Raw genomic sequence first — 110,472 nt, 5'->3', positions numbered from 1 at the left:
ACGAAGTGGCGCCGCTGGGCATCAAGGTCACCATTCTGGAGCCGGGTGCGTTTCGCACCAATTGGGCCGGCAGCTCGATGATCGAATCGGCGACCGTGATCGACGACTACGCGGAGACGGCTGGCAAGCGAAGGGCCGCGACCCGTGCGGTCTCCGGCAACCAGCCGGGTGATCCGGCGCGTGCTGCCGCGGCCGTCATTGCCGTCTACGAGGCGGAGGAGTCGCCGCTCCGCTTGCTGCTGGGCGCGCCGGCGCTGAAGATCGCTCGCGAGCGGCTGGATGCGTTGCGGTCGAATTTCGATGCATGGGCGGATGTGACGCTGAGTGCGGATTTTCCGAGCTGAGCCAGTTGAGCTAAAGAAAGAGAGGCGGGCGTGCGAGCGCCCGCTTTTACTTGACCGAGACCTCGGCGGTCGATTTGGCGGCGGGGCGGCTGTAGTCGTCGACGCGACCGGCCGGGGGCTTGGCCATTTCGCCATCCTGCACCAGCTTGTCGCGCGGCGACTTCGTGGCGCTGACGGGAATGGCGGCGCCGCCGAGAAGGGCGCTGCCGCCGTCGAGGTTGGGGTCGGAGAGCGCGATCGGGTCGGTGTGATCGGCCGGGTTCGACGAGAGGCCGATCGCCGGCGCGCTGCTGTTGTCGAGGCGCACGAGATCGGGGCTTGCCTGGGTGCCGAGGATACGGCGGGCTGGCTTTTCGACATAGAAGGCGACCTTGCGGCGGCCGGCATCGGTCATGTTGATGCCGTCGGAGGTGCGCAGGCGTACCTGCTGCCCATTGATGTCGGAGCCGGTGACGATGAAATCGCCGCTCTCGCTGACGAAGCCGTCCCAGATATCGACGAACTCGCCGCCGATCGATTCCACCTGCTTGCGGTAGACCTGGTTCATCTGCGCCGCATCCGCCATCATCGAAGGCGAGTCGAAAGCGGGCAGGCCGACCCAGAGCAACGGAATCTTTCTAGCCGTCACCGCCTTGCCGAAGGCGAGAACGCGACGCTGATACTCGGTGTACCAGCCATCGGTGCGGAATTTCTCCTTGCCGACATCGGTCACCATCTGCTGGCGGTCGTTAGCGCCGAGCATGACGACGACCATGGCGGGCTTGGCCTCGTCCATGAATTTCGTGAGCTGCGTGGGCCAGTCGTAATAATCGTCGCGCACGAGGCCGGAGGCGACGTTGCTATGGGTCTCTATGAGGATGCCCGGCGAATCCTGGAAGGCCGCGTCCATGCCGACACCGAGGCCGCCGGCCAGGAAGTCGCCGACGACAAGGATCTTCTGGGCATTGTCGAGCTTCTCGACGACCTTCTCTTCCGGTGCGATCACGGGTGCGGCGCGCGGGGTGGAGACGGCGGCCTTAGGCGGCGCCTTCTTCTTTCGCTGGGGGGCGGCGCGCGGCTGCGTGTATTGGCCGGGCGCCTGCGGGGCCTCGTCGATGTAACGGCGGCCCAAGAAGAAATCCATGAGCGAGCGGCGCTGATAATAGCGCTGTTCCTGGGCTTCGGCCGAAACGGGAGGGAGGACAGAGGTGGACAAGACCAGCACCGCCGCGCCCAACGCGCCCCAGCGGAGCATGCCGCGAACGCCACTCTTGGCTGTTGTCTGATCTACTCGTTTACGCATATCGGCCGCCCTGCATCGACGCTTATTTTCTCATGGAGCGGGACGGGCGTCCACACCCCAAAGCGCGGTGCGCGTGTTTTTGATCGCGACGTGACGGCTACTTGCGAAGCGCGTTCAGGAGCGGCAGCGAGGGTTCGCCATCCGCCTGCATGCCGATGCGGCCCTGGACGGCGGCGATCGCGGCCTTGGAACCACTGCCGAAATTGCCGTCGACCTCGCCGTCATAATAGCCGAGCGCCTTCAGGCGGGTCTGCAGCTCGAACTTCTCCTTGACGTCGAGAGTGCCATCTGGGCGTGGCCAGCGCTGCTTCATGCCGCCATAGCCGGCGATCTCGTCGGCGAGCAGGCCGACGGCAATGGCGTAGCTGTCAGAGGCGTTGTACTTCTTGATGGTGTAGAAGTTGCTGGTCATCAGGAAGCCCGGGCCGTCATTGCCGGCAGGCATCTTCAAGACCGCCTTGCCGGAACCGTCCTTGAAGCCCATGCCGCTCGGGCGCTTCAGGCCAAGGGCTGCCCACTGCGACAGCGTCATGGTCTTGCCGACGTGCTTCAGCGCGCTCGATGGTACCTTGACTTCGTAGCCCCAGGTCTTGCCGAAATCCCAGCCGTTCTTCTTCAGGAGATTGGCGGAGGTGGCGAGCGCGTCGGGAACCGAGTTCCAGATGTCGCGGTGGCCGTTGCCGTCGGCGTCGACGGCGTAGAGCAGGTAGCTGGTGGGGATGAACTGGGTATGGCCCATGGCGCCGGCCCAGGAGCCGGTCATGCCATCAGGCGAGATGTCGCCGTTCTGCAGGATCTTCAATGCGGCGATCAGCTGCTTCTGCGCGAACTTGGTGCGCTTGGCGTCGGCATAGGCGAGTGTTGCCAGCGCACGCGGCACGTAATGCAGCCTGTCGTCCTTCTCGAGCACGGCGCCGTAGTTCGATTCCATCGACCAGATCGCCAGGAGAATCGTCTTGTCGACACCGAAGTTTCGCTCGATCCAATTCAACGTAGAGGCGTGTTTGGCCATCATCTTGCGGCCGATCTGGACGGTATAAGGATTTACGCGAGAATCCACGTAATCCCAGATTTTCGTCGTAAATTCAGGCTGATAAGTAGCCTTTTCCAGCACCGTAGGGTCAGGGTCGCTGACGCCTGAGAAAGCTTTACGATAAGTTGCCTTGCTGATGCCATTTTGAGCGGCAGTTTGATAGAAGTCCGCGATCCACTTCTGGAACCGCTGGTCGGCCATGGCGTTAATAGGCGCCAGACTGGCGGATGCGGTCATGATGAATGCGAATGCAAGACCACGAAGGGAGATTTTGTGATTTTGAGTCATCGGCGGTCATCCGTCCTTTCGTTTCAGGCACAGCAGAGCGCAAAAATTCCGCTCAGGCCTGAGACTACCCGAACGGAGTCAACAAATTCTTTACCATGACGCACGAACACAGTCACTATTTGCAAAACCGTAGCAAATCTCATCTAATCCGATCAAAATCGCGTTATATTTCAAGCGTTAGAATCATCCCAGGAGGCCTGTGTGGCAGAGCATAAAAAAGTTCGCAAAGCTGTATTCCCGGTCGCCGGTCTCGGCACGCGCTTCCTTCCGGCCACGAAGGCCGTTCCGAAGGAAATGCTGACTGTCGTCGACAAGCCGATCATTCAGTATGTGGTGGATGAAGCGCTGGAAGCCGGGATCGAGCATTTCGTTTTCGTGACGGGCCGTAACAAGCACATCATCGAAGACTATTTCGACATCCATTTCGAGCTTGAGCAGACGCTGCGCGAGCGCAGCAAGAACGCCGAAATCACCCTGCTCGCAGGCCAGCTTCCCAAGGCTGGTACCGTGAGCTTCACGCGCCAGCAGGAGCCGCTCGGCCTCGGTCACGCCGTATGGTGCGCCCGCGAGATCATCGGCGACGAGCCCTTCGCGCTGCTGCTTCCCGACATGATCATGAAGAGCGAAGCCAAGGGCTGCATGAAGGGCATGATCGACCTTTATGCCCAGAGTGGCGGCAACATCATCGCCGTGGAAGAGTGCGCGCCCGATCAAGCCCACAAATACGGCATCGTCGGCGTCGGCGACGCGATCGGTGACGGCTTCCGCATCACCGGCATGGTCGAAAAGCCCGCCAAGGGCACCGCGCCGTCGAACTTCTTCATCAACGGCCGCTACATCCTGCAGCCGGAAGTGTTCAAGATCCTGGAAACCCAGGAACGCGGCGCCGGCAACGAGATCCAGCTCACCGACGGCATGCTGAAGCTCCTGAAGGACCAGGCTTTCGCCGGTTACCACTTCAAGGGCACGACCTATGACTGCGGCGCCAAGGATGGCTTCATCCTCGCCAACGTTGCCTTCGCGCTTGAACGTGCGGATATCCGCCCGACCGTGATCGAAGGCTTCAAGGACCTGCTCAAGGGTCTCTGATATCAGGCGATTGAAGGGGAGGCCGCGTCGCGGTCTTCCCGATCGCTATCAGCGTTTCAGCTTCAGACCGACGCCGGCCCGCCATTGCTGCGAGTCGGCGCCGACTTTTCTGGAGGTGAGTTCATAGCCGATGGTGCTCGTCAGATCGAGATATCGGTTGATGTTCCAGGTCAGGCCGGCGCTGGTCGTATAGACCGTCTCGTCGCTGATCGTGCTATCCGATGGATAGTCGCGCAAGGTTATCCCACCCAGGAAGGTTCCGACCAGATTGTCGCGCAGCTGATGCGTGACCGTCGTCGTCATGGCGCGCGAGATATAGCCCGCGACACCTGGCGTGGTGGATGGCTGCAGGCTGGTCTGCAGGCCGAAATCGATATCCGTGCCACGCAGAGGCGACCAGCGGACGCTGGCATCGAGCACGGTTGCGTCGATATCCGACAGCCTGACGTCGTCGAAGCTGGCGATCTCGTAACCCACGCCCACTTCGCCGCGCAGCTTTTCGCCAAGATCCACCTCGACGCCGACCTTGGCGCCGTAGCTGTCGCCGGAGCGCTGGTAACCGGCTACGTCGGTCGTCTGGTCATACACCGTCTTGCCGACATTGCCTTCGATGAAGGGGATCAGGGCAGGCGACAGCTCGTAGCCGATGCGGCCGCGCAGGGTGCCCGATGTCTGGTCGCGGTCGCTGAGCGATACGACGGTGCCATCGGATAGCGTGGCGTCGGAATAGATCGTGCGGGTGAAATCGATGCCGGTGCTGCCTCGCAGAATACCGAAGTCGCGCTCGATCGAGGCGCCTAGGGTGAACTCCTGCACGTCCGACTGCTGGTCGGCGTTCTGGATGGCGTTCGGGTCGTCGGTGTCTTCGCGGTAGAAGTGGTAGCCGCCGGTGATGTGGGCCGTGGTTTCCTCGGGGAGATCGAGCCTCAGATCGCCGTTGATCCGGAAGTCCGGCTGCTCCTCGCCTTCGCCGCTGACATTCTTCTGCCAGGCGCCCTCGCTCGTGATCAGCAGCTGATGCAGCGCCCAGTCCGACGTCAGCGTCGTCTTCATGTCGGTTTCGAGGAAGGCGCGCGTCTGCTTGACGTCGCCGTCCTTCTGCGTCTCGGTGTTGATGCTCTGCGTTACGGTCGGACGCAGCACGAAGGTGCCGACGCGGATGCCAGGGGTTTCCTCGGTCGAGAGATTGACGTCGGGCTTGCGCGGCCTGCGCTCGTCGAGCGGGGCCTCACGGGTGTTCAGCCGCATCATGTCTTCGTCGAGAATGGAGCCGGTGGTCTCATCGCTCGGCTGGTCGCCTGATGTGGTTTGCCGTGCGGTCGCGGTGGTGTTGGCGTTGGCGCCGTTGGCAGTGCCGTCGTTCGCATTGGCCGGGTCGTCGGCGGATGCCGCGGCGCCGGGTATGGCCGCGCCGTCATCCGGTTGATCGCCCGTGGCATCGGGGGTGGCGATGTAGGCGGACTGGGCAAGGGGAGAGGAGGATGCGGCAGTGCGCGCCGATTGGGCGAGCGCCGAAGTGGGGACTGCGAGCTCAAGACCAGCCAGCGCCACGGATACGGCAACGCCCGCCGCGCGGAGCGGCGTCAGACTGCTCGTATGTCTCCAATGGCCCATATGGTTGCGCTCGGCATGCTTCGAAGTGGTTACCCGAACGTAAAGCCTCGTGGTTAACCATTCGTTGCCATTTGGCCGCAAGCGGTGTGCAATCCGCCGCTATGGTGGACACCGCGCTGGAAAGCGGCTAACGGATGGCGATGATCAAGCGAGCGGTAAATCTCATCGACAACGGCGTGATCGACTCGGCCAGGCGCACACTCGCCACCGAACGACAGTCGTTGGTGTCCCTCGAACAGGCCTTTGACGGCGATCTCGCCGGGCCTTTCATGCAGGCTGTCGAAACGATCGGCGGCATTTCGGGGCGGGTGATCGTTACCGGCGTCGGCAAGAGCGGCCATATCGGCGTCAAGATCGCCGCGACGCTCGCATCGACCGGAACGCCCGCCTTCTTCATGCACGCCGCCGAGGCCAATCACGGCGATCTCGGCATGGTGGGGCTGGGGGATGCGGTGCTGGCGCTGTCGAAGGGCGGCGAGAGTGCGGAACTGCGCAACGTGATCGCCTATACGCGCCGCTTCTCCATTCCGCTGATCTCCATGACCTGTTCGCCGGATTCGTCGCTGGCCAAGGCGTCCGATGTCGTGCTTCTGATGCCGAATGTCGAGGAAGCCTGCCCGCACGGCTTGGCGCCGACCACGTCGACGATGATGCAGCTGGCCATGGGTGATGCGCTGGCGATCGCGCTGCTTGAGGCGCGCGGCTTCACGGCGCGCGATTTCCATGTGTTCCATCCGGGCGGCAAGCTGGGTGCGGCCTTGAGCCATGTCGCCGATGTCATGCACACCGGCGAGCGCGTACCGCTGGTTGCCAAGGGCACACCGCTGCCGGAGGCGATCTCGACGCTATCGCGCAAGCATTTCGGCTGTGTCGGTATTTTGGACGAGGACGGCCGGCTTTGCGGCATCGTCACCGAGGGCGATATGGCGCGCAATCTGTCGCGCAACCTGTCGGAGCTCGTGGTCGACGATATCATGACGCGGGCGCCGAAGACGGTGAAGCCGAATGTGCTGGCAACCGCCGCGCTAGCGCTCTTGAACAAGCACAGCATTGGCGCGCTGATTGTCGTCGACGACGACAACAGGCCGGTCGGGCTCATTCATTTCCACGATCTTCTCAGGATCGGCGTGGCCTGATCAAGCCAGCTTGATCGGGATCAAGGCCAGCTTGATCGGGATCAGGCTTCCTCGACCGTCAGGTCGCGGCCGTTGCTTGATATGACCTTGACGCGCGCGCCGACGGGCAGATCCGGGCCGCTCACCTTCCATTGCGTGTCATCCAGTTTGATGCGGCCACGGCCCTCGGTGATCGGCTCGGCGAGCGTCGCGGTGCGACCGACGAGGCTGGCGCTGCGCTGGTTGAGAAAGGGCTCGTCCGTCTCGCCGTGATCGCGCGTCAGCTTGCGGCCGATGAAGGTGGCGCCGACGGCGAAGGCGGCGAACAGGATCGCCTGCAGCTGCCACACCCAGAAGGCGCTATCCCAGAAGAGCAGCGACAGCGCGCCGACGGCGATTGCCGCGAGACCGATCCAGACGAGGAAGAAGCCGGGCACCAGCATCTCGGCGGCGAGCAGCACGAGGCCGACGACCCACCAGCTCCATGGCCCCAATTCCGATGTGATGGCGGCCAGCATCTATCAGCGCTCCGGGTTCTGGTTGAACGGGTTGACCTGCGGCGTGGTGCGCGGGGCCTGGACCTGGCGCGGCGCGGGGGCCGCCGGCGGAGTGTCGCTGCCGCCGAAGACTTCCTTGGCGATGGCACCGATGCCGCTCAGCGAGCCAATGATCGACGAGGCCTCGATCGGCATCAGCACGACCTTGGAATTGGTGGCCGAGCCGATCGCGGTCAGCGCCTCGGTGTATTTCTGCGCCACGAAGTAGTTGATCGCCTGCACGTCGCCGGCGGCGATGGCTTCCGACACCATCTTGGTGGCCTTGGCTTCGGCCTCGGCCAGGCGTTCGCGCGCCTCGGCGTTGCGGAAGGCGGATTCACGCTGGCCCTCGGCCTGCAGGATCGCCGACTGCTTGGCACCTTCGGCGCGCAGGATCTGCGCGTTTCTCGAGCCTTCGGCTTCCAGCACCTGGGCGCGCTTCTCGCGCTCGGCCTTCATCTGGCGGGCCATGGCATCGACGAGATCGCGCGGCGGCTGGATATCCTTGATCTCGACGCGGGTGACCTTGATGCCCCAGGGCTGAACGGCATCGTCCACGACACGCAGCAGGCGGTCGTTGATCGCGTCGCGGTTGGAGAGTAGCTCGTCGAGGTCCATCGAGCCCATGACCGAGCGGATGTTGGTCATGGTCAGGTTGAGGATGGCGTTTTCGAGATTGGAAACCTGGTAGGCCGCCTGGGCGGCGTTGAGGATCTGGTAGAAGGCGACGGCATCGGCCGAGACCGAGGCGTTGTCGCGGGTGATGACTTCTTGCGTGGGAACGTCGAGCACCTGCTCCATGACGTTCATGCGGGCGCCGACGCGCTCAATGAAGGGGGTGATGATGTTGAGGCCGGGACCCAGCGTGCGGGTGTAGCGGCCGAAGCGCTCGACCGTGTACTGATAACCCTGCGGGACCGTTTTGATGCCGGCGAAGAGCACCAGGATGACGAAGACCACCAGCGCGATGACCACGATGTCGAAGCCGCCCAAAACCATGAAATACCTCCCAAAACCCGAATCGAATAGCCGCACCTTAGCCGAGACGATTTCAAAAGCCACGCTCTCAGGTAGTCGTGCCGCGTTACCCATCAAATATGGGGGTTCGATTGGTTCTTCACAATGCGGTCCCTTTGGCCTAGAACGCCCGCATCCGGTCGCAGCCCACCCGGTCAAAACAAGGGATCAAACATCATGAAGACTATCGTCATCTGCTCCGGCGGATTGGACTCCGTTTCGCTTGCGCACTGGATCGCTGGGGAACAGCAGCTTATCGGCCTGCTCTCCTTCGATTACGGCCAGCGTCACCGCAAGGAACTCGACTATGCCGCCGCCTGCGCCAAAAGGCTCGGCGTGCCGCATCAGATCATCGACATCAGGCCGATCGGCAGCCACCTCACCGGCTCGGCGCTGACCGACAATATCGACGTGCCCGATGGACACTATGCTGAGGAGACCATGAAGGCGACGGTGGTTCCGAACCGCAACGCCATCATGCTCGCCATCGCCTTCGGGCTTGCCGCCGCGCAGAAGGCGGATGCCGTGGCTGTTGCCGTGCATGGCGGCGACCACTTCATCTATCCCGATTGCCGCCCCGGCTTCATCGACGCGTTTCAAACCATGCAGGATGCAGCCCTGGACGGCTATGCCAGCGTCAACCTGCAGGCGCCCTACGTCAACGCCACCAAGGCCGATATCGTCACCGATGGCGAAAAGCACGGCACGCCGTTTGCGGAGACGTGGTCGTGCTACAAGGGCGGGGCGCGCCATTGCGGGCGCTGCGGCACCTGCGTCGAGCGGCGCGAGGCGTTTCATCTGGCCGGCGTCGCGGACCCGACGGACTACGAGGACGCGGATTTCTGGAAGTCGGCGACATCGGGCTTCGCGGCCACGGAGGTGTAATCCCGTGTTCCGCATTACCAAGGAATTCCACTTCTCCGCCTCGCATCAGCTCTCGCATCTGCCCGCCGATCACCAGTGCGCGCGGCTGCACGGGCACAACTATATCGTCGTCGTCGAGCTTGCGGCTGCAGAACTCAATGACGACGGCTTCGTGCGTGACTATCACGAGCTTGCTCCGCTGAAGCGCTATATCGACGAGCGTTTCGACCACAGGCATCTGAACGAGGTGCTCGGTCATGATCGAGTGACGTCTGAATATCTCGCCAAGCACTTCTATGACTGGTGCAAGGCGATCCTGCCGGAGACGTCGGCCGTTCGGGTCAGCGAGACACCGAAGACCTGGGCGGAGTACCGGCCATGAGCGCCGATCACAAGATCCGCGTCAGCGAGATCTTCGGGCCAACCATTCAGGGCGAGGGCGTGCTGATCGGCCTGCCGACGGTTTTCGTGCGCACTGGCGGCTGCGATTACCGCTGTTCGTGGTGCGACACGCTGCATGCCGTCGACAGCGAATATCGCGATCAATGGACGCCGATGTCGGTGGAGGAGATCTGGGCCGAGGTCGTTTCGCTCTCGGGCGGGCGGCCACTGACTGTCTCGCTCTCCGGCGGCAATCCGGCGATCCAGCCGCTGGGGCCGCTGATTGCGCGCGGACATGGCGAGGGCTATCGGTTCGCGCTGGAGACGCAAGGCAGTGTCGCCAGGGATTGGTTTGCCGATCTCGACACGCTGGTGCTGAGCCCGAAGCCGCCGTCGAGCGGCATGGAGACGGACTGGGGGCAGTTCGAGGACTGTCTACGGAAGGCCGCCGGCGGGCCTGATATCGCGCTGAAGATCGTGGTGTTCGATGAGCGGGATTATGGCTATGCGCGGGAGGCTTCCGCGCGGTATCCGGATCTGCCGGTTTATCTGCAGCCCGGGAACCACACGCCGCCGCCTGCCGATGACGATGATGCCAGGATCGATATCGATGGGATCATGGATCGGATGTTGTGGCTGGTGGGGAAGGTGACCGAGGATCGGTGGTTCGAAGCCCGGGTGCTGCCGCAGCTGCATGTGTTGTTGTGGGGGAATCGGCGGGGGGTGTGAGTGGGTTGTGAGGAGTGCACTTAGGCTCGGTTTTGCCGTGTGTTACCCCCCTCTGTCCTGCCGGACATCTCCCCCACAAGGGGGGAGATTGGCTGGGGGCAGCCGCTCGCTCCACCTTAATTGTTTGGCGTAAACCTCACCACGAGTCGATCTCCCCCCTTGTGGGGGAGATGCCCGGCAGGGCAGAGGGGGGTATGGCTGGTCGCAGCGGCTGACGAGGCCTAGCCGCTACCCTCAAACCCACCCCAACAATTCCCGCCGCACCACCTTCTCCAGCACCGCCATCCCATCGTCGCTGTCGTTCAGACACGGAATATGCGCGAACTTCTCGCCGCCATTCTCGTGGAACGAATGCGCCGCCTGTTCGGCGATCTCTTCCAGCGTCTCCAGACAGTCGGAGACGAAGCCGGGGTTCAGGACGGCGATCTTTTTCACGCCGTCCTTTGCGAGCTGCTCCACCGTCTTGTCGGTATAGGGCTGCAGCCATTCTTCCGGGCCGAAGCGGGACTGGAAGGTGACCATGAACTGGTCCTTCGAGAGACCGAGCTTTTCGCGCAGCAGGCGGCCGGTCTTCTGGCACTGGCAGTAATAGGGGTCGCCCTTCTTGAAGTAGGACATGGGGATGCCGTGGAAGGAGGCGATGATCTTTTCCGGTTGCCAATCGAGCGTCGACAGATGCTTGGTGATCGAGTTGGCCAGCGCCTCGATATAGGTGTCGTCGTCGTGATAATCGGGCACGGTGCGTAGCGCCGGCTGCCAGCGCATCTTCAACAGGTGCTGGAAAGCCTTGTCGTTGACGGTCGCGGTGGTGGCGGCTGCATATTGCGGATAGAGCGGGAAGAGCACGATCTTGTCGCAGCCGTCGTCCTTCAGCGCCTGGATGCGCGAGGCGATCGAGGGGGTGCCGTAGCGCATGGCCCAGTCGACCTTGACGTTCTCCAAATCTTTCAACCGCTCGGCCATCAGGTCCGACTGGCTGCGGGTGTAGGTGCGCAGATAGCTCTCGTCCTTCTCCTTGTTCCAGATCAGCTCGTAAGCCTTGCCGACCTTGCCGGGGCGGGTGTTGAGGACGATGCCGAAGAGGATCGGATACCACTTCCAGGGCGACCATTCGATGACGCGCTTGTCGGTCAGGAATTCCTTGAGATAGCGGCGCATCGAGGTGTAGTCGGTGCCGTCAGGGGTGCCGAGATTGACGAGCAGGACGCCCACCTTGCCATAGTTCACCTTCGGGTGTGCCGACGGATGGTGCGTGGTATCAACGGTCGTCATTCAAACCTCAGTTCTGCTGCTCAGCCGCTCATACGCGGACGAGATCGAATGGTTCACCCTATAGGAACAAAAGCCGGCCCGGGAAACCCCGGACCGGCTCAGATCATTGGGACAAATCGTCATACTTTATTGCGTCCAGCCGCAAGGCTTACTTGGACGGGATCTGCAGCTCCTTGCCAACCGTCAGATGGCGCGGGGTCGGCTTGCCGTTGGCCTCAGAGATCTTCTTCCAGAGCGTGCCGTCGCCATAGAACTGCTTGGCGAGATCCCACAGCGTGTCGCCAGATGCGATGACGTGGGTGGTCGGCGTGTTCGGTGCGAGCGCCGCAGGGGCTTCCGTGGACGGTGCCGTTGCGGCCGGGGTGGCGGGAGCGGGCGTTGCTTCAGGCGTGGCCGGTGCCGGCGTTGCTGCCGGTGCCGTCGGTGCAGGCGCTGCGGCCGAAGAGGCGACCTCGGTCACGCGGCCATCCGTGTAGGGCTTGTAGGGCGAATGGGCGGCGAGGAAATCGGCGGTAACGTCGGCGAGATCAGGGCCGAAGTCATAGGCGTTCTTGCCTGCTGTGGCGAAGATCGAATAGCCGTCGCCGCCTGCGCGCATGTAGTTGTTGGTGACCACGCCGTAGGTCTTGGCATCATCCAGCGCCACGAATGCGTCGCCGTCCTTGACCTCGACGGAGACGACGCGGCTGCCCGGGGGCTTGGACTTGTCGAAGCTGTACTTCATGCCCGCCACCTGCGGGAAGCGGCCGGCGCCTTCCTCGATCTTGCCGAGGCCGTTTTCCAGCGCCGTGCGGATATCGGCGCCTGTCAGCTGGAAGGTGGCGAGCGTGTTCTGGAAGGGCAGCACGGTGACGACTTCGCCCTGGGTGACATCGCCGCCGTCGATCGACGAGCGCAGGCCGCCGCCGTTCTGGATGGCGATCTGCATGCCCTGGCTTTTGCCGCGATCGAGCATCGCGTCGGCGACGAGGTTGCCCATCGAGCATTCCTCGACGCGGCAGACCTTGCGGTCGCCTTCGATCGGGCCCTCGGAGGAGCCGATGACCTTCTTGCGCAGGTCTTCGATCGGCTTGGCGAGCTCGGTGATGCGGGCGGCGATCTGGGGGTCGGGCGTGAACGAGCTGTCGATCAGGATCGGGTCGCCCTTGGCTTCCTTGACGACGCCGTTGTCGTCGAAGGTGATCACGACATCGCCGAGATACTTGCTGTAGGAGGCGGCGGTGACGACGGGAACCTTATAGCCACCGGGATTGTCGACCATGGTCGGATAAGGGCCTTCAGCCTTCGGATCGGTGTTCGACAGAAGCGTGTGCGAGTGGCCGCCGACGACGACATCGACATCCGGGATCTTGGCGATGTCGGAGAGGTCCCTGGTATAGCCGACATGCGTCAGCGCGATGATCTTGTTGACGCCCCCGGCCTTCAGCTTGGCGGCTTCCTTGGTGATCGCCGCGACATCGTCGGTGAACTTAACGTTCGGGCCGGGGGAGGCGAGCTCCGGGGTTTCGGTGGTGACGACGCCGATGATGCCGATCTTCTGGCCGCCGATCTCGGGCACGACCGAGGGTTCCGGCTTCTTCTTGATCGTCGAGGCGTCGGAGATTTCGACATTGGCGGCGGTGACGGGGAAGGCGACCTTGTCCATGAACGGCGCCAGCGCCTTTTCGCCGTCGTCGAATTCATGGTTGCCGAGCGTCATGGCGTCGAACTTGATGGCGTTGACCATCTCCAGTTCGGCGGTGCCCTTGTATGTCGAATAGAACAGCGAGCCCTGGAAATTGTCGCCGGCGTTCAGCGTCAGCACGTTCTGGCCGGCCAATGCGGCGCGGCGCTGGTCGATGGCGGTCTTCAGGCGGGCGGCGCCGCCGAAGCATTCCTTCTTGCTCTCCTCTTCGGCCGAGCAGGTGGAATCGAACTTGTTGATCGCCTCGATGCGCGAATGGAAATCGTTGATGTGCAAAATATTGAGCTGGTAATCGGCAAAGGCGGCACTGCTCGACAGCGCCAATACGGACGCGGTCAGCAGACCGAATTGAAACGATTTCGTCATCCTGTTCTCCTGGTTTTATCGGCGACGCTCGAACCCGATCCGGTTTACCGGATACCAGTCCCCCAAGCCTCGCCGTCCCTACGCGGTCGATGTTTCCATCAACCCTTAGTGGCCGCAAGAGAAAAACCTGTGACAGCGCGGGTGCATTCCAAGAGCGGTAAACAAAAAAAGCTCCCGCGAGGGGAGCTTTTTCGATCGGCCATATAAGGCGATTTACATGTGGCGGTTGAGGCTGAACTGCGAGCCGCTGTCGGAGGTGCAGTTGAGCTGGCTCTGGGTGACCAGCGCGCAGTTGACCTTGGACTGCGTCTTGCGCACCAGCGAGGTCATGTTGATCTCGACCAGCGTCGGCGACGTGTTGATGTAGGTGCCGGAGGCCAGCATCTGGTTGGTGTCGGTCGTGCGCGTCGTGAACGTGCCGGCCTGGAAGGTGGAGATGATGCCGTTCGGATCCGACCAGGAGCCTTCCACGCCTGTCTGCGCCGGGGCGGCGGCAACGGGCATCGGACGCGGTGACTGCGGAACGCAGGCCGAAAGGGCCGCCGAAGCACTCGCGATCACGAGGAGGGTTTTGAGTCTCATAAGATTCTCCCGGAAGTTCAGACCGAAAAACATAACGCTTGGTTAACGAACACATGGCGCGAGCGTTCCGGGAAGGCAAGGCTTCTTGCGCGCGTCAGGGCATTTATACAGCAGGCGTTACAAAAATGCCCGCCTTGCGGCGGGCATCTGGTGATCGTGATCTCGTTTCTATCAGCGAACGAGGATGTTCTTGAACTGCCAAGGATCCTTGGTGTCGATGTCCTCGGGGAAGAGGCCCGGGCGGCCATCGAGCGGGGTCCAGTCGGTGTAGTGACCTTCGACCGGGCCGAGGTAGGGCAGCTGTACTTCGAGGCAGCGCTTGTAGTCGATCTCGTCGGCTTCGACGATGCCGGCCTTCGGGTTTTCAAGCGCGTAGACCATGCCGGCCAGAACCGCCGAGGTGACCTGCAGGCCGGTGGCGTTCTGGTAAGGCGCGATGCGACGGGTCTCTTCGAGCGACAGGCGCGAGCCGAACCAGTAGGCGTTCTTCTCGTGGCCGTAGAGCAGCACGCCGAGTTCGTCGACGCCGTCTACGAGTTCATGCTCGTCGAGAACGTGGTGAACCGGCTGCGCGGTGCCGCCATTGCCGAACATCTCATGCAGCGACAGAACGGCGTCGTTGGCGGGATGGTAGGCGTAGTGGCAGGTCGGGCGGAAGGTCACTTCGCCGTCCTTGTCGCGCACCGTGAAGTAATCGGCGATCGAGATGGACTCGTTGTGGGTGACGAGGAAGCCATACTGCGGGCCAGGCGTCGGGCACCAGGTGCGAACGCGGGTGTTGGCGCCCGGCTGCTCGAGATAGATGGCGGCCTGGCAGCCCTTCTTGTGCTTCTTGGCGTTCTTCGGCATCCAGTTTTCGTGGGTGCCCCAGCCGAGTTCAGCCGGCTGCAGACCTTCGGAAATGAAGCCTTCGACGGACCAGGTGTTCCAGAAGACGTTGAGCGGCTTCGGGTTCTTGGTGAGCTGCGTGTCGCGCTCTGCGATGTGGACGCCCTTGACGCCGAGCTTCTTCATCAGCTTGGCCCAGCCTTCGCGGTCATGCTGATCCGGCTCGTCGAACTTCAGGCCGGTGTCGTTTGCGAGGTTGACCAGCGCCTGCTTGACGAACCAGGAAACCATGCCCGGGTTTGCGCCGCAGGTGGAAACGGCGGTGGCGCCACCAGGGTTCTTTGCCTTTTCCTTGCGAACGGTTTCGCGCAGCGCATAGTTGGTGCGGTCGGCGTTCTTCATGGACTTGTCGAAGTAGAAGCCGAGCCACGGCTCGACGACGGTGTCGATGTAGAGAACGTCGAGCTTGCGGCAGAGCTTCATCAGGTCGAGCGAACCGGTGTCAACCGAGAGGTTGACGCAGAAACCCTGGCCTTCGCCTTCGGTCAGAAGCGGCTTCAGCAGGTCCTTGTAGTTGTCCTTCGTCACATATTCCTTGATGTGACGGACGCCGTGCTGCTTCAAGATCTCCATGTCGGAGGGCTCTTCACGCGGGTCGATGACGACCATCCGGCTCTTGTCGAACTTGAAGTGGCGCTCGATCAGGGGCAGCGTGCCGCGGCCAATGGAGCCAAAGCCGATCATGACGATCGGGCCGGTAATTTCGGCATATACCGGGTGGTTCTGTTCCGTCATTCTTTTCTCCTGTGGAAGGCGACGAAGGCGAGAGGCCTCTAAGAATTCATTTGAAATCGTTCAAATACCGCTAGGTGACCGGCTCTAATCACAAAATCACGTCACAATAAAGAGCGTTCCGGCCGGGAATGTAAATATCAGGTGAAGCGATCGCTGCTTGCAAACGCGTGCAATTTCGCCGCCAGTTCGCGCTTCTGCAGGCTCAGTCCCTTGTAGGCGGCCTGGTGCTCGTCGAGGCTTTCGAGCTGGGCTGCGAAGCTTGCCGCCAGGCTTTGCGCCTGCGGGTGATGGGCAATAGCGGAGATCGGATCGACGTAGACGCGGATCGTGAAGAGGACATCGCCCGACCGAGGGAGCTTGCGCAGCGTCTGGCGCTCGACGCGGGCGAAGCGATCGGCGAGCGTAAAGGGTTCTGCCTGCGGCGGGCGGCGATGCTTGGAGAGCGGCAGGAAGAGGGCACTCGAGGTGTTGACCGACCAGTTCAGCCGCTCGACCGGTTGAGAAACCTGCAGATTGTCGAAGATGCGGTGGATCAGGGTGGCATTGCGCGTGCCCTCGCCAAAGCCCGGCACATCCGCATGGATCGCATGCATCGGCCGGCCGAATTTTTCGCGCAGCGACCAGGAGGAGGGGAAGGCGACGAAGCCGGCCACGAGATGCCAGCCATCCGGCTTGCGGCGCATGATGACGAGATCGTCCTGGATCATCAGGCCGGCGCTGAGCAGCGGCGGGAGATCGCTGCCAGTGTCTGGCACGTCGGGACAGAGGTTGGGGTGGCGTTCGCGCAGATGCTGACGCAGCAGGTCGAGTGCTTCCTGCTGCGCGTCCGATGTGTCGGCTTCGGCGACGAAGACGTCGTCGCGACTGCTCTCGACCAGCGCACGCTTCTCGCCGACATAGTGGGCCCAATCGGCATCGGGCTCGATCCAGCGATCGGGATCGAGCGGCATCAGGCCGATGGTAAAGGGCTTGGTCGAGCCGTCATAGGGCGTGTAGGTCGGTGGCGTCATTGTCAGCAAAGTGCCGATTTGCTAGCCTGCTGGCAATAGGTGACGAGAGGCCGGGCGATGGCTGATGACGACGAACTGGCGGCGTCTATCGACGCCGCAATATTGGCCGCCGATCGCGGTGAGTTCATTTCCAACGAGGCGATGTGTGCCTGGTTGTCGTCCTGGGGAACCGAGAACGAACTTCCGCCGCCAGAGGTCGATATCCGGAAATCGCCTCGATCAAGCAGCGATCAAAAGCCTCAGGGCTAACGCTCCGGCGTGCCCTGATGGAAGACCATCCGCCACGCGCCGTTGGCGTCGCGGCGCCAGATGGAGCTGCGGAGCGCCCGGACGGGTGGCTCGCCCTGGACGATGCGCTCCGAGCGATAGGTGGCGAGAACCACGTCGGATGCCAGTGTTTGAATTTCGAAATCGGTCAGCTGGCGCGTCGTGCCATCGCTGGGCTCTTCCAGCAGAGCGGTGATGATCTCCTCGTAACGATAAAGGCGACCGGAGCTGCCGATCTCGCGAAAATCCGGTGAGAGCAGGGTCTCCAGCAGGCTGCGCGTGTTGCGGACCGTCTGGTCGAACAACCTCTCCTCGAGCAAACGGATGTGGTCGCGCAGTTCGCTGTTCATTGCCTTACCCCTCCGAAACCGCCAGCCCGGCGACTATCGCCCTCGCGAACCAAGGCGTCGCGTTCCGAAACAACCGAATAGTGCAATTGCGCCGAAACCATCCATCTTCTTTTCAGATTTCAGCGTCAAACTGCGAATCATCTTATATCCACGCCCCGGAACCATCGGATGAACCAGATATCGGAGCGGCTTGCGGAATTGCAGGAGGACAGTTCCGTCCTGATCGCGCTTTATGATCAGGACGATCGTCTGCGCTATGCAAACCCGGCCTTTCGCACGACCTTTGCCTTGGAGCCCGAGGAATGCCCCCTGTGGGCCGACCTGATGCGGCGCAATACGCGCAGCGGCAAGGGCACAATCATCCGGACCTCCGACTTCGAGACCTGGCTGGTCTCGGCGCAATCGCGGCGCGGCAAGCTGCCGTTTCGCGCCTTCGAGACGGATGTGGTCGACGGGCGCTGGCTGTGGATGACGGAGACCGTTCAGAAGGACGGCTGGATGCTCTGCATCGCCAGCGACATCACGCATCTGAAGGCCAGCGAGCGGGATGTCAGGCAGGATCGCGACTTCGCGCTGAAGGCATCGCAGACGGACGAGCTTACCAGCGTCTCCAACCGCCGTTTCATGATGGCGGCGCTCGACAGTCTTGCCAACGGGCATGCCGCGCCGCGGCCCGCGGGTGGTTGCATCTGCATCATCGACCTCGATTTCTTCAAGCGCATCAACGATCTCTACGGGCATCAGACGGGCGACGACGTGCTGGTCGATTTCGCCCGCCGGGTGCATCCCCTCGTGCGCCGGCGCGACAGTTTCGGGCGGATCGGCGGCGAGGAGTTCATGCTTATCCTGCCGGATACGACCCTGGCGCAGGGTGAGCTGATCATCGAGCGGATCTTGACGACGGTGCGCGGCGCCCGGCCGATCCTAAATGTACCGAGTTTCTCCTACACCTGCTCGGCCGGGCTTGCGGAACTGCATCCCGGCGATACCGCGCGCGAGCTTTATGCGCGCGCCGACGAGGCGCTCTATCACGCCAAGCAGGGCGGGCGGGATCGATTGCGGATCGTTGCCTAGTCAGTGAGCCTTGCCGGTATCAGCCCGCGCAGGGAGTTCCCGACATAGAGTTTTCCGGTCATCAGATCATCGCGCGTAATGCGGCCGACGCGGGCCTTGCGCTGGCAGATGAGTTCGGTGCGCAATACGCCTGCCAGCAGGCCGCAGGAGATCGGTGGTGTACGCAGCATGCCCGAGCCATCGTCGAGGAAGATCGAGGTGATCGTGCCCTCGCAGGCCTCGCCGCGCTCGTTCAGCATCAGCACTTCGTCAGCGTCCGCAGTGGTGTATTCGGCGCGCGCGGCCTCGTAGACCGCGCGGCGCGTGGTCTTGATGCGGAGCAGCCTGTCGGCGGAGTCCAGCCGCTGGTCGGCGATGCGGATGGTCCAGCTGGTGTCGGGCGCGAGCGGCGTGAAGGGTGCGGCGGTCACGTCGATAGTCGCGTTCTCGTCGAAGGTCAGCCGGACGCGCTGAGGCGTGGTAGCGTCGGCGACGGCTTGCTGCAATCTTTCGAGCGCACCCGCCGGCTGCGGAAAGCCGATGCGGCGGGCGGAGCGGGTGAGGCGGGCGAGATGCAGGCGCAGGCGGATGAAGCCGGTGTCGGGCTCGTAGCGCAGGGTTTCGATCAGCGAGAAATCGGCCATGGTCAGACGCTCCCCGTTCCTGCGATCGGCTGGTCGCCGATGGCGAAGCGGGCCTTCAGGAGGCATTCCTCATATTCGGCTTCAGCGGTGGAATCGATGACGATGCCGCCGCCGACATTGAAGACGGCGCGGCCGTCGTCAAAGAGCGTGAGCGTGCGGATGGCGACGGAAAAGCGCATGGCGCCCGAGGGTGCGATCATGCCGATGGCGCCGCAATAGACGTCGCGCGGGCCGTCTTCGAGCTCGTGCAGGATCGTCATGGCGCTGATCTTGGGCGCGCCCGTGATTGAGCCGCAGGGGAAGAGGGCGGCGAGGATGTCGCGGATGTCGAGGTTGGGCAGCAGCTTTGCCTGCACGTGGCTCACCATCTGGTGTACCGTAGGATAAGTCTCGATATCGAAGAGTTTTGGGACGTCGAGCGTGCCGACTTCCGTGATGCGCGAGATATCGTTGCGCAAGAGGTCGACGATCATCCGGTTTTCGGCCTGCGTCTTGATGTCGGCGAGCATCGCCTGCTTGATCGCCTCGTCCTCGGCGGGGGTGCTGCCGCGCCTTGCCGTGCCCTTCATCGGATGCGTCTCGATCCAGCCTTCCTCGTCGGTGCGGAAGAAGAGCTCGGGCGAGCGCGACAGGATGACCGGGCCGCCGAGATCGACCAGCGCGCCGTATTTCACCGGCTGGCGTTCGATTAGCGACCAGAAGGCGGCCCGCGGGTCGCCGGACCAGCGGGCCGTAATCGGCATGGTGAGATTGGCCTGGTAGCAATCGCCCTGCATGAGGTGGTGGTGCAGGCGGTCGAAGCGGTTCTGGTAGGTGGCGAAGTCCCATGCGGCTTTCGGCGCGGTCAGGAACTCTTCGTTTTCGAGGCGCTGTGTTGGTTGGGCGAGCGGGTGGCCGCCCGGTTGCGGGTGGTCGAAGACGCCGAAGCACAGGAGCGGGGTCGTGCGGTTCTCGATGGCGAAACCGGCGAGCTTGTCCTCGAAGAGATGGCCGGCTTCGTAGGCGATGTAGCCGGCGAGCCACTTGCCCGCCTTTCTGGCCTCCTCCATGCCGGCGAGGCCGGTAAAGACCTCGGCGCGGGTGTGGGCGACGATGATCTCGGCCGGGTCGGCGAAAAGCATGACCTGGCCGGATGTGTCGTCTCGGAAGAGGATGTGGGGGGCGCGCCCGTTCATGCTGGGTCCTGATTATGAAGCGGTGCGGTGCGGCAATCTCCCTTCTCCCCGGTGGGGAGAAAGGACGACACCTCAGCCCTTATCTAGCGCTTCCAGCTCGTCGATCAGCCCCTCGATCATCGACAAACCCTTGCTCCAGAACGACGGATCGGTGGCGTCGAGGCCGAAGGGCTTGAGGAGTTCGGAGTGATGCTTGGTGCCGCCGGCCTTGAGGAGCTCGAAATACTTGTCCTGGAAACCCTGATCAGCCTTCTGGTAGACGGCGTAGAGCGAGTTTACCAGGCAGTCGCCGAAGGCGTAGGCGTAGACGTAGAAGGGCGAGTGGATGAAGTGGGGGATGTAGGTCCAGTAGGTCTCGTAGCCCTCGGAGATCTTGATCGCCGGGCCGAGGCTTTCGGCCTGGACCGACAGCCATAGCTCGCCGATCTGCTCGGCCGTCAGTTCGCCTTCCTTGCGGGCGGTGTGAACCTTGCGCTCGAATTCGTAGAAGGCGATCTGGCGCACGACCGTGTTGATCATGTCCTCGACCTTCTGGGCGAGCATTGCCTTGCGCTCGCGCTTGTCCTTGGTCTTGTCGAGAAGGGCGCGGAAGGTCAGCATTTCGCCGAAGACGGAGGCGGTTTCGGCGAGTGTCAGCGGCGTCTGGCACATCAGCGCGCCCTGGCCGCCGGCGAGCACCTGGTGCACGCCATGGCCGAGTTCATGGGCGAGCGTCATCACGTCGCGCGGCTTGCCGAGATAGTTGACGAGCACATAGGGATGGGCGGAGGGAACTGTGGGGTGCGCGAAGGCGCCTGGCGCCTTGCCGGGGCGGACCGGCGCGTCGATCCACTCCTCGTCGAAGAAGCGCTTGGCGATCGCGGCCATCTCGGGGGCAAAATTGCCGTAGGCTGAGAGAACGGTGTCCTTGGCCTCGGTCCAGGAGATGACGGCATTGGAGGTTTCCGGCAACGGCGCGTTGCGGTCCCAGAACTCCATCTGATCCATTCCGAGCCACTTCGCCTTCATCGTGTAATAGCGGTGAGACAGGCGCGGATAGGCGTCGCGGACGGCGGCGGCCAGCGCATCGACCACTTCGCGCTCGACGCGGTTGGCGAGGTGCCTTGAATCAGCGATGTCCTCGAAGCCGCGCCAGCGGTCGGAAATGTCCTTGTCCTTGGCGAGCGTGTTGGTGATCAGCGTGAAGATGCGCAGATTGTCCTTGAAGGTCTTGGCAAGCGCCATGGCGCCCTTGCGGCGCACTTCGGGGTCGCGGTCCTGCAGCATGTTCAGCGTCACCTCGATCGACAGCATCTCGCCATCCACCTCGAAGCGCAGCTCCGCCATGGTCTCGTCGAACAGGCGGTTGAAGGCGGCGGCCGAGGTCATCGATTTCTCGAGGAAGAGCTGCTCCAGCTTGTCGTCGAGCTGGTAGGGCTCGTCCTTGCGCAGATCGACCAGCCACGGACGATAGTGGCCGGCATCGGGGTCGTTGGCCATGCAGGCGTCGATCACGGCGTCGTCGATGCGGTTGAGCTCGAGCGTGAAGAACAGCAGGTGGCCGGAGAAATCGGTGATCTTCGCCTGCACGTCGCCATAAAGCTTGCCGTTGGCCGGGCTCGACGTGTCGGAGAAATAGGTGAGGCCCGCGAATGAGCCGAGGCGGCCGATGATGTCGTCGAGCGCTTCATATTCCTTCAGCGCCTGGCCGATGCCGTCTGCGCCCTTCCTGGTCGCGGCGTCCGAGAGCTTGCCCTTCCACTTGGCTTCGAAGGCAAGAGAGTCCTTTTCTGCCTTCGCCATGTCGGCCTTGAAGGCGTCGGAGGTGGCAGAAGGATAGAGGTCCTGAAGCTTCCAGGTCGGGAGGTCGCCGAGTTCGATCGCCTTCGCGGAACCGGCATTGCTTACCGAAAAGTTGTATTCGGCGCCGAAGAGCGGGTTTTTCATGAGCGGGATCCTCTTCCTATTTTACGACAGGTCTGACTGTCTAAGCGCCCAAAGCCTTGGCATCAAGGGGCTTTTCGTCGCGCAGGAGCGTCGTTTCGAGGCGAATCCGCCTTCGTCACAAACGTTAAAATGCGATTATTTCTCAAAACTGGATGTTCAAGCCTTTCTGCGACATTGCCATTCAAGGTTTCGCATGAAGTGAGGCAGCAATGACCGGTTACAACGAGCACAAGGGTGCAGCGCAGATACTTGTCGTCGAAGACGATCCTGTACAGCGCAGACTGCTGAAGAACGCCATCGAGCGTCACGGACACGTCGTCCACCAGGCAGAGAATGGCCGGATCGGTCTTGAGATGGTGAAGAGGGCCGGTGGCCTCTACAACGTCATCGTTCTCGACCTGATGATGCCCGAGATGACAGGCCTCGAGTTTCTCGAGGCGATCCATGCCTTCGGTACGCAAATTCCCGTGATCGTCCAGACCGGGCAGGGCGGGATCGAGACCGTGGTGCAGGCGATGCGCGCCGGTGCCTTCGATTTCGTCGTCAAGCCCGTCTCGCCGGAGCGGATTTCCAATTCGATCGCCAATGCGCTGAAGCTCGATCAACGCGAGGTAAAGGCACGCGCCGGACGGCGTTCGCGCTCCGGTGCCGTCGGCTTCGACGATATCGTGTCGGCAAGCCCAGCGATGATCCGCGTGCTGGATCTCGCCCAGCGCGCCGCGCAATCCAACATTCCCGTCGTGCTCGAAGGTGAATCCGGCGTAGGCAAGGAGCTGGTGGCCCGCGCCATCCAGTCCGGCAGCGATCGCTCCGGCAAGCCCTTCGTCACCGTCAACTGTGGCGCCATTCCGCACAATCTGGTCGAGAGCATTCTCTTCGGCCATGAGAAGGGTGCCTTTACCGGCGCTACGGAGCGGCATGTCGGCAAGTTCATGGAAGCCGATGGCGGCACCATCTTCCTCGACGAGATCGGCGACCTGCCGCTCGACGTGCAGGTGAAGCTGTTGCGCGCCGTGCAGCAGGGCGAGATCGAGACCGTTGGCGCGCGCACCGCGCACAAGGTCAACGTCCGCCTGATCTCGGCGACCAACAAGGACCTGATCGAAGAGGTCAAGAACGGCCACTTCCGCGAGGATCTCTACTATCGCCTCAACGTGTTCCCCATCACCATCCCGGCGCTGCGCAAGCGCAAGGAAGACATTCCGCATCTGGTGCGGGTGTTCACGGAGCGCTTCTCGAGCGAGCAGAAGAACGGCAACCGGATGACGGTCAATGCCGGCGCGCTGGCGCTCCTCACCGCCTACGACTGGCCGGGCAACATCCGGCAGCTGGAAAACGCGATCTTCCGCGCCGTGGTTCTGGCCGATGGTCCGGAGCTGACGGAAGCAGACTTCCCGCAGATCGCGGCGCAGCTTCCGGAATACGACGTGGTCGATCACCTGGCGCTGGTTGCCGACAACAGCAGCAATGTTCGCCTCGGCGAGATCGCCGCTGCCGAGTTCGGTGTCTCGCAGACGGTGGCCGACAATGTCGCGGCGCGGATCAACGACGCTCCCGACAACGCGATTTCGAGCACCAATCCATCAGGCGACGTGCGCAAGCTAGCCGATGTCGAAGAAGAGCTGATCCGATTCGCGCTCAAGTTCTATCGTGGCCAAATGAGCCAGGTTGCGCGCAAGCTGGGCATCGGACGCTCGACGCTTTACAGAAAGTTGAAGGACTACGGGATCGACCCGGACAACCCGCAAAAGGACGCTGCATAGGGTGTTTCAGTTAAGATTCCGGCAATCATCTTTTGTTACCAATCATAAACCACTTGTTAGTGGCCTGTTCACTATGTAAAGAAAAGGTTGATCATGTGTGGCATTTTTGCCATCGTGTGACCGCATTTCACAGTCAAGGGTCAGATTGAGGGACCATCGGCTGTCTGACGGGGATTGAGTTTGCCGGATCTGAATTGGAATACGAAGCCTTCGCGCCCGACATGGCGCAACAGGTGCGCAGACCTTTGCGGAAAGGTGACAAGGACGGCTATGGCCGCCCTTCTCGCAGTTGCAGTTTCGTCCCCGGTGCTCGTCGGCTCCAGTACGCCGTCGCAAGCGGCGGGCGAAACGCGTAGTCTCAAGCTTTACTTCATTCACACGGGTGAAAAGGCTGTCATCACCTATAAGCGCAACGGCAGGTTCGACCCCAAGGGTCTCGAGCAGCTGAACCGCTTCCTTCGCGACTGGCGCAAGAACCAGCCGACGAAGATGGACCCGCGCCTCTTCGACCTGATCTGGGAAGTCTACCGCCAGAGCGGTTCCAAGGATTACATCAACGTCGTCTGCGGTTTCCGTTCGCCGGGCACCAACGCCATGCTGAAGAACCGCTCGCGCAATTCCGGTGTCGCCGAGAAGAGCCAGCACATGCTCGGCAAGGCGATGGACTTCTTTATTCCTGACGTGAAACTGGCGACTTTGCGCGCGATCGGCATGAAAATGCAGGTCGGCGGCGTTGGTTTCTATCCGAAATCCGGTTCGCCCTTCGTGCACATGGATGTCGGCGGCGTTCGCGCATGGCCGCGCATGAACCGCGACGAACTCGTCCGTCTCTTCCCGAACGGCAACACGATGCACATCCCGGCCGACGGCAAGCCGCTGCCGGGTTATGAGCAGGCGGTCGCCGATTACAAGCGTCGCGTGAGCGACAGCTCGGTGCAGATGGCAAGCTCCGGCGCCTATACCGGCTCGGCCAGCGAAGAGCGCAAGAAGCCGAAGACCTTGTTTGCAGCCCTGTTTGGCGGTGGCGCGGATGAGGAAGAGGATAACTCCGACGACAGCACGCCAGCAGTCGCCGTTGCCAAGGCAACGCCGCCGAAGGCCGCCGATATGCCGAACGCGGCTGATCCGAGCCAGGGTGCACCGGCTCAGGCAGAAGCTTCGCAGCAGACTGAAGTCGCAAGCGTCAACGCGCCGATCCCGCAGGTGCGGCCGGCGTTCGCAAATCAGCCTGGCGGCAGCGAAGTGGCCAGCGCCCTTGTCGCTCCGCAGTCGGGTAATGCAGCGCAGGATGCTCTCGCCGCTGTGACCGATCAGGGCCAGCAGGGCTATGCCGATCTCAGCGCGTATAGCGTTCCGGTGCCTTCGCTCCTCGGCGCACGTCGTTCTCCGGGAGACGCGGAAGTCGCTTCAGCCGATCCGGCTGCCGCGATGACGGGGAATCTCGCGGCAGTGCCGACGCCGGCTGAGCGTCCGGCTCTTGCAGAAAAGCTCCTGGCGGCGGCGAATGCCGATCCGGAAGCCGGTGTCGATGAGGCAGATCAGCAGGGTACGCTTTCTCCAGCCGTTGCCGATGCTCTCAATCAGCAGAACTCTGCCAATCACGGCCAGCTTGCAGCCAACCAGCCGCCGGTATCGAGCGTCGAACAGGCTATAAACGCAGCGATGCCGCAAAAGGTTCCGGCCGAAAAGCCGCCGGTGCAGCTGGCAGCGCTTGCGCCCGCGACCAAGTCGGCAAGCTTCGGCGATGCCTTCGATGTGCCGAAGCCGGCAATCGAGCCGAGTGCTGCTCAGAGCCTGCCTTCGAAGGGTGGCCGGCCGACAAAGCATGAAGCCGCCGAGGCCGATGCCAGCCGCGCGACTGTGACCACCGAGCCGAAGCTGACGCAGAAGATCATCTCGCAGTGGGCGCTCAGCAACGCGCGCATGGAAATGGTGACCAAGCCGGTCAAGGCACCGCGTTTCGTAAGCCAGACGCTGCGCGCGCAGCCGAAGGCCGTCTATGCCGAGGGCTTCACCAAGACGGCGTCGATCGATACGGGCCGCTTCAGCGGCACGGCGGTGAACTTCATGGAAGTGCGCAAGTTCGAATCGAACTGAGCCATCTTCCAGATCAGACAGTCAGAACCGTCGGAGCGATCCGGCGGTTTTTTGTTGGTGGCGCGGGATGCGCGACTTCGAAGGGAGAGCGGTGATGAAGATTGGGTTCGTGGGTACGGGGACGATCACCGAGGCCATGGTTAAAGGGATGCTTGGCTCGTCTCTCGACCTGTCGCGGATCACCGTTTCGCCGCGCAATGGCGAGATCGCCGCACGTCTTGCCGCGTCGTCGCCGCTGGTCGAGATCGGCGCCGACAACCAGGCCGTGGTCGATGCCGCCGATATCCTGTTCCTGGCGATCCGGCCGCAGATCGCCGAGGAGGTCATCAAATGCTTGCGCTTTCGTGCCGGGCAGTGCGTCGTCAGCGTTGTCGCTGCCACTGACCGGGCGAAGCTCGAGGACTGGATCGATGCGCCTGTCGAAATCACCCAGGCCATTCCGCTGCCCTTCGTTGCCGAGCGCGCCGGGGTGACGGCGATCTATCCTGGGAATGATACGGTGGCTGCGATCTTTTCGGCGCTGGGCAGTGCCGTCGCCTGCGAGACACGCGCGGAGTATGATCTGCTGGCGGCCGCAAGCGCGCTGATGGCCACCTATTTCGGCATTCTCGACCGCACCACCGGCTGGCTCGCCGATCAGGGGATGCCTGCGGACAAGGCGCGGGCCTATCTGGCGCCACTATTTCTCAGCCTCGCGCAGGAGGCGGTGAAGCATGGCGAGACGCCGCTCACCGAACTCAAGGAAGAGTTCTCCACCAAGGGCGGCTTGAACGAGCAGGTCTTCGAGGATTTCGACCACAAGGGCGGCAGCGGCGCGCTGATCGCGGCACTCGATCGCGTGCTGGCGCGGATCAAGGGGTAGGGCGTCACGCCCGCTTCAGGGCTTGCCGGGATTGTCGTTGGCGGTCGTGCGAAACTGTTCGTCCTCGAGTACGCGCGCGCCGGTATCGAGCACCCGGATGACCATCTCGTAGATGTTGAGCGCGCGTTTGCTCGAGGGCATGCTGTTGTCGAGAATCGTGAGCGCCTGGCGCAGGCGCTCGGCCAGTTCCTTGTCGGTGATCGTTTTCACGAAATGCGCTCCGCAAGTTGCCTATCGGACGTCACAATCTACCGCGAATTGCGTGGTGAAGCCACTATCCGAAGGTTGGAGACGGGCGTTATGCGCCACCTTTCAGTCGGCAATCTCGGACATGACGTGTTCGGCGATTGCAAGCGACGAGGTAAGGCCCGGGCTCTCGATGCCATAGAGATGCACCATGCCGCTGACGCCGTGGACGGATGGGCCGTGAATGGCGAAGTCGGCGGCGGGCTGGCCGGGGCCGGAGAGTTTGGGGCGGATGCCGCTATAGGCCGGTTGCAGGCAGTTGTCGGGCAGACCGGGCCAGTAGCGGCGGATCTCGTCGTAGAACCGCTCGCAGCGCGTCGGATCGACCTCGTAGTCGACGGCGTCGATCCACTCGACATCGGGGCCGAAGCGGATGGAACCACCAAGATCCATGGTCAGGTGCACGCCGAGGCCGCCATCCTCCGGCACCGGGTAGATCAGCCGCGAGAAGACGTTGCGCGTCGGGGCGGCGAAGTAGTTGCCCTTGGCGAGGTGGAGCTTCGGCACCGTTCCGTGATCGAAGCCCGAGACGAGCCGGGCGAGATCGTTTGCGTGCAGGCCGGCGGCGTTGATGAAATGGCGCGAGGCGACGTCGTATTCCTCGCCGCTCGTCTTGTCGCGGGTGCGCAGGACGAAGCGGTTGTCGGTGGCCTCGCCTGATACGATCTCGGTGTTGACGGCGATGAAGGCGCCGTTCTCCTCGGCATCCCCACGCAAGGAGAGCATCAGCGCGTGGCTGTCGATGATGCCGGTCGAGGGCGAGACGAGGGCGGCGACGCAGCTCAGCGCCGGTTCGCGCGCCATTGCCTCCTCGCCGGAGATCAGCACAAGGTCGTCGACGCCGCATTCGGCCGCCTTGATGCGGATGGCTTCCAGTTTTTCGACCTGCGCCGGGCTGGTCGCGACGATGAACTTGCCGCAGCGGGCGTGGGGGATGCGCCTGTCCTCGGCGTAGCGATAAAGCTTTCCGCGGCCTTCGATACAGAGCGGTGCCTTCAGCGATCCGGGCGGGTAATAGATGCCGGCGTGGATGACTTCGGAATTGCGGGAGCTGGTCTCCATGCCGATCATCGGGTTGGCCTCGATGACCAGTGTCTCCAGACCGCGCATCGCGGCTTCGCGCGCGATCGCCAGCCCGATTACGCCGGCACCGGCAATGATGCAGCCGACCTCATCCATATGCTTTTCTCCCGCGATGTCATGTTCAGTACATCAATCCGGGGCATGGTCAAAGTCCTGCAATCGTAGAGCTTTTGGCGTAGCGCTTTTGGCATAAGTGGCATGACCGATTGGGGGGAGACACAGGCCCATTTCGGTTTATAACGTCGCATGCTCTGAGAAACAGCATCCGTTCGGCCTATATGAGGCATGTGCGGAGCGCGCCCCCGGCGCGCCGTTCGCTGTCCGACAAATTGATTTGATGAAGACGACAAGGAATAATCATGCAGACCTATCCCGATGTGAAGCTGTTCATCGACGGCGAATGGAAGAATGCCGCCTCCGGCAAGACGCTGCCCGTTACCGACCCGGCCACGGGTGAGACCATCGGCACCATTCCGCATGCCTCCCGCGAGGATCTCGACGCCGCACTCGCCGCAGCCGACAAGGGCTTCCGCGTCTGGCGCGATACCTCGCCCTTCGACCGCTCGAAGATGATGCGCCGCGCCGCCGACCTGTTGCGCGAGCGTAAGGAAACCATCGCCTGGATGATGACGCGCGAGCAGGGCAAGCCGCTAGCGCAGTCGCTCATTGAAATTGCTGGTGCCGCCGACGTCATCGACTGGTTCGCCGAAGAAGCGCGCCGTACCTATGGCCAGGTCATTCCGTCGCGCGCGCCGAATGTTACCCAGCTGGCGATCAAGTCGCCGGTCGGTCCGGTTGCTGCGTTCACGCCGTGGAATTTCCCGATCAACCAGGTGGTGCGCAAGCTTTCGGCCGCTATCGCCGCCGGCTGCTCGATCATCGTCAAGGCGCCCGAGGAAACCCCGGCATCGCCGGCTGAACTCATCCGCGTCTTCGCCGATGCCGGCATTCCCAATGGTGTCGTCAACCTCGTTTACGGCATTCCGGCCGAGATCTCCGAATATCTGATCTCGCACCCCGTCATCCGCAAGATCTCGTTCACCGGCTCGACGCCTGTTGGCAAGCAGCTGGCGGCGCTGGCCGGCCTGCACATGAAGCGGGCGACGATGGAGCTTGGTGGTCACGCTCCGGTCATGGTGTTTGATGACGCCAATGTCGATCAGGCCGTGTCGATCATGGCCGGCTCGAAGTTCCGCAATGCCGGCCAGGTCTGCGTCGCGCCGACGCGCTTCCTGGTGCAGGACGGCGTGATGGATCAGTTCACGGATGGCTTCGTGAAGGCTGCCCAGGCGGTCAAGGTCGGCAACGGCCTCGACGCCGGCGTCGAGATGGGTCCGCTCGCCAATGAGCGCCGTATCCCGGCTCTCGAAGAGCTGATCAACGATGCCGTCTCGAAGGGCGCAGAGCTCAAGACCGGCGGCCGGCGTATCGGCAACACCGGCAACTTCTTCGAGCCGACGGTGCTTGCCAACGTGCCGCTTTCGGCGCGCGTGATGAATGAGGAGCCTTTCGGCCCGCTCGCCATCATCAACCGCTTCTCGACGCTCGACGACGCGATCACCGAAGCAAACCGCCTGCCGTTCGGCCTGGCTTCCTTCGCCTTCACCAGCTCGAGTGCCACCGCGCAGGCACTTGGCCGCCGGGTCGAAGCCGGCATGCTGTCGATCAACCACAACGGTCTCGCCCTGCCGGAAGTGCCGTTCGGCGGCATCAAGGATTCGGGCTACGGCACGGAAGGCGGCTCGGAAGCAATCAACGCCTATCTCGACGTGCGCTACGTCACACAGCTCGGCTGATTGTCGAGCAGAGAGACAAAAAGAAAGCCGCCGGGGCGACCCGGCGGCTTTTTCATTGGGTTCGATCGTATTGATCGTGAGCGGAAATCAGGCTTCTGCCGGACCTTCGATCATGCCGAGAGCGGCGAGGTAGGTGTCGAGGATCGCTTCTTCCTCGAGGCGCTCCTGCTCATCCTTCTTGCGCAGCGCGATGACCTTCTTCAGGATCTTGGTGTCGAAGCCGGTTCCCTTGGCTTCGCCGTAGACGTCCTTGATATCGTCGGCGATGGTCTTCTTTTCTTCTTCCAACCGTTCAATGCGCTCGATGAAAGCGCGAAGCTGGTCGCGGGCAACGCCGTGGGCATCAGACATCGTGTTCTCCTGCTAGGGGGATAAAAATTCGGATGGCGTTGACTGCCGTGAAGATCAGCCGGGGTCAAGCCTATTCGACAGAGCCGGGGCTCATTTGTGCGGGTTGTTGCTTTCGAATGCGGCTTTTTGTTGGGGCGTCGCTTCACTCTGGTAGCGGCTTTTCCACTCGTCGAAGGGCATGCCGTAGACGATCTCGCGGGCCTCGTCCTTCGTCAGTTCGACGCCATCGGCATCGGCCGCGTCCTTGTACCAGTTCGACAGGCAGTTGCGGCAGAAGCCGGCCAGATTCATCATGTCGATGTTCTGAACGTCGGTGCGTTCACGCAGATGCGCGACGAGGCGGCGAAAGGCGGCGGCTTCGAATTCGGTCTGTTGTTCCTTGCTGAGCTCGGTCACTTTGCTCTCCTATCGTCAGTATGGGCCGGTGCGCGAGGCGTGCACCTGGTATTGATGCAGCGCCGGGTCGGCGTTCATGGTCGCGAAGATCGGCGCCAGCCGGTCCGCCCAAGCGGCGATGCCTGCCGTGTCGCCGATCAGGTCCTGGCGAACCTCCAGCAGCGCGTGCGGGATGCCCGTGACCATGCAATGCTGGTACATGGTGTCACCCTTCAGCGCGCCATCATAGGGCTCGTTATCGCCGATCACCAGATCGGGATCGGCGCGCAGCAAGTCAAGAAGCGGGGCGACGGCGCGGTGGTCGCTGTCCCACAACACGGCGGCGTGCCACGGGCGCGGCACGTTTTTCCAGGCGGGCGTGAATGAATGCAGCGAGAGAACCAGCGGCGCCTTGCCGGTGGCGGCTGCGACCTTCGCAATCGTCTCGCTGACGGCATTGTGATAGGGGCGGTGGAAATTGGCGATGCGGCCGTTCCACTCCTCGTCTGATATCGGGTGATTGCCCGGAATGATGGCGCCGTCGGAGATCTTCATGATCAGCGTCGGGTCGTCCTCGCCCCGGTTCGGGTCGATCAGCAATCTGGAGAAGCCGCCGAGCACGGCGGGCACGCCAAGCTTCTCAGACAATGCCCGCGTCAGCCCCTCGATGCCGATGTCATAGGCGATGTGGCGGGCAAAGGCGCTCTCGGGCAGGCCCAGGCTGCCATAGCGTTCCGGCAGGCGGTTCATTGCATGATCACCCAGGAGCACCATACCCCTGTCATGATGTCCGCCTAGAATTTCGAAGGATTGGAAGTCGTTCATCGAGGACAATGCCATTGACTGTTTGCAAGCGTGTCTCTGATCGCACGGGCAGGGGAAGGGTTCAAGCGCGCCCCGTGATCAAACACCTGGCAATCACTTCGCCGTGGCTTGGCAATCTCCGCGCGATCCTTGCGGCGGCGACTGCGCCTCTTGTTTGATGTCAGAAATATAATCGATTAGCATTGCGTTGACTTTCGCCGGGAGGCAGCGCAAGAAGGCACGACAACGAATAACCGGGAGCCAATTGGAAGTCGTGTTGATCCAGACCGCGCCATGTTTCCTTACGCGTTCCGGGCCGCTTGCCCGTTTTGCTCTTTTTGTTCTCGCGGCGTTCTCGCCGTTCTTCATTGCCGATGTGGCGCGTGCTGATTTTCGCGTCTGCAACGGTACGCAGAATCTAGTCGGCGTGGCGATCGGGTACCGGGCCAAGGACGGCTGGATGACGGAAGGCTGGTGGCAGGTCCCGGCAACGACCTGCGCGACACTGATCGAGGGAGAGCTTCAGTCTCGCTACTACTACCTCTACGCCGAAGACGCCGCCCGGGGAGGACGATGGACGGGCGACGTGCAGATGTGCGTGGCGGAGAACGAATTCAAGATCACGGGCGTCAATGATTGCTACGCCCGTGGCTATCAGAAGATGGGGTTCAAGGAATATGACACGGGCCGCCAGGGCAGCTGGATGGTTCAACTTTCCGATACCCCAGGCACCCAGGAAAGTCCGAACTGATGAAGCGTAACCGCAAAGTAAAAATCCTCGCAACGCTCGGACCCGCCTCGTCCGAAGAAGCGATGATCGAGAAGCTGCACCAGGCCGGTGCCGACGTTTTCCGCATCAACATGAGCCATGCGAGCCATGACACGATGCGCACGCTGATCCAGCGCATCCGCGCCGTCGAAGCGCGCAGCGGCCGCCCGATCGGCATTCTCGCCGACCTTCAGGGTCCGAAGCTGCGCGTCGGCAAGTTCGCCGACGTCAAGGTCGACCTGAAGCCGGGCGACACCTTCACGCTCGACAACAACGACACCCCCGGCGACAAGAACCGCGTGTTCCTGCCGCATCCCGAAATTCTCGAAGCCGTGAAGCCGGGCGACCGCCTGCTGATCGACGATGGCAAGCTCGCCTTGCGCGCTGAAAAGTGCGACGGCAAGAGCATCGTCACGACCGTCATCTCCGGCACCCGGATTTCGGACCGCAAGGGCGTCAGCCTTCCCGACACGATCCTCACCGCGGGCGTCCTGACCGACAAGGACCGTGCCGACCTTGACGCGGTTCTCGCAACCGATGACGTCGACTGGGTCGCACTCTCCTTCGTGCAGCGTCCCGAGGATCTGGTCGAAGTGCGCAAGATCGCCCGCGGCCGCGTTGGCCTGATGGCGAAGATCGAAAAGCCGCAGGCAATCGAGCGGATCGAAGAGATCATCGAGCTCTCCGACGCGCTGATGGTCGCCCGTGGCGATCTCGGTGTCGAAATGCCGCTCGAATCCGTTCCCGGCATCCAGAAGCAGCTGATCCGCGCCTGCCGCCGTTCGGGCAAGCCCGTCGTCGTCGCCACGCAGATGCTGGAATCGATGATCTCGGCGCCGGTCCCGACCCGCGCCGAAGTCTCCGACGTCGCGACCGCCGTCTTCGAAGGCGCCGATGCCGTCATGCTCTCTGCCGAATCCGCGTCCGGCGATTATCCTGTTGAAGCCGTCTCGACGATGGCATCGATCGCCAGCACCATCGAGCGCGAGCCGCACTATCCCGGCATCATCTACGCCCAGCGCGCCCAGGCAGAAGCCACCGGCGCCGACGCGATTTCGCTGGCGGCCCGCCAGATCGCCGAAACGCTGCGCCTGTCGGCCATCGTCTGCTACACCTCGTCGGGCACGACGGGCCTGCGCGCCTCGCGCGAGCGTCCGCAGGTGCCGATCCTGGCGCTGTCGCCTGTTATTCAGACCGCACGCCGCCTCGCCATTGTCTGGGGCCTGCACTGTGTGGTCACGCATGACGCGACCGACCTCGACGACATGGTCAACCGCGCCTGCCGCATCGTCGCCGACGAAGGCTTCGGCAAGCCGGGCGACCGCATCATCATCTCGGCCGGCGTGCCGCTCGGGACACCGGGCGCGACGAACATGCTGCGCATCGCCTATATCGGTTCGGATGGCCAGAGCGGGTTTTGATCCGGATTTGGTATGATTGAATTGAGAACCCGCTGCCTCCTGGAGGTGGCGGGTTTTTTCGTTGTCGGGTTGTGGTGGGTCGCTGGCTTGGTGCGTGGAATACCCCCCTCTGTCCTGCCGGACATCTCCCCCACAAGGGGGGAGATCGACTCGTGGCTTGCTCCCCAATTAAACAATGAAGGTTGGAGCGAGCGGCCGCGCCCAGCCAATCTCCCCACCCGTGGGGGAGATGCCCGGCAGGGCAGAGGGGGGCAACGCACCCACTGACCTCTCGATCAGCATTTCATGCCTGTCCCGCGAATAACCAGTCAAGGCAGCGACACGTGACCGACGCGATAGATCCGCGTCGACGGCGACACAGCAGGCGCGTCCGCGTGCAATGCGAACCGCACCATCGTCCAACCCGAGGGATCGAACGCTGCGACGGAGGCGAGCACGCCGGGCTGATCCAACCGCTCCCGCGCGTGGGCCGTCTCGCTTTGACGAACGGATGCGAGCGACACCTCAGTACCCAGCGTCAAGATCTCGCGCGTGGCGAAACGCGCCTCGGCCACATCCGGCGCCACATCGCCATGCCAGACAATCCACGTCGCCACCTGCGGCCGGCCGAAGGATTGGCTGACGGCCTCAAAACCGGGGCCGCAGAGGAAGTCGCTCGCGCCTTCAGCGTGCCGCCAGAGATAGAAGGGCGCGTAGAGATTGTCGGTCGCGCCGAGTTCGCCCTTGCGCGCCGTGAGATAGGCCTTGAAGCCGAGCTTTGGGAAGCCGTCGGTCATCGGGCCCTTGTCGCGGATGCGGCGGTCGATGATCGCCATGTCGTAATCGGCGGGCAGGGTGAAAGCGTATTGCATCGCGATCATGGCGCGGTCTCCATTGCGCGGATTTCCCAGCCGGGCTCCAGCATTTGCTGCCCACCATTGCCGAAAGACCACTCGTCCGGCGCCGTGGTGTTGACGACGATCATCACATCCTCAGGCCGCAGGCCCGGCGACTGGCCGAGCAGTTCGACCGCGCGCTTGAAGAAGGCGGTGCGCGCCTCCGCTGTGCGCGGCTTGCCGGCGGTGATGGCGATCAGCACGAAATCGTCGGAGCGCGGACCGGCGAGATAATTGCGGTCGAAGATCAGTTCGCCCCGATCGTGCTGGTGGATGATGTGAAAGCGATCGGCCGGCGGCACGTTGAAGGTTTCCACCATGGCGCGGTGGAGGCTCTCGGAGAGAGCCGCGATGTAATCCGGCGACTTGCCTTTCAGAAGCGAGATACGAGTGAAGGGCATGTTTGCCTCCTTTTCCCAGATGTTGACAGGAAGAGGATCGCACGGCACGATAATGCAGAAAATCAGAATATAATGGATTGTCGATCCTGAAAATATGGACTGTTTCATGCGCCGGACGATCTTCGACCTCGACGTTCTCAGAACCTTCGTGACCGGCATGGAGCTCGGCAATTTCGCGCGAGCCGCCGACCGGCTAGGGCGCTCGACCTCGGCGATCAGCGCGCAACTGAAGAAGCTGGAGGAGCAGGCGGGCACGCCGATCTTCCGCAAATCCGGCCGCGGCCTGGCGCTGACCGATGCCGGTGAAACCATGCTCGGCTATGCGCGCCGGCTGCTGGAACTGAACGACGAGGCTGCGGCGGCCGTGCACAGCGTCGAGCTGGAGGGCTGGGTGCGGCTGGGGCTGCAGGAAGATTTCGGCGAGACGCTGCTGCCTGAGGTGCTCGGCCGTTTCGCACGGGCGCATCCGAAGGTACGCATTGAGGCGCGCGTGGTGCGCAACGTCGAGCTGATCGAGCGGGTGATGTCTGGCAAGCTGGACCTTGCGCTCGCCTGGAGCGACGGGACGCTGACGTCGCATTGCGACCGGATCGGCGAGGTGCCGATGCGCTGGATCGGGTCGGCTGCCGTGTCATCGGGGTGGGACCCGGCGAGCGGGGAGCCGCTGCCGCTCGCCGCACTCGAGGCGCCCTGCCTGATGCGCAGCGCGGCGACCAGGGCGCTGGATGCGGCGGGCATTTCCTGGCGGCTCGCCTTTGTGAGCCCCAGCCTCGGCGGCTTGTGGGCGGCGACGGCGGCGGGGCTCGGCATCACGCTGCGCACGCCGGTCGGCCTGCCTGGGAAGGTGAGGCCGATCATGGCAGAGGAACTGGCGCTGCCTGAATTGCCGGGGCTCGGATTGGTGCTGCATCGCGCCGAGGCCGAGAGCGCGCCGGCGGTGGCGAGGCTAGCGGGGTTGGTGCGGCAGTCGGTTTCGGATGTGCTTGGCGAGGTTGCAAGGCCCGTTGCGGCCAGTGCGGTGCGGATGGCACGGTAGGGGCGCGGTTGACCCGTTGGCCGGCCGCTGTTAGCCTTCAGCCACCATGATGACCCTCACGCTCAACATCGCTTCGGTCTTCTTCTTGAGCCGCTAGTGGCTCGGCCACCACTGTGGCCCCGAAGACGCGACCGCAACCCGGCCCTTCGGCCGGCAGCGGCGCTTGACCGAAATCCGCCTCCTGTCAGACGAGCGACGCTCCGGGGAGGCGCAGATGGAGCAATTTCCATGACCGACAAAACCTATCCGCCTGTGCTCAGCGCGGCCGAGATCGAGCTGTTCATCGAGAACGGTTTTATCCGCATCGACAACGCCTTTCCACGCGAACTGGCGAAGCAGGCGCGCGATATCATGTGGCGCGACATTCCCTGCGATCGCGACGATCCCTCAACCTGGACCCATCCCGTTGTCAGACTTCCCGGCTACGGCGGCGGACCGTTTGCCGCGGCGGCCAACACGCCGGTGCTGCACCAGGCATTTGATCAGTTGGTGGGCAAGGGGCGGTGGCTGCCGCGCGATGGGCTCGGCAGCTTTCCGGTAAGGTTTCCGCATCCCGATGATCCCGGGGATGCCGGCTGGCATGTGGATCTGAGCTTCGCCGGGGAGACGGGCGACCCGAACGAGCGCAGCGATTTCTCGGCGTGGCGCGTGAACGTCACCTCGCGGGACCGGGCGTTGCTGATGCTCTTCCTGTTCTCCGATGTCGGCGAGGAGGATGCGCCGACGCGGATCCGGGTGGGCTCGCACAAGGACATGGCGCGCTATCTGGCGCCGGCGGGCGAGGCGGGGCGGTCGCATATGTATCTGGAGCAGATGGGGGCCGAGCGGCCGCAGGCGCTGGCGACGGGGGCGGCGGGTACGGTCTATCTGTGCCATCCGTTCTTGGTGCATGCTGCGCAGATGCATCGCGGCAGGACCCCGCGCTTCATGGCGCAGCCACCGCTTGGGCTACGGCAGCCGTTTTCGCTGGAGCGGGCGGATGGGGATTATTGCCCGGTGGAGGTGGCGATCCGGCGGGGGCTTGCGGAGGGGGATTGAGCCGGTTGATAGGGCCTAATCGCGGGCTTGGTGTGGTGCCGTGCGGTAGGGCTCGGCGGGTGAGTTCGTCGTTGGCTTGGAGGGGGGTAACACGCCCGCCGAGACCTCGGTCTTGGAGCCGGCTACAGCACCCGCCGAGCTCTCGGTCTCGCAGCGACATCCCGCAACACCGACCTCGCGATCCTACCCCCGCAACGCCAGCGCCCGGCCAAACATCTCGTCATCGACATTGCCGCCCGAGGTCACCACGATCGCGGCATCCTCCTGCAACTGCTCGCCATGAAACAGCGCGGCGGCCAGCGCGACCGCACCGCCGGGTTCGACGACGATCTTCAGGCGGGTGAAGGCCAGCGCCATGGCGCGGAGCGCTTCCTCGTCGGTGACGACGAGGCCGGGGCCGGCGAGGCGTTTGAGGATCGGGAAGGTGATGTTGCCGGGCTGCGGGGTGATGATGGCGTCGCAGATCGAGCCTGATAGCGTGGCATTTCGCTCGATCTTGCCCGAGGCCAGCGAGCGGGTGGTGTCGTCGAAGCCTTCGGGCTCGCAGGGGCGGACGCGGAAGCTTGGCGTGCGGGCTTCGAGCGCCAGCGCGATGCCCGAGGTCAGGCCGCCACCGCCGCAGGGAACCAGCACTTCGGCTGCGGTCACGCCTTCCTCTTCCGCCTGTTCGGCGATCTCCAGCCCGGTCGTGCCCTGGCCGGCGATGACCTGCGGTTCGTCGAAGGGCTTGATCAGCGTCAGGCGGCGCTCTTCCGAGAGGCGCGCGCCGATCGCGTCGCGGTCTTCGGTGGCGCGGTCGTAGAGCACGACCTCGGCGCCGAGCGCGCGGGTATTTGATATCTTCAGCTTCGGGGCGTCGGAGGGCATGATGATGACGGAGGGGACGCCGTGCAGCTTGGCGGCAAGGGCGACGCCCTGCGCGTGGTTGCCGGAAGAGAACGCGATGACGCCGCGGGCGCGCACGTCTGGCTCCAGTGCCGAGACGGCCGACCAGCCACCGCGAAACTTGAAGGAGCCGGTGTGCTGCAGGCATTCGGCCTTGATGAACAGCCGGCGCCCGGCGATCTCATCGAGAAACGGAGAGGAAAGAAGCGGGGTGCGGCGGGCATGTCCACGCAGGCGGGCGCGGGCGGCGACGATCATTTCAATGCTGACCATGGAAAGCTCTTTCGGATGATGATGCCGTCATGAATAGGACGCGGCCTTCGCGTTGTGAACGGCTGCTTTGTCACGGTGACATGAAAAGCGGCTCTTGCGGCGCTGGCAGGAATTCCGGTTCCGGTGCGGGCTTTGGGCTGACCGGCCGGGTCTGGTGGTGCCGGCGGTATTCCGTGGGGCTTGTGGCGGTGACGCGCAGGAATTCGCGGTTGAAATTCGACTTGCTGATGAAGCCGCAGTCGAACATCAGCCGGGTTACCGGCTCATCGGTCGTTTCCAGCATCTGGTAGGCGGCGCGGATGCGGAAGTCGTTGACATATTGGGAGACGCTCGCCCCGTGCACGCGGTTGACCGCGATCGATACGCGCCGCGCGGGCAGGTTCATCCGGCGGGCGATGCGGCCGAGATTGAGCTCGGGGTCGCGGTAGAGTTCGCGCGATTGCATGAGTTGGTCCAGCGAGCGGGCGATGGCGCCGTCTTCCTCGGTCGGGCCGGATGTCGGCGAGGGGGCCGGTGGCTGTGGCTGCGGCGAATGCGCGGGTTCTGTGGACTGGCTGCTGCTGGCGATGGCAGCGGCGGTGCCGAGTGCCAGCAGCGAGATGACATTGCCGATCGCGACCACGGCGCCGGCGTGAGCGCCGCCGGTTCGATGGAAATCGAAGCTGATGACGATATCGGCGGTGGCGGAGGCAAGGAGCGCCGCGGCGGTAATCAGCAGCGAGCGGTAGGAGAGGAGCGCGCCGTCGAGCCGCGAGGAAACAAGCCCGTCTGGGCCGTGTCGGGCGAGCCAGATGAGGGCGGCGCCATAGGCCGTGAAGGTGGCGGTGATGAAGATGCCGACGGGGCCGCGCCAGAAGATCATCAGCAGAAGGACGATGGCGGCGGGCAGGAGATGCGGCGCAAGGCGCAGCCAGGAGAGGGTGTTGTCGCGCGCGAGGTTGCTGAAGCTGATCCAGGCGAAGGCGGCGATCAGGGCGGCGAGCACCGCCTGGCCGGGCATCAGGGCGATGATGTCATAGCCCCAGCGCAGGCCGAGCAGCACCGATTGCAGCGCGTAGAGCCCGATCAGGATGAGGAAGGGCCGCCGCTCGGGCGCCAGGCCATCGCTTTGCCTGACCATCCGGACAAGCAGGATCGCGAGCAGCAAGGTGACGACGAAGGGCAGCGGCACGAAGATCATGGGTGCGGATCCAGCAACAGAAGAGTGATATGAGCACGACAATGACCTCGATCGCAATCTCGGGCGACCCGGATCGCGATCGAGGTCTCGATTTCCTGTGGTCTCAGCGACCTTGGGTCAGCCGCTCGATGGGAGCGGTGTCACGCAAGGAGACTGCCATGATGATCATCCTAACCATACCTCTGCTCCTGTTCACGCTGGTTTCAAGCTATGCCGATGGCTGGCGGACGGGAGAGACGATCGACGTCTCGGCGATCCGCTCGATCGTCATAACAGGTGACGCCAGCTCGATCCGGATCAGCGCCAATTCAGATGAGCCCTATCGGGCCGAGACGCGGGGGCGGCGCGATGGCTGGTTCAGCCGCTGGTATTCGAGCTGGTTCTTCAGCGGTTGCGAGGACCAGAGCCGGATGGTGATCGATGGGACGACGCTTTCGATCGCGGTCGCCTCTACGAAATGGTTCGATCTCTCCGATTGCTCGCCCGAAGTCGTCGCTAACATCCCGCCGGGCGGGTCGATCGACGTCAACCAGCAGGCTGTCATGGCTCGGTTCGACGGGGAGTTTGCGAAGCTCGGCCTATCGAGCAAGGCGGCCGACGTGACACTGCAGGGTCATGCTTCGAACGTCGCCATCGACAGCGCCGCGCTGCGGGCGCATCTGACTTACGACAAGCTCAATGCCGACGAGACGATCGACGTGAAGGCGCATTCGGTGGACAGCTATCTCGACTTCGGCAAGGACGTGCCCGTCGATTATACCGTCACCGCCAAGGCGTCGCTGATCGATAGCCCCCGGCCGAGCGTGGTCGGCGCCAAGCCGGTGGTCACGATCCAGGCCGAGTATGCGCATACGACGATCCGCTGATGAGTGTGCTCTAATAGCCGCCGGCCGAGCCCTCGGCCGAGCGGCTGTCCATGGCGCCGTTGTAGCGGGCGCCGCCGCCTTTCTCGATATCTTTCAGGCTCTTGCCGCCGACGAGGATGCCGGCGGCCTGGCCCCAGACGGGCGTGCCGCTGCCGTCGTCCATGGTGTGGCCCATCGCGATCAGCGCGCGGATCGTGTCGGGCGACAGGGCTTAGGGTTCGAAATAGATCTTGTCGGGCTGCCACTGGTGATGGATGCGCGGGGCGTTGACGGCCTGGCTGATGTCCATGCCGAAATCGACGACATTCAGAATGGCTTCCAGCGTAATCGTGATGATGCGCGAGCCGCCGGGGCTGCCGATCACCATGAAGGGCTTGCCGTCCTTGGTAACGATGGTGGGGCTCATCGACGAGAGCGGCGTCTTCCTGGGCGCGATGGCGTTGGCTTCGCCCTGGACGAGGCCGTAGAGATTGGGGACGCCGGGCTTGGAGGTGAAGTCGTCCATCTCGTTGTTGAGAAGGATGCCGGTGCCGGGCGCCACGACGCCGGCGCCGAAGTTGCCGTTCAGCGTGTAGGTGACGGCGACCGCGTTGCCCTCGTCGTCGATGATCGAGTAATGCGTGGTCTCGGTGCTTTCCTTGGCGCCGAGCGGCTTCAGGTCGGCGGAGGTGCCTGACTTGTTGATGTCGATCTTGGCGCGGATAGCCTTGGCGTAGCTCTTGTCGAGAAGGGTCGTGACCGGGTTGTCGACGAAATCCGGGTCGCCGAGGGCGGCGTTGCGGTCGACATAGGCGTAACGCATGGCCTCGGTCATGAGGTGCACGGTCTCGGCCGAGCCGTAGCCGAGGAAGGAGAGTGGATAGCCTTCCAGGATATTCAGGATCTCGCAGATGATGACGCCGCCGGAGGAGGGCGGGGGCGAGGAGATGATGTCATAGCCGCGATAGCTGCATTCCACCGGCTTCAGCTCGCGCACCTGATATTGCTCGAAGTCTTCTTTCGCGAGAATGCCGCCCTTGACCTGGCTCGCTTTCACGATCGCATCCGCCGGCATGCCCTTGTAGAAGGCGTCGGTGCCCTTGTCGGAGATGCTCGACAGCACTGAGGCGAGCTCCGGCTGCACCAGCTTTTCGCCCGAGGTGAAGAGCTTGCCGTCGGGCTTGAGGAAGATCTTGGCGGCGGCCTCGTCCTTGGCCAGCCGCTTGGCGCTGCCTTCGAGCGAGGCCACGTCGCCCTGCTCAAGCGTGAAGCCATCCTTGGCGTAGCGGATGGCGGGGGCGATGAGATCCTGGCGCGACTTGGTGCCGTATTTCTCGCGGGCGGTCTCGAAGCCCATGACGGAGCCGGGCACGCCGACGGCCAGATAGCCGTCGAGGCTGGCGCGGGGGACGATATCGCCCTTGGCGTCAAGATACATGGTCTTGGTGGCGGCGATCGGCGCGCGCTCGCGGAAATCGAGGAAACTGGTTTTGCCGTCCTTCATGCGGATCGTCATGAAGCCACCGCCGCCGATGTTGCCGGCGGTCGGATAGACCACGGCGAGCGCATAGCCGACGGCAACCGCCGCATCCACGGCATTGCCGCCGCTCTTCAGCACGTCGACGCCGACATCGGTCGCCAGATGCTGGGCAGTGACGACCATGCCATGCTCGGCCTCGACCGGCGCGGGCGAGGCGGCAAGCGCCGGCGCGATTGGCGCCAGCGTCAGCGACAGGGCAGCGATGAAGGCTGCCGATTTCGTGTGAAGACGGTCCATGATGTTCCCCTCGTTGGACTGGCATGGGGAACATATGGGGTTGCAGGCGTGGCAGGCAATGCGCGGCGGGCGCTAAGTGGTGCCTTGCAGGTCTGGCGTTGCGACGGGCTTCGGCGCCGGCTGCGGAGCGCTCGGCATTCTGGCTTCCTCTGCTGAGGACATCGTGAGTCTTGCCTCGGCAATCCGTGCTGCGGCCTGCAGGTCGCGGTCGTGGCCTGACATCTTCTCCATTGCCGCGATGGCGACGTCGGTGGCGAGGTAGTCGGGCTTGTGGCCGACGCCCTTGATCTTGACGAGTTCGGAGCCGGCGATATCGCGGGCAAGGCCCTGCGAGTGCAGGTGCTCCCAGACGATGTCGTCGCTGTCGCCGGTGATGATGACAGTGGGTGCCGATATCTTGATATAGAGATGCGACTGCGTCTTGAAGTAATCGAGCAGGCGCACGAAGTCGGCGGCGTTGTTGTGGAAGGTGGCGGGGCGCAGCACCAGCGAGGGGCCGGTTTTCAGGATGTAGTCGGCCGGCCTTGGATTGGGGCGGAAGACGTTGAGGGTGCCGCGTTCGAGGCGCCGCAGGCCGAGCGGGACGACCAGTGCGTGGTTGAAGAGCCAACCGATCACCGGGGCTGTAGAGACGTGATAGTACCAGTCGATGCCGCCGGGCCACGGGTGCGTGGCGGGCGCAAGGAAGAGCAGGCCGGCCGTCTTTTCAGGATGACGGACGCCGAATGCGGCGGCGATGGCGCCGCCGAAGGAATGGCCGACGATAATCGCCTTGTCGATGCCGCGCTTTTCCATCAATGCGGCAATGGCGTCCGCCTGGCCTGAGGGCAGGGCGTTATCCGGTCCGCCGCGTTCGGAATAACCATGGCCGGGGCGGTCGACGAAGAGCATTTCGGCGCGGCCACGCAAGGGCTCGAGAAAGGCGCCGATCTGGTCGAGCAGGTTGCCGCTGGCGCCATGGATGAAGACCAGCGCCGGCAGGTCGGCGGTTTCGGGGCGCTCGATGTGGACGGCGTTCATGCGGTAGCCGCCAATGTCGGTCAGCTCGCCAATATTGGGATAGGCCTGCTCGAACTGGCGGGCCTTATAGGAGGAGTAGCCGATTGCTGCGGCTAGAGGGGCGAGGAGGGCGGAGACGAGGGTAAGCATGGTGCGACCTGCGGCAGGGACTAACGGACCATACGTTAGATTGGCTCGCGCGGTTCACCTTCAAGAGGGGCCGGGCAAGAGGGGAACCTGTCACACAGTAATATGTCAGGTGCGGCTGCCGGCGAGCTTTTCGGAGAGCGTGTTCAGCTGTTCCTGCGCATTGCGGTTGGCGGGGTAGATTTCGAGGAAGCGCTCCCATGCCTTCAGCGCCAGCTGGTCGTTGCCGCTGTCACCAAGGATAGAAGCCATGCCCGCAAGCGCGCCGAAATGGCGCGGCTCGATATCGAGCACATGTTCGATATCGGACATGGATTTGCGCATCGCGCCGTTGGTGTAGTTCAGCGTGGCGCGGCGGTTCCAGCTTTCGGAGTAGCCGGGCTTCAGCGCGATCGCCTGGTCGAGGAAATCGAGTGCTGCGCTGTTGCGCTTCTCCTCGATCGCCTTGTCGGCCCATTGCATCAGCAGGTTGACGGTAGCGCTGCCCGAATCGTTCCATTCGGCGCGAATCTCGTTGGCGATGTTATCCGCCTTGTCGGCGTCGCGTTCGCGCTTCAGTGCTGCAAAGAGCTGATCGAGATGTTCTTTGGGCGAGAGGTTCGCGGCCTGCTGCTCGACGATCTTTTCCTTGTCCCGCGCGGGTGCGGGTTCCTGCGCATGGGCAGGCAAGGCAACTGAGAGCAGGGCGAGGGAGAGCGGCAGTGCCGCGCAGGTCATGGCCAAAAAACGCATGGCGGGCATAATAGCCCGCCAACGCGAAAGATCAAAACACTTTAACGGGATCACAAAAGGACCCTTCCGGACAGGCTCAGGCGCGCAAGCGCTGCCGAGCCATCCGGCCAGCCAAATCAGCCCTGACGAGCCTTGAAGCGTGGGTTCAGCTTGTTGATGATGTAGATGCGGCCCTTGCGGCGAACCAGGCGGTTGTCACGGTGACGAGCCTTGAGCGACTTGAGCGAATTCTTGATCTTCATTGTTTTGATCCGCGATGTTGGGGGGAATTCACATTCGCCCGTATCTATTACATTCAAAAGCGCGCTCAGGGCGCGCTCTTCAGGTTGGGCGTGCAGATAACCCGGCCTCTTGTCTGTGTCAACCACGTGAAGGTGTTTTTCCCGTGGCAGTGGCCGGTTTTGTCAGGGGAAAACCCCTTATTTCCCCGCAAGTGTGGTGACGTGACCCATCTTGCGGCCGGGTCTCGATTCCGTCTTTCCATAGAGGTGAACCAGCGTGTCGCGCCGCTTCAGCCAGCCCGGAAGAGCAAGGATATCGTCGCCGATCAGGTTCTGCATCACGCAGTCGGAATGGCGGTCAGCGTTGCCGAGCGGCAGGCCCGCCACGGCGCGAATGTGCTGCTCGAACTGCGAGATCACGCAGGCCGCTTCCGTCCAGTGGCCGGAATTGTGCACGCGCGGCGCCATCTCGTTGGCGATCAGGCTGCCGTCGGCGAGCGCGAAGAACTCGATGCCGATGACGCCGACATAGCCGAGCGTCGACAGGATCTTCTCGGCGGCTTCGCGCGCGGCGGCGGCCGTGGCGTCGGTGATGGACGCCGGGACGGTCGATGTGTGCAGGATGCCGTTGCGGTGGACGTTTTCGGCAGGGTCGTAGCAGGCAACGCTGCCGTCGATGGCGCGGGCGGCGATGACAGAGATCTCGCGCTCGAAAGCCACGAAGCTCTCGAGGATCAGCGGAACGCTGCCGAGCTCGGCAAAGGCGCCATCGGCGCTATCTGATGTCGAGCGGAAGACTTTCTGTCCCTTGCCGTCGTAACCGAGGCGGCGCGTCTTCAAGACACCCTGGCCGCCGAAATCGGCGAGGGCTGCCTCGAGATCGACCTGGCTATCGACGGCGTGGAACCTTGCTGTCGGAATGCCGCAATCATTGATGAAGCGCTTTTCGACGAGACGGTCCTGGGCGGCTTCCAGCGCCTTCGGCGGCGGATAGACCGGCACGGTCTGCGCTAAGGCCTCGACTGCGGAGACGGGGACGTTCTCGAATTCGTAGGTGACGACGTCGCAGACGGTCGCCAGTTCTTCGAGTGCCGCGGGATCGTCATAGGCGGCGACGATCTGCCGGTTGGCGACCTGCGCTGCCGGGCAATCGGCCTGCGGCTCGAGAATGATGGTGCGGAAGTTCAGGCGGGCGGCAGCCATGGACAGCATGCGGCCAAGCTGGCCGCCGCCGATGATGCCGATCGTTGTCATGCTCATAGGTCGTCCATCGGGTATTCAGCGATCGCAGCACTTTGGCTCTCGCGCCATTCGTCAAGTCGGTCGGCAAGGTCTTCGTCCGACAGTGCCAGAACCGCGGCGGCAAGAAGTGCCGCATTGATGGCGCCGGCCTTGCCGATCGCCAGCGTTCCAACCGGGATGCCGCCGGGCATCTGAACGATCGACAACAGGCTGTCCTGGCCGGACATCGTCTTCGACTGCACGGGAACGCCGAAAACAGGAAGAGGGGTCATCGCGGCGGTCATGCCGGGAAGATGGGCGGCGCCACCGGCGCCGGCGATGATGACCTTGAAGCCTTCCGACTTCGCACCCTTGGCGAACTCGACCATGCGATCGGGCGTGCGATGTGCCGATATGATCCTGGCGTCATAGGGAATCTCGAGCGCCTCCAGCGTATCGGCGGCGTTCTTCATGGTCTCCCAATCGGACTGGCTTCCCATGATGATGGCAACGGTCGGTCTGTCTGTCATCGTCACGACACTTCCTTAGGCGATGATATCCGGGATGATCTGGTCTTCGAGCTTCGACAGCTTGTCCTTGATAACAAGCTTCTTTTTCTTCATGCGCTGAACGCGCAGCGCATCGCAGCCCGTCGCGATCATGGCGTTGATGGCGACATCGTAGTCCTCATGCTCCTGGCGCAGGCGCGCCACCATGAGCCTGACTTCCGCCTGTTCCTGATCCGGCATACGCATTCCCCATGATCGTCTTCAGACCTTCTCCGGCCTGTCGCTAATTTTTGCAAGCTCCTATCACCAAATAGCGGTAACGGCTAGTTAGTCTCGATCATGAATTTGCCACGCTCTCTCCTTGTTTTCGCCTTCGACAAGCCTTCAAAAATGTGTCACAGTTTGAGGGTTGACGCCTTGGATCTCCGGCGGTGTTGGCTGGAGAAAGGTAAGAGGAAGGAAGGGTCATATGACTGTTCAAGCTCATCTTGAATCACTCCAGAAGAAGCATGGCGCTCTCGAAGACGAGCTCCATTCTCTGATGGCATCCCCCTCCAGAGACGACCGTGAGGTTGCCGAGTGCAAGCGCAGGAAGCTGCGCATCAAAGACGAGATTGAGCGTCTCAAATCATCCGTACACTAAGCAGGATAGAACGTTACAGGGCGTGGTCGACGCGATTCAAAGGGTAAATATCGCAATATAACCAGTTGTTTAGTAGTTTGTCGCGTCCGTGGAATGTTCCTGCGCGCCGGTTGCCGAAAAGGTCGCAGCCGGCGCGTTTTCATGTCCTGATGGCGTTATGCCCAGAACTGATCCAGCCAGAGATTGAGCCTGTCGAAGCCGCGATTGTTGACCGCGTAGATGCGTTTCGTGCCATCGGCGGTGACCGAGACGAGGTCGCAATCGAGCAGGGCCTTGAGGTGCTGGGAGACGGCCGGACGACTGATCGGAAGGCCTTCGGCGAGCTCGTTGACGGTGCGCGGCGAGCGTCGCAATTCCTCCAGCAGGAAGCGCCGGTGAGGGTCGGCAATCGCAGTGAAAGGGTCCACGTTCGACATGGTGAAAAGCTACGTCAATCGGAGAATTTGGGCAAGCGAATTGTGCGCCGCAGCAAGGCCTTTAAGGCCTAAAATCCAAGGCCTTCGCGGGCGATCAGGACGGCCGCGATCAGCGCCATCGCATACATAAAGGGATAGAATATTTTCGGCTGCATGCGCTTCACGCACCAGGCGCCGGCGATGGTGGCGAGCGGCGCGAAGGGCAGCAGCGTGGCGGAGGCGGCGAGGTTATGAGTGTCGAGCTGGCCGAGCGCGAAATAGGGGATCAGCTTGACCGCGTTGAGGATGGCGAAGAAGCGGACGCTGGTGCCGGTAAATTCGCGCGGCGGCATCTGCAGCGGCAGCACGTAGATCTGGAACGGCGCGCCGCCGGCGTGTGCGACGAAGCTGCCATAGCCGGAAAAGGCGCCCCAGAGCGTTGCGCGTACCGGCCGCTGGCCATGCGGCGGCACGATCTTTCCTCTGCCGGGGCCGAAGTTGTTCCAGAAATAGCGCAGGCAAAAGAGGATGGTGACGATGCCGATGACGACGCGCAAGACGCTGCCGGGAACGAGTGCGGAGGTCGCCCAGCCGAGCGCGATGCCGGCTAGCGCGCCCGGGAGCATGATCTTCAGCGTCGTCCAATCGCCATGCTTGCGCCAGATGACGAGCGATATCATGTCCATGAAGATCAGGATCGGCAGGAGGATGGCGGCGGCCTGCACGGGGGAGACGACGAGAGCCAGAAAAGGCAATCCGATCAGCGACAAGGCGTCGCCCATACCGCCCTTCGCGAGGCCGACCAGAATTACGGCGGGAATGGCGGCGTAGTAAAATGACACGTCCATCGGCATGCTTTTGAAGTCCTCCCCTTGCCAGCCCGGTCTAACGGAATTACTCACACAAAACGAGTGCGGAGCTGCCGGCAAATGGCGAAATCCGCTGGAAATGGAAAGAGTTCATGAGCGAACCTGAAAACCGCTGCCGCCTGGTGCTGATCGTGCCCGATATCGCCGATGCCGAGGAGCAGGCGAAAATCGTCGGCGATGCGCTGAAGGGCGGTGATGTCGCCTCGATCATCCTGCCGCAATACGGGCTTGGTGACGGTGAGTTTCAGAAACATGCCGAAAAGATCGTGCCGCTGGCGCAGAACGCGGGTGCGGCGGCGCTGCTTGCCGGCGACAGCCGTGTCGTTGGCCGCACCAAGGCGGATGGCCTGCATATCACCGGCGGTGCGGCGGAGATTTCCGAGGCGGTGGAGAAATATGCCGACAAGCTGATCGTCGGCGGCGGCAATGCGGCCGACCGGCATCATGCGCTTGAGATCGGCGAGGAGCGGCCCGAGTATGTCTTCTTCGGCAAGCTCGAAGGCGACATCAAGCCGGAGGCGCATCCGAAGAACCTCGCGCTTGCCGAATGGTGGGCCTCGATGATCGAGATCCCGTGCATCGTCATGGGCGGCACCGATCCTGCTTCGGCGCTCGCTGTCGCCGAAAGCGGCGCGGAATTCGTGGCCATGCGTCTCGCCGTTTTCGGCGAGCCGGCGCGCGCGGCCCTGGTGGTTGCCGAAATCAACGCACTTCTTGACGAAAAAGCGCCACGGTTTGAGGGTTGATATCGCCCTCATGCCCATGCTGACACGCCATTTGCGCCTTTCCCTCCTTGCCGCCGCCACATATGTGGCGGTTTTCGCGCATGGCGCATCGGCCCAGCAGGTCGACAATATGGTCACGCGACCACTCACCGGCGCGCCTGAGACACTGAAATCAGGCCGCGCGCAGCCGGACGGGGTAACACCGTCCACCGGTGTCGGCGTGTTCGATCGCATGGGCGCGAAGCTGCCCGACCTGCCGCCTGAGAAGGACTACAAGGGCAAGGTCGACGATGCCTATGGCGCCTATCAGCGCGGCTACTATCTGACGGCGATGGGGATTGCGCTGCCGCGTGCGCAGCTCGGCGATCCGGCGGCGCAGACGCTGATGGGTGAACTGCTGGCCGATGGTCTCGGCGTCAAGCGCGACGCCAAGGCGGCTGCCTTCTGGTACGGAAAGGCGGCCGAGGGCGGCGATCCTGCGGCGATGTTCAAATACGCGCTCATCCTGATGGAAGGCCGCATCGTCAAACGCGACAAGACGCTTGCCGACACCTACATGCGCAAGGCGGCCGAAGCCGGCAATGCGTCGGCCGAGTTTAACTGGGGGCAGATCCTGGTCGCCGACAATCCCGGCGACAAGGGCCTGAAGCTGGCACTTCCGTTCTACGAGAAATCGGCAGAAAAGGGCGTCGCCGACGCGCAATACGCGGTGGCCGAGATTTACTCGTCGTTGCCCGATCTGCCGCCCGAGAAGAAGCAGCTTGCCCGCGAATGGATGGCGCGCGCCGCACATGCCGGTTTCGACACCGCGCAGCTCGATCTCGGCGTCTGGTTCGTCAACGGAACCAATGGCCCGCGCGATTTCGAGAAGGGTTTTCAGTGGCTGAGAATCGCCGCCAATGACGGCAACGTTGTTGCGCAGAACAAGCTGGCGCATCTCTATATCAACGCGCTCGGCACGAAGCCGGATCCTGTCGAGGCCGCCAAGTGGTATGTACTCTCGCGCCGTGCCGGTCTGCCCGACCCGGCGCTCGAGGATTTCTACCTCGGTATCGAGGAAGAGCAGCAGAAGGCGGGGATCGAAGCCGCCAACAAGTTCCGCCGCCTGCGCTGACCGCGCTACAACGTTTTAGAAGAGCGCGTCCTCGAACAGGTCTTCGTCGCTGGTCGCAGCACTTGCCGGCTCGGGCTCGACCGCTGCCGTCTCTTCAACCGCGGCGATGATGTCGCGGTGGACGTTGCGCTCCTGCACCATCGTGTAGAGCTTGAAGATCTTGCGATCGAGCGGGGCGATGGCTTCGGCCAAGTCCGAGATATCCGCGATCTCGGCGCCGGCGGCATCTTCCAGCGTATCGGCGCAGCCTGCCAGCACATCGCCGAGATCCTTCTGGAAATCCAGCGTTCCGATCAACAGGTTGATCTTGCCGGCGACCTCGCGGCCGTGTTCGGACAGTGTCTTCAGCTCGGCTTCCATCGTATCGGCGGCGGTGCGGATATCGGCGACGGCGGTCGTCAGGTTTTCGGCCAGGCCGCCTGATGCCGTCTCGCTCGATGGTGCCACGCGGCCGGCGGCTTCCTCCAGCGCAGGCAGGCCGTTGACGATGGCGTCGGCGCTGTCATCCAGCTTTCCGGCGAAGATGCGGAGCTCTGCCGTGACGACATTGATCGACTTGCCGGCTTCACCAAGCCGGCTGCAGCGCAGATTGGTGTTCAGCGCCATGTAATGGATGTCTGTCTTCACCGCCTTGATGTTGCCGATCGCTTCCAGAAGCTTGGCGGTGGTGTCGCGGGTCGACTGGCTGACCTGATCGGCCTTCAGGGTGACGGCGTCGACCTGCTTGACGATCTCATGGGCGGCCGAGACGCTGGATTCGAGCGCGCGGATGAAGTTGCCTTGGCCGCCGCCGCTCATTTGGTCGCGCAGCCGCATGATCTCCTGCGTGTCGTGGCCGAAGCTGGCGATCGTCTTCACGACGTTCTGGGAATCGCGGTGAAAATCGCGGCACATCTCGTTCATCTGCGCGGCCGTCAGGTGCTGGATGACGTTTTGCAGGCGTGCGCGGGCGTCGGCATCAAGGCCGCGTCCGTCCTCGCTGTCGAGGAATTCGTCGAGCAGGGTGAATGTGCTCTGCACATGCTCGATGCGCTGGCGGGTGATGTCGCCGATCTGCAGCGCCGACAGGGTCGAGGCGACCTTGCTCTGCACGCCTCTGGCGACCGCGCCGACGTCACGGGCGATAGCGGCGAGGTTCTGACGGTGTTCGGCGATCTTGCGGGCATCGCCATCAAGGGCGCTGGCCACGGCGGGAACCGTGTCGGCGTAGCTCTTGGAGACGTCGGTGCCGAAGGTCAGGGCGAGCTTGACTTCCTTTTCCAACTCCTCGATCCGGCCGGCGAAGCGGTTGACCTCGTCGGTGCCGGAATAGATGCGCTCGAGAATTTCCTGCGCGAAGCCGGCGAACTCGGCAAGGCCGGCGCCGGTGATCTTCACGGTAACGGCGAAGGTGCGCAGGTAGCGCATGGTTTCCTGCATGTCGGAGACGTGCCGGCGCAGCGAATATCCTGCTTCGGCGAGCGACGAAAGCGCGTCGCGGCGGGACTTTTCGGCGGTCGGAAGATCGCTGAGGCTCTTCACCGTTGAGCGCAGTTCCGCGCCGGCATCACCATTCTCGCCAGCATCAAGCGCCTTGGTGATGTTATCGAGCGAGCTCAACAGTCGGTTGAGGACGTCCATGACCGAAAGCAGGACGGTGCCGCCTTCGAGAAAGCGCTCCTCGACCTTGCTGTGCGCCGCTTCCAGTGTTTGGCTGATGGCTGATCCAGATGCCTGGAAAGCAGTTACAGCCGATGTCGCCCCGTTCGTCATTTTATTGTCCTTTACTTAAAACCTCAGCAAGGTTCGGGACTATTTTTACGGGCATCATGGAAACGAGGAGTAAACACGCCAGACTCGTCAGCGTTGTGCTTAACATAGCGTGAATTGCACGACGCCCGTTGCCGGCAAACGCTCATAATTTTAATAAGCATATGAATTTGTTTGCTTTTATAAACATGTTTGAGTGCTAATTATTATTTTTGTCAGGTGATATTTCAGGGAGTCGGGACTCGTCTCAATTGCATTTCGTTGCAACCTACTTTTACGTGTTGTTAAGCGTGCCGTGAGATTCCTCAAAGGGTTGAAAAAGTATTTCTCCGCCCTAGGAGGCCGAAGTGAGTGTGCGTGAACAGTATTCCGAGTCTATATCCCTGCCGGAAGTTCTGACGATCAGGAATATCTCGGATATCTTCTCGAAAATTGCGTCTTTATTTAAGAATAACAGTTCCGTTGTTCTCGATATTCCCGAAAAAGCTGAGGCCGACTTGAGTTTTGTGCAGCTGATCGAAGCTGTTCGCCGGCACGCTGAAACCAACGACAAAGCGCTCGCACTCGCGGCTCCCGCCCGCGGCCAAGTCCTGAAGGTGCTGGAGCGCGCCGGCTTCGTGGAAGCCTTCAACAGCGAAGATACAAAATTCTGGTTGCATGAAGAGGTAAAGCCATGAGCGCCAACATTCTCACCGTCGACGATTCCGCAAGCATTCGACTGACGACCAAGGTCACGCTGACCAATGCGGGCTACACCGTCAGCGAAGCGGCCGATGGCGCGCAGGGCCTGGCGGCTGCCAAGGCCGGCAATTACGACCTGATCATCACCGATCTCAACATGCCCGTGATGGACGGCCTGACGATGATCGAGGAGCTGCGCAAGCTGCCGGAACATACCGGCGTACCGATCATCTTCCTCACCACCGAATCCGACGCCGACCTCAAGGCCCGCGCCAAGGCGGCCGGCGCCACCGGTTGGCTGACCAAGCCGTTCGATCCGGAAAACCTGGTCAAGATCGCCAGGAAGGTGCTCGGCAGATGAGCTCTCTCGATCCTGTAGCGGTCTTTCGCACCGAGGCGGCCGAATGCCTCGAAGCCATCGAGACGGGTCTTCTCGATCTGACGCACAAGCTCGACGACAAGGACGTCGTCGATGCCGTCTTCCGTGGCCTTCACACGCTGAAGGGCTCGGGCTCGATGTTCGGCTTCGATGCGCTGGCCGCCTTCACGCATCATTGCGAAACGGCGTTCGACCGGGTTCGCAAGGGCGAGGTGCCGGCAACGGCCGAACTCGTCGCCGCCGTGCTTGCCGCTCAGGATCACATGCGTGCTCTCGTCGATCGGCCGGATGCCGATCACGGTGACACCGGCCAGCGGTTGCTGGCCCAGCTTCAGGCCGCCGTCGGCGAGACAGCGGGTGGCGTTGCCACTCCTGCTGTTCAATCGGCCCCGGTCGCCGCTTCCGCCGCTCCCGCCGCCAAGACCACCACCTGGCGCATCCGCTTCAGCCTTCCCTCGAATTCGATGGCGAACGGCACCAATCCGCTCGGCCTGCTCGACGAATTGCGTGACCTCGGCGAATGCAGCGTCAAGGCCAACCTCTCCGCCATTCCTGTCCTCGACGAGATGGTTCCGACCGATCTCTACGTCACCTGGGACGTCGTTCTCACCAGCGCGCAGGACCGCTCCGCGATCGACGACGTGTTCATCTTCGTCATGGACGACATGGAGCTCGAGGTCGAGGAGATCAGCGCTCCTGCCGCCCCGGAAGCCAAGGCTGAACCAGTTGCCGTCGTGTCAGAGGTCAAGGCTGAGCCAGTTGTCGCAGCGCCCGTCGCGGCTGCGCCTGCAGTTCTCGCCACACCCGAGTTCAAGCCTGTCGAGGCGGTGCCCGCCAAGCGCGAGAGCGCAGCACAGGCCGACCAGCGCCAGGCGAAGGCTGCCGAAAACGTTCGCGTTCCGGCCGAGCGTCTCGATGAACTGATGGACCGCGTCGGCGAGCTCGTCATCGCCCAGTCGCGCCTCAGCCAGCTGGCGAGCGCCAGCGCCGATATCGCGCTGCGCTCGGTGTCTGAGGAAATCGAGCGCCTGTCGGGTGAACTACGCGACACGATGATGGTGCTCCGCATGGTGCCGGTCGCGACGCTGTTTTCGCGCTTCCGCCGTCTCGTTCACGATCTCGCCCGCGAAACGGGCAAGGTGATCGAGCTGGTGACCGAGGGCGAAAGCACCGAGGTCGACAAGACCGTGATCGAGCGTCTCGCCGATCCGCTGGTGCATCTGGTGCGCAATTCGATCGACCACGGGTTGGAAACGCCGGCCGAGCGCCTGGCGGCAGGCAAGAGCGAAGCCGGCACGGTGACGCTGTCGGCACGCCAGGCCGGCGGCGAGGTGATCATCTCGATCAAGGACGACGGCCGCGGCATCAATCGAGATCGGGTCCGCGCCAAGGCGGAATCCTCCGGCCTCATCGCGCCCGGCCAGCCGCTCACCGATTCCGAGCTGCTGCAGCTGATCTTCGCGCCTGGTTTCTCGACGGCTGCGGCGATCACCAATCTTTCCGGTCGTGGCGTCGGCATGGATGTGGTCAAGAAGACGGTCGAGGCGCTGCGTGGCGCGATCGACATCACCAGCCTCAATGGTCAGGGTTCGGAAGTGTCGCTGCGCATTCCGCTGACACTTGCGATCATCGACGGCCTGCTCGTGCGGGTCGGCAATGGCAGCTACGTCATTCCGCTGTCGGCTGTCGAGGAGTGCCTGGAGCTGTCGCTGGAAGAGGACCTGCGTTCGCGCGGCCGCAGCTTCATCTCGCTGCGTGACAGCCTCGTGCCGTTCCTGAGACTTCGCGATCTCTTCCGCACCGGCACCAAGCCCGACGTGCACCAGAAGGTCGTGGTCATCTCCACCGGCACGGAGCGTGTCGGCTTGGTGGTCGACCAGATCATCGGCGATCACCAGACGGTCATCAAGTCGATGTCGAAGCTGCACAACGACGTGTCCACCTTCTCGGGCGCCACCATTCTCGGCGACGGCAGCGTCGCCCTCATTCTCGACGTCGGCCATCTCGTGGCCGCCGGTCAGCAACAGGAAACACAGATGCGGGTGGCAGGATGAGCGCGGCAGCCGAGAAGATCGACCATCATTGGAACTATGCCGACGAAGTCGAGGTCCTGACTTTCGACATGAACGGCGAGACCTTCGCGCTCGAAGCGGTCATCGTCCAGGAAATCCTGGACCTGCTACCCGAGACGGCGGTGCCGGGGGCGCAGCCCTTCGTCGCCAGCGTCATCAATTTTCGCGGCAAGGTCATTCCGCTGGCGGACCTTCGCCTGGCCTTCGGCATGGACGGCACGGAAGCGACGATCGACAGCCGCATCATTGTCATCGAGGTCGATCTCGATGGCGAGGCGACGCTGGTCGGCCTGCGTACAGACAAAGTGAACGAGGTGACGACGCTGGCACGGGCAGCCAGCGAACCGCCACCGAGCGTCGGCATGCGCTGGCGCGCCGACTACATCAACTGCCTGGTGAAGCGCGGGGGCGAGTTCATCATCCTGCCCAATCTGCAGGCACTGTTTTCTTCACGACACGAGACATCGACCGCCGTTTAGGCTGCGTCATCGAGGGGTAAGGGGTTAGAGATGCGATTGACGATCAAGACGAAACTGGTGTCGGCATTTGCCTTCATCATCCTCATGTTGCTGGGCACATCGACCTATTCGATCATCAGCCTCAGCGGTCTGAATGATTCCATCGGCGCCGTGCTGGCCGGCCCGGCGGCGCGCCTGGAACTGGCGCAGACCATCAACATCGGCCAGCTCGAAGCGATCCGGCAGCAGAAGAACCTGCTGATGGCCAAGGACGCGGCCGAAGTGAACAATTCCATCGCCAAGGGCGATGTCGGGCGCAAGGAATTCACGCAGGCGCTGGCATCGGTGCTGCAGATCGCTACCGAACAGGGCCGCCCGCGGTGGGAACAGGTTTCGGAGCTATCGAAGCAGTTCTTCCAGGCCGACGACCAAATCCGTGAATTCGTGAAGGCCGGTAACGCCGAAGCCGCCAACAACGTCTCCGTGACCACGGCACGTGCTGCGGCCAACCAGATCGATACGGCGCTTGCGGAAATCCTCAAGCTCGAGAAAGAGCGCATGAGCGTTGCCGATGATGATGCGGAAGCAAGCTATCAGGCGACCCGCCTGACGATGATCATCGCCGTCGTCGCTGCCTTCCTGTTTGCCGCCATCACCGCCTTCTGGATTGCAAGCACCATCTCCAAGGGCCTGAACCGCGCCAACAACGTGGTGCGCGAAGTCGCCGAGGGTGACCTCACGAAGATGGCCGAAATCACCAATCGCGACGAGATCGGCGAACTGCTGGGCAACGTCAACGTGATGATCGAGCGTCTTCGCGGTGTGGTCGGCGACGCGCTCTCGGCTTCCGAGAACGTCTCGGCCGGCAGCCAGGAACTCTCCGCCAGCTCCGAGCAGGTCTCGCAGGGCGCGACCGAGCAGGCGGCGTCGGCTGAAGAAGCTTCGGCTTCGATGGAAGAAATGGCCGCCAATATCAAGCAGAACGCCGATAACGCCGCGCAGACCGAGAAGATCGCTCGCCAGTCGGCCAAGGACGCGGAAGAAAGCGGCGCTGCCGTCAGCCGTGCCGTGGAAGCCATGCGCACCATCGCCGACAAGATCGTCATCGTACAGGAAATCGCACGCCAGACCGATCTGCTCGCACTCAACGCCGCCGTAGAGGCAGCGCGTGCCGGCGAACATGGCAAGGGCTTCGCGGTCGTGGCTTCCGAAGTTCGCAAGCTTGCCGAGCGCAGCCAGTCCGCCGCCGCCGAGATCAGCGCCATGTCTGGCGATACGGTCAAGGCCGCCAGCAATGCCGGCGATATGCTTGGCCGCCTGGTTCCCGATATCCGCAAGACAGCCGAGCTCGTCTCCGAGATCAGCGCCGCTTGCCGCGAGCAGGATATCGGTGCTGCCCAGATTAACGAAGCGATCCAGCAGCTCGACAAGGTGACGCAGCAGAACGCCGGTGCTTCCGAGCAGATGTCGGCGACCTCTGAAGAACTCGCGGCGCAGGCCGAGGAACTTCAGGCCTCGATCGCCTTCTTCAAGGTCGACGGCGCGGGCAGCAAGGTCGTCTTCAAGAAGCCTGCGGCCAAGCCGGCCGCCAAGGCTCCTGCCGCACGGCCGACCGTGGCCAGCAACAAGAACGTCAATACTCGCTCGGTCGCCGCCCAGCAGGCGCGTGCCAAGGGCTTTGCTCTCGACATGTCGATGGGAGGTCCTGACGCCAGCGACGACGATTTCCGCGAAAGCGCGTGATCAAGAAACATGTCGTGGCCGGATGACCGGCCACGACATCAAGACTGCCAACGAATGGATCGTTGGAGGCAAGGCGCGCGACAGCCGCCGGCCATGAGCGGATGCAAGCTCCCATCTTATTTCCGAAATCGCCTGGATGATCGGAATCCTCGCAGATCGCCACCGCGGTTTCACCCAGCGATTTTCAAAGGCCGGAGTTTTCACATGCGCATTACGCTCAAGCTCAAACTATCATTTGCTTTTTCACTGCTGATTTTGCTGATCATCGGCGCCGTTGGACTGGGTATCCATGGCCTGCAAACGATGAACACGCTGCGCAACGAGCTCCTGGAAGGTCCGGTAGAGCAGGATCATTACGCCAGCAGCCTGACATCCGCTTTCGATGGTCTTGGTCTTGCGGTGGGCGACCTGCTTGTCGCTGACAGGCCCGAATTCGTATCCCGGGCAAACGCCGCGATCGATGCGGAACGTGGGGCATTCGAAAAGGCGCTCGACGAGGGCGAGCATGACGCGCCGCCGGAATTCAAGGACGAGTGGAAGCAGATCCGCGAGTTCTGGACGGGGTATGTCGGGCTGAACGACCGCATTCGCGGCCTAATGACCTCGGGCCAGAAAGAGATGGGCCTGCAGCTCAACGAGACTGACGGTGTCGCCGCGCGCCAGAAGCTTGATGGCATGACCGCCGCGCTGACGGCGCTGACCAAGCAGGCTGTTGCCGACGCCGATGCGGTGGGAGACAAGACCTATGACACGACCTTCATGATGCTGTTGATCGTGGCGGGTGTCGCGCTCGTCATCGCCATCGGCGCGACCATCTGGATCGCAACGACGATCAGCTCGGGTCTGCGCAAGGTGAAGACGGTTGCCGACGCGGTGGCGATCGGCGATCTCAACCAGAACATTGAGATCAAGAGCAATGACGAGATCAAGGATCTCGTCGACACGATCAACGTGATGACCGCCAATCTGCGCCAGACAGCCGGAATTGCCGACCAGGTGGCGCAGGGCGACCTCTCCATCGATCCGCGCCCGCTTTCGGAGAAGGACGTTCTCGGCATCGCCATGAAGGACATGGTCACCAATCTGCGCGCCACGTCTGCGATCGCCGACCGTATCGCAAATGGCGACCTGACCGTTTCGCCGAAGCCGCTGTCGGACAAGGACACGCTCGGCATCGCGCTGGAGCAGATGGTCGAGCGGTTGCGCGGCGTCGTCGCCGATGCGCTTTCGGCTTCCGAAAACGTCTCCGCAGGCAGCCAGGAACTGTCCGCCAGCTCCGAGCAGGTGTCGCAGGGGGCGAGTGAACAGGCAGCGTCCGCCGAAGAGGCTTCGGCTTCGATGGAAGAGATGGCCGCCAACATCAAGCAGAACGCCGACAACGCCGCGCAGACCGAGAAGATCGCGCGCCAGTCGGCAAAGGATGCCGAGGAGAGCGGTGCGGCGGTTACCCGCGCCGTGATCGCCATGCGCACGATCGCCGACAAGATCGTAATCGTCCAGGAAATCGCACGCCAGACCGATTTGCTCGCACTCAACGCCGCCGTCGAGGCAGCGCGTGCCGGCGAGCATGGCAAGGGTTTTGCGGTGGTCGCTTCCGAGGTCCGTAAGCTTGCCGAGCGCAGCCAGTCGGCCGCAGCCGAGATCAGCGCCATGTCGGGCGATACGGTGAAGGTGGCGAGCGAAGCGGGCGACATGCTTGGTCGCTTGGTTCCTGACATTCGCAAGACCGCTGAGCTCGTCTCCGAGATCAGTGCTGCCTGCCGCGAACAGGATATTGGCGCCTCGCAGATCAATGAGGCGATCCAGCAGCTCGACAAGGTGACCCAGCAGAATGCCGGTGCCTCCGAGCAGATGTCTGCGACCTCCGAAGAGCTCGCGGCGCAGGCCGAGGAGCTTCAGGCCTCGATCGCCTTCTTCAAGGTCGACATGTCGGGCATGCGGGCAGGCGTCCGGACCGTTGCAGCCAAGCCCGCCGCGACACGGTCTGCCCAGGCCGGCGCCACCCGCCCGACGGCGGCTGGCAACAAGAATTTCAGCGTCCGCTCGGTCTCGGCCCAGCAGGCGCGCGCCAAGGGGTTTGCTCTCGACATGTCGATGGGTGGCCCTGACGCCGGCGGCGACGATTTTCTCGAAAGCGCTTGATTTAAGTTTCGTCGCACCGAGCCGGTAGCGCGGTGCGACAACCCGAAGTGTGAATACGTCGGTTGAAATATCCGGATTCCGGAGATCGCAGAAGGGTGGATGTACAGTCTTCCTGCGCCTGTCTTGCCACCATTTTCTCCAATGGCGGCGTCTTCAATACTGCGATTTCAAGGACATGAAGAAATGCGGTTTACCATCAAATTGAAACTGGCCATCGCCTTTGGCCTGATGATCGTTCTGCTTCTGGCGACTGCCGGCTACGGCATCTACAGCCTCTCCAATCTCAACAACGCGATCAGCGATGTGATCGCCGGACCGGCCAAGCGTCTTGAGCAGGCACAGAATCTCGGCAACTTCCAGCTTCGCATCGTTCGTGCGCAGATGAACATGGCAACCGCCACGAAGCCCGAGGACGTCGCCAAATATATCGACGCGAGCAACACCAACCGCAAGCAGTTCTCCGAGACCCGTCAGTGGCTTATCGACAACAACACCAGCGAAGCCGCCAAGAAGGGCTGGCAGGATGTCGCGGAGCTGGAGACGAAGCTCTATGCGCTCGATGATCACATTCACCAGCTCGCCCAGGATGGTAACGGCGCCGAAGCCGTTCGTCTGGCCACGGGCGAAGGTCGTACGATTGTCGACGACATCGAAACGCTGACCCAGGCTCGGATCGACGCTAACCGTGCCGCCATGCAGCAGGCCGACGAAGACACGAGCGCGCAGTACGCCAATACCCGCAATTTCATCTTCGCCGTTGCCGGTGTCGCACTTTTGATCGCTATCGCCGCTGCTCTTTGGATCGCGCTCGGCATCAGCGCCGGTCTCAACAAGGCGAAGGCCGCCGTCAGCGCAGTTGCCATCGGCGATCTCGACCAGGACGTTCTCGTCAGGACAAACGACGAGATCAAGGATCTGGTCGACACGCTGAACGTCATGACCGCAAACCTGCGCAACACGGCCAACATCGCCACGCAGATTTCGAACGGTGACCTGACGGTTGCGCCGAAGCCGCTGTCGGACAAGGATACGCTCGGTCTCGCGCTGGAGCAGATGGTGGAGCGTCTGCGCGGCGTCGTCGCCGATGCGATCGCGGCCGCCGAAAACGTCTCCTCCGGTAGCCAGGAACTGTCGGCGAGCTCCGAGCAGGTCTCGCAAGGCGCGACCGAACAGGCAGCATCGGCTGAAGAAGCGTCCGCTTCGATGGAAGAGATGGCGGCCAACATCAAGCAGAACGCCGATAACGCAGCCCAGACCGAGAAGATCGCGCGCCAGTCCGCCAAGGATGCGGAGGCTTCCGGTGACGCTGTGACCCGCGCCGTCGAGGCCATGCGCACGATCGCCGAAAAGATCAGCATCGTCCAGGAAATCGCTCGTCAGACCGACCTGCTTGCGCTAAACGCCGCCGTCGAGGCAGCGCGTGCCGGCGAGCATGGCAAGGGCTTTGCTGTCGTTGCTTCCGAAGTGCGCAAGCTTGCAGAGCGCAGCCAGTCGGCAGCGGCTGAAATCAGCGCCATGTCGGGCGATACCGTCAAGGCCGCCAGCGAAGCCGGCGATATGCTTGGTCGTCTGGTTCCTGACATCCGCAAGACGGCGGAACTGGTCTCCGAGATCAGCGCTGCCTGCCGCGAGCAGGACATCGGTGCCTCGCAGATCAATGAAGCGATCCAGCAGCTCGACAAGGTGACCCAGCAGAATGCCGGGGCATCGGAAGAGATGTCGGCGACCTCGGAAGAACTTGCGAGCCAGGCCGAAGAACTGCAGACCTCGATCGCCTTCTTCAAGGTCGACATGGCCGGCAGCCGCGATAACCGTAAACCCGCCGCCCGCATCAGCGTGCGCAGCCCGGCACCCGCAGCCGCCCGCAAGCCTGCATCCAAGCCGGTGGCCAACTCGGTCTCGGCGCAGCAGGCGCGCGCCAAGGGCTTCGCACTCGACATGGCCATGGGCGGACCCGATGACGGCGACGCCGATTTCAAGGAAAGCGCATAATATGGCAACCACCTCCCAGGAAGCGCAGTTCGTCACCTTCAGCCTCGGCGAGGAAATCTTCGCCGTGCCTGTGGAGGTGGTTCGCGAGATCCTCGACTATGCCGAGGCCTTCAAGATCCCGAATGGTCCCGACTATCTCCTTGGCCTGCGCGACGTGCGCGGCCAGGGCGTCCCGACCATCGATCTCAGGCTGAAGCTCGGCATGTCGAAGACGGTTCCGACCTCGCATACGCGGGTTCTCGTGCTCGATATCCCGATGGAGAGCCGGTTGCTCACGCTCGGCCTCGTCGCAGACCGGGTCTTCGAGGTCACGCCGTTCCGCAACGATCAGATCGAGGCGGCGCCTGACATCGGCGTGCGCTGGCGCTCGGACTACATTTCCGGCGTCGTGCGCCGGGAAACCGGCTTCGTCGTCATCGTCGATCTCGCGCGGCTTCTGTCGCGCGAGGATGCCTCCGCCCTGCAATCGGCCGCCTGAGCGGACACGCTGGAGTATTTTGACTTATGAGCATGGCTGCCGTTGAGACCCAGATGGTGGGCGACAGGATCAGCAAGCGGAATTTCGAGAAGCTTGCACAGTTCATCTATGACTATAGCGGCATCAAGATGCCGCCGACGAAGCTGACGATGCTCGAAGGCCGGCTTCGCCGCCGGCTGCGGGCAACGCAGCACGCGACCTTCGACGACTATTGCGACTTCCTGTTTCACGATGACGGGCTGGAACAGGAGACGGTCTATCTGATCGACGCGGTGACGACGAACAAGACCGACTTCTTCCGCGAGGCGCGCCACTTCGAATACATGCAGCAGGTGGCGCTTCCAGCGCTGGTATCGAGCGGTGTCCGCACGATACGCACCTGGAGTTCCGCCTGCTCCACGGGGGCCGAACCCTATACGATGGCCATGGTGCTCGAAGAGTTCGTCGCCGACCGGCGCGACCTCAACTACAGCATTCTCGCGACCGATCTCAGCACCGACGTGCTGGCGACGGCGCGGCGGGGCATCTATTCCGAGGATCTGGTGCATCCGGTGCCGCGCGAGCTGCAGCGGAAATATGTGATGGTGGCCAAGCAGAAGGATCGCCGCGAGGTCCGCATCTCGGCCGATCTGCGCAGCCGCGTCGGCTTCGCGCGCATGAACCTGATGGACGAGAACTATCCTGTTGGCGAGGGGATGCACATGATCTTCTGCCGCAACGTGCTGATCTACTTCGACAAGCCGACGCAATCGGGCGTTCTGGAGCGCTTATGCGCGCGGCTCCTGCCGGGTGGCTACATGTTCATCGGCCACTCCGAATCCATCACCGGTATCGACCTGCCCCTGAAGCAGGTTTCCAACACCGTGTTCCAGCGCATCTAGGTCAAAGAGCATATGGGCAAGAAGATCCGCGTTCTCGTCATCGACGATTCCGCAAGCGTTCGCCAGACGCTCGTTCGCGTGCTGCAGGAAGATCCCGATATCGAGATCATGGGGGTCGCGACCGATCCCTTCATGGCGGCGAAGAAGATCCAGGAAGAAATCCCTGATGTCATCACGCTCGATGTCGAGATGCCGCGCATGGATGGCATCACCTTCCTGCGCAAGCTGATGTCGCAGCGGCCGATCCCCGTCGTCATGTGCTCGTCGCTCACGGAGGCTGGGTCGGAAACGCTGATGCAGGCGCTGGAGGCCGGCGCTGTCGACGTGATCCTGAAGTCGAAGATCGGCGCTGCCGACAGTCTGGCCGACGATGCGGTCCGCATCCGCGAGGCGGTGAAAAGCGCTTCGCATGCGCGTCTCGGCAATGTCAGGCGCAACGTCAACAGCCTGCGGCCCGGCGCGCCGATGCCGGCGCAGAAGCTGACGGCGGATGCCATGCTGCCGCCGCCATCAGGGAAAGCCATGGCGAAGACGACCGAGATGGTGGTCTGCGTCGGCGCGTCGACCGGTGGAACGGAGGCGCTTCGCGAGTTTCTGGAGGCGCTGCCGGCAAATTCACCTGGTATCGTCATCGTCCAGCACATGCCTGAGAAGTTCACCGCCGCCTTCGCCAAGCGACTGAACAGCCTGTGCGAGGTCGAGGTCAAGGAAGCCGTCGATGGCGATCCCGTGCTGCGCGGCCATGTACTCATCGCGCCCGGCGACAGCCATATGCTGCTCGAGCGGCGCGGCGCGCGCTATCACGTTGCGGTCAAGAGCGGCCCGCTGGTCTCGCGCCACCGGCCTTCGGTCGATGTGTTGTTCCGCTCGGCGGCGCGTTCGGCCGGCTCCAACGCCATGGGCATCATCATGACCGGCATGGGCGATGATGGCGCCAAGGGCATGCTGGAGATGCACCAGGCGGGCGCCTATACGGTGGCGCAGGACGAGGCGACCTCCGTTGTCTTCGGCATGCCGAAGGAGGCGATCGCCAAGGGCGGGGTGGACCGCATCCTGCCGCTGGAGCAGATCGCCCGCGAGGTTCTGATCACGCAGCAGAAGTTCTGAGGTGCTGCAATAAACAGATGAGAGCCGGCGGCGTGCGAGCACCGCCGGCTTTTTGCGTTCAGGCGAGGTAGCCGCCGTCGACGGTGAGCGCGGAGCCGGTGACGAAGGATGCTTCGGGGCTGGCGAGATAGGCTGCGAGGCTGGCGATTTCGCTGTCCTCGCCCATGCGGCCCAGCGCCATCAGCGGCGACAGGTGCTCCTCCGTGCCGGGCGCGCCGTTCATGTCGGTGGCCGTTGGGCCCGGCTGGATGGTGTTGACGGTGATCCCTCGCGGGCCGAGATCGCGCGCCAGGCCGCGGGTCATCGAGGCGATGGCGCCCTTGGTCATGCTGTAGACCGAGGATGTCGCAAAGCCGCTGCGGTCGGCAACGACGCTGCCGATATTGATGATGCGACCGCCTGCCTGCATGTGCCTTGCCGCCGCCTGGGTGCCGACGAAGACGGCGCGGACGTTGACCGCGAACATGCGGTCGAAATCCTCCAGTGCGAATTCATCGAGAGGGGCGAGCATCAGGATGCCGGCATTGTTGACGAGAATGTCGAGCGCGCCGAAGTGGCTGATGGTCGCGGCGACGGCATTGCGCACGGCTTCGGGATCGGCGCTATCCGCCTTGATCGCCAGCACCTTGCCGCCCTTGGTTTCGATCTCGGCGGTGAGCGCCTTCGCCCGGTCATCGCTGCTGGCATAGGTGAAGGCGACAGTAGCGCCGTCTTGCGCCAGCCTGCGGACGATCGCCGCGCCGATGCCGCGCGAGCCACCGGTGATGAGGGCAACCTTGTCGGTGAGAGAGTGAGACATTTCAAATTTCCTTTCTGGTTTCTGGATCATTCAGTCTAGAATTAGGCAAGAAAAAGCGACGCGGTCTTGCGGTGGGCCTAGCGGAGGCTGCGGATGGCCATGCGGGCGATGCCGCGAAGGGTTTCGGGGGAGGCGCCGTTGCGGGCGCTGACTTTCATGCCTGATAGGGCCGCGCCGAGGAAGTGGACGGCCTCGTCGGGGTTGATGTCGGATGCGATGCCGCCGCTCTTGCGGCCGTCTTCGATAATCGCCTTCAGCGCCGTGGAAAGGGCGCGAGACGCTGTGTCAGTCAGCGTGGCGATCTCAAGATCCGTGCGCCCGAACTCGCAGACGGCGCTGACGCCGAGGCAGCCGCGGCTGGCTTCCGACGCCGGCCGCGAGGCGAAGGCGACGAGCGCGCCTTCTAGCGCTTCGACCGGCGATGCCTGGCGCTTCAGGTCGTCGATCAACCTCGCTGTGCTGTCGGCATTGTAGCGCTGCAAGGCTTCCAGATAGAGGCCGCGCTTGTCGCCGAAGGTGTCGTACATGCTCTGGCGGCTGATCTTCATCGCCGTCAGCAACTGGTCCGTCGAGGTGCCTTCATAACCGTGCTCTGAGAACACGTTGATGGCGGCGCCCAGCGCCAGGTCGCGATCGAATTCCTTATGTCTTGCCATGGGGGAGATATAGGAATTGCAGACTGATCTGTCCATAATTAATTTGCAGCCTTCCGGCGATTCAATGCAGCCATGCGGCGGCGCTCTTGAAATTTCCCCGATTTTGTGGTCTTGAAGCCGCCAATCTTATAAAGCGCAGCTTCTACCGGCGATCAGGGACCATCCCCGCCCTGACAACGCGCACCTATTTAGCCCAAGGAAAACCGCCCACATGGCCCGTTCAGCTCTTCTCAATGTCATGGTTCAGGCTGCCCTCAAGGCAGGAAAATCGCTGGGGCGTGATTTCGGCGAAGTGCAGAACCTGCAGGTCTCGGTCAAGGGACCGGGCGATTTCGTCTCGTCCGCCGACCGCAAGGCCGAGAAGATCGTGCGCGAAGAGCTTCTGAAGGCACGTCCGACCTATGGCTTCCTCGGAGAGGAAGGCGAAGAGATCAAGGGCACCGACGGTGCGCACCGCTGGATCGTCGATCCGCTCGACGGCACCACTAACTTCCTGCACGGCATTCCGATGTTCGCGGTCTCGATCGCGCTTGAGCGCAACAACGAGATCGTTGCCGGCGTCATCTTCAACCCGGCAACCGACGAGCTCTACACCACCGAGCGTGGCGGCGGCGCCTTCCTCAACGATCGCCGCCTGCGCGTCGGCGCGCGTCGCGTGCTCTCTGACTCGGTCGTCGCCTGCGGCGTTCCGCATCTTGGCCGTGGCAACCACGGCAAATTCCTCGTCGAGCTCCGACACGTCATGGGCGAAGTCGCCGGTGTCCGCCGCATGGGCTCGGCCTCGCTCGATCTCGCTTATGTCGCGGCCGGTCGTTTCGACGGTTTCTGGGAAACCGGCCTTTCGGCCTGGGATATCGCGGCCGGCATCCTGCTCATCCGCGAAGCCGGCGGCTATGTCAGCGACTTTGATGGCGGCAACTCGATTCTCGAGACCGGCAGCGTCGTGGCCGGCAACGAATACATCCAGAAGGCGCTGATGGAAGTTGCCAAGCGTCCGGTGCCCAGCCGGTAAGTCTTTGTTATAAAGACAGGCTTTTTCGTTCCGCATACTTCAATTCGGCACAATGATGATCTAGTCTCCGGCTGTGATGAGGCCGGAGGCTGCGGAATCTATGGAAAATGTGAATGTGGCGGAGTTCGGCTCGACCGAAAAAACCACGGGAAATTACAGCTATAAGCTATCCAGCCCGATGCCCTTCCTGTGGACGATGGTGCTGTTCCTCGTCATCGTCGGGTTCATAGCATCCATCCTGTTCCGCCAGGCGCAGACGGCCTTCATGCACAATCCGGGGCTGAACGGCCTCATTCTCGGCGTTCTCGGCATCGGCATCATCCTTGTCTTCAGCCATGTGCTGTCGCTTCGGCCCGAGGTGCGCTGGTTCAATTCGTTCCGAGCTGCCGGCAGCGCCGACAAGGTGAACCGCAACCCGAAGCTCTTGGCGCCGATGCGCACGCTGATCGGCAGCCGCAATGCCTCGGCAAGCGGCATCTCGACCACGGCCTTCCGCTCCATTCTCGATTCCATCGCCAACCGGCTCGACGAATCCCGCGACGTCTCGCGCTATCTGATCGGTCTCCTCGTCTTCCTCGGCCTGCTCGGCACCTTCTGGGGCCTGATCGGCACGATCGGCTCGATCAGCAACGTTATCCAGTCGCTCGACGCCGGAACCAACGGCTCCTCGGATGTGCTGTCGGCGCTGAAAGAAGGGCTGTCGCAGCCGCTGTCGGGCATGGGCCAGGCGTTCTCGTCGTCGCTGCTCGGTCTTTCCGGCTCGCTCATCCTCGGCTTCCTCGACCTGCAGGCCGGCCGCGCGCAGAACCGCTTCTATACCGAGCTGGAAAACTGGCTGTCGTCGGTAACCGATGTCGGCTCCGACCTCGCCGCTCCCGTGATCGACACCAAGGGCGGCGTTTCGCCGGAAGAGATCCGCGCGCTGTCGGAATATATGCAAAAGGTCTCGGAAGAGGGCGGCGGCAGTCAGCGTTCGGTCGCGGCCATGGCCAATCTCGCCGAGGGCATTCAGGGGCTGGTCAAGAACATGCGCAACGAGCAGCAGATGCTGCGCGACTGGATCGAGGCGCAGCAGGACGAGGCGAAGGCCATGCGCCGCACGCTTGATCGCCTTGCCGAGCGGATCGGCGCGCAGGAAAAGCATGCTTCTTCCGAGCGCCCGCGTGTGCCGCAGACCGAAAAGAGCGAGGGCAAGTAAGCCATGGCTCTTGCCCGCAACCGTCGCCGCGAACGCACGGTCGACTATTGGCCCGGCTTCGTTGATGCGCTGTCGACGCTTCTGATCGCGGTGATGTTCCTGCTCACGGTGTTCGTCGTCGGGCAGTTCATTCTAAGCCGCGAGATTTCCGGCCGTGACGAGGTGATGAACCGGCTGAACAGCCAGATCAACGAGTTGACGCAGCTGCTCGCGCTCGAAAAGGGCAGCAAGCAGGATCTCGAGGACAGCGTCGCCAACCTGCAGGCCTCGCTTGCGACCGCCGAAGGCGAGCGCTCGCGGCTGCAGTCGCTGCTCTCGGCCGGCTCCGGCGGCCAGGACGCGGCGCAGCAGCGGATCGGTTCGCTCACCAAGGAACTCGACGAGCAGAAGCAGATGAGCGACCGGGCGATGAGCCAGGTCGAGTTGCTCAACCAGCAGATTGCGGCGCTGCGCAACCAGATCGCTGCCGTCGAAGTGGCGCTGCAGGCTTCCGAGCATAAGGACCAGCAGTCGCAGACGAAGATCGCCGATCTCGGACGCCGGCTCAACGTGGCGCTTGCCGCGCGCGTGCAGGAGCTCAACCGTTACCGCTCGGACTTCTTCGGGCGCCTGCGTGAGATTCTGTCGGACCGCGAGAACATACGCATCGTCGGCGACCGCTTCGTGTTCCAGTCGGAAGTGCTTTTCCCCTCCGGCGGCGCCGATCTCAATCCCGATGGGCAGACGGAGATGGCCAAGCTTGCGGCAGCGCTGCTCGACGTCGCCAAGGAAATTCCGCCGGAGATCAATTGGGTGCTGCGCGTCGACGGCCACACCGACAACGTGCCGCTCGCCGGCACCGGCCGCTTCGCCGACAACTGGCAGCTGTCTTCGGCGCGCGCGATCTCGGTGGTCAAGTTCCTGATCGCGCAAGGCGTTCCGGCCGACCGGCTGGTTGCGGCCGGCTTCGGCGAGTATCAGCCGATTGCGCCCGGCGATACGCCCGAAGCGCGGGCGACCAACCGACGGATCGAGCTGAAGCTGACGGAGAAGTGATGGGGTAGGGCAGTTTTTGTCCCGCAGCCGGCAATTTTGTCGCTGCGGTGCGCTCTGCACTCTCCTTCATTCCTGTGCTTGTCACAGGAAACCAGCCGACGCGCGTCTGCGCGGCGAAGAGAGTCTATTGCGATCAAGGACTTGATCGCGCTGGATCCCTGTGACGAGCACAGGGATGAGGGAAGTTGAAGTTTACACCGGCATCCACCGCTGACGTCGGAGCACGCTGCAACGTAAGCGGCCCGGAAGCACAAAAGAAAAAGGCGGCGCCCTGAGGTGCCGCCTTTGATGTATCAGGCGTCAGCCGCCTTGGTGGTGTCGTCGACGACGGCTCCGGGAGAGTTTTTCTTGATGGATTCGATGGCGTTCAGCGCCGACGCCTTGGCCTTGTAGCCTTCGGAGCCGAACATCGTCTCGCCGTTCGATGCCTTGAAACGGAAACGGAACTCGCCTGCCTTGTCCTTATAAACTTCGAACTTATACATCGATTGTCTCCCGGAATCAGGATGTTGTTTAAATCTGCAAGCGCAGCCTAAAACAAAAAATCCAATTATTCCATCGGGATGTTTGGGTGGGTGCGTCCTTGAGGAGGCTGGCTTCTCTCAAACAATATGTCGCGGCCGGAGGAGAGATCGAATTCAGTCAGATCGGCGTCCGCGACGAAATCCTCGGCCTGCCGGTCGGTAGAGAAGCGCGGAAGCGGCTTAAGGCTTTTGCTTTTCATAGTGCCTGAACTCCCGCGCCCTGGATCCCTGGGTACGGCTCAACGCTATTGCAACGCCTCCGGGCTTGCAATCCCTAGCGGAAACCTGACCCCGCTTTCACTTCACCGCCGCAAGCAGCTCCTCGGCACCCGCATCGAACTGCAGCCGGGCCAGCTTGGCGTAGATGCCGCCGTGGCGCACCAGGCTCTGGTGGGTGCCTTCCTCGACGACGCGGCCCTGGTCGAGGACCAGGATGCGGTCGGCCTTGAGGACTGTTGCGAGGCGGTGGGCGATGATCAGTGTGGTGCGGCCCTCCATGAGGCCGTCAAGGGCGCGCTGGACGAGGGTTTCGCTTTCGGCATCGAGTGCCGAGGTGGCTTCGTCGAGGAGCAGGATCGGAGCGTTCTTGAGGATGGCGCGGGCAATGGCGATGCGCTGGCGCTGGCCGCCCGACAGCATGATGCCGCGTTCGCCGACCGTGGTGTCGTAGCCTTGCTCCAATCTCGCGATGAACTCGTCGGCCTGGGCGGCGATGGCGGCGGCGCGGACTTCCTCGCGCGTGGCGTTCGGGCGGCCGAAGGCGATGTTGTCATGGATGGAGGCGGCGAAGATGGTGACATCCTGGGGGACGATGGCGATGCGCTTGCGCAGGCCGTCGGTGTCGGTCTGGCGGGCATCGACGCCGTCGATCATGACGGCGCCCTGCTGCGGATCGTAGAAGCGGAGCAGCAGCGAGAAGATGGTGGTCTTGCCGGCGCCTGAGGGTCCGACGATGGCGACGGTCTCGCCGGGCTTGACCGCGAAGCTCAGGCCGTGCAGGGCCGATGTGTCGGGGCGCGAGGGGTAGGCGAAATGGACGTCTGTGAACTCGACGCGGCCGAGGCTCGGATCGGGCAGGGCGGTCGGATTGGCCGGGGTTACGATCGGCGAGACCTCGTCGAGCAGTTCGGTCAGGCGGTCGGCGGCGCCGGCTGCCTGCGACAGCTCGCCCCAGACTTCCGAGAGCGCGCCGAGCGAGCCGGCGGCGATGACGGAATAGAGCAGGAACTGGCCGAGCGTGCCGGCAGACAGCGTACCCTCGAGCACATTGTGGGCGCCGACCCAGAGGACGGCGACGACGCTGCCGAAGATCAGCGTGATGGCGATGCCCGTGAGAAGCGAGCGCGAGCGGATGGCGGCGCGGGCGGCGGTGAAGGCGGCTTCTACGGCAGCTCCATAGCGGTTTGCCGCGGCGGTCTCGCCACCGAAGGCCTGGACCGTGCGGGTGGCGGCGATGGTTTCGTTGGCGAAGGCCGAGGCTTCGGCCAGCTTGTCCTGTGCCGCGCGCGAACGCTTGCGCACCGAGCGGCCGAAGGCGACCAGCGGGAAGACGATGAGGGGGATGGCCAAGAGCACGAGGCTGGCGAGCTTCGGCGAGGTGACGACCATCATCACGATGGCGCCGAGACACAGGATCATGTTGCGCAGCGCGACCGAGGCGGTGGCGCCGACGGCGGACTTGATCTGCGTGGTATCGGCCGTCAGCCGCGAGACGATCTCGCCGGACTGGTTGACGTCGAAGAAGGAGGCGGACAGCCGGGTCACATGGGCGAAGACGTCGCGGCGGAGATCGGAGACGATGCGCTCGCCAAGCGTGATGACGAAGAAGTAGCGCAGCGCGCTCGATATGGCGAGAACGACCGCCATGACCATGAGCATGATGAAGTAGCTGTTGATGAAGCGGCCGTCGGAATGGCTGAAGCCGTGGTCGATCATGCGGCGCACGGCAAGAGGAAGCGCCAGCGAAGTGACGGCGGCGAGCGCCAGTGAGAAGAGCGCGCCGGTGACGAGGCCGCGATAACGCATGACGTAAGGCGTCAGCCTGCCGAGAGGTTTCAGCGAGCGGGACTTTTTCTTCTCGGTCTGCATTGCGTCTGTCAATTCAATCTCCAGCAGCCTTCAACACCGTGCAACACGGTCGATGGCTCTTGTTATCCTAATGGCCTTCATGTATAGGCACCGCATCCTAATGGGAAGCCGTAGCCAGTAGCGACTGCGGCTTCATTTATTCAATCGGTCCTCTTGTCGCAACGTGGTGCGTCAAATGGACGTGACATCGCAGGAAGATTGTTATGAAGGCTGAAATCCATCCCGACTACCACACCATCAAGGTAGTCATGACCGACGGCACCGAATACGAAACCCGCTCGACCTGGGGTTCGGAAGGCGCCGTGATGAACCTCGAAATCGATTCCAAGTCGCACCCGGCCTGGACGGGCGGCAACCAGCAGCTCATGGACCGCGGTGGCCGCGTTTCCAAGTTCAACAAGCGTTTCGGCGGCCTCGGCCTCTAATCGCTGCTGTTGCACTGATTTCGAAGGAGCCCTGCGAAAGCGGGGCTTTTTTGCGTTTGGGCTACGCTTGAGCTGAACGCCGATTAGCGGGCTAACGCCCAGACAACAAAAAACCGGCCGCGCAGGGAACGCAGCCGGTTTATGCAGTCTACTTTGAATGGATCAGTTGTTGCCGAAGGCCGTCTGCAGCAGGCTGAGCTGAGCCTGGACGCTGTTCTGGTTGTCAGGAACGATCGCTGCTTCGTTCGGGCGATAGATTTCGCGGTCGAGCAGGGCGACGCGGTTCTGCAGGCGCAGCGAGCGTTCGATCAGATCGCGGAAGGCTTCCGGCAGGTCGCCCCAGCCCGGTGCGTTGCGGTCGACGTTGAAGCCGTCGAGGCGAACCTTGTTCTTTTCGGCCAGAACCTGATCGCGCGACATCTCGCCATTGTTGACGGCGCGCTGCAGAAGGAGCCAGGAAGCCATCTGCATCAGGCGGGTGGTGAGGCGCATGGATTCCGCTGCGTAGAGAACCGATGCCATGCGCGGCAGAACCTTGGATGCGGTGCGGCCATTGCCATCCAGATAGGCGGCGGTCTCTTCGACCAGCGACATGCCCTCGGAGTACAATGTCTTAAACTGCGACGATGCGGCAGCGCGTCCTGCAAAACTGATCGTGTTCAATCCAAGCTCTGACATTTAAAGGGTCCCTGTTGCACGCATCTACTTATTGATCAGGTAACGCAGGCCGGTCCCAAAAGGTTTCACCGGTCGGCCTTAATGACTTTAAAGATGGTAGTTTTAGCCTAATAGCGCAAGGCGTTTCTTAATAAAGGGTTAACTTCCACAGTTTCGTGGTTTTCGTCCCCAGCCAATGCGAAAAAGGAGAGCCGCAAAAGCGGCTCTCAAGGTAAAACAGGGAGAAAAATCAGACCAATTCACCGCATGGGAAACTGTCTGAGATCCAGAGCAAGTCCGGATGAGCACATCAATACATTAGAAAGCTTAACGCCTCATTAAGTGTGTGCCGAATTAACACTTGCGCGGCGGCTATAAATCAAATCCGGGGTTTTGCCGGCTTACGATTTGAAGAGGTTTTCTGCAGCCAATCTTCCCGATGCCTTGCGCGCGGCTTCGTGCTCGATGCGCGAAATCTCGGCCTTGAGCATGTCGATACGCGCGTTCAGCTCGTCCACCGACATCATCGAGAGGTCCATCCCGATCTCGTGATTCGGTTTCTTCTGCGGCCGGTCGTCATCCATGAAGCTCATGTTCGGTCCTCCGTCCTCGTGTCGGCGGGCAAGCGCCCGGCCGTCTCCGCTTCAAGTCTATCGGGTTGCCGGCTCCATCGGCGGCTCCGGCGTCTTGTTCTGCCCGCGATCGGCAAGCGTCATGCCCTCGGGCGTCATCATCTGCGATGTGGCCGTCGGGATGGTGGTGAAGGCGTCGCGGTCGCTTGCCGGGATGGCGGCGCGCGCGCGGCTGCGGATGATCGCGTAAGCCGTGATCAGCACGTGGGCGAGTGCGGTCACCAGGAACAGTGCGTGCGGGCTTGCCATCGACATGACGGGGCCGCCAATCGTCGGGCCGATGATGGTGCCGATACCGTAAAGCAGCAGCAGGCCGCCGGAGACCTTCACGAAGTCTTCCGAGGAGGCATAGTCGTTGGCGTGGGCGACGGCGATCGGATAGAGCGTGTTGGCAACCGCGCCATAGAGCACCACCAGCGTGATGATGAAGGCGGGCGAGGAGGGGTGGAGGACGACGAGCATCAGACCGGCAAGGGCCGCGATCGCCGACATGGCCGCCAGCACGTAGCGGCGGTCGATGCGGTCGGACAAGCGGCCGGCCGGGAGCTGCATGACGGCGCCGGCAAAGATGGTCGAGCTCATCATAATGGCGATCGAGGTATCCGAGAGGCCGGCGCCGGCGCCGAAGACGGCGCCCAGCGTGCCATAGGCGCCATTGGCGATGCCAACCAGGAGAATGCCGAGGCAGGAAACCGGCGAATTGCGATAGAGCGCCTTGAGATCGAGCTTCACGGCCTTCAGCGGCTGCGGCGAGGCGGCGGTCGACAGCAGCGTCGGCAGCATGGCGATGCAGTAGAAGATGCCGCAGATCATGAAGAGGATGGGCGTGCGCACATCCTCGAGCGGGATCATCATCTGGCCGGCGACGACGCCGATCAGGGTGATGGCGATATAGAGCGAGAAGATCGCGCCGCGGCTCTCGTTTGTCGCGCGTTCGTTGAGCCAGCTCTCGATGATCATCGAGGTGCCGGCTGTGGCGAAGCCGGTGACGGCGCGCAAGAGCACCCACCAGACCGGATGAACGGCGATGCCGCTGACCAGCGCGATGATGGCGATGATCGAGATAAAGCCGGAGAAGGCGCGCACATGGCCGACGCGGCTGACCATCTTCGGCGCAACAAGGCAACCGATGACGAAGCCGGCTGCCCAGGATGTGCCGAGCAGGCCGAGCGTGGTGGTCGCATAACCTTCGAGATTGCCGCGGACGGGGAGGAGGATACCTTGCAGGCCATTGCCCATGAACAGAAAGAGCGTGCCGAACAGAAGTGCGGCGACGGATAGAAGATTTCGTTTCATTGGCCCCCCATGCAACTCAGCTTACATGCACAAAGACATATGGCAGCACACGATGCTGCCCAGTCTTTGAAATGTTGATTGTGTCCCCGAATGCCTTTACGGCATGTTTATGGGCAGTCGTCGCGCGAAATAATGTCCGTCCTGTGACATCAAGAACATATGGAAAAATAAAGACATGACGAAGCTGATCGCGCTTCTCCTGATGCTTGCGATGGTGGTGCACCTGATCAAGCCGCTCGGTCTGCCGGGCCTCAGGAAGCGCGCGGATTTCTGGAAGATCGCACTGTTTGCCTTCGCGATCTGGGCCGTCGCGCTGCTTGGGCGGGATCTGTTTGTTTAGGCGCAATTGGTTGTAGAGACGCCGGTCGCGGGAAGAGGCTCGCCCTCAGATGGTGTCAGGCTGCTGTTTCGGCTATTGTGATGATTGCTTGGACGCTTCTTGGGGGGAGAAGACATGCTTGCCCTGCATCACGTGTCGATCATCACTGATGACCTGGAGAAATCTCTACCGTTTTACCGCGATGTCTTTGGTCTTTCCGAAATCCCTCGGCCGGACTTTCCGGTGGGCGGGGCGTGGCTCGCCTGCGGCAGTCTGCAGGTCCACCTCGTCGTGCATCCCGAGGGCACCTTCCGGCAACGGCCAAACATCGATCGCAACGACTGGCACTTCGCGTTTCGGACCGATGACTTCGAGGCCGTTCTCGAACGCCTCGCCGCCCTCGGCTTCAGCGGGGATCTGCCCGACGACGATCCCAAGCACATGCTGATTTTCCGCACCGGGATGGCGGGGTTCCCGCAGCTTTATCTTCGTGACCCTGATCGCAATATCGTCGAGATCAACGGAGCGCCTTGAGGGCTGCCCACAGGCTCGTCGATATCCTACGCCGACCACGGATCATCGGGCAGTGGCGTTTCCTCCTGGATGCTCTGGAGGATAGCGATCAGGCGCGGTGCCATTTCGCGGATTTCTTTGAGGTGGATGGTCGTCAGCTGTTTGAGGACGGCTTCGGCCTGGTCGGTCAGGATGAGCGTCTGGCGTCGGCGGTCGTTGGGGTCGGGGCGGCGGCTGACGTGGCCGGCGGCCTCAAGACGGCCCACCAGTTCGGTCGCGGTATGCGGCGCGATGATCAGGCGCTCGGCAAGAAGGCCGACGGTCATCGGATCGGGCGCGCGGTGCCCCTTGATGGCGAGCAGCGCCTGGTGCTGCTGCGCGGGCAGGCCGGCTTCAAGCGCGGCTGACGCGCTGAAATCCATGAAACGGCGCAGCGTGTGGCGAAGGTTCGCGAGCGCTTCGTAATCCTCGTCCGACAGATCGTCCCGCATCGCCACATCCTTCCGTCAACGCCCATGAAAGTCAGGGCGATCTCTAGCCGTTATCGCCGCCATCCGCAAAGCCCGCGGCGCGAGGCGCGCGCCTTATGAGACGCGAGAGATCGGTCTCTTGATTTATATCGTAATACGATATATTTGAGCGCGCAGATAAACACCAGACAGGATCGACCATGCCCCCAAAATCTCTTCCTCCCGATACGTCCCCCAATACCGCTTCCCTACTGCCGCGCCGCGCGGCGGGCGATTTCACCACCGACAGGCGCGTTCTGGCGCTGATCGCGATGGCCGTCGTCGTCGGCACCGGCGGCGCGTTCGCGGCGTGGCTGTTGGTCAGCCTGATCTCGCTCGTCTCGAATATCGTCTGGTTCGGAAAGGTCAGCCTCGTTGCCGAGAGCCTGGCGCATGCGCATCCGTCGCTGTGGATGCTTGTCGTGCCTGTCATCGGCGGACTGATCATCGGGCTGATGGCGCGCTTCGGCTCGGAGAAGATCAGGGGACACGGCATCCCTGAGGCCATCGAGGCCATCCTGATCGGCGGAAGCCGCATGTCGCCGAAGGTGGCGGTGCTCAAGCCGCTGTCGTCGGCGATCTCGATCGGCACCGGTGGCCCGTTCGGCGCCGAAGGGCCGATCATCATGACCGGTGGCGCGATCGGTTCGCTCTTCGCGCAGTGCTTCGAGATGAGCTCGGCGGAGCGCAAGTCTCTGCTGGTTGCGGGTGCTGCCGCCGGCATGACGGCGATCTTCGGCACGCCGATCGCGGCCCTTCTCCTGGCGGTCGAGCTTCTTCTGTTCGAATGGAAGCCGAGAAGCTTTATTCCGGTGGCCGTGGCTGCCTGTGTGTCGGCTTGCTGGCGGCCGTTTCTGTTCGGCGCCGGTCCGCTGTTTCCCGCGCATTTCGACATGAGCCTGCCCTGGTGGGGGATTGCGCTCTGCGCCGGGCTCGGCATTCTCACCGGCTTCGCGTCCGGTCTCCTGACCGTGCTCCTCTACAAGGTCGAGGACCTGTTCGAGGCCCTGCCTGTTCACTGGATGTGGTGCCCGGCGATCGGTGGCCTGTTCATCGGGATCGGCGGGCTGATCGAGCCGCGCGCGCTCGGTGTCGGCTACGATATCATCGAGGATCTGCTGCATAGCAACGTGCTTCCGGCCGCTGTCCTCACCATCCTCGCCGTGAAGGTGGCGATCTGGCTGATCGCATTGTCATCCGGCACCTCTGGCGGCGTGCTCGCGCCGCTGCTCATCTTCGGTGGGGCGATTGGCTGGCTGGCCGGGCTGTTTCTGCCAGGGGACCAGGGGTTTTGGGCGTTGATCGGCATGGCCGCGATGATGGGCGGCACGATGCGCGCGCCACTGACCGGAACCTTTTTCGCGGTGGAGCTGACGGGAGACCTGTCGGCGCTCCTGCCGCTGCTTGCCGCCACGGTGTCCGCCTATGCGGTGACGGTGCTTGTGCTTCGGCGCTCGATCCTCACGGAAAAGATCGCCCGGCGCGGCCAGCACATCACGCGCGAATACGGCATCGATCCGTTCGAGCTGACGCGCGCCCGCGACATCATGATCGTGGATGTCGATGTGCTTTCATCGCGGCAGACGGTGGGGGAGGTGAAGACCTTCTTCGAGACGGCCGAGAAGACGCATCGCGTCTATCCCGTCGTCGACGACCAGCGTGTGCTGCTCGGCCTGATCTCACGCGCCGATGTGCTGCGGTGGCGTCAGGAGGGCGTGGCGTCCGATGTCAGCATTGTCGACGCAACATCGAATGCCGACATCGCTTATGCGCTTGCGGATGATACGGTCGGGCATGTCACGGACATCATGCTGAATTCGGGAGAAGGGCGCATCCCCGTGATCGATCCGCAGACGAAGCGGCTGGTCGGGCTGATCGCGCGCAAGGATCTGCTGCATCTGCGGCACTCCTTCAAGGCGAGCGAGACGGAGCGCCGGCCTTATCTGTTTTCAAACGCTGCCTAGGTCGATGCCGAACAAGTCGCCCGCCACGTTCTCGTGGCGGGCGTTTTCGTGCCTTACTTCTCGACACCCTCGACAGCCGGCACCTTCCGATCCCTGACATGGCGGAGCGACACGCCTGAGGGGATCGTGCGCATGGCGCGGCGTTTTGGGACGCCGAGGCGCTGGGCCAGATAGATGCTCGAATGGCCGCTGCAGAGATAGGCGAGGAAGCAGGCGACGGCGAGGTAGACGGCGTGGGTGGCGCCGAAGAGCTCGATGCCCATGATCATGCACGCGAGCGGCGTGTTGGTGGCGCCGGCGAAGATCGCCACGAAGCCGAGACCGGCGAAGAGATCGGACGGCGCGCCGAAGAGAGCCGCCAGCGCATTGCCGAGTGCGGCGCCGATGAAGAACAGCGGGGTGACCTCGCCACCTTTGAAGCCGGCGCTCAGTGTGACGATGGTGAAGAGCGCCTTCCAGAACCAGCTCCAATAATCGACGGCGCCGGGCGCAAAGAAGCCCGCGATGGTGGGGTCGGCGGCGTCGGGCGACCAGACGCCGAGGCCGAGATAGGCGCGGGTGCCGAGCAGATGGACGAGGCCGATCAGGATCAGCCCGGCCAAAACCGGGCGCAGCGGGGCGTAGGGTAGGAGCTTCTTGAACAGTGCCGAGGCTGCGTGGGAAAGCTCGGCGAAGGATTTCGCCGCGAGCCCCAAGATGACGCCGGCGACCGCGACTTTCGACAGCAGGATCGCATCGAGATGGAAGACATTGGCGGGCGCGTCGGCGAGATAAGCGATGTGGTAGTGCGTGTGCTCGATGCCCCAGGCGTGGCAGGCCCAGTCACCGGTGACTGCGGCCATCAGGCAGGGGATCAGCGCTTCATATTGCATGCGGCCGATGGTCAGCACTTCGAGCGCGAAGATGGCGCCGGCGATCGGTGTGCCGAACACCGCGCCGAAGCCGGCCGCGACGCCGCCCATGAGGAGGATACTGACATCGGCGGGCGACAGGCGGAAGAGTTTCGCCACGGCGCTGGCGATGCTGCCGCCAAGCTGCACCGCCGTGCCTTCGCGTCCGGCCGAGCCGCCGAAGAGATGGGTGGCGACGGTGGAGACGAGGATGAGCGGTGCCATGCGCAGGGGAACGCCGGCACCGGGTTCGTGGATCTGATCGACGATGAGGTTGTTGCCGCCCTCGGCGGACTTTCCAAATGTCTGGTAGATCAGCACCATGAGGAAACCGGCAGCGGGCAGGCCGTAGAGCAGCCAGGGATGGTCGAAGCGGCTCCTGGTCGCAAGATCGAGCGCCCAGAGGAAGAATGCGCAGAGCGAGCCGACGACAACCGCCATCGGAACGATGACGGCGATCCATTTGCCGATGTCGCGAAGCTGGCGCAGGCGGATGCCGAAAATATCGGAGAAGGCGATCATAGTGCTGCCCCCTGATGACGGGCGGTATCGCCGGCGATGTGTGATGGAACGAAGACTTCGAACATGACTCTACCCTTTCGCGCGATGGCAAATGAAGTAGGAGTCATCGGCTTCGTCGGGGAAGCGGTTCAGCCTTTTCTGGCCTCGGCAGAATCCATTGCCGATAGCCAGTTTGATATCGCTTGCGCCGGATTGCTGTCAAGCGCGCCGCGATCCATCGCGACATGATCAGCAGGCGATCACGCCGCGCATGACCTCGACGCAGGCGCCCGCGATCACAACGTCGGTGACCACGCCGCCGGTCTTCGTCACCTCGATGCCGATGAGGCTGCGGCGGCCCATTTCGACGCCCTGCTCGATGGTCAGCGATACCGTCATGTCGGGATCGGGCTCCAGCGAGACGAGGTAGGCGCCGAGCGCGGCCGAGGCGCTGCCGGTGGCGGGGTCTTCCGGGACGTTGTCGAGCGGGGCGAACATGCGGGCGCGGATTTGCCAGGGCTTGTCGGCCGAGCGGACATAGACGAACAGCGAGAAGTCGTGGTTTCCCTCGAGCGTTGGGCCGGCGGCATCCTGGAAGTAAGCGAGGTTGGGGCGGGCGCGGGCAAGCGTGTCGAGATCGGCGAGTTCGGCGACGACGAAGCTCAGGCCAACGGATGTCGTCAGTGGCTGGTGGATGCGGGTGCTGACTTTCGCGCCGTCGATTGCGATGCAACGGGCGATGGTGTCTGCAGGGACAGTGTTGCCAGTCGATAGGGGCTTCGGCGCGCGGATCGCGGTCGAGGTCACGCGGCCCTGTTCGCGGCGCACGTCGACGGTGACAACGCCGGCCTTTTCCTCGAAGCGCATGACGTCGCCGACCGGTTGGCCGAAGATGTCGTCGAGATTGCCGAGCACATAGGCGGTGCCGACATTGGGGTGGCCGGCGAAGGGCACTTCCGTCGTCGGGGTGAAGATGCGCACACGGGCGGTGTTCTCGGGGTTTTCGGGCGGCAGAACGAAGGTCACTTCCGAATAGCCGAACTCGGCGGCGATCTTCTGCATCTGATCATCGGAGAGGCCGCGCGCATCCGTCATCACAGCCAGCGGGTTGCCTTCGAAGCGGGTGGAGGTGAAGACATCGACGGTGGTGAAGGAAACGGCGGTCATTGCGTGCTCCGATGGTTCAGGAGCGCAATCAGTAGCCATCGCCGCCGCTTGGCAGAAGGGGAATTCTTGTCGCCGTGACAATCGATCGATGACGACGCGTGGCAACAAAAAACCGGCCGCCAGAGGCAGCCGGTTTGTAGAGATAGGCGGGCAGATCAGGCCTTGTTGACGCTAGCGGCGTAGATCTCGTTGATCGTTTCAGCCAGGCTCGCGTCGAACTCCGCGTCGCTCATCGAAACGCGCAGGTTTTCCGTCAGCGCGCGCGAGAAGCTTGCGATCATGCCGTGGTTGTGGCTGAGCTTCTCGCAGGCGTCGGTGCGGCTGTAGCCGCCAGAGAGTGCTACGACGCGCACGACCTGCTTGTGGTCGACCAGAGGCGCGTAGAAATCGGCGACCGTCGGGATCGTCAGTTTCAGCACCACCTTTTCGCTCGCCGGAAGCAGATCGAGCTGCTTTGCGATCTCGTCGCGAAGGATGGCCTCGGCCTCTTGCTTCGTCGGGCTCTTGATGGAAACTTCAGGCTCGACGATCGGAACGAGGCCGCTGCCGATGATCTGGCGTGCCACCTCGAACTGCTGCTTTACGACAGCCGCAATGCCGGTTCGGTCGGCGCTTGCGATCACCGAGCGCATCTTGGTGCCGAAAATTCCCTTGTCGCGGCCGCGCGCGAGTAGCGTCTCCAGCTCTGGCATGGGCTTCATCATCTGGACGCCGTTTTCCTCGGCGGCCAGGCCCTTGTCGATCTTCAGAAGCGGAACGACGCCGCGCTTTTCCCAGAGATAGGAAGGAACCGGCTGGCCATCGACGTCGCCGTCCATGGTCCGCTCGAAGAGGATCGCGGCGATGATCTTGTCGCCTGTGAAGGCCGGCGCGCTCATGATGCGAACGCGCATGGCGTGCATCAGGCGGAACATCTCCTCGTCGCCCTGGTAATCGCTGTCGGCAATGCCGTAGAGGCGCAACGCTGCGGGTGTCGAACCACCGCTCTGGTCCAGCGCTGCAATGAATCCCGGCGCCGAGCTGATCTTGTCCAACATCTTCGCGTCCACCATACTTCACTCCTTCCGTAAAACCGGCGCGTCGCGTCCGGATTTTGCTCTATGTCAAAGCCGATAGGCACTCGAATCTGCGATATCAGAAGAATTTTAAAAGGAAAATCCTGGTGTAAGCTATTGAAACGATTGAAATCATTTCAAACGTTTGAAAGTTAAGTGTTATTTTAGTGCCAACGAAAAGACCGCGAAAGCGCTGGCTCCCGCGGTCTTCAATGAAACGGTCCAAACAGGCCAAAAGCCCGGTTTGACTTACTTGGCCTTGGTGAGGACCTCGACACCAGGAAGGACCTTGCCTTCCATCCATTCCAGGAACGCACCGCCTGCGGTCGAGACGTAGGTGAAGTCATCGGCAACGCCCGCGTGGTTCAGCGCCGAGACGGTATCGCCGCCGCCTGCCACCGAGGTGAGCTTGCCAGCCTTGGTGCGCTCTGCCGCATATCGCGCGGCGGCAACGGTTGCCTTGTCGAAGGGTTCGATCTCGAAGGCGCCGAGCGGGCCGTTCCAGACCAGCGTGTTGGCGCGCTCGATCCAGGCCTTCACAGCTTCGACCGACTTCGGGCCGACGTCGAGCATCATGGCGTCATCGGGGATGGCGTCGATGGCGACGATCTCGTTGGCGGCACCCGCCTTGAACTCGCGGGCGACGACGCCGTCCTCGGGCAGAACGATCGCGCAGCCAGCGGTGGCGGCTTCGATCATGATCTGGCGGGCGGTGTCGGCGAGATCATGCTCGCACAGCGACTTGCCGACGCTGGTGCCGCGCGCGGCGATGAAGGTGTTGGCCATGCCGCCGCCGATGACGAGGGCGTCGACCTTCTTCACGAGGTTCATGAGGAGATCGATCTTGGTCGAGACCTTGGCTCCGCCGACGATGGCAACGACGGGACGGACCGGCTGGCCGAGGCCCTTTTCCAGCGCTTCCAGTTCAGCCTGCATGGTGCGGCCGGCGTATGCCGGGAGGTGACGGGCAAGGCCTTCGGTCGAGGCATGGGCGCGGTGCGCGGCCGAGAAGGCGTCGTTGACGTAGATGTCGCCATTGGCGACCAGCGCCTTGACGAAATCGGGGTCGTTCTTTTCCTCGCCCTTGTGGAAGCGGGTGTTTTCAAGAAGCAGGATGTCGCCATCCTTCATGGCGGCCACGGCACGGGCGGCGGCTTCGCCGATGACGTCGGTTGCCGTCTGCACGGGATGATCGAGCACGGCTTCAACCGAGGGGGCGATCAGGGTGAGCGACAGGTCCGGCGAGGGGCCATCCTTGGGGCGGCCGAAGTGCGCGAGAAGGATAACCTTGGCGCCCTTCTTGGAGAGTTCCTTGATGGTCGGGGCGACGCGCTCGATGCGGGTCACGTCCGTCACCTTGCCGTCTTTTACCGGGACGTTGAGGTCGACGCGGACGAGAACGCGCTTTCCGGCAATGTCGTTAAGATCGTCGAGTGTCTTGAAGGAAGGCATTGGGAAATCCGTTCGTTTATTGCCTGAAAAGATGCGGGGACCATAGCAAGGATCATCGCGGACGCAAGGCGTTCAGCGCGGGTTTTCGTCGGCTTTTCCACCCGCCGCGGCGGCTGCCGCCTCCTTGTTCTTGCGGCTCTTGAAGCGGTCATGCACGCGGTCGATAATATCGCGCAGATTGATGAAGATCGGCAGCGTCACGGCCGGCTCGACGGCCTCCAGCGACATGCCGATCGCGCTGATATGATCGTGGTCGTCGAGGTCGCGGACGATGAGGATGATGGATCCCAGGCGCACGCGGTCGGCATATTCCGCCTTGCCGCCGAGACGCTGCTTCATCAGCTCGGCGATGGTCAGGCCCTTCTCGTTTTCGTTCAACAGGCCGGGGCCATAGGCGGCGTCGAGATCGGTCGCCGGGCGGCTCGGGGAGAGCGCGAAGGCGCCGAAGAAATCGGTGTCGTCTTCCTCCACCGGCACGCGGCTTGCGAAGAGCTTGTCGAGCAGGCGCGAATAGGAGGGGACGATGAAGAGATAGACGAGATCGTTCTCGCGCAGGCGGCCGGCATATTGATAGCGCATCGACTTGCCGTCGCGGATGACGAGCGAGGGTGTCGCCCAGCGCGGAATGCGCTCGCCGCGCAGCACGGGGCTGTCCTTGACGACGCGGTAGGAGAGGAGCTCGTGGTTGGCCGCACCCGGCAGGTCGACCTCCACCTTGTCGACGGCGCCGATGCGCGGCGGAATGATCAGGCCGAGCTTCTTAGCGACCGGCTTGATGGTCCAGCCCTGCACCAGCAGCGAGACGAGCACGATGATGAAGGCGGTGTTGAAGTAGACTTGGCCGTTTTCCAGCCCGCCAAGGATCGGCATGATGGCAAGCAGGATGGAGACGGCGCCGCGCAGGCCGACCCAGGCGACGAAGCCGATCTCCTGCTGCGTGTAGTCGAAGGGCAGCAGCGACAGCCAGATCGCCAGCGGCCGGGCGATGAAGATCAGGAAGAGCGCAAGCAGAACGGCGGGGATGGCGATCGCGCCAAACTGCGAAGGCGTCGCCAGAAGGCCGAGCACCAGGAACATGATGATCTGCGCCAGCCAGGTCATGCCATCCTGGAAGCGCTTGATTGAGGCATAGCCGGGCAGCTTGCGGTTGCCAGCATAGATGCCGGCGACGTAGACCGCGAGGAAGCCACTGCCGCCGACGGCGCCGGTGAACGAGAAGACCAGGAGCGCCAGCGCCAGAACGAAGATCGGCGTCAGGCCGCGATCGGTCTCCAGCCTGCCGACGATTAGCACGATCATCATGCCGCCGAGCAGGCCGAGGATGACGCCGAGGCCCATCTGCTGCACGAACATGGCGAGCATGCCGATGTTGATACCGTGATAGCGCTCGCCCGATGCCAGGACCTCGACGAGCGCGATGGTCAGAAAGATCGCCATCGGGTCGTTGGTGCCGGATTCGACCTCGAGCGTCGAGCGCACCTTGTCGCGGATGTTGATGCCGCCGATGCGCAGCAGGAAGAAGACGGCGGCGGCGTCGGTGGAGGCGACGATGGAGCCGAGCAGCATGCCCTCGAGCCAGGTGAAGTTCAAAAGCCACATGGCGGCGACGGCAAACAGGGACGCCGTCATCAGGACGCCGACCGATGCCAATGTTATCGAGGGGACGGCGGCGAGCTTGAAGGCCTGCACCGGCGTGCCGAAACCGGAATCGAACAGGATGATGGCAAGCGCGATCGAGCCGAGGATGTAGGCGAGGTAGTTGTTGGTGAACTCGATGCCGAGGCCGTCGCTACCAGCAAGCAGGCCGATGCCGAGAAACAAGAGCAGAAGGGGCGCGCCGAAGCGGAAGGCGAGCAGGCTGGAGAAGGCCGCAAGAAGCACGAGCGCCGTCGATACCAGTACGACGATGTAGAATGCTTCCATGCCCGAACCCCTTTATGCAAATATCTATCGCCGCAGTGTCGCCCCCCGTCGCATGCGGCTGTCTAAAACTATGGTATCGCGTCTCCAGTTCCGGTCCGATGCCCGCCAGTAAACGGCAAAATCCAAACGAAGGGTAGACCTAAAGGGCTATCCTTGCGCTTTGCTGCATCATGCTGCTGAGCGATCCGCCTAACGGCAAATCAAATGAACGGTTGGAGAGTGATCCTGAGTAAAGTGTAGGATCAAATCAGGCGAGAGCAGGGCAGAAATCGCTGCCCTGTCCTTTTCTTGGACAATCGTCGTGTATTTCTCTTTGGCCTTACGCTTCTTCGTCGCTGTCGTCTTCATCCGCGTCCGAAATCGGGATGAGGAAGACGACGAATTCGTCGTCGATGGTGCGCGAGGGGTCGTCGTCGAACTCGTAGGCATGCTCGACTTCGCTCGCCTCATCCGGGGTCGCCTTGCGCAGGGTGAGCGGCGCCTTGCCATCCCATACCGGCTTGCCTTCGGTCTCGAGCACCGTCAGATCCTCGCGGAAATCCTCTGCCTCGATGAAGTGCTTGGCGTCCTCGGCGTTTTCCGAGCGGAAACTCGCGATGGCTTTGCCTGATATCTCGATGGTGAAATAATCCATTGAATTGTCTTTCGTTTCGCTGATGTCTAACATTATGGTGTTCGTTCGCGCCACGCCAGCCCCGCAGCCGTCGTGCGTGCAATTATCGCGGTCCCATCAGTCGCGAGGAGGAGGCCAGCAGCGGCTGGCCCTTGGCGAGCTGCTTGGAGCCGCCGCCGACGACGGTCAGGCTGAGCACGCCGGCGATCATGACAAGTAGGATTGCCAACATCAGGATTTTCATGGGTGGTTCGCTCGTTGTCGGTTTGGCGTCTCGTTGCGCGACCGCGTTGCAGCTGATTGAATTTACCCCATTCGGCTGGATACGGGCAAGCGCGTTCGACCTTCCAGCGCGTCCTAACAAACGAAAAGCGGCCCGGTTTCCCGAGCCGCTTTCCTAAGTCTTGTCGCGAAGACCTTAGATGGTCTTGGCGAAGGCGACAGCCGTGTCCGACATGCGGCTGGAGAAGCCCCACTCGTTGTCGTACCAGGACAGAACGCGCACGAAGTTGCCTTCCATGACCTTGGTCTGGTCGGAGGCGAAGATCGAGGAGTGGCTGTCGTGGTTGAAGTCGCGCGAAACCAGCGGCTCGTCGGTGTAGCCGAGGATGCCCTTCAGCTTGCCGTTGGAAGCAGCCTTGATGGCTTCGTTGATTTCGGCAACCGAGGTGGCCTTCTTGGCAACGAACTTGAAATCGACGACCGAAACGTTCGGGGTCGGAACGCGGATCGAGGTGCCGTCGAGCTTGCCCTTGAGGTGCGGCATGACGAGGCCAACGGCCTTTGCTGCACCCGTCGAGGTCGGGATCATGGACAGGGCTGCGGCGCGGGCGCGGTACAGGTCCTTGTGCATGGTGTCGAGCGTCGGCTGGTCACCCGTGTAGGAGTGGATCGTGGTCATGAAGCCATGATCGATGCCGACGAGATCGTCGAGAACCTTGACGACCGGCACGAGGCAGTTCGTCGTGCAGGAGGCGTTGGAGATGACCAGGTGTTCCTTGGTCAGCTGGTCGTGGTTGACCCCGAAGACGACGGTCAGGTCGGCACCGTCGGCAGGAGCCGAAACGATGACGCGCTTGGCGCCAGCCGTCAGGTGAGCGGCAGCCTTGTCGCGCGAGGTGAAGATGCCGGTGCATTCCATGGCGATGTCGATGCCGAGTTCGGCGTGCGGCAGCTGTGCCGGGTCGCGAACAGCGGTGACCTTGATCGGCTTGCCGCCGCCGACGGTGATCGTGTCACCTTCGACCTTCACTTCGGCCGGGAACTTGCCGTGGATCGAGTCGTAACGCAGCAGGTGCGCGTTGGTCTCGACCGGGCCGAGGTCGTTGATGGCAACGACTTCGATGTCCGTGCGGCCGGATTCAACGATGGCGCGGAGAACATTGCGGCCGATACGACCGAAGCCGTTAATGGCAACCTTTACAGTCATGTGTGTCTCTCCCGAGAGTAGGGCTTGGTTTATAAGCAAAGAGGAGCGCCCTGAGGCGCTCCTTGTATCAGATCAAAGCTTGGCTTCAACTGCGGCGACGACGGCTTCCGTCGTGATGCCGAACTTCTTGAAGACATCCTTGGCAGGACCCGAAGCGCCGAAGCCCTTCATGCCGATGAAAGTGCCTTCCGGTCCGATGAACGCATCCCAGCCTTCGCGAACGGCGGCTTCGACGGCGATCTTGATCGGCGACTTGCCGAGAATCTCGGCGCGGTAGGCATCCGGCTGCTCGAAGAACAGTTCGGTCGAGGGGACCGAGACGACGCGGACGGTAACGCCCTTTTCTTCAAGTGTCTTGCGGGCGGCAACGGCCAGCTCGACTTCGGAGCCCGAAGCGAAGATCGTCACCTTGGCGTCGGCATTGCCTGCCAGCGTGTAGGCGCCGAGTTCGCAGAGGTTCTTCTCGCTGTACTCGGTACGAACCGTGGTGAGGTTCTGGCGGGTGAGCGCCAGGCCCGACGGACGGTCCTTGGTGTTCAGCGCGATCTGCCAGCACTCGGCGGTTTCGACTGCGTCGGCCGGGCGGAACATCATCAGGTTCGGGATGGCGCGCAGCGAGGCCATCTGCTCGACCGGCTGGTGGGTCGGGCCATCTTCGCCGACGCCGATTGAATCGTGCGTCAGAACGTGGACGACACGGATGCCCATCAGCGAAGCGAGGCGGATCGGAGGACGGCAATAATCCGAGAAGATCATGAAGCCGCCGCCGTAGGGGATCAGACCGCCGTGCAGCGCGATACCGTTCATGGCAGACGCCATGCCGTGCTCGCGGATGCCCCAGTGCATGTAACGACCGGCGAAGTCCGTCGGCGTGATCGAATGCATCTGGCTGGTCTTGGTGTTGTTCGACGGCGTCAGGTCGGCGGAGCCGCCGATCGTCTCGGGCAGGAAGCCGTTGATGACTTCAAGCGCGTCTTCGGAAGCCTTGCGGGTCGCAACGGTCGGCTTGGTCTCGGCGAGCTTCTTCTTGTAGTCGCTGATGGCGGCGTCGAAGCCCTGCGGCAGGTCGCCCGCGAAGCGGCGGGTAAACTCGGCCTTGGTCGCTGCCTTTTCGAGGCGGCCTTCCCATGCCTTGACGGCTTCAGCCGAACGGGTGCCAGCGGCGCGCCAATCGGAGAGAACGTCGTTCGGGATGACGAAGGGTTCGTATTCCCAGTTCAGCGCCTTGCGGGTGGCTGCGATTTCCTCGGCGCCGAGCGGCGAACCGTGAACCTTGTGGCTGCCCTGCTTGTTCGGGGCGCCGAAGCCGATCACGGTCTTGCAAGCGATGAAGGTCGGCTTGTCGGACTTGTGGGCTTCCTCGATGGCTGCTGCAATCGCTGCCTGGTCGTGGCCGTCGACTTCGATCGTGTGCCAATGAACAGCCTTGAAGCGCATGATCTGGTCGGTCGAATCCGACAGGGAGACAGCGCCGTCGATGGTGATCGAGTTGTTGTCCCAGAAGAGGATGAGCTTGTTGAGCTTCAGATGGCCGGCGAGCGCGATGGCTTCATGGCTGATGCCTTCCATCAGGCAGCCGTCGCCGTTGATCACGTAGGTGTAGTGATCCTGCAGGTCGGCGCCGAATTCCTCGCGCAGCTTGCGTTCGGCGATCGCCATGCCGACGGCATTGGCAATGCCCTGGCCGAGCGGGCCGGTGGTGGTTTCGATGCCCGTGGCGTGGCCGTATTCCGGGTGGCCGGCGGTCTTGGAGCCGAGCTGGCGGAACTGCTGGAGGTCATCAACCGACATGTCAGGGTAGCCGGTTAGATAGAGCAGCGAGTAGAGCAGCATCGAGCCGTGGCCGGCCGACAGCACGAAGCGGTCGCGGTCTGGCCAATGCGGCTTCAACGGGTCGAACTTCAGATACTTCGAGAACAGGACGGTGGCGACATCGGCCATACCCATCGGCATGCCCGGATGGCCGGAATTCGCCTTCTCGACTGCATCCATTGAGAGGAAACGGATCGCGTTTGCCATCCGGTCGTGTTGTTCAGGAGAAATCATCGCTATTCCGCTTGTTCCGGGGTGTCGGGGGATGGCCTCAAGCCTGCGGAGACCATCAATGAGAGCGGGTGCACAAATAGCAGTTGGAGCAGGCAAGTCAATAAATCGAAGCCCTAATAGAGGGGTCGAAATGACGATTTTTGACATTTGACCAACGATTTTAACAAAAGTTGACAAGCGTGTGACAGAGCTGCTGATGGGGGCGCTGACAGAGCCATGCGCATAGTTGCCGATTTCAGTCATCCACAACTAGCTCGCCTGCCACCTTCCAGCCTTTATTGACGGGCAGTTGGCGAGCTGCATATCCTTTTGAAAACATCGCGTCGGGCCTCAATACCGATTCGCGGGTCTTGCGCGGGGAACCGGAAAGACATGACATCCACAGGCAACAGCATCGATGCAGCGCTCCTCGAGCTCCGGCAGGCGATTTCGGCGCTCGACAGCGCCGTCGACGCCCGGATCGAGCGGCAGCGCGAGACCGGCGAGATCGAGGGCGAGGTGCGCCGCGTGCATGCCGATCGCTCCAAGCTGGCGCAGGAGCTCGACCAGGCGGAATTCCGTGCGAACCGGCTGGAAGAGGTCAATCGCGAGGTCTCACGTCGTCTGGTGACGGCGATGGAGACGATCCGCGCGGTTCTCGACCGCTAATAAAGGGCTTAGGATATGGCGCAGGTAACGGTAACGATCGACGGCAAGGCCTATCGCATGGCCTGCGAAGAGGGGCAGGAAGATCACCTGACCGATCTCGCCACCCGTTTCGACCGCTATGTCGGCCATCTCAAGGATCAGTTCGGCGAAATCGGCGATCTCCGCATCACCGTCATGGCCGGCATCATGATCATGGACGAGATCTCGGAACTGACCCGGCGCGTCGCCAGCCTGGAAGATGAACTCAACAGCCTGCGCAGCAACCGCGACACGGTGTTGGCGGCAACCAGCCGCACAGAAGAGAGCATCGCAGCCGCAATCGTCGAGGTCAGCAGCCAGCTGCGCGGGATCACCGACAAGCTGAACGGCCGGGCGCCGGCGGCTCTGAACTAGGCGGGTCCAACTGAAGCGCTCGAATTAAATCCGGGACGCCCGCGTCAGCCTCTGGCGCGCGTCATGGATCGGTCTTATATAGCAGTTGCGATCTGCGCCTCTCGACAGGAACCACAATCCCTGGGGCCATACTCGATCCAAAGGGAGCTGTCCCTGGCCAGGCCCGTGGGCTTGGACATATGGCGCCCACCTACGTTTGTAGGCACCCAGGATCGTAAACCTCCATCGGTTGCCGCGGATCGCACTCTTCCTTCTCATCTCCGGCAATCGTATCGCGCTTCGAGCGCCCTGGTATCAGGCGCTATTCAGCGCCGTTTTCCTTCATGCAGGTCGTCAGCGCGGCAAATGCCTCCTCCGTGCCCGTCAGCGGCAGGATGACGTCAATGCCGTTGGCGGTGACCGTCAGTTCCTTGCCCGAGGTCAAGGCGGTGACGGCCGCAGCATCGTTCGGAACGTCGATCGTCACCGTCTTGTCGCTGTCGGCAGTCGAGGAGAAATCCGCGGCGGCCGCGCCATCCACCGACCACGTGCCGTTGACGCGCTCACCCTTGGCGATCGCGAAAGCGTCGGCATTGGCAAACAGCGCCAGCTTGTCGCCGACGGCGAGGTAGCCGATGCCGGTGTGGTTGTTCTGGGCAAGGCAACCGATGAACGTGTCGCCATCCGTCATCGGGGTGACGCCGAAATCGGCGGCGCGGGTGGCTGTGACCGGGAGCAGGGTGGTGGTTACAAGCGTGGCCGCGGCGAGGATATGCTTCATGTGACGTCCTTGTTGCGCGGGTGCTGGCACGGCCGCCTGATGTCGCGCATTCGATCACGCCGGCGCGCTTCTACTGCCGTATGCCGAGTTTGCTGGCAATGGGGTGCGGCTGCTTGCGGCGAAAAACGGGCTCCTCGTGAGCCTTTCACAGTCCGTCCGGTACTGTGTCGCAGGCTTGCCAATAAAGCATGCGCTGAGCGCACGGGATGCGTTTCGAGTTTTTCTCACGCAGAGATCGCTGATTTTCCGAGGCGCGGAGCCGATATCCGTCGATTAAAACGGTTAAAACACTTTAACGATTGTGATCGAGCCGATCGCTATTCTGGGAATTCGGGCGAAATCGCCGCAAAATGGCGTTTCCCTAAAACGTTTACGGCTTTTCTGAGGGCAAAAATATTAAGCAGCATCGTTTTAGTTATGCGCTTGGCGCATGGGTGTTCTGATGCTTTAGCGCTGTTCGTTGTCGGCCTTCATGCATATATTCGCATCAACAGAGAGACACGGGTAGCAAACACGCTGCCAAGCGCTGAAAGCCCTAGGAAAGGGGATCATCATGAACGTAGCACGCTCCTTCAATAACTGGCGCAAGTATCGTCAGACCGTTAGCGAACTTGGCCGCATGTCCAACCGTGCGCTGAACGACCTCGGTATCGACCGCTCCGAAATCCAGCGCGTTGCTCGCGACGCCACTCGCTAACAAGCGATCGCTGCTCTTCATGAGCAGATAGATTTGAAACGCCCGTTGCTTCCAGCTGCGGGCGTTTTGCTTTTGTGGCCTTTGATTTGCGAGCGGGGCTTGGCTTCAAGCCGGTTTTGCTTGCGAAGCGCGCGCTGCTGGCGATATGGCAATGGCCATGTTTTCACTCACCCGCATCGAGACCCTGGAGCAGATCGTCAAGAAGAGCCGGTTTCTGGCTGTCGCGGCGCCGATCGGCTCCGAAGAGGATGCTAAGGATTTTCTCGCCGCGCACGGCGATCCCGCCGCCAACCATAATTGCTGGGCGTGGCGGATCGGCCAGAACTATCGCTTCAACGATGATGGCGAGCCGAGCGGCACCGCCGGCAAGCCGATCCTGCAGGCGATCGACGGGCAGTCGCTCGACCGGGTGGCGGTCGTCGTCACCCGCTGGTTCGGCGGCGTTCTGCTTGGAACCGGCGGCCTGATCCGCGCCTATGGCGGCACGGCTGCCGCGTGCCTCAGGGCCGCGGTGACGGTCGAGCTGGTCGCGACCGTCGAGGCCGAGATCGCGGTGAATTTCTCGGATCTGGCTCTGGTGAAGGCGCGGCTTGCGGGCTTCGCCGGCGTGCGCGTCGTGGCCGAGGTGTTCGTGGATGCGGGTGCGCTGCTGACGCTTTCCGTTCCGGAAGCCGTGTTCCCTGAGACCGCACGGATGCTCAGCGATGCCACCAGCGGGCGCGTAATTCTTGCGGTGCAGCAATGAGCCGCAGCCTTATTGGCGGTTTGCGGTTGACATTCGAAATATTTTTTTAGTTTCCAGATTCGGCGGAATGCCTTGCGGGCTCGCGGTTCTCGCGTTCATCGGCGCGCGAAGCGGTAGCGTTCCCGCTATTGTGACGGAGACTTCGCTTGCGTGCTGCAGTGCGAGTGATAGGTATTCGCGCATAATATCGATTAGATTCTCAATTCTCAGGAGATTATGAGATGCAGCTTGGCATGGTTGGCTTGGGCCGTATGGGCAGCTTCATGGTCCAGCGCTTGATGCGTGATGGCCATGAATGCGTGGTCTATGATGCGAAGACGGAAAGCGTAAACGATCTGGTCGGCAAGGGCGCCATCGGCAGCGCTTCGCTGGAAGAGTTCGTTTCGAAGCTTTCACGCCCGCGCGCCGTGTGGCTGATGCTGCCGGCGGCCATCACCGACAAGGTGATCGCGCAAATCACGCCGCTGCTCGACAGCGACGATATCATCATCGACGGTGGCAACTCCTATTATCACGACGACATTCGCCGTGGCGGCGAGCTGATCACCAAGGGCCTGCACTATGTCGACGTCGGCACCAGCGGCGGCGTGTTCGGTCTCGAGCGCGGCTATTGCCTGATGATCGGCGGCGAAAAGGCCGTGGTCGAATCGCTTTCGCCGATCTTCAAGTCGCTGGCACCTGGCGTCGGCAATGTCGTTCCTTCGGCGCATCGCCCGGACCAGGCCGGCAGCACGGCCGAGCAGGGCTATCTGCATTGCGGCCCGCACGGCGCCGGCCACTTCGTCAAGATGGTGCACAACGGCATCGAATACGGCCTGATGGCGGCTTACGCCGAAGGCTTCAACATCCTGAAGCGCGCCAATATCGGCGCTGACAATCATGAAGTCGACGCCGAGACGGCGCCGATCGCGCATCCTGAGCACTACCAGTACGACTTCAATCTGCAGGACGTCGCCGAAGTGTGGCGTCGCGGCAGCGTCATCACCTCCTGGCTGCTCGACCTGACCTCGGATGCGCTGCATGCGGATCCCGCGCTCGGCGCCTATGCCGGGCGCGTTTCGGATTCGGGCGAAGGCCGCTGGACGATCATGGCCGCCATCGACGAGAGCGTTCCGACACCGGTTCTGAGTGCCGCGCTCTACAGCCGCTTCTCCTCGCGCGACAACGACGAGTTCGCCAACAAGGTGCTCTCGGCCATGCGCGCCGGCTTCGGCGGTCACGTCGAAAAGCCGAAGGCGTAAACCATTCAGCAATAATGGTTATCCAAGCCCACGCAGCCACAAGCTGCGTGGGCTTTTCTTTCCCGCGCTTCAATATAAGCTACGCTATATATATTGGAGGGGCTGGTATGGGTCTGGGGTTTGGTGCGCGCATCATGAAGCGGCTTCTGCCGCTCCTTGCATTTGGCATGATCGTTTCGAGTGCTGCGGCACAAACGCCGGCGGCGACACCCAGCCCGACACCGGCAGCACCGCCGCCCGCCGAGGTGCGGCAGATGCTGCAGCTCATGGAGACGCCCGCCGTCAAGCAATGGATGGCGACGCAGGCGCAGACGCAAAGCCCTGCAGCTCAGGCTCCGGCAGGACAGGCCCCGGCGGCAGCGCAGCCGGCGAGCGCCCCGGCACAACCGGCAGCACCCGGTGGCGAGATGTCCGGCGAGCAGATGTCGGTGCTTTCCGATTTCCTAGGCCATGCGCGCCGTCATTTCGATCTCGTCTCCGGCGCTGCGATGACGCTGCCGGATGAAGTCGAGAATGCATCGGAGATCGTCGAGCGCGAGGTGCAGCCGAGTGGCTGGGCATTCGTGACCATCGAGCTGCTGGCGCTGTTTCTGGCCGGGGTGGTGGCGGAATTCCTGTTCCGGATGGTCGTGCCGCGCCCGCGCGTCAAGCTCGAAGACGGCGCGGTCGTCACGGTCGCGCACCATGCGGCGAACAATCTGAGCTACCGCATCGTGCCGGCGCTGGTGTTCTGTGTCGCGACGCTCGTACCGCTCGTGCTCTTCAACTGGCCGCCCATCACGCAATCGCTGGCGATCGCTGTTGCCATCGCGCTGATCGTCTCGCGCGTCACCATCTCGGTCGGCCGTCTCATCGTGGCGCTGGTGACACTGCCGCATGTCGGCGGCGAACGGGACGTCTCGCGCGCCACCGCGATGTTCTGGTTCAAGCGCAGCTGCACCTTCATCATCTATTTCGTGTTCGGCTGGGTGCTGATCCAGCTGATGGCGCCGCTCGGCTTCTCTCCCGGGTCGCGCTATCTCGTGGCCTACGCGCTCGGGCTCGGGCTGCTGGCCATCGCGACCGAAGCGGTCTGGTCGCGTCCGGTAGAGGAGGGCCAGAAGAGCACGACGGCCTCCTGGATGCTGACCATCTATTTCGCAGCCCTCTGGCTTCTGTGGGTGGCAGGTTTCAACCTCATCCTATGGCTCGGCATCTATGCCGTTGCATTGCCGCGCGTTCTGCGTGTCTCCACGCTTGCTGTTCGGGCGCTGCACAAGGCCGAGGCCGGCTTCCTTGCCAAGAAGCGGATCGCGGCGGTGTTGCTCGATCGCGGCGTGCGCGCCGTCATCATCACCATCGCGGCCCTCTGGCTCGGCCGCATTCTCGGCTTCGCGGCCGACCGGATGGCGGCGGGCGAGACGATGATCGATCGGATCGTGCGCGGCTCGGTCGGCGGCATCGTCATCCTGCTCGCGGCCGATCTGCTCTGGCATCTGGCGCGCGCCTATATCAACGGCAGGCTGGAGGACTCGCCTCTGGAGGGCTCGATCAACGATGACGAGAAGGCAAGGCGGGCGCGGCTGCAGACGCTGCTGCCGATCTTCCGCAATGTCCTCGCGGTCGTCATCGCCGTCATCGCCGTGCTGATGGTGCTTTCGGGGCTGGGCGTCGAGATCGGGCCGCTGATTGCGGGTGCCGGTGTTGTCGGCGTCGCGGTCGGTTTCGGGGCGCAGACGATCGTCAAGGATGTGATCAGCGGCATGTTCTATCTCTGGGACGATGCCTTCCGGGTTGGCGAGTATATCGAGAGCGGTAGCCATAAGGGCGTGGTCGAGGCGTTCAGCCTGCGCTCCGTCAGACTGCGTCATCATCGCGGGCCTTTGACGACCGTGCCGTTCGGCGAGCTCGGCGCGGTCAAGAACCTCAATCGCGACTGGACCATCGACAAGATCACCCTCAACGTCACCTACGACACCGATCTCGTCCTGGCGAAGAAGGTCATCAAGCAGATCGGCCAGAAGCTGCTCGACAATCCCGATTATGCGCCTCACATCATCGAGACGCTGAAGATGAAGGGCGTCGAGCAGTTCGGCGAGTTCGCGATCGTCATCCGTCTGGCGATGATGACGAAGCCCGGCGAACAGTTCGTCATCCGCCGCAACGCGCTGGCGATGATCCGCACGGCCTTCAAGGAGAACGGCATCGAGTTCGCCGTGCCGACGCTGCAAGTGTCGAGTGAGACGCACGATGCGGACGCCAATGCGGCGGCTGCGCGCTACGCCGCGCAGAAGAGCGGTCAGGGCGCCGAGCCGGCGGCTTAGCCTGAATGCCGGTATCTACGGATGCCGGCACTCAGCCACCGAGTGCTTTAACCTTACGAAAATACAATATTGGAACCCCCGTCTTCGCGCCAAAAATGCCCCAATTGGGGATGAAGCAGGCGTCGTTAAGCGGCATTGGGGTAGTGTTGGCATGTATTCGCGGGCTTGCGTCCAAGAAGTTACATGCAGGTTATGTTAGATGTCCAAGACATGATTCCCGCTCATATGTAGGTTTACGACGGTTCGTAATGTCGAAGCACGCCAATTTGGAAGAGATTGAAGTCATAGAAGAATCCGCCATTTCGCGGTTTTTCAGCCGGTACCGGACGCATCTGACGGCGCTCGCCACGCTGGCCGTGTTCTGCATGGTCGGTTTCGCGATCGAGCAGCTGACGACCGAGGTGCGCTATGACGACGTGGTGCAGGCGCTGGCCGACACCAAGATCAGCTCGATCGTGCTGGCGCTGTTCTTCACGGCGCTAAGCTTCCTCGCGCTGGTGTTCTACGACGTCAACGCTATCGATTACGTCGGCAAGAAGCTGCCGTTCCCGCAGGTCGCGCTGACCGCGTTTGCCGCCTATGCCGTCGGCAACACGGCAGGCTTCGGCGCGCTGAGTGGTGGCGCCATCCGCTACCGCGCCTATTCGAGGCTTGGACTGACGCCGGAGGATATCGGCCGCGTCATCGCTTTCGTCACCATCGCCTTCGGCCTAGGCCTGGCCGGTGTCGGCTCCATCGCGCTTCTCGCCATCGCAGACGAGATCGCGCCGCTCATCGATGTCAGCAGCTGGGTTTTGCGTCTCCTCGGCGGTTCGATCGTGCTGGTGCTGGCGGCGGGTGTCGTGCTTGGCCGTGGCGGCCGCGCGGTCAGCATCGGGCGTTTCTCGCTGCGGCTGCCTGATTCCGCCACATGGTCGCGTCAGTTCCTGGTCGCCGCCTTCGATATCGCCGCGTCCGCCACCGTTCTCTACGTTCTCCTGCCGCAGACGGCGATCAGCTGGCCGGTGTTTCTCGCCGTCTACGCGATTGCCGTCGGCCTCGGCGTGCTGAGCCATGTGCCGGCCGGTCTCGGCGTGTTCGAAACCGTCATTATCGCCGCGCTCGGCAGTGCTGTTAATATCGACGCCGTGCTCGGCTCGCTGGTGCTCTACCGCCTGATCTACCACGTCGTGCCGCTGCTGCTTGCGGTCCTGGCTGTCTCGGCGACCGAGCTTCGTCGCTTCGCCGACCATCCCGTTGCCTCCGGTTTCCGCCGGATCGGCATCCGGTTGATGCCGCAGCTTTTGTCGGCGTTGTCGCTGCTGCTCGGCGTCATGCTGATCTTTTCGAGCGTCACACCGACGCCGGATTCCAACCTGGAATTCCTCTCCAATTATCTGCCGCTGCCGATCGTGGAAGGCGCGCACTTCCTGGCGAGCCTTGCCGGACTGGCGCTGGTGGTCGCCGCGCGCGGTCTTGGCCAGAAGCTCGACGGTGCATGGTGGATCACCATCTTCTCGGCCGCCGCGGCACTGATGCTGTCGCTGTTGAAGGCCGTGGCGCTGGTCGAGGCCTCGTTCCTCGCGTTCCTGATTTTCGGCCTGTTCGTCAGCCGCCGCCTGTTCCGTCGCCGCGCCTCGCTGCTCAACCAGACGCTGACGGCGTCGTGGCTGACGGCAATCGCCGTTGTCTGCGTCGGCGCCGTTGTCATCCTGCTCTTCGTCTATCGCGACGTCGATTACAGCAACGAGCTGTGGTGGCAGTTCGAATTCGCCGACGAGGCGCCGCGCGGTCTGCGCGCCGTGCTTGGCATCACCATCATCTCAACCGCCATCGCCGTCTTCAGCCTGCTGCGGCCGGCCACGACCCGGCTTGAGCCGGCAACCGACGAGGCGCTGGAGCGCGCCGTCGATATCGTCGAGAAGCAGCGCTACGCCGACGCCAATCTGGTGCGCATGGGCGACAAGAGCGTGATGTTCTCCGACAAGGGCGATGCCTTCATCATGTATGGCCGCCAAGGGCGCTCGTGGATCGCGCTCTTCGATCCCGTCGGCGACCGCAGCGCGATGCCGGAGCTCGTGTGGCGCTTCGTCGAAACCGCGCGCGCCGCCGGCTGCCGTGCGGTGTTCTACCAGATCTCGCCGGCGCTGCTTTCTCATTGCGCCGATGCGGGCCTGCGCGCCTTCAAGCTCGGCGAACTCGCCGTCTCCGATCTTTCGACCTTCGAGATGAAGGGCGGCAAGTGGGCGAACCTTCGCCAGACCGCGAGCCGCGCCCAGCGCGACGGGTTGAGCTTCGAGGTGATCGCGGCGGAAGACGTGCCTGGCGTGATGGACGAGCTGGCGGCTGTTTCCGATGCCTGGCTTGCCGACCATAACGCCAAGGAGAAGGGCTTTTCGCTCGGTGCGTTCACGCCCGACTACATTCTTGCGCAGCCGGTCGGCATCCTGAAGCTCGAAGGCAAGATTGTCGCCTTCGCAAACATCCTGATCACCGGCGCCAAGGATGAGGGCACCATCGACCTGATGCGCTTCTCGCCGGATGCGCCCAAGGGCTCCATGGACTTCCTGTTCGTGCAGATCATGGAATATCTGCGCGCCGAAGGGTTCTCGCACTTCAACCTCGGCATGGCCCCGCTTTCTGGCATGTCGAAGCGCGAGACGGCGCCCGTTTGGGATCGCATCGGCAGCACCGTGTTCGAGCACGGCGAGCGCTTCTACAACTTCAAGGGCCTGAGGGCCTTCAAATCCAAGTTTCACCCTCAATGGCATCCGCGCTATCTTGCGGTGTCCGGAGGAGGCAATCCGATGATCGCTTTGATGGACGCGACGCTCCTGATCGGCGGCGGATTGAAAGGGGTCGTGAGGAAATGATGAAAAGACACATTCTGGCCGCCGCCTTTGCGCTGGCGCTCGCCATTCCCGCCGCACATGCGGCCGACGAGACGACGCAGGAGTTCGAGACCGGGCTCATCCCGTCGCCGCACATCTTCCTGCCTGACGGCGACGTGAAGGGCGCCGTGATGCTGATCTCGGATGCCGCGGGCTGGGGCGACAAGGAGAAGACGGAGGCCGACCGGCTGGTGGGCGAGGGTGCCGTTGTCATCGGCGTCGACTTCCCGTCCTATATCGATGCTCTGCGTAAATACGATGTCAGCGATAATGACGGCTGCATCTATCTGGTCTCCGATATCGAGTCGCTCAGCCAGCAGGTGCAGCGCGCCGCCGGCAACAGCCCGTATCACCTGCCTGTTGTCGCCGGCATCGGCGAGGGCGGGGCGCTGGCGCTGGCAATCGCCGCGCAGACGCCGGATGCGACCATCGGCCAGACTTTGGCGATCGATCCGCTGGCGGGTATTCCGCTGACGCAGCAGCTTTGCACGCCGGCCAAGAAGAAGACGGTCGGAGACCGGATGATCTATGGTCTCAGCGACATCGCGCTGCCCGATCCCATCATTGCCGCCTTCACGCCCAATGCCGACAAGGACGGCCGCGCGCATGCGGAGGAGCTGAAGAAGGCGCATTCGGACATCGACATTCGCGAGTCCCAGGATGATGCGCAGACGACGCTGAGCAGTACGCTCGACGACCTGATCGCCGCATCCGGCAATGCCGACAATCCACTCGGGCTGCCGCTAACGATCCTCGACGCCAAGCCTGCTTTCGACACGATGGCGATCATCTATTCCGGCGATGGCGGCTGGCGCGATATCGACAAGGAAGTGGGTGCGGCGCTGCAGAAACAGGGCATTCCCGTCGTCGGCGTGGATTCGCTGCATTACTTCTGGTCGGAGCGTAAGCCTCAGGAAACCGCCGACGATCTCGGCAAGATCATCGAGCTCTACCGCAAGCAGTGGAAGGTCAAGCATGTTCTCTTGGTCGGCTATTCCTTCGGCGCCGATGTCGTGCCGGCCGCCTTCTCGCGGCTGAAGCCGGCGGCAAAGAGCGCCGTCGCGCAGATTTCGCTGCTGTCGCTCTCGCACGAGGTCGATTACCAGATCTCCGTCATGGGCTGGCTCGGCGCCAAGACCGAAGGCGCCGGCGGCGATCCGGTGGCCGATCTGAAGGCCGTCGATCCGAAGATCGTCCAGTGCGTTTACGGCAAGGAAGATGACGACGAGGTTGCCTGCCCGGATCTGAAGGACAGCGGCGTCGATGTCATCGCGCTCGCCGGCGACCACCACTTCGACGAAAACTACGCGCTGCTCAGCAAGACGATCATCGACGGGCTGAAGGCGCGGCTGCAGGATTAGAGCAGTTCCGCTTTTCTTCGAATCGCGGACTGCTCTACTCTTTGTTCTCACGCAATTCCGGACGGAAAACCGCTTCGCACTTTTCCTGGAATTGCTCTAGTCCATAATCCGTGCTTCGCTCCATCCGAGGGCGGCGATCTCGTCGCCCCGGAACCTGGCATCGTCGGCGACGATGAATTCATCGAGCTGCGGCGGCTTCACGCTGGTGCCCGCCAGCATGGCATGCACCTGGCCGCGATGATGCGTCTGGTGCTGGAAGAGATGAGCGAGCACATCCTCCATTCGCTCCCGCTGAATGCGTTCGCCGCGATGGATCTCGACGGTCGAGATCAGCTTCTGCGGGGAGAGCGCTTCGGCGAGCGTCACCAATCTTGCATCGACGGATTTCTGCTCGGCGGCAAGGCTCGCGATATCAGGGCAGGGCTCCTCGACCGCCCAGGCCTGCGGCCCCAGTATGCCACCCTCCAGCGCATCGACATAGAACCAGTCCACCGTCAGGATATGATTCAGTGTCGCCTTGATCGACGGGAAGAAGCTCACGCGCGGCGCTTCGAACTCGCCGGGCTGCAACAGCGCGCAGGCCATGTGCAGGCGGTGATTGGCGAGCGCGTTGTTATAGGCGAGCTTGCGGAAGGATCGGATGGGGTCGAAAACCGTCACGGCATGTCCTCCTCGTTGCGACGGCTGGGGCATGCAGGCCTTTAGGCTGCCGTCAGCCGGATTTCTTCAGCTCGGAATGGCTCTTCAGCACCTTGCCGCCGTCTTCCTGCTCGATCAGATAGGCCGGCTCCTCGCTGCTCGCCTTCCGCTTGATGACCGCACCTTCGATCGTACGCTCGACGTCGTCGGTGAAGCTCTCCTTGATCTTGCCGGTCCCGGTTCCCTTGCCCCATTTCCATTCGACACCAGTGCCGATGCGGTACTTCTGCATAACGATCTCCTTTCGAGATGCCAATGCACGAAGTGGGGCGCGGTTCCGTCAATCGTCCTGCTGGAACAGGCGGAACTGCGCGGCTTCGAGATCCTTCGGCGGCTGCATGCCGAGATGTTTCCAGGCGGTGGCGGTCAGGACGCGGCCGCGCGGGGTGCGCTGGATGAAGCCCTGCTGGATCATGTAGGGCTCGATGATATCCTCGATCGCGTCGCGCGGCTCGGAAAGCCCGGCTGCGATCGTCTCGATGCCGACGGGGCCGCCGCCGAAATTCACCGCGATCATGTTCAGATAGCGCTTGTCGAGCTGGTCGAGGCCGAGATTGTCGACCAAGAGCCGGGTCAGCGCCTCGTCGGCGATCTCGCGAGTGACAGCTTCGGCTCTCGCGACCTCGGCGAAATCGCGCACGCGGCGGAGCAGGCGGCCGGCAATGCGGGGGGTGCCGCGGGCGCGCCGCGCTATCTCGCGGGCGCCTTCGTCGGTCATCGGCAGGTTCATCAGCCGGGCGCCGCGGCGCACGATCAGTTCCAGTTCCTCGACGGTGTAGAAGGACAGGCGCACCGGGATGCCGAAGCGGTCGCGCAGCGGCGTCGTCAGAAGGCCGAGACGGGTGGTGGCGGCGACCAGCGTGAACTTCGACAGGTCAATCTTCACCGAGCGCGCGGCAGGGCCTTCGCCGATGATCAGATCGAGCTGGAAGTCTTCCATCGCAGGATAGAGAATTTCCTCGACGGCGGGGCTCAAACGATGGATCTCGTCGATGAAGAGCACGTCGCGCTCCTCGAGATTGGTGAGCAGCGCCGCGAGATCGCCGGCCTTGGCGATGACCGGGCCTGATGTCGAGCGGAAGTTGACGCCGAGTTCCTTGGCCATGATCTGCGCGAGCGTCGTCTTGCCGAGGCCGGGTGGGCCGACGAAAAGCACGTGATCGAGCGCCTCGCCACGGTTCTTCGCCGCCTCGATGAAGATCTTCAGATTGGCGCGGGCCTCAGCCTGGCCGGTGAACTCGTCGAGCGACTGCGGCCGCAGCGTCGAGTCGAAGTCCTCGCCGCGTTTTTCCGGGGTGATGAGGCGGGCGTTGTCGGTCATGCGAGAAGTTCCATTCCGGGAATTTTGCGGGCGGCCTTGCGGTCGAAGGTAAAGGTTTTGGCGCAGCCCGCATTCGCGGCGGCCCAGACGACAAGATAGTCAGCGATGTCGGCGATCGGTCGGGGTGTGTCGGCGGCCAAAAGCTTCAACTCTTTTGAATGCTCGACAACGATCTCATCGGTTTGCGCAAGCAGCCCCAAGACCGTCGCGATTTCCGACGTGGAGTAACCAAGACGTCGGTTGAGCAACCAGATTGTTTCGGCGAGCACGACTGCGCTGACATATGCCGGGTCGTCAGCAGTTCGCTCGGACATGAACTGTCGCGCCATCGCGCCTTGCGCCGGCTCGTCGTCCAGAAGAAACCGAAGGAGGATGTTCGTGTCGATCCCGATCATTTACGACCTTCGCGCCATTCCCGCTGGATACGCTCCTCGTCCTCGGCCACCGCGTTCATGATGGCCTCATCGATGTCCTCCAAGCTCAAGCTCCGGCCATTGGGAGGCTTGCCGAGAATTCCTGCGAAATCCATCAATCTTTTCGTGGTTGGTACGGGCGTGCGCTTCGGTGTCGCCAACAGCTTGCCGTCTTCAACCGTCAGGTAGAATTCGGTACCCGGCGCGATGTCCAGCTCCTCCTGAATTCCCTTCGGGATGGTAAGCTGTCCCTTCGAACTCAATTTTGTCAAAGCGCTCATCGTTGAAGCCTCTTTCGGTCGAGTGCATCAATAGTAGTTGCAAACCGGCCTCCAGCCAATCACCGCGACAACTCCTTCAGCCCCAACCGGATCAGCTTGGCGCTGTCAGCGCCTTCCCCTGCGGTCTTCATCGCGGCGGCAACGGCGTTGGCGGCCTGGTCTCTGCTGTAGCCGAGGTTGGTGAGGGCCGAGACGGCGTCGGCGACAGGGGCGGAGGCGATGCCTTCGCCGAGTTCCTGCTTGAGGCCGATATTGGCCGATGCCTCGCCGGCGAAGGCGGGGGCCTTGTTCTTGAGTTCGGTGACGACGCGGACCGCGACCTTGGGGCCGACGCCGTTGGCGCGGGAGATCGATGTCTTGTCCTGCAGGGCGATGGCGTTGGCGAGTTCGCCAGGCGTCAGCGTCGAAAGCACTGCAAGGGCGACCTTGGAGCCGACGCCCTGGACGCTCTGCAGCAGGTTGAACCATTCGCGCTCGAGCGCGGTCATGAAGCCGAAGAGCTTCAGCTGGTCTTCGCGCACATAGGTCTCGATGAAGAGAATGCAGGCCTCGCCCACCGAGCCGATGCGCGACAGGGTGCGCGCCGAGCAATGGGCGACGTAGCAGACGCCGTGCACGTCGACGAGCACATAGTCGTCGCCGATTTCGTCGATGGTGCCTTTGAGCTTGCCGATCATGTTTGGTGGTCCGCCGGTTAAGAGTTCAGATGGGATGGGTTTCGGGCGTGATGAGGTCGAGCGCCGGAAAATAGGCCCGGTAACGTCCGGGATCGCGGGTGAGCAGGCGATGGGAGCGAACGGACGCATGCGCGCCGATCAGGAAATCGGGCAGGGTGCGTTCGCGCGCGCCGCCGGCGCGGCGGTAGGCGATATGGGCCAGTCCGGCCTGATAGGCCGCAGGAAAGGGCACCGATTCGCGCACCAGATTAAGACGCGCCAGCATGAACATGAGCTGATCCTCACTCGGCGCCATGCTTGCCAATTCGGCCCAGACAATCGGCGTGAGAACGAACTGCGCTTGCGGGCGCAGCCTCAAAATCATCTCTGACGACCATTCCTTGAATTGCGTTTCCGGCCCAAAAACGTCGATGAAGACGTTGGTATCAACGAGGACCGAGGTCATCGCGCGGCCCCCTCAGCCATTCCATATATTCGTCGGTGGTCATGCCGAGCGTATCGAACGTACCCGAAACGCTTTTCAGCCACGTCGCGAATTCTTCGTCCGATGTGGATTTGCCTTCGGCGACGACCACAAGCCGAGCACCTTTCTCGTCTGCGACAAAATCCACCTCCGACCCCGGGCCGATGTTCAATCGGTCGCGGATCTCCTTGGGGATCGTCACCTGGCCTTTTTCGGTTACACGCATAGTAATACCTCTCAGGTATTACTTATCACCAAATGAGAACAAGTCAAGAACAAGCTAGCCGGCGAGCGCTGCCATGCGCATGCGGGCGCCGCCGCGGTTGTGGGCGTGGCAGATGGCGATGGCGAGTGCATCGGCGGCGTCGTCGCCCTTGAACTCGGCCTTCGGCATCAGGATCTTCAGCATCATGTGGATCTGCTTCTTCTCGGCGTGGCCGACGCCGATCACCGCCTTCTTCACCGCATTCGGCGCATATTCCGAAACCTGCAGCCCGGCGCGGGCGGGGACCAGCATGGCGATGCCGCGGGCCTGGCCGAGCTTCAGCGTCGCGACGGCGTCCTTGTTGACGAAGGTCTGCTCGACGGCGGCTTCGTCGGGCTGATGGACGTGTACGACGTCGGCAAGGCCGTCGTGCAGCTGGCACAGGCGCGAAGCGAGGTCCATGTCGCCATCGGATGTGACCGTGCCGGAAGCGACGAAGCGCAGCGAATTGCCCAGCGTCTCGATGACGCCCCAGCCGGTGCGGCGCAGGCCGGGGTCGATGCCGATGATACGAATCGCGCTTTGCATGCGGTAATCCTATTGCAGATCAGCGATAACTGCCATCGATATGTGAACAAAACAAAAACATCCCGGTGTTTTTGTCAGGGCTCATTTACGTGAATTTAAATTCCCTCGGTAACTTATGATCCACAAGAGATGAGAGGAGCCAGCTTTCTTGAGTGAAGGCTCCCCGTGTTCTGTTTTCAGGCCTGCCTGCGGGGCGCCAGCCCCGTCGCTATCAGCCGTTCCGGAAGGGGTTCGAGTTTTTCCATGATTCAGAGATTCCAGTCGCTGTCCTTCAAGGTCATTGCTACTTTCATTCTGCTGACGGCGCTGTCGATCGCCGCCATCAACTGTCTCGCCTATTTCGCCAGCAGCCGCATTTCCGGCGAGCAGGCGCTGAAGGCCAAGGAGAGCGTGCTGATCTTTCGCGGCGACATGCTGCATGATCAGCTGGCGCAGCTGGAAAACCAGGCCAATTCGATCGCCCGCATCGAGGCGCTGCAGATGTCGATCACCAGCCTGAAGAGCGGCTGGAAGACCATCGAGAAGACCTCGGGCGACGTCCGCGCCGAGCTCAAGAAGGTGTTCATCACCGACAATCCGAACCCGGCCGGCGAGCGCGAGAAGCTGGTGAAGCCGGATGCGCCGAGCGGGTTCTATTATTCCAACCATGAGAAGACCCAGGGCGAGGTGGCGCGCGATCTGCAGAACACGCCGTTCAGCGATCTGCTGATCGCCGATCTCGATGGCTTCGTGCTCTATTCCTACAAGAAAAACGACGATTTCGCCGAGAACCTGAAGTCGGATGCGTGGAAATCGACCGGCGCCGGCCTTGCCTTTGCCAAGGCGATCGAAAACACCGCCAAGGCGACCGACGATGGCGCGCCCGCCGGCTTCTCGGGTCTGCGGGTGGATGCGAATGGTGCGTCGGCGATCTTCTATGCCGTGCCCGTGGTCAAGCTCGGCCAGCCGAAGGGCGTGATGCTGTTTAGGGTGCGCGACGATGTCGTCGCCAGCATCCTCTCCAAGGGCATCGTTGCCGGAAGCACCGCGCAGGCGGCGATTGTTTCCGATGATGGGTCGGCGGTCACGGTCAACGAGGCCGGCCGGTTGGCGACGCTCGATACCGCGCCCTTCACCTTCCTGAAGGATGCGTTTGCCAATCCCGCTATGTCGGTCAACGATTTTAGCCGCGCCGATGGCGCCGCGCGCGCCTATGTGAAGCCCGTTGACTACGAGGGTGCGCGCTATCTCGTGGTCGAGAGCATGCGTCTCAGCGAGATCAATGCCGGTTCGCTTGAAATCGCGATGCTGTTGACGATGATCGGCTGCGGCGTGCTCGTGGTCATGGCCATCGCGACTGGGATCATCACCAAGATGCTGTTTTCGCCGCTCGCCAAGCTTGCCGGCGTCACGCGTGCGGTGGCCGATGGTGATCTCGAGGTCGAGATCGGCAGCCAGAACCGCCACGACGAGATCGGCACGATGGCCAAGGCGCTCGCCCGCTTCAAGCAATCGCTTATCGACAGCCGCACGCTGGAAGCTGCCAGCGCCGAGACGCGCGAACGCGCCGACCGCGACCGCCGGCAGCATATGGCCGAGCGCGAGGCGGAGGCCAAGACGCTGCAGGAGGTGGTCGAGGCGATCGACGAGGGTCTCCTGCATCTGGCGAACGGCGACCTCGCCTATCAGATCGACCGCCGTTTCCCCAACGAGCTCGAGGGGCTGCGCCACAATTTCAACCAGGCGCTGGCCACGCTCAGCGACACGATGACGGCGATCGGCGGCAATTCGGCGGCGGTGCGTTCGGGCTCGGAAGAGATGCGCGCCGGCTCGGATGATCTTGCCGGCCGCACCGAGCGGCAGGCGGCGTCGATCACCGAGACGGCAAGCGCTATCGATGCGATTACCCAGTCGGTCCGATCGCAGCTCGCGCGCGCCGAAGAGGCCGAGCGGATCGCCCGCGACGCCAAGCGCGAGACATCGGGCTCCGGCCAGATCATGCGCGACACGATCGCGGCCATGGAGGCGATCCAGGCCTCGTCGCGGCAAATCAACTCGATCATCTCGGTCATCGATTCCATCGCTTTCCAGACCAATCTGCTGGCGCTCAATGCCGGCGTCGAAGCGGCACGCGCCGGCGAGGCGGGCAAGGGCTTCGCGGTCGTGGCGCAGGAAGTGCGCGAGCTTGCGCAGCGCTCGTCGGGCGCCGCCAAGGAGATCTCGCATCTGCTGCAGAAATCCACGCATGAGGTTGAGGCCGGCGTGTCGCTGGTCGAGCGGGCCGGTGTGGCGCTGACTGGTATCGGCGGTCATGTCGAGGCGATCAACGGCCAGATCAGCGAGATCATGGACGCCACCCGCGAGGAAGCCGAAACGCTGCGCCAGATCAACACGGCGGTTGCCGAGCTCGATCAGATGACGCAGCAGAATGCGGCGATGGTCGAGGAAAGCACGGCCGCCATCCATCTGCTTGCCACCGAAGCGGTCGAGATGGACCGCCAGCTCGCCAATTTCACGCTGGCGCAGGGCGAGCATCAGCACAGCGCTGAGGTGCATGTGCTTAGGCGGCGTGGGTAAGATGTGCATCGAGGCCGCCGCTTCTCACGATTGAAGCGGCGGTGCCGGACCTGCGTATGCTCAAGGGCCGGCTGCAGGCGAAATCAGCCCCATCGCGAACGTTCTTCTTTTGTTCAGCCAATCGTCCGGACGACGCCGGACGCACGCCACTTGCCGCAAGCGCGCGATTGGCGTAAATAAGCGCATCGCGAAAAGCGACCGCTTCCCTTGATCCGCTCAGTGGCGGAGTAAAACAGGTGGACGAATTGTCGTCCATGCGGTCAAGCATACGCCATCCATGCCGCCTCAGGCATCGATCGGCCAGCGTTCCCAAACATCAATCGCCTGCATCGTCAGGCCCTATCGTGAGCCATCGGCGCCGCGTGCGTTCGTGCGCTTGCGTCCGATCGGAACACGCCATGACCACACCATCTGTGACCACATCATCTACCAGACCACTTCTCGTCATCTTCACTGCCATCGTTCTCGATGCCGTCGGTATCGGGCTCATCTTTCCCATTCTTCCCGCACTGCTGAAGGACGTCACCCACACCGACAATGTCGCCTCCACCATCGGCATCATGACCGCGCTCTATGCGACCATGCAGTTCATCTTCGCGCCTGTGCTCGGCTCGCTCAGCGACCGGCTCGGGCGGCGGCCGGTGCTTCTGATCTCGCTTGGCGGTGCGGCCATCAACTATATGTTCCTCGCCTTCGCACCCAGCCTGTGGATGCTGCTTCTCGGCCGCGCCATCGCCGGGCTCACCAGCGCCAATGTCTCCGTCGCATCGGCTTACATCACCGACATATCGCCCGAGGACAAACGCGCTCGCCGCTTCGGTCTCATCAATGCGATGTTCGGGGCCGGCTTCATCGTCGGCCCGGTGCTCGGCGGCGCGCTGGGCGACTATTGGCTGCGGCTACCCTTCATCGCGGCGGCGGTGCTGAACGGCTGCAACCTGCTTCTCGCTTTTCTCATGCTGCCGGAATCGCGCGAGCCGAGCCGGGAGAAGATCGATCTCGCGGCATTGAACCCGCTGCGGCCGCTGCATTGGCTCTTTTCCATGAAGAGCCTGCTGCCCATCGTCCTCATCTTCTTCGTCTTCAGCGCCACGGGCGAGGTCTACGGCACCTGCTGGGCGCTTTGGGGCGCGGACAGCTTTCAGTGGAACGGTCTGTGGGTCGGCCTCTCGCTCGGCGCCTTCGGTGTCTGCCAGACGCTGGCCCAGGCCTTCCTTCCGGGGCCCGCCGTCAAGCTGCTCGGCGAACGCGGCGCCATCCTTACGGGGGTCGCCAGCGCCTGTCTCTCGCTCGTCGTCATGGCGTTTGCCACGCAGGGATGGATGATCTTCGCGATCATGCCGCTCTTTGCGCTGGGCGGCATCGGCGTTCCGGCGCTGCAATCGCTGGCGACGCGGCAGGTCGACGAGAGCCAGCAGGGACGGTTCCAGGGCGTGCTGTCGTCGGCGGTCAGCCTTGCCTCGATCGTCACGCCGCTCGGCTTTTCCAGCATCTACTTTCTCGTCAGGGCGCAATGGCCAGGCGCGATCTGGCTGTCCGTCATCGTCGTCTACGCGGTCAGCGTACCGCTCGTCTGCGGATTGCGGTTCGGCAAGCCCGAGGCGATTCCTGTTCCGTCTTCGCCGTGAGCGGATACCAATTCACTGTCCGAGATTCCGAACAGCCCGTGCGGATTGTCTTGGCTTATCGATGGAACCAGACTGACCTATTTTTCGTCTTGATCGAAACGGAGAAAGACCATGTCCAATCTTGAGAAGTCTGGAACATTCAAACTCGGCAACCGCACCGTCAAACGGCTCGGCTACGGCGCCATGCAGCTTGCCGGCAAGGCCGTCTTCGGGCCGCCGAGAGATCGCGCGGAAGCGGTGGCGGTGCTGCGTGAGGCGGTCGAGAGTGGGGTCGATCATATCGATACCAGCGATTTCTACGGCCCGCACGTCACCAACCAGATCATCAAGGAAGCGCTGCATCCCTATAGGGACGACCTCGTGATCGTCACCAAGATCGGGGCGGTGCGCGGGTCGGATGCGTCGTGGAACCCGGCCTTTTCGAAGGGGGCGCTGACGCAGGCTATCCACGACAACCTCAAGAACCTCGGTCTCGATGCGATCGAGGTGGTCAATCTGCGCGCCATGTTCGACGTGCACGGCCCGGCCGAGGGATCGCTGGAAGAGCCGCTGACCGTGCTTGCGGACCTGCAGCGTCAGGGCCTCGTCAAGCATATCGGCCTATCGAATGTCACCGCCAAGCAGATCGCCGACGGGCGCAAGATCGCCGAGATCGTCTGCGTGCAGAACCAGTACAATCTCGCCCATCGCGGCGACGATGCGCTGATCGAAAAGCTTGCGGGGGAGGGGACGGCCTATGTGCCCTTTTTCCCGCTCGGTGGCTTCTCGCCGCTGCAGTCCTCGACGCTGTCGGATGTCGCGGCCGAGCTGGGTGCCTCGCCGTTGCAGGTGGCGCTGGCATGGCTGCTGCAACGCGCGCCGAATATCCTGCTGATCCCCGGCACCTCGTCGCGCGGGCATCTGCGGGAAAACCTCGCCGTTGCCGATCTCGTGCTGCCCGCAGATGCCGTCGCCAAGCTTGATGGTATCGGATCGGCAAAGGCTGGTTGATCTCTCGACCACAGCAGGCTCATGCCGGCGTTGGTGCCGGCATGAGCGGGATCGTTGGGGTCATTGCCCCTCGGGGAGTGCCGCACGGGCGGTTCTGCGGCGCAGGGCGGTGGCGATCAGCAGGCCGAAGGTGGCGGTGATGCCGCCGACGAAGAAGATGCTGTCATATCCCGCCCGATCGGCGAGGAGACCGGCAAGCGGTCCCGTCAGCCCGTAGGACGCATCCTGGAATGCCGAGAAGCCGCCGAGCGCCGTTCCGCGCAGATGCGGCGCAACGAGGTGAACGACCTCGCGGCCCATGGCCGGAAAGATCATCGAGCAGCCGAGGCCGGTCATGAAGGCGCCGATCAGCGCGACGCTGGGGTCGCCGGCGCTCCAGATCAGGGCCTGGCCGATTGCTTCGACGGCAAGCGACACCATGGCCACGGCAAGCCCGCCGAACCGATCCGGCAGGTGGCCGAAGAGAATGCGCACCATGACGAAGCCGACGCCGAAGGCCGTCAGACCGAGGCCGGCGAAGGCCCAGCCTTTGCTCTGGAAGTAGAGCGTGAAGAACGCGCCGATGGCGGCGAAGCCTATGCCCTGCAGGCAGATGACCGCACCATGCAGCCAGATGCGCCCGATCACGCTCAGAAGCGGAGGGCGCTGCTGTGCGGCGTGCACCGGAACTGCTGGAACCCTGCTGATGGCGATAAGCCCCAGCAAGGGCAGGATCGCGCCGACCGCCATCGTTCCCGCGAAACCGAGATGGGCGAGCAGCAGCAGGCCGATGGGGCCGCCGACGGCCAGCGCGCCATAGATGGCGGCGCCGACGAGGGCGAGCACCTTGCCGGAGCGCTGCGGCCCGACGATGCCGATACCCCATGAGATGATACCGACTGCAACAAGGCTTTCGCCAAGCCCGAGCAGAAGCCGTCCGGCAATGAGCACAAGGTAGGCGGCGGCCGGCATCTGCGACAGCAGGCCCGAGATCAGCGACACCAGCCCGCCAACCACGTAGAGCGCAAGCCCGCGCTGCACGGCAACCTTGGTGCCGCGCTGGTCGCTCATTCCGCCGGCATAGCCGCGGCTGACGATGGTCGAGAGGAATGCAATGCCGACGCCAAGACCGGCCCACATGTTTCCGAGCTTGAGCGTGCCGGTGACGTAAACGGGGATGACGGGAAGCGCGATCGCGATGCAGAGATAGGAGATGAAGAGGATCGCTGCCAGCAGATACAGCCGGCGCTGCTGCGGATCACGAAAAGTCTGGAAAGCCACGGTAACCTCCTGGCTATTCCTCGTCCAACGGGCACAAAAAAACGCACTCCGACCGACGAGGATCGATAAGTGCGTTGCTTGACGTTAGACGCTTACGACCGGTCAGCCGGTATGAGGCATGCTTAGACAACCGCCGACGGGCTGTCAATGCGAGCGCTGCCTCTCCGTGTCGCGGTCGGTGTTTTTCGCGCGCTGCCCTTTGGGGCTTCCGTTCGAGCACCTACATAGGGTGTCCAATCCAACCACCGACAGGCCGCGCCATGGTTCCCTTCTCCATCCTCGATCTCTCACC

The 110,472-nt window shown here is 62.8% G+C and carries 110 protein-coding genes, 1 other RNA gene, 3 pseudogenes and 1 riboswitch (2 of these 115 cut by a window edge); of the genes and pseudogenes, 51 read left to right on the top strand and 63 right to left on the bottom strand.

Features of this window, described 5'->3' with window-relative positions; translation table 11 throughout:
- A protein-coding gene (locus J5286_RS18615; RefSeq protein WP_209191638.1) for an oxidoreductase crosses the window boundary here: on the top strand, positions 1-344 show its 3' portion. It extends 499 nt beyond the left edge of the window; the window shows 344 of its 843 coding nt (coding positions 500-843); the start codon falls outside the window, past its left edge; its stop codon occupies positions 342-344.
- Between the two features lie 46 nt (positions 345-390).
- On the opposite strand, the gene J5286_RS18610 is transcribed toward J5286_RS18615, so the two are convergent.
- Both J5286_RS18610 and J5286_RS18605 read right to left on the bottom strand, forming a co-directional pair.
- A complete protein-coding gene (locus J5286_RS18610; RefSeq protein ID WP_209191637.1) occupies positions 391-1,626 on the bottom strand; it encodes an SGNH/GDSL hydrolase family protein in 1,236 nt (411 codons plus the stop codon).
- 97 nt (positions 1,627-1,723) lie between these two features.
- A complete protein-coding gene (locus tag J5286_RS18605) occupies positions 1,724-2,947 on the bottom strand; it encodes a lytic murein transglycosylase (protein WP_209191636.1) in 1,224 nt (407 codons plus the stop codon).
- A 201-nt stretch (positions 2,948-3,148) separates the two neighbouring features.
- Here J5286_RS18605 and galU point away from each other — a divergent pair, with 201 nt between their 5' ends.
- Positions 3,149-4,036 (top strand): UTP--glucose-1-phosphate uridylyltransferase GalU, encoded by an 888-nt coding sequence (galU, locus tag J5286_RS18600; RefSeq protein ID WP_018899750.1) that lies wholly within the window; start codon positions 3,149-3,151, stop codon positions 4,034-4,036.
- A 48-nt stretch (positions 4,037-4,084) separates the two neighbouring features.
- Here the strand turns inward: galU and J5286_RS18595 are convergent, their stop codons facing one another.
- Complete coding sequence (locus tag J5286_RS18595) at positions 4,085-5,650, bottom strand: outer membrane beta-barrel protein (RefSeq protein ID WP_209191635.1); 1,566 nt, start codon at positions 5,648-5,650, stop codon at positions 4,085-4,087.
- 140 nt (positions 5,651-5,790) lie between these two features.
- Between J5286_RS18595 and J5286_RS18590 the strand changes: the two genes are divergently transcribed.
- Complete coding sequence (locus tag J5286_RS18590) at positions 5,791-6,786, top strand: KpsF/GutQ family sugar-phosphate isomerase (protein WP_047509868.1); 996 nt, start codon at positions 5,791-5,793, stop codon at positions 6,784-6,786.
- A 41-nt stretch (positions 6,787-6,827) separates the two neighbouring features.
- Here the strand turns inward: J5286_RS18590 and J5286_RS18585 are convergent, their stop codons facing one another.
- On the bottom strand, positions 6,828-7,283 hold the full coding sequence (locus J5286_RS18585) for an NfeD family protein (RefSeq protein ID WP_209191634.1): 456 nt from the start codon (positions 7,281-7,283) through the stop codon (positions 6,828-6,830).
- Between the two features lie 3 nt (positions 7,284-7,286).
- Positions 7,287-8,300, bottom strand: a complete 1,014-nt coding sequence (locus J5286_RS18580; protein WP_209191633.1) for an SPFH domain-containing protein — start codon at positions 8,298-8,300, stop codon at positions 7,287-7,289.
- Positions 8,301-8,495: 195 nt separating this feature from the next.
- On the opposite strand from J5286_RS18580, the gene queC reads away from it, so the two are divergent.
- The 3 genes from queC to queE are packed head-to-tail and all read left to right on the top strand — an operon-like array spanning position 8,496 to position 10,292.
- Positions 8,496-9,203, top strand: coding sequence for a 7-cyano-7-deazaguanine synthase QueC (gene queC, locus J5286_RS18575; protein WP_209191632.1), 708 nt, complete (start codon positions 8,496-8,498; stop codon positions 9,201-9,203).
- A gap of 4 nt (positions 9,204-9,207) precedes the next feature.
- The gene (gene queD, locus J5286_RS18570) at positions 9,208-9,564 is read left to right on the top strand and encodes a 6-carboxytetrahydropterin synthase QueD (protein WP_209191631.1); all 357 of its coding nucleotides are present in this window, start codon (positions 9,208-9,210) and stop codon (positions 9,562-9,564) included.
- On the top strand, positions 9,561-10,292 hold the full coding sequence (gene queE / locus J5286_RS18565; protein WP_209191630.1) for a 7-carboxy-7-deazaguanine synthase QueE: 732 nt from the start codon (positions 9,561-9,563) through the stop codon (positions 10,290-10,292). The genes queD and queE overlap by 4 nt, the downstream gene beginning before the upstream one ends.
- Before the next feature lie 234 nt (positions 10,293-10,526).
- Here queE and hemH read toward each other — a convergent pair whose 3' ends face one another.
- The 5 genes from hemH to J5286_RS18540 all read right to left on the bottom strand — a co-directional run bounded on the left by hemH (position 10,527) and on the right by J5286_RS18540 (position 16,829).
- A complete protein-coding gene (gene hemH / locus J5286_RS18560) occupies positions 10,527-11,564 on the bottom strand; it encodes a ferrochelatase (protein ID WP_209191629.1) in 1,038 nt (345 codons plus the stop codon).
- A 148-nt stretch (positions 11,565-11,712) separates the two neighbouring features.
- Entirely contained in the window at positions 11,713-13,614 is a 1,902-nt protein-coding gene (locus tag J5286_RS18555) for a bifunctional metallophosphatase/5'-nucleotidase (RefSeq protein ID WP_209191628.1), read from the bottom strand.
- Between the two features lie 213 nt (positions 13,615-13,827).
- Positions 13,828-14,196, bottom strand: coding sequence for an outer membrane lipoprotein Omp10 (omp10, locus tag J5286_RS18550; RefSeq protein ID WP_026283239.1), 369 nt, complete (start codon positions 14,194-14,196; stop codon positions 13,828-13,830).
- A gap of 171 nt (positions 14,197-14,367) precedes the next feature.
- A complete protein-coding gene (locus J5286_RS18545; RefSeq protein WP_112981595.1) occupies positions 14,368-15,819 on the bottom strand; it encodes a homospermidine synthase in 1,452 nt (483 codons plus the stop codon).
- A gap of 137 nt (positions 15,820-15,956) precedes the next feature.
- Positions 15,957-16,829, bottom strand: coding sequence for a heme-dependent oxidative N-demethylase family protein (locus tag J5286_RS18540; RefSeq protein ID WP_209191627.1), 873 nt, complete (start codon positions 16,827-16,829; stop codon positions 15,957-15,959).
- A gap of 57 nt (positions 16,830-16,886) precedes the next feature.
- Here J5286_RS18540 and J5286_RS18535 point away from each other — a divergent pair, with 57 nt between their 5' ends.
- Positions 16,887-17,078: a hypothetical protein gene (locus tag J5286_RS18535; RefSeq protein ID WP_209191626.1), complete on the top strand. Its 192-nt coding sequence runs from the start codon at positions 16,887-16,889 to the stop codon at positions 17,076-17,078.
- On the opposite strand, the gene J5286_RS18530 is transcribed toward J5286_RS18535, so the two are convergent.
- Positions 17,075-17,446 (bottom strand): nuclear transport factor 2 family protein, encoded by a 372-nt coding sequence (locus J5286_RS18530; protein WP_209191625.1) that lies wholly within the window; start codon positions 17,444-17,446, stop codon positions 17,075-17,077. The genes J5286_RS18535 and J5286_RS18530 overlap by 4 nt on opposite strands.
- Before the next feature lie 168 nt (positions 17,447-17,614).
- Here J5286_RS18530 and J5286_RS18525 point away from each other — a divergent pair, with 168 nt between their 5' ends.
- Positions 17,615-18,520 carry a sensor domain-containing diguanylate cyclase gene (locus tag J5286_RS18525; protein ID WP_209191624.1) on the top strand — a complete coding sequence of 302 codons (906 nt, stop codon included), beginning with the start codon at positions 17,615-17,617 and terminating at the stop codon, positions 18,518-18,520.
- Here J5286_RS18525 and J5286_RS18520 read toward each other — a convergent pair.
- The 3 genes from J5286_RS18520 to J5286_RS18510 all read right to left on the bottom strand — a co-directional run bounded on the left by J5286_RS18520 (position 18,517) and on the right by J5286_RS18510 (position 22,244).
- Positions 18,517-19,143 carry an aminotransferase class IV family protein gene (locus J5286_RS18520; RefSeq protein ID WP_209191623.1) on the bottom strand — a complete coding sequence of 209 codons (627 nt, stop codon included), beginning with the start codon at positions 19,141-19,143 and terminating at the stop codon, positions 18,517-18,519. The genes J5286_RS18525 and J5286_RS18520 overlap by 4 nt on opposite strands.
- Positions 19,144-19,145: 2 nt before the next feature.
- The gene (locus J5286_RS18515; protein WP_209191622.1) at positions 19,146-20,318 is read right to left on the bottom strand and encodes an aminodeoxychorismate synthase component I; all 1,173 of its coding nucleotides are present in this window, start codon (positions 20,316-20,318) and stop codon (positions 19,146-19,148) included.
- 72 nt (positions 20,319-20,390) lie between these two features.
- Complete coding sequence (locus J5286_RS18510; RefSeq protein WP_209191621.1) at positions 20,391-22,244, bottom strand: M3 family oligoendopeptidase; 1,854 nt, start codon at positions 22,242-22,244, stop codon at positions 20,391-20,393.
- A 209-nt stretch (positions 22,245-22,453) separates the two neighbouring features.
- Between J5286_RS18510 and J5286_RS18505 the strand changes: the two are divergent.
- The 4 genes and pseudogenes from J5286_RS18505 to J5286_RS18495 all read left to right on the top strand — a co-directional run.
- Positions 22,454-23,708: pseudogene (locus J5286_RS18505) on the top strand (sigma-54-dependent transcriptional regulator); the annotation flags it as partial.
- A gap of 86 nt (positions 23,709-23,794) precedes the next feature.
- Positions 23,795-24,007, top strand: a pseudogene (locus J5286_RS31745) (helix-turn-helix domain-containing protein); the annotation flags it as partial.
- 180 nt (positions 24,008-24,187) lie between these two features.
- Positions 24,188-26,104 (top strand): peptidoglycan L,D-endopeptidase MepK, encoded by a 1,917-nt coding sequence (locus tag J5286_RS18500; RefSeq protein ID WP_209191620.1) that lies wholly within the window; start codon positions 24,188-24,190, stop codon positions 26,102-26,104.
- A gap of 94 nt (positions 26,105-26,198) precedes the next feature.
- Positions 26,199-26,966: a pyrroline-5-carboxylate reductase gene (locus J5286_RS18495; RefSeq protein WP_209191619.1), complete on the top strand. Its 768-nt coding sequence runs from the start codon at positions 26,199-26,201 to the stop codon at positions 26,964-26,966.
- Positions 26,967-26,981: 15 nt separating this feature from the next.
- Here the strand turns inward: J5286_RS18495 and J5286_RS18490 are convergent, their stop codons facing one another.
- Complete coding sequence (locus J5286_RS18490; protein ID WP_047509466.1) at positions 26,982-27,176, bottom strand: hypothetical protein; 195 nt, start codon at positions 27,174-27,176, stop codon at positions 26,982-26,984.
- 102 nt (positions 27,177-27,278) lie between these two features.
- Entirely contained in the window at positions 27,279-28,391 is a 1,113-nt protein-coding gene (locus tag J5286_RS18485) for an NAD(P)/FAD-dependent oxidoreductase (protein WP_209191618.1), read from the bottom strand.
- A 263-nt stretch (positions 28,392-28,654) separates the two neighbouring features.
- Between J5286_RS18485 and J5286_RS18480 the strand changes: the two genes are divergently transcribed.
- The gene (locus J5286_RS18480) at positions 28,655-30,091 is read left to right on the top strand and encodes an NAD-dependent succinate-semialdehyde dehydrogenase (RefSeq protein WP_209191617.1); all 1,437 of its coding nucleotides are present in this window, start codon (positions 28,655-28,657) and stop codon (positions 30,089-30,091) included.
- An 87-nt stretch (positions 30,092-30,178) separates the two neighbouring features.
- On the opposite strand, the gene J5286_RS18475 is transcribed toward J5286_RS18480, so the two are convergent.
- From J5286_RS18475 to J5286_RS18465, 3 genes are all read right to left on the bottom strand, one after another.
- Positions 30,179-30,442, bottom strand: coding sequence for a DUF2312 domain-containing protein (locus tag J5286_RS18475; RefSeq protein ID WP_018899724.1), 264 nt, complete (start codon positions 30,440-30,442; stop codon positions 30,179-30,181).
- Between the two features lie 90 nt (positions 30,443-30,532).
- Entirely contained in the window at positions 30,533-30,838 is a 306-nt protein-coding gene (locus J5286_RS18470; RefSeq protein ID WP_209191616.1) for a DUF1244 domain-containing protein, read from the bottom strand.
- Between the two features lie 15 nt (positions 30,839-30,853).
- Positions 30,854-31,642 (bottom strand): N-formylglutamate amidohydrolase, encoded by a 789-nt coding sequence (locus J5286_RS18465; protein WP_209191660.1) that lies wholly within the window; start codon positions 31,640-31,642, stop codon positions 30,854-30,856.
- A gap of 244 nt (positions 31,643-31,886) precedes the next feature.
- Here J5286_RS18465 and J5286_RS18460 point away from each other — a divergent pair, with 244 nt between their 5' ends.
- Entirely contained in the window at positions 31,887-32,372 is a 486-nt protein-coding gene (locus tag J5286_RS18460) for a DUF1036 domain-containing protein (RefSeq protein ID WP_111563360.1), read from the top strand.
- Positions 32,372-33,811 carry a pyruvate kinase gene (gene pyk / locus J5286_RS18455; protein WP_047509459.1) on the top strand — a complete coding sequence of 480 codons (1,440 nt, stop codon included), beginning with the start codon at positions 32,372-32,374 and terminating at the stop codon, positions 33,809-33,811. The genes J5286_RS18460 and pyk overlap by 1 nt, the downstream gene beginning before the upstream one ends.
- A gap of 308 nt (positions 33,812-34,119) precedes the next feature.
- Here pyk and J5286_RS18450 read toward each other — a convergent pair whose 3' ends face one another.
- Entirely contained in the window at positions 34,120-34,671 is a 552-nt protein-coding gene (locus J5286_RS18450) for a DUF4865 family protein (protein WP_209191615.1), read from the bottom strand.
- Complete coding sequence (locus tag J5286_RS18445; RefSeq protein ID WP_112944877.1) at positions 34,668-35,087, bottom strand: tautomerase family protein; 420 nt, start codon at positions 35,085-35,087, stop codon at positions 34,668-34,670. Before J5286_RS18445 ends, J5286_RS18450 begins: the two co-directional genes overlap by 4 nt.
- Before the next feature lie 106 nt (positions 35,088-35,193).
- On the opposite strand from J5286_RS18445, the gene J5286_RS18440 reads away from it, so the two are divergent.
- Complete coding sequence (locus J5286_RS18440; RefSeq protein WP_209215370.1) at positions 35,194-36,123, top strand: LysR substrate-binding domain-containing protein; 930 nt, start codon at positions 35,194-35,196, stop codon at positions 36,121-36,123.
- A 228-nt stretch (positions 36,124-36,351) separates the two neighbouring features.
- The gene (locus J5286_RS18435) at positions 36,352-37,161 is read left to right on the top strand and encodes a phytanoyl-CoA dioxygenase family protein (RefSeq protein ID WP_209191613.1); all 810 of its coding nucleotides are present in this window, start codon (positions 36,352-36,354) and stop codon (positions 37,159-37,161) included.
- A 183-nt stretch (positions 37,162-37,344) separates the two neighbouring features.
- Here J5286_RS18435 and J5286_RS18430 read toward each other — a convergent pair whose 3' ends face one another.
- A complete protein-coding gene (locus J5286_RS18430; RefSeq protein WP_209191612.1) occupies positions 37,345-38,319 on the bottom strand; it encodes a threonine ammonia-lyase in 975 nt (324 codons plus the stop codon).
- A 70-nt stretch (positions 38,320-38,389) separates the two neighbouring features.
- Positions 38,390-39,499, bottom strand: a complete 1,110-nt coding sequence (locus tag J5286_RS18425) for a helix-turn-helix domain-containing protein (protein ID WP_209191611.1) — start codon at positions 39,497-39,499, stop codon at positions 38,390-38,392.
- A gap of 29 nt (positions 39,500-39,528) precedes the next feature.
- Between J5286_RS18425 and J5286_RS18420 the strand changes: the two genes are divergently transcribed.
- Positions 39,529-40,365 (top strand): hypothetical protein, encoded by an 837-nt coding sequence (locus J5286_RS18420; RefSeq protein WP_245206241.1) that lies wholly within the window; start codon positions 39,529-39,531, stop codon positions 40,363-40,365.
- 10 nt (positions 40,366-40,375) lie between these two features.
- On the opposite strand, the pseudogene ggt reads toward J5286_RS18420, so the two are convergent.
- The 7 genes and pseudogenes from ggt to J5286_RS18385 all read right to left on the bottom strand — a co-directional run bounded on the left by ggt (position 40,376) and on the right by J5286_RS18385 (position 46,190).
- Positions 40,376-42,121, bottom strand: a pseudogene (ggt, locus tag J5286_RS18415) (gamma-glutamyltransferase).
- 72 nt (positions 42,122-42,193) lie between these two features.
- Positions 42,194-43,270 carry an alpha/beta fold hydrolase gene (locus J5286_RS18410; RefSeq protein WP_209191610.1) on the bottom strand — a complete coding sequence of 359 codons (1,077 nt, stop codon included), beginning with the start codon at positions 43,268-43,270 and terminating at the stop codon, positions 42,194-42,196.
- 105 nt (positions 43,271-43,375) lie between these two features.
- Complete coding sequence (locus J5286_RS18405) at positions 43,376-44,008, bottom strand: tetratricopeptide repeat protein (RefSeq protein ID WP_018899710.1); 633 nt, start codon at positions 44,006-44,008, stop codon at positions 43,376-43,378.
- Positions 44,009-44,115: 107 nt separating this feature from the next.
- Positions 44,116-44,241, bottom strand: coding sequence for a type B 50S ribosomal protein L36 (ykgO, locus tag J5286_RS18400; protein WP_003566454.1), 126 nt, complete (start codon positions 44,239-44,241; stop codon positions 44,116-44,118).
- Between the two features lie 177 nt (positions 44,242-44,418).
- The gene (locus J5286_RS18395; protein ID WP_209191609.1) at positions 44,419-45,480 is read right to left on the bottom strand and encodes a 5-(carboxyamino)imidazole ribonucleotide synthase; all 1,062 of its coding nucleotides are present in this window, start codon (positions 45,478-45,480) and stop codon (positions 44,419-44,421) included.
- On the bottom strand, positions 45,477-45,971 hold the full coding sequence (purE, locus tag J5286_RS18390; RefSeq protein WP_018899708.1) for a 5-(carboxyamino)imidazole ribonucleotide mutase: 495 nt from the start codon (positions 45,969-45,971) through the stop codon (positions 45,477-45,479). Before purE ends, J5286_RS18395 begins: the two co-directional genes overlap by 4 nt.
- Before the next feature lie 15 nt (positions 45,972-45,986).
- Positions 45,987-46,190 carry a YdcH family protein gene (locus tag J5286_RS18385; RefSeq protein ID WP_018899707.1) on the bottom strand — a complete coding sequence of 68 codons (204 nt, stop codon included), beginning with the start codon at positions 46,188-46,190 and terminating at the stop codon, positions 45,987-45,989.
- Positions 46,191-46,419: 229 nt separating this feature from the next.
- Between J5286_RS18385 and J5286_RS18380 the strand changes: the two genes are divergently transcribed.
- Positions 46,420-46,593 carry a YdcH family protein gene (locus tag J5286_RS18380; protein ID WP_018899706.1) on the top strand — a complete coding sequence of 58 codons (174 nt, stop codon included), beginning with the start codon at positions 46,420-46,422 and terminating at the stop codon, positions 46,591-46,593.
- A gap of 155 nt (positions 46,594-46,748) precedes the next feature.
- Here J5286_RS18380 and J5286_RS18375 read toward each other — a convergent pair whose 3' ends face one another.
- Both J5286_RS18375 and J5286_RS18370 read right to left on the bottom strand, forming a co-directional pair.
- Entirely contained in the window at positions 46,749-47,009 is a 261-nt protein-coding gene (locus J5286_RS18375) for an ArsR/SmtB family transcription factor (protein ID WP_018899705.1), read from the bottom strand.
- 68 nt (positions 47,010-47,077) lie between these two features.
- Complete coding sequence (locus J5286_RS18370; protein ID WP_209191608.1) at positions 47,078-47,842, bottom strand: sulfite exporter TauE/SafE family protein; 765 nt, start codon at positions 47,840-47,842, stop codon at positions 47,078-47,080.
- 107 nt (positions 47,843-47,949) lie between these two features.
- Here J5286_RS18370 and J5286_RS18365 point away from each other — a divergent pair, with 107 nt between their 5' ends.
- Both J5286_RS18365 and J5286_RS18360 read left to right on the top strand, forming a co-directional pair.
- Positions 47,950-48,603: a thiamine phosphate synthase gene (locus tag J5286_RS18365; protein WP_209191607.1), complete on the top strand. Its 654-nt coding sequence runs from the start codon at positions 47,950-47,952 to the stop codon at positions 48,601-48,603.
- Positions 48,604-48,613: 10 nt separating this feature from the next.
- A complete protein-coding gene (locus J5286_RS18360; protein WP_209191606.1) occupies positions 48,614-49,696 on the top strand; it encodes a tetratricopeptide repeat protein in 1,083 nt (360 codons plus the stop codon).
- A gap of 15 nt (positions 49,697-49,711) precedes the next feature.
- Here J5286_RS18360 and J5286_RS18355 read toward each other — a convergent pair whose 3' ends face one another.
- Positions 49,712-51,448: a methyl-accepting chemotaxis protein gene (locus tag J5286_RS18355; protein WP_209191605.1), complete on the bottom strand. Its 1,737-nt coding sequence runs from the start codon at positions 51,446-51,448 to the stop codon at positions 49,712-49,714.
- A gap of 344 nt (positions 51,449-51,792) precedes the next feature.
- Here J5286_RS18355 and J5286_RS18350 point away from each other — a divergent pair, with 344 nt between their 5' ends.
- The 10 genes from J5286_RS18350 to J5286_RS18305 all read left to right on the top strand — a co-directional run bounded on the left by J5286_RS18350 (position 51,793) and on the right by J5286_RS18305 (position 63,378).
- A complete protein-coding gene (locus J5286_RS18350; RefSeq protein WP_018899700.1) occupies positions 51,793-52,122 on the top strand; it encodes an STAS domain-containing protein in 330 nt (109 codons plus the stop codon).
- Positions 52,119-52,487, top strand: a complete 369-nt coding sequence (locus J5286_RS18345) for a response regulator (protein WP_018899699.1) — start codon at positions 52,119-52,121, stop codon at positions 52,485-52,487. Before J5286_RS18350 ends, J5286_RS18345 begins: the two co-directional genes overlap by 4 nt.
- Positions 52,484-54,559 (top strand): chemotaxis protein CheA, encoded by a 2,076-nt coding sequence (locus J5286_RS18340; RefSeq protein WP_209191604.1) that lies wholly within the window; start codon positions 52,484-52,486, stop codon positions 54,557-54,559. Before J5286_RS18345 ends, J5286_RS18340 begins: the two co-directional genes overlap by 4 nt.
- Positions 54,556-55,056 (top strand): chemotaxis protein CheW, encoded by a 501-nt coding sequence (locus J5286_RS18335; RefSeq protein ID WP_047509429.1) that lies wholly within the window; start codon positions 54,556-54,558, stop codon positions 55,054-55,056. The genes J5286_RS18340 and J5286_RS18335 overlap by 4 nt, the downstream gene beginning before the upstream one ends.
- 30 nt (positions 55,057-55,086) lie before the next feature.
- Positions 55,087-56,778, top strand: a complete 1,692-nt coding sequence (locus tag J5286_RS18330; protein WP_209191603.1) for a methyl-accepting chemotaxis protein — start codon at positions 55,087-55,089, stop codon at positions 56,776-56,778.
- A gap of 303 nt (positions 56,779-57,081) precedes the next feature.
- A complete protein-coding gene (locus J5286_RS18325; protein ID WP_511458255.1) occupies positions 57,082-58,920 on the top strand; it encodes a methyl-accepting chemotaxis protein in 1,839 nt (612 codons plus the stop codon).
- Between the two features lie 183 nt (positions 58,921-59,103).
- Positions 59,104-60,912, top strand: coding sequence for a methyl-accepting chemotaxis protein (locus tag J5286_RS18320; protein WP_209191601.1), 1,809 nt, complete (start codon positions 59,104-59,106; stop codon positions 60,910-60,912).
- 1 nt (position 60,913) lies between these two features.
- Positions 60,914-61,390: a chemotaxis protein CheW gene (locus tag J5286_RS18315; protein WP_209191600.1), complete on the top strand. Its 477-nt coding sequence runs from the start codon at positions 60,914-60,916 to the stop codon at positions 61,388-61,390.
- A 26-nt stretch (positions 61,391-61,416) separates the two neighbouring features.
- The gene (locus tag J5286_RS18310; protein ID WP_209215368.1) at positions 61,417-62,271 is read left to right on the top strand and encodes a CheR family methyltransferase; all 855 of its coding nucleotides are present in this window, start codon (positions 61,417-61,419) and stop codon (positions 62,269-62,271) included.
- 12 nt (positions 62,272-62,283) lie between these two features.
- Positions 62,284-63,378, top strand: a complete 1,095-nt coding sequence (locus tag J5286_RS18305) for a protein-glutamate methylesterase/protein-glutamine glutaminase (protein WP_209191599.1) — start codon at positions 62,284-62,286, stop codon at positions 63,376-63,378.
- A gap of 58 nt (positions 63,379-63,436) precedes the next feature.
- Here the strand turns inward: J5286_RS18305 and J5286_RS18300 are convergent, their stop codons facing one another.
- Entirely contained in the window at positions 63,437-64,177 is a 741-nt protein-coding gene (locus J5286_RS18300; protein ID WP_209191598.1) for a 3-oxoacyl-ACP reductase family protein, read from the bottom strand.
- A gap of 77 nt (positions 64,178-64,254) precedes the next feature.
- Complete coding sequence (locus J5286_RS18295; RefSeq protein WP_209191658.1) at positions 64,255-64,833, bottom strand: TetR/AcrR family transcriptional regulator; 579 nt, start codon at positions 64,831-64,833, stop codon at positions 64,255-64,257.
- Between the two features lie 211 nt (positions 64,834-65,044).
- Between J5286_RS18295 and J5286_RS18290 the strand changes: the two genes are divergently transcribed.
- The 3 genes from J5286_RS18290 (at position 65,045) to J5286_RS18280 (ending at position 68,078) form a co-directional block, all read left to right on the top strand.
- Positions 65,045-65,845 (top strand): inositol monophosphatase family protein, encoded by an 801-nt coding sequence (locus J5286_RS18290; RefSeq protein ID WP_209191597.1) that lies wholly within the window; start codon positions 65,045-65,047, stop codon positions 65,843-65,845.
- Positions 65,846-65,945: 100 nt separating this feature from the next.
- Positions 65,946-67,043: a flagellar motor protein MotA gene (locus tag J5286_RS18285; RefSeq protein ID WP_209191596.1), complete on the top strand. Its 1,098-nt coding sequence runs from the start codon at positions 65,946-65,948 to the stop codon at positions 67,041-67,043.
- Positions 67,044-67,046: 3 nt separating this feature from the next.
- The gene (locus J5286_RS18280) at positions 67,047-68,078 is read left to right on the top strand and encodes a peptidoglycan -binding protein (RefSeq protein WP_209191595.1); all 1,032 of its coding nucleotides are present in this window, start codon (positions 67,047-67,049) and stop codon (positions 68,076-68,078) included.
- 293 nt (positions 68,079-68,371) lie between these two features.
- Here the strand turns inward: J5286_RS18280 and J5286_RS18275 are convergent, their stop codons facing one another.
- The 3 genes from J5286_RS18275 to J5286_RS18265 all read right to left on the bottom strand — a co-directional run bounded on the left by J5286_RS18275 (position 68,372) and on the right by J5286_RS18265 (position 70,690).
- A complete protein-coding gene (locus J5286_RS18275; RefSeq protein ID WP_209191594.1) occupies positions 68,372-68,563 on the bottom strand; it encodes a YegP family protein in 192 nt (63 codons plus the stop codon).
- 65 nt (positions 68,564-68,628) lie between these two features.
- Complete coding sequence (locus J5286_RS18270; RefSeq protein ID WP_162735187.1) at positions 68,629-68,802, bottom strand: hypothetical protein; 174 nt, start codon at positions 68,800-68,802, stop codon at positions 68,629-68,631.
- Between the two features lie 97 nt (positions 68,803-68,899).
- Entirely contained in the window at positions 68,900-70,690 is a 1,791-nt protein-coding gene (locus J5286_RS18265) for an ABC transporter transmembrane domain-containing protein (RefSeq protein WP_209191657.1), read from the bottom strand.
- Between the two features lie 203 nt (positions 70,691-70,893).
- On the opposite strand from J5286_RS18265, the gene rpmE reads away from it, so the two are divergent.
- On the top strand, positions 70,894-71,115 hold the full coding sequence (gene rpmE / locus J5286_RS18260) for a 50S ribosomal protein L31 (RefSeq protein WP_037182697.1): 222 nt from the start codon (positions 70,894-70,896) through the stop codon (positions 71,113-71,115).
- 162 nt (positions 71,116-71,277) lie between these two features.
- On the opposite strand, the gene rcdA is transcribed toward rpmE, so the two are convergent.
- The 3 genes from rcdA to J5286_RS18245 all read right to left on the bottom strand — a co-directional run bounded on the left by rcdA (position 71,278) and on the right by J5286_RS18245 (position 73,700).
- Positions 71,278-71,793 carry a protease adaptor protein RcdA gene (rcdA, locus tag J5286_RS18255; protein ID WP_026283232.1) on the bottom strand — a complete coding sequence of 172 codons (516 nt, stop codon included), beginning with the start codon at positions 71,791-71,793 and terminating at the stop codon, positions 71,278-71,280.
- 380 nt (positions 71,794-72,173) lie between these two features.
- On the bottom strand, positions 72,174-72,365 hold the full coding sequence (locus tag J5286_RS18250) for a DUF1192 domain-containing protein (RefSeq protein ID WP_209191593.1): 192 nt from the start codon (positions 72,363-72,365) through the stop codon (positions 72,174-72,176).
- 57 nt (positions 72,366-72,422) lie between these two features.
- The gene (locus J5286_RS18245; RefSeq protein WP_018899678.1) at positions 72,423-73,700 is read right to left on the bottom strand and encodes an MFS transporter; all 1,278 of its coding nucleotides are present in this window, start codon (positions 73,698-73,700) and stop codon (positions 72,423-72,425) included.
- A 175-nt stretch (positions 73,701-73,875) separates the two neighbouring features.
- On the opposite strand from J5286_RS18245, the gene J5286_RS18240 reads away from it, so the two are divergent.
- A complete protein-coding gene (locus J5286_RS18240) occupies positions 73,876-74,040 on the top strand; it encodes a hypothetical protein (RefSeq protein WP_018899677.1) in 165 nt (54 codons plus the stop codon).
- A 114-nt stretch (positions 74,041-74,154) separates the two neighbouring features.
- Positions 74,155-74,553, top strand: coding sequence for a VOC family protein (locus J5286_RS18235; protein ID WP_209191592.1), 399 nt, complete (start codon positions 74,155-74,157; stop codon positions 74,551-74,553).
- A 26-nt stretch (positions 74,554-74,579) separates the two neighbouring features.
- On the opposite strand, the gene J5286_RS18230 is transcribed toward J5286_RS18235, so the two are convergent.
- Positions 74,580-75,023, bottom strand: a complete 444-nt coding sequence (locus J5286_RS18230) for a MarR family winged helix-turn-helix transcriptional regulator (RefSeq protein WP_209191591.1) — start codon at positions 75,021-75,023, stop codon at positions 74,580-74,582.
- A gap of 179 nt (positions 75,024-75,202) precedes the next feature.
- Here J5286_RS18230 and J5286_RS18225 point away from each other — a divergent pair, with 179 nt between their 5' ends.
- Positions 75,203-77,005 carry a chloride channel protein gene (locus J5286_RS18225; RefSeq protein WP_209191590.1) on the top strand — a complete coding sequence of 601 codons (1,803 nt, stop codon included), beginning with the start codon at positions 75,203-75,205 and terminating at the stop codon, positions 77,003-77,005.
- A gap of 53 nt (positions 77,006-77,058) precedes the next feature.
- Here the strand turns inward: J5286_RS18225 and J5286_RS18220 are convergent, their stop codons facing one another.
- The 9 genes from J5286_RS18220 to tkt all read right to left on the bottom strand — a co-directional run bounded on the left by J5286_RS18220 (position 77,059) and on the right by tkt (position 88,081).
- Positions 77,059-78,417, bottom strand: a complete 1,359-nt coding sequence (locus J5286_RS18220; protein ID WP_209191589.1) for a voltage-gated chloride channel family protein — start codon at positions 78,415-78,417, stop codon at positions 77,059-77,061.
- A 90-nt stretch (positions 78,418-78,507) separates the two neighbouring features.
- Positions 78,508-78,588, bottom strand: a riboswitch (Fluoride riboswitch).
- Between the two features lie 57 nt (positions 78,589-78,645).
- Entirely contained in the window at positions 78,646-79,563 is a 918-nt protein-coding gene (locus tag J5286_RS18215; protein WP_209191588.1) for a PhzF family protein, read from the bottom strand.
- 155 nt (positions 79,564-79,718) lie between these two features.
- Complete coding sequence (locus J5286_RS18210) at positions 79,719-80,615, bottom strand: fructose bisphosphate aldolase (protein ID WP_209191587.1); 897 nt, start codon at positions 80,613-80,615, stop codon at positions 79,719-79,721.
- Positions 80,616-80,867: 252 nt separating this feature from the next.
- Positions 80,868-82,070 carry a phosphoglycerate kinase gene (locus J5286_RS18205; protein ID WP_209191586.1) on the bottom strand — a complete coding sequence of 401 codons (1,203 nt, stop codon included), beginning with the start codon at positions 82,068-82,070 and terminating at the stop codon, positions 80,868-80,870.
- A gap of 72 nt (positions 82,071-82,142) precedes the next feature.
- Entirely contained in the window at positions 82,143-83,993 is a 1,851-nt protein-coding gene (locus J5286_RS18200; RefSeq protein WP_111563325.1) for a potassium/proton antiporter, read from the bottom strand.
- Positions 83,994-84,312: 319 nt separating this feature from the next.
- Entirely contained in the window at positions 84,313-84,627 is a 315-nt protein-coding gene (locus J5286_RS18195) for a hypothetical protein (protein WP_047509389.1), read from the bottom strand.
- Positions 84,628-84,709: 82 nt separating this feature from the next.
- On the bottom strand, positions 84,710-84,838 hold the full coding sequence (locus J5286_RS31550) for a hypothetical protein (RefSeq protein ID WP_280637050.1): 129 nt from the start codon (positions 84,836-84,838) through the stop codon (positions 84,710-84,712).
- Positions 84,839-85,024: 186 nt separating this feature from the next.
- Positions 85,025-86,035 carry a type I glyceraldehyde-3-phosphate dehydrogenase gene (gene gap / locus J5286_RS18190; protein WP_111563323.1) on the bottom strand — a complete coding sequence of 337 codons (1,011 nt, stop codon included), beginning with the start codon at positions 86,033-86,035 and terminating at the stop codon, positions 85,025-85,027.
- Between the two features lie 72 nt (positions 86,036-86,107).
- Positions 86,108-88,081 carry a transketolase gene (gene tkt / locus J5286_RS18185; RefSeq protein ID WP_209191585.1) on the bottom strand — a complete coding sequence of 658 codons (1,974 nt, stop codon included), beginning with the start codon at positions 88,079-88,081 and terminating at the stop codon, positions 86,108-86,110.
- A gap of 372 nt (positions 88,082-88,453) precedes the next feature.
- Between tkt and J5286_RS18180 the strand changes: the two genes are divergently transcribed.
- From J5286_RS18180 to ssrS, 3 genes are all read left to right on the top strand, one after another.
- On the top strand, positions 88,454-88,729 hold the full coding sequence (locus tag J5286_RS18180) for a DUF4164 domain-containing protein (RefSeq protein ID WP_018899664.1): 276 nt from the start codon (positions 88,454-88,456) through the stop codon (positions 88,727-88,729).
- A gap of 15 nt (positions 88,730-88,744) precedes the next feature.
- Entirely contained in the window at positions 88,745-89,122 is a 378-nt protein-coding gene (locus J5286_RS18175; RefSeq protein WP_018899663.1) for a cell division protein ZapA, read from the top strand.
- Between the two features lie 86 nt (positions 89,123-89,208).
- A non-coding RNA gene (gene ssrS / locus J5286_RS18170) (6S RNA) lies at positions 89,209-89,367 on the top strand.
- A gap of 56 nt (positions 89,368-89,423) precedes the next feature.
- On the opposite strand, the gene J5286_RS18165 is transcribed toward ssrS, so the two are convergent.
- Positions 89,424-89,882, bottom strand: coding sequence for a hypothetical protein (locus tag J5286_RS18165; protein ID WP_209191584.1), 459 nt, complete (start codon positions 89,880-89,882; stop codon positions 89,424-89,426).
- A 553-nt stretch (positions 89,883-90,435) separates the two neighbouring features.
- Here J5286_RS18165 and J5286_RS18160 point away from each other — a divergent pair.
- From J5286_RS18160 to J5286_RS18135, 6 genes are all read left to right on the top strand, one after another.
- Entirely contained in the window at positions 90,436-90,579 is a 144-nt protein-coding gene (locus J5286_RS18160) for a DUF1127 domain-containing protein (RefSeq protein WP_018899661.1), read from the top strand.
- Between the two features lie 157 nt (positions 90,580-90,736).
- Positions 90,737-91,324 carry an IMPACT family protein gene (locus J5286_RS18155; RefSeq protein ID WP_209191656.1) on the top strand — a complete coding sequence of 196 codons (588 nt, stop codon included), beginning with the start codon at positions 90,737-90,739 and terminating at the stop codon, positions 91,322-91,324.
- A gap of 221 nt (positions 91,325-91,545) precedes the next feature.
- Positions 91,546-92,565: a phosphogluconate dehydrogenase (NAD(+)-dependent, decarboxylating) gene (gnd, locus tag J5286_RS18150; protein WP_018899659.1), complete on the top strand. Its 1,020-nt coding sequence runs from the start codon at positions 91,546-91,548 to the stop codon at positions 92,563-92,565.
- Positions 92,566-92,699: 134 nt separating this feature from the next.
- Positions 92,700-94,868: a mechanosensitive ion channel family protein gene (locus J5286_RS18145; protein ID WP_245206262.1), complete on the top strand. Its 2,169-nt coding sequence runs from the start codon at positions 92,700-92,702 to the stop codon at positions 94,866-94,868.
- Positions 94,869-95,116: 248 nt separating this feature from the next.
- On the top strand, positions 95,117-97,720 hold the full coding sequence (gene mprF / locus J5286_RS18140) for a bifunctional lysylphosphatidylglycerol flippase/synthetase MprF (protein WP_112944912.1): 2,604 nt from the start codon (positions 95,117-95,119) through the stop codon (positions 97,718-97,720).
- Positions 97,717-99,099: a virulence factor family protein gene (locus J5286_RS18135; RefSeq protein WP_209191582.1), complete on the top strand. Its 1,383-nt coding sequence runs from the start codon at positions 97,717-97,719 to the stop codon at positions 99,097-99,099. The genes mprF and J5286_RS18135 overlap by 4 nt, the downstream gene beginning before the upstream one ends.
- Positions 99,100-99,195: 96 nt before the next feature.
- Here the strand turns inward: J5286_RS18135 and J5286_RS18130 are convergent, their stop codons facing one another.
- From J5286_RS18130 to ruvC, 9 genes are read right to left on the bottom strand one after another with little or no spacing between them, the layout of a single operon-like run.
- The gene (locus J5286_RS18130) at positions 99,196-99,759 is read right to left on the bottom strand and encodes a DinB family protein (RefSeq protein ID WP_209191581.1); all 564 of its coding nucleotides are present in this window, start codon (positions 99,757-99,759) and stop codon (positions 99,196-99,198) included.
- Positions 99,760-99,811: 52 nt separating this feature from the next.
- Positions 99,812-100,030, bottom strand: a complete 219-nt coding sequence (locus tag J5286_RS18125; RefSeq protein ID WP_209191580.1) for a hypervirulence associated TUDOR domain-containing protein — start codon at positions 100,028-100,030, stop codon at positions 99,812-99,814.
- A gap of 48 nt (positions 100,031-100,078) precedes the next feature.
- The gene (gene ruvB / locus J5286_RS18120) at positions 100,079-101,119 is read right to left on the bottom strand and encodes a Holliday junction branch migration DNA helicase RuvB (protein ID WP_209191579.1); all 1,041 of its coding nucleotides are present in this window, start codon (positions 101,117-101,119) and stop codon (positions 100,079-100,081) included.
- Positions 101,116-101,514: a type II toxin-antitoxin system VapC family toxin gene (locus tag J5286_RS18115; protein ID WP_209191578.1), complete on the bottom strand. Its 399-nt coding sequence runs from the start codon at positions 101,512-101,514 to the stop codon at positions 101,116-101,118. The genes ruvB and J5286_RS18115 overlap by 4 nt, the downstream gene beginning before the upstream one ends.
- Positions 101,511-101,813 carry an AbrB/MazE/SpoVT family DNA-binding domain-containing protein gene (locus J5286_RS18110; protein WP_209191577.1) on the bottom strand — a complete coding sequence of 101 codons (303 nt, stop codon included), beginning with the start codon at positions 101,811-101,813 and terminating at the stop codon, positions 101,511-101,513. Before J5286_RS18110 ends, J5286_RS18115 begins: the two co-directional genes overlap by 4 nt.
- Before the next feature lie 59 nt (positions 101,814-101,872).
- The gene (gene ruvA, locus J5286_RS18105) at positions 101,873-102,490 is read right to left on the bottom strand and encodes a Holliday junction branch migration protein RuvA (RefSeq protein ID WP_209191576.1); all 618 of its coding nucleotides are present in this window, start codon (positions 102,488-102,490) and stop codon (positions 101,873-101,875) included.
- Between the two features lie 25 nt (positions 102,491-102,515).
- Complete coding sequence (locus tag J5286_RS18100) at positions 102,516-102,935, bottom strand: type II toxin-antitoxin system VapC family toxin (RefSeq protein ID WP_209191575.1); 420 nt, start codon at positions 102,933-102,935, stop codon at positions 102,516-102,518.
- On the bottom strand, positions 102,916-103,179 hold the full coding sequence (locus J5286_RS18095; protein ID WP_018899646.1) for an AbrB/MazE/SpoVT family DNA-binding domain-containing protein: 264 nt from the start codon (positions 103,177-103,179) through the stop codon (positions 102,916-102,918). Before J5286_RS18095 ends, J5286_RS18100 begins: the two co-directional genes overlap by 20 nt.
- A gap of 54 nt (positions 103,180-103,233) precedes the next feature.
- Entirely contained in the window at positions 103,234-103,746 is a 513-nt protein-coding gene (gene ruvC, locus J5286_RS18090) for a crossover junction endodeoxyribonuclease RuvC (protein WP_037182642.1), read from the bottom strand.
- 243 nt (positions 103,747-103,989) lie between these two features.
- On the opposite strand from ruvC, the gene J5286_RS18085 reads away from it, so the two are divergent.
- On the top strand, positions 103,990-106,302 hold the full coding sequence (locus J5286_RS18085) for a methyl-accepting chemotaxis protein (protein WP_209191574.1): 2,313 nt from the start codon (positions 103,990-103,992) through the stop codon (positions 106,300-106,302).
- Here J5286_RS18085 and J5286_RS18080 read toward each other — a convergent pair.
- On the bottom strand, positions 106,286-106,570 hold the full coding sequence (locus J5286_RS18080) for a hypothetical protein (protein WP_209191573.1): 285 nt from the start codon (positions 106,568-106,570) through the stop codon (positions 106,286-106,288). The genes J5286_RS18085 and J5286_RS18080 overlap by 17 nt on opposite strands.
- Before the next feature lie 130 nt (positions 106,571-106,700).
- On the opposite strand from J5286_RS18080, the gene J5286_RS18075 reads away from it, so the two are divergent.
- Both J5286_RS18075 and J5286_RS18070 read left to right on the top strand, forming a co-directional pair.
- Positions 106,701-107,930: a TCR/Tet family MFS transporter gene (locus J5286_RS18075; RefSeq protein WP_209191572.1), complete on the top strand. Its 1,230-nt coding sequence runs from the start codon at positions 106,701-106,703 to the stop codon at positions 107,928-107,930.
- Positions 107,931-108,041: 111 nt separating this feature from the next.
- Positions 108,042-108,920 (top strand): aldo/keto reductase family oxidoreductase, encoded by an 879-nt coding sequence (locus J5286_RS18070; protein ID WP_209191571.1) that lies wholly within the window; start codon positions 108,042-108,044, stop codon positions 108,918-108,920.
- Positions 108,921-108,980: 60 nt separating this feature from the next.
- On the opposite strand, the gene J5286_RS18065 is transcribed toward J5286_RS18070, so the two are convergent.
- On the bottom strand, positions 108,981-110,180 hold the full coding sequence (locus tag J5286_RS18065; RefSeq protein ID WP_209191570.1) for an arabinose transporter: 1,200 nt from the start codon (positions 110,178-110,180) through the stop codon (positions 108,981-108,983).
- Positions 110,181-110,440: 260 nt separating this feature from the next.
- Here J5286_RS18065 and J5286_RS18060 point away from each other — a divergent pair, with 260 nt between their 5' ends.
- A protein-coding gene (locus J5286_RS18060; RefSeq protein ID WP_209191569.1) for an LLM class flavin-dependent oxidoreductase crosses the window boundary here: on the top strand, positions 110,441-110,472 show its start. Its footprint extends 964 nt past the window's final position; only the first 32 of its 996 coding nucleotides appear in the window; its start codon is at positions 110,441-110,443; the stop codon falls past the right edge of the window.

This window comes from Rhizobium sp. 16-488-2b, from assembly GCF_017741815.1.
In the GTDB taxonomy this organism is placed as follows: Bacteria; Pseudomonadota; Alphaproteobacteria; order Rhizobiales; family Rhizobiaceae; genus Rhizobium.
This window is presented reverse-complemented; position numbering and strand designations above follow the sequence as displayed.

What these genes read in the sequence shown, in the direction of transcription:
- J5286_RS18610 (WP_209191637.1), bottom strand. Translation starts at nt 1,626, where the DNA reads ATGCGTAAACGAGTAGATCAGACAACAGCCAAGAGTGGCGTTCGCGGC.
- J5286_RS18605 (WP_209191636.1), bottom strand. Translation starts at nt 2,947, where the DNA reads ATGACTCAAAATCACAAAATCTCCCTTCGTGGTCTTGCATTCGCATTC.
- J5286_RS18595 (WP_209191635.1), bottom strand. Translation starts at nt 5,650, where the DNA reads ATGGGCCATTGGAGACATACGAGCAGTCTGACGCCGCTCCGCGCGGCG.
- J5286_RS18590 (WP_047509868.1), top strand. Translation starts at nt 5,791, where the DNA reads ATGATCAAGCGAGCGGTAAATCTCATCGACAACGGCGTGATCGACTCG.
- J5286_RS18585 (WP_209191634.1), bottom strand. Translation starts at nt 7,283, where the DNA reads ATGCTGGCCGCCATCACATCGGAATTGGGGCCATGGAGCTGGTGGGTC.
- J5286_RS18580 (WP_209191633.1), bottom strand. Translation starts at nt 8,300, where the DNA reads ATGGTTTTGGGCGGCTTCGACATCGTGGTCATCGCGCTGGTGGTCTTC.
- queC (WP_209191632.1), top strand. Translation starts at nt 8,496, where the DNA reads ATGAAGACTATCGTCATCTGCTCCGGCGGATTGGACTCCGTTTCGCTT.
- queE (WP_209191630.1), top strand. Translation starts at nt 9,561, where the DNA reads ATGAGCGCCGATCACAAGATCCGCGTCAGCGAGATCTTCGGGCCAACC.
- hemH (WP_209191629.1), bottom strand. Translation starts at nt 11,564, where the DNA reads ATGACGACCGTTGATACCACGCACCATCCGTCGGCACACCCGAAGGTG.
- J5286_RS18555 (WP_209191628.1), bottom strand. Translation starts at nt 13,614, where the DNA reads ATGACGAAATCGTTTCAATTCGGTCTGCTGACCGCGTCCGTATTGGCG.
- omp10 (WP_026283239.1), bottom strand. Translation starts at nt 14,196, where the DNA reads ATGAGACTCAAAACCCTCCTCGTGATCGCGAGTGCTTCGGCGGCCCTT.
- J5286_RS18545 (WP_112981595.1), bottom strand. Translation starts at nt 15,819, where the DNA reads ATGACGGAACAGAACCACCCGGTATATGCCGAAATTACCGGCCCGATC.
- J5286_RS18540 (WP_209191627.1), bottom strand. Translation starts at nt 16,829, where the DNA reads ATGACGCCACCGACCTACACGCCCTATGACGGCTCGACCAAGCCCTTT.
- J5286_RS18535 (WP_209191626.1), top strand. Translation starts at nt 16,887, where the DNA reads ATGGCTGATGACGACGAACTGGCGGCGTCTATCGACGCCGCAATATTG.
- J5286_RS18530 (WP_209191625.1), bottom strand. Translation starts at nt 17,446, where the DNA reads ATGAACAGCGAACTGCGCGACCACATCCGTTTGCTCGAGGAGAGGTTG.
- J5286_RS18525 (WP_209191624.1), top strand. Translation starts at nt 17,615, where the DNA reads ATGAACCAGATATCGGAGCGGCTTGCGGAATTGCAGGAGGACAGTTCC.
- J5286_RS18520 (WP_209191623.1), bottom strand. Translation starts at nt 19,143, where the DNA reads ATGGCCGATTTCTCGCTGATCGAAACCCTGCGCTACGAGCCCGACACC.
- J5286_RS18515 (WP_209191622.1), bottom strand. Translation starts at nt 20,318, where the DNA reads ATGAACGGGCGCGCCCCCCACATCCTCTTCCGAGACGACACATCCGGC.
- J5286_RS18510 (WP_209191621.1), bottom strand. Translation starts at nt 22,244, where the DNA reads ATGAAAAACCCGCTCTTCGGCGCCGAATACAACTTTTCGGTAAGCAAT.
- J5286_RS18495 (WP_209191619.1), top strand. Translation starts at nt 26,199, where the DNA reads ATGAAGATTGGGTTCGTGGGTACGGGGACGATCACCGAGGCCATGGTT.
- J5286_RS18485 (WP_209191618.1), bottom strand. Translation starts at nt 28,391, where the DNA reads ATGGATGAGGTCGGCTGCATCATTGCCGGTGCCGGCGTAATCGGGCTG.
- J5286_RS18480 (WP_209191617.1), top strand. Translation starts at nt 28,655, where the DNA reads ATGCAGACCTATCCCGATGTGAAGCTGTTCATCGACGGCGAATGGAAG.
- J5286_RS18475 (WP_018899724.1), bottom strand. Translation starts at nt 30,442, where the DNA reads ATGTCTGATGCCCACGGCGTTGCCCGCGACCAGCTTCGCGCTTTCATC.
- J5286_RS18465 (WP_209191660.1), bottom strand. Translation starts at nt 31,642, where the DNA reads ATGAACGACTTCCAATCCTTCGAAATTCTAGGCGGACATCATGACAGG.
- pyk (WP_047509459.1), top strand. Translation starts at nt 32,372, where the DNA reads ATGAAGCGTAACCGCAAAGTAAAAATCCTCGCAACGCTCGGACCCGCC.
- J5286_RS18450 (WP_209191615.1), bottom strand. Translation starts at nt 34,671, where the DNA reads ATGATCGCGATGCAATACGCTTTCACCCTGCCCGCCGATTACGACATG.
- J5286_RS18445 (WP_112944877.1), bottom strand. Translation starts at nt 35,087, where the DNA reads ATGCCCTTCACTCGTATCTCGCTTCTGAAAGGCAAGTCGCCGGATTAC.
- J5286_RS18440 (WP_209215370.1), top strand. Translation starts at nt 35,194, where the DNA reads ATGCGCCGGACGATCTTCGACCTCGACGTTCTCAGAACCTTCGTGACC.
- J5286_RS18435 (WP_209191613.1), top strand. Translation starts at nt 36,352, where the DNA reads ATGACCGACAAAACCTATCCGCCTGTGCTCAGCGCGGCCGAGATCGAG.
- J5286_RS18430 (WP_209191612.1), bottom strand. Translation starts at nt 38,319, where the DNA reads ATGGTCAGCATTGAAATGATCGTCGCCGCCCGCGCCCGCCTGCGTGGA.
- J5286_RS18425 (WP_209191611.1), bottom strand. Translation starts at nt 39,499, where the DNA reads ATGATCTTCGTGCCGCTGCCCTTCGTCGTCACCTTGCTGCTCGCGATC.
- J5286_RS18420 (WP_245206241.1), top strand. Translation starts at nt 39,529, where the DNA reads ATGAGCACGACAATGACCTCGATCGCAATCTCGGGCGACCCGGATCGC.
- J5286_RS18410 (WP_209191610.1), bottom strand. Translation starts at nt 43,270, where the DNA reads ATGCTTACCCTCGTCTCCGCCCTCCTCGCCCCTCTAGCCGCAGCAATC.
- J5286_RS18405 (WP_018899710.1), bottom strand. Translation starts at nt 44,008, where the DNA reads ATGCCCGCCATGCGTTTTTTGGCCATGACCTGCGCGGCACTGCCGCTC.
- ykgO (WP_003566454.1), bottom strand. Translation starts at nt 44,241, where the DNA reads ATGAAGATCAAGAATTCGCTCAAGTCGCTCAAGGCTCGTCACCGTGAC.
- J5286_RS18395 (WP_209191609.1), bottom strand. Translation starts at nt 45,480, where the DNA reads ATGAGCATGACAACGATCGGCATCATCGGCGGCGGCCAGCTTGGCCGC.
- purE (WP_018899708.1), bottom strand. Translation starts at nt 45,971, where the DNA reads ATGACAGACAGACCGACCGTTGCCATCATCATGGGAAGCCAGTCCGAT.
- J5286_RS18385 (WP_018899707.1), bottom strand. Translation starts at nt 46,190, where the DNA reads ATGCCGGATCAGGAACAGGCGGAAGTCAGGCTCATGGTGGCGCGCCTG.
- J5286_RS18380 (WP_018899706.1), top strand. Translation starts at nt 46,420, where the DNA reads ATGACTGTTCAAGCTCATCTTGAATCACTCCAGAAGAAGCATGGCGCT.
- J5286_RS18375 (WP_018899705.1), bottom strand. Translation starts at nt 47,009, where the DNA reads ATGTCGAACGTGGACCCTTTCACTGCGATTGCCGACCCTCACCGGCGC.
- J5286_RS18370 (WP_209191608.1), bottom strand. Translation starts at nt 47,842, where the DNA reads ATGCCGATGGACGTGTCATTTTACTACGCCGCCATTCCCGCCGTAATT.
- J5286_RS18365 (WP_209191607.1), top strand. Translation starts at nt 47,950, where the DNA reads ATGAGCGAACCTGAAAACCGCTGCCGCCTGGTGCTGATCGTGCCCGAT.
- J5286_RS18360 (WP_209191606.1), top strand. Translation starts at nt 48,614, where the DNA reads ATGCCCATGCTGACACGCCATTTGCGCCTTTCCCTCCTTGCCGCCGCC.
- J5286_RS18355 (WP_209191605.1), bottom strand. Translation starts at nt 51,448, where the DNA reads ATGACGAACGGGGCGACATCGGCTGTAACTGCTTTCCAGGCATCTGGA.
- J5286_RS18345 (WP_018899699.1), top strand. Translation starts at nt 52,119, where the DNA reads ATGAGCGCCAACATTCTCACCGTCGACGATTCCGCAAGCATTCGACTG.
- J5286_RS18340 (WP_209191604.1), top strand. Translation starts at nt 52,484, where the DNA reads ATGAGCTCTCTCGATCCTGTAGCGGTCTTTCGCACCGAGGCGGCCGAA.
- J5286_RS18335 (WP_047509429.1), top strand. Translation starts at nt 54,556, where the DNA reads ATGAGCGCGGCAGCCGAGAAGATCGACCATCATTGGAACTATGCCGAC.
- J5286_RS18330 (WP_209191603.1), top strand. Translation starts at nt 55,087, where the DNA reads ATGCGATTGACGATCAAGACGAAACTGGTGTCGGCATTTGCCTTCATC.
- J5286_RS18325 (WP_511458255.1), top strand. Translation starts at nt 57,082, where the DNA reads ATGAACACGCTGCGCAACGAGCTCCTGGAAGGTCCGGTAGAGCAGGAT.
- J5286_RS18320 (WP_209191601.1), top strand. Translation starts at nt 59,104, where the DNA reads ATGCGGTTTACCATCAAATTGAAACTGGCCATCGCCTTTGGCCTGATG.
- J5286_RS18315 (WP_209191600.1), top strand. Translation starts at nt 60,914, where the DNA reads ATGGCAACCACCTCCCAGGAAGCGCAGTTCGTCACCTTCAGCCTCGGC.
- J5286_RS18310 (WP_209215368.1), top strand. Translation starts at nt 61,417, where the DNA reads ATGAGCATGGCTGCCGTTGAGACCCAGATGGTGGGCGACAGGATCAGC.
- J5286_RS18305 (WP_209191599.1), top strand. Translation starts at nt 62,284, where the DNA reads ATGGGCAAGAAGATCCGCGTTCTCGTCATCGACGATTCCGCAAGCGTT.
- J5286_RS18300 (WP_209191598.1), bottom strand. Translation starts at nt 64,177, where the DNA reads ATGTCTCACTCTCTCACCGACAAGGTTGCCCTCATCACCGGTGGCTCG.
- J5286_RS18295 (WP_209191658.1), bottom strand. Translation starts at nt 64,833, where the DNA reads ATGGCAAGACATAAGGAATTCGATCGCGACCTGGCGCTGGGCGCCGCC.
- J5286_RS18290 (WP_209191597.1), top strand. Translation starts at nt 65,045, where the DNA reads ATGGCCCGTTCAGCTCTTCTCAATGTCATGGTTCAGGCTGCCCTCAAG.
- J5286_RS18285 (WP_209191596.1), top strand. Translation starts at nt 65,946, where the DNA reads ATGGAAAATGTGAATGTGGCGGAGTTCGGCTCGACCGAAAAAACCACG.
- J5286_RS18280 (WP_209191595.1), top strand. Translation starts at nt 67,047, where the DNA reads ATGGCTCTTGCCCGCAACCGTCGCCGCGAACGCACGGTCGACTATTGG.
- J5286_RS18275 (WP_209191594.1), bottom strand. Translation starts at nt 68,563, where the DNA reads ATGTATAAGTTCGAAGTTTATAAGGACAAGGCAGGCGAGTTCCGTTTC.
- J5286_RS18270 (WP_162735187.1), bottom strand. Translation starts at nt 68,802, where the DNA reads ATGAAAAGCAAAAGCCTTAAGCCGCTTCCGCGCTTCTCTACCGACCGG.
- J5286_RS18265 (WP_209191657.1), bottom strand. Translation starts at nt 70,690, where the DNA reads ATGCAGACCGAGAAGAAAAAGTCCCGCTCGCTGAAACCTCTCGGCAGG.
- rpmE (WP_037182697.1), top strand. Translation starts at nt 70,894, where the DNA reads ATGAAGGCTGAAATCCATCCCGACTACCACACCATCAAGGTAGTCATG.
- rcdA (WP_026283232.1), bottom strand. Translation starts at nt 71,793, where the DNA reads ATGTCAGAGCTTGGATTGAACACGATCAGTTTTGCAGGACGCGCTGCC.
- J5286_RS18250 (WP_209191593.1), bottom strand. Translation starts at nt 72,365, where the DNA reads ATGAGCTTCATGGATGACGACCGGCCGCAGAAGAAACCGAATCACGAG.
- J5286_RS18245 (WP_018899678.1), bottom strand. Translation starts at nt 73,700, where the DNA reads ATGAAACGAAATCTTCTATCCGTCGCCGCACTTCTGTTCGGCACGCTC.
- J5286_RS18240 (WP_018899677.1), top strand. Translation starts at nt 73,876, where the DNA reads ATGACGAAGCTGATCGCGCTTCTCCTGATGCTTGCGATGGTGGTGCAC.
- J5286_RS18235 (WP_209191592.1), top strand. Translation starts at nt 74,155, where the DNA reads ATGCTTGCCCTGCATCACGTGTCGATCATCACTGATGACCTGGAGAAA.
- J5286_RS18230 (WP_209191591.1), bottom strand. Translation starts at nt 75,023, where the DNA reads ATGCGGGACGATCTGTCGGACGAGGATTACGAAGCGCTCGCGAACCTT.
- J5286_RS18225 (WP_209191590.1), top strand. Translation starts at nt 75,203, where the DNA reads ATGCCCCCAAAATCTCTTCCTCCCGATACGTCCCCCAATACCGCTTCC.
- J5286_RS18220 (WP_209191589.1), bottom strand. Translation starts at nt 78,417, where the DNA reads ATGATCGCCTTCTCCGATATTTTCGGCATCCGCCTGCGCCAGCTTCGC.
- J5286_RS18215 (WP_209191588.1), bottom strand. Translation starts at nt 79,563, where the DNA reads ATGACCGCCGTTTCCTTCACCACCGTCGATGTCTTCACCTCCACCCGC.
- J5286_RS18210 (WP_209191587.1), bottom strand. Translation starts at nt 80,615, where the DNA reads ATGGTGGACGCGAAGATGTTGGACAAGATCAGCTCGGCGCCGGGATTC.
- J5286_RS18205 (WP_209191586.1), bottom strand. Translation starts at nt 82,070, where the DNA reads ATGCCTTCCTTCAAGACACTCGACGATCTTAACGACATTGCCGGAAAG.
- J5286_RS18200 (WP_111563325.1), bottom strand. Translation starts at nt 83,993, where the DNA reads ATGGAAGCATTCTACATCGTCGTACTGGTATCGACGGCGCTCGTGCTT.
- J5286_RS18195 (WP_047509389.1), bottom strand. Translation starts at nt 84,627, where the DNA reads ATGGATTATTTCACCATCGAGATATCAGGCAAAGCCATCGCGAGTTTC.
- J5286_RS31550 (WP_280637050.1), bottom strand. Translation starts at nt 84,838, where the DNA reads ATGTTGGCAATCCTACTTGTCATGATCGCCGGCGTGCTCAGCCTGACC.
- gap (WP_111563323.1), bottom strand. Translation starts at nt 86,035, where the DNA reads ATGACTGTAAAGGTTGCCATTAACGGCTTCGGTCGTATCGGCCGCAAT.
- tkt (WP_209191585.1), bottom strand. Translation starts at nt 88,081, where the DNA reads ATGATTTCTCCTGAACAACACGACCGGATGGCAAACGCGATCCGTTTC.
- J5286_RS18180 (WP_018899664.1), top strand. Translation starts at nt 88,454, where the DNA reads ATGACATCCACAGGCAACAGCATCGATGCAGCGCTCCTCGAGCTCCGG.
- J5286_RS18175 (WP_018899663.1), top strand. Translation starts at nt 88,745, where the DNA reads ATGGCGCAGGTAACGGTAACGATCGACGGCAAGGCCTATCGCATGGCC.
- J5286_RS18165 (WP_209191584.1), bottom strand. Translation starts at nt 89,882, where the DNA reads ATGAAGCATATCCTCGCCGCGGCCACGCTTGTAACCACCACCCTGCTC.
- J5286_RS18160 (WP_018899661.1), top strand. Translation starts at nt 90,436, where the DNA reads ATGAACGTAGCACGCTCCTTCAATAACTGGCGCAAGTATCGTCAGACC.
- J5286_RS18155 (WP_209191656.1), top strand. Translation starts at nt 90,737, where the DNA reads ATGTTTTCACTCACCCGCATCGAGACCCTGGAGCAGATCGTCAAGAAG.
- gnd (WP_018899659.1), top strand. Translation starts at nt 91,546, where the DNA reads ATGCAGCTTGGCATGGTTGGCTTGGGCCGTATGGGCAGCTTCATGGTC.
- J5286_RS18145 (WP_245206262.1), top strand. Translation starts at nt 92,700, where the DNA reads ATGAAGCGGCTTCTGCCGCTCCTTGCATTTGGCATGATCGTTTCGAGT.
- mprF (WP_112944912.1), top strand. Translation starts at nt 95,117, where the DNA reads ATGTCGAAGCACGCCAATTTGGAAGAGATTGAAGTCATAGAAGAATCC.
- J5286_RS18135 (WP_209191582.1), top strand. Translation starts at nt 97,717, where the DNA reads ATGATGAAAAGACACATTCTGGCCGCCGCCTTTGCGCTGGCGCTCGCC.
- J5286_RS18125 (WP_209191580.1), bottom strand. Translation starts at nt 100,030, where the DNA reads ATGCAGAAGTACCGCATCGGCACTGGTGTCGAATGGAAATGGGGCAAG.
- ruvB (WP_209191579.1), bottom strand. Translation starts at nt 101,119, where the DNA reads ATGACCGACAACGCCCGCCTCATCACCCCGGAAAAACGCGGCGAGGAC.
- J5286_RS18115 (WP_209191578.1), bottom strand. Translation starts at nt 101,514, where the DNA reads ATGATCGGGATCGACACGAACATCCTCCTTCGGTTTCTTCTGGACGAC.
- J5286_RS18110 (WP_209191577.1), bottom strand. Translation starts at nt 101,813, where the DNA reads ATGAGCGCTTTGACAAAATTGAGTTCGAAGGGACAGCTTACCATCCCG.
- ruvA (WP_209191576.1), bottom strand. Translation starts at nt 102,490, where the DNA reads ATGATCGGCAAGCTCAAAGGCACCATCGACGAAATCGGCGACGACTAT.
- J5286_RS18100 (WP_209191575.1), bottom strand. Translation starts at nt 102,935, where the DNA reads ATGACCTCGGTCCTCGTTGATACCAACGTCTTCATCGACGTTTTTGGG.
- J5286_RS18095 (WP_018899646.1), bottom strand. Translation starts at nt 103,179, where the DNA reads ATGCGTGTAACCGAAAAAGGCCAGGTGACGATCCCCAAGGAGATCCGC.
- ruvC (WP_037182642.1), bottom strand. Translation starts at nt 103,746, where the DNA reads ATGCAAAGCGCGATTCGTATCATCGGCATCGACCCCGGCCTGCGCCGC.
- J5286_RS18085 (WP_209191574.1), top strand. Translation starts at nt 103,990, where the DNA reads ATGATTCAGAGATTCCAGTCGCTGTCCTTCAAGGTCATTGCTACTTTC.
- J5286_RS18080 (WP_209191573.1), bottom strand. Translation starts at nt 106,570, where the DNA reads ATGCTTGACCGCATGGACGACAATTCGTCCACCTGTTTTACTCCGCCA.
- J5286_RS18075 (WP_209191572.1), top strand. Translation starts at nt 106,701, where the DNA reads ATGACCACACCATCTGTGACCACATCATCTACCAGACCACTTCTCGTC.
- J5286_RS18070 (WP_209191571.1), top strand. Translation starts at nt 108,042, where the DNA reads ATGTCCAATCTTGAGAAGTCTGGAACATTCAAACTCGGCAACCGCACC.